The 115,343-nt window shown below is 69.2% G+C and carries 91 protein-coding genes, 2 tRNA genes and 1 riboswitch (2 of these 94 cut by a window edge); of the genes, 42 read left to right on the top strand and 51 right to left on the bottom strand.

Going from position 1 to position 115,343, the window contains the following annotated elements; genetic code table 11:
- The 3 genes in view from cobO to O4N75_RS18750 are tightly spaced (each overlapping or abutting the next) and all read right to left on the bottom strand, a layout consistent with a single transcriptional unit that may run on beyond the window.
- Positions 1–570, bottom strand: the 5' portion of a protein-coding gene (cobO, locus tag O4N75_RS18740; RefSeq protein ID WP_269626959.1) for a cob(I)yrinic acid a,c-diamide adenosyltransferase. 48 nt of this gene lie to the left of the window's left edge; only the first 570 of its 618 coding nucleotides appear in the window; the start codon lies at positions 568–570; its stop codon lies beyond the left edge, outside the window.
- Positions 567–1,604, bottom strand: a complete 1,038-nt coding sequence (locus tag O4N75_RS18745; RefSeq protein WP_269626960.1) for an aminotransferase class I/II-fold pyridoxal phosphate-dependent enzyme — start codon at positions 1,602–1,604, stop codon at positions 567–569. Before O4N75_RS18745 ends, cobO begins: the two co-directional genes overlap by 4 nt.
- Positions 1,585–3,528: a TonB-dependent receptor gene (locus tag O4N75_RS18750; RefSeq protein ID WP_269626961.1), complete on the bottom strand. Its 1,944-nt coding sequence runs from the start codon at positions 3,526–3,528 to the stop codon at positions 1,585–1,587. The genes O4N75_RS18745 and O4N75_RS18750 overlap by 20 nt, the downstream gene beginning before the upstream one ends.
- A gap of 105 nt (positions 3,529–3,633) precedes the next feature.
- A riboswitch (cobalamin riboswitch) is annotated at positions 3,634–3,822 on the bottom strand.
- Between the two features lie 28 nt (positions 3,823–3,850).
- Here O4N75_RS18750 and cobU point away from each other — a divergent pair.
- Both cobU and O4N75_RS18760 read left to right on the top strand, forming a co-directional pair.
- A complete protein-coding gene (gene cobU, locus O4N75_RS18755) occupies positions 3,851–4,360 on the top strand; it encodes a bifunctional adenosylcobinamide kinase/adenosylcobinamide-phosphate guanylyltransferase (protein WP_269626962.1) in 510 nt (169 codons plus the stop codon).
- Positions 4,361–4,476: 116 nt separating this feature from the next.
- Positions 4,477–5,295 carry an alpha/beta fold hydrolase gene (locus O4N75_RS18760; protein WP_269626963.1) on the top strand — a complete coding sequence of 273 codons (819 nt, stop codon included), beginning with the start codon at positions 4,477–4,479 and terminating at the stop codon, positions 5,293–5,295.
- Here O4N75_RS18760 and O4N75_RS18765 read toward each other — a convergent pair.
- Positions 5,217–14,501, bottom strand: coding sequence for a non-ribosomal peptide synthetase/type I polyketide synthase (locus O4N75_RS18765; protein WP_269626964.1), 9,285 nt, complete (start codon positions 14,499–14,501; stop codon positions 5,217–5,219). The two genes, O4N75_RS18760 and O4N75_RS18765, sit on opposite strands and share 79 nt — an antisense overlap.
- 18 nt (positions 14,502–14,519) lie before the next feature.
- Entirely contained in the window at positions 14,520–18,956 is a 4,437-nt protein-coding gene (locus O4N75_RS18770) for a MupA/Atu3671 family FMN-dependent luciferase-like monooxygenase (protein WP_269626965.1), read from the bottom strand.
- Between the two features lie 403 nt (positions 18,957–19,359).
- Here O4N75_RS18770 and O4N75_RS18775 point away from each other — a divergent pair, with 403 nt between their 5' ends.
- From O4N75_RS18775 to O4N75_RS18785, 3 genes are all read left to right on the top strand, one after another.
- Positions 19,360–19,917, top strand: coding sequence for a 4'-phosphopantetheinyl transferase superfamily protein (locus O4N75_RS18775; protein ID WP_269626966.1), 558 nt, complete (start codon positions 19,360–19,362; stop codon positions 19,915–19,917).
- A 109-nt stretch (positions 19,918–20,026) separates the two neighbouring features.
- Positions 20,027–20,314 carry a hypothetical protein gene (locus O4N75_RS18780; RefSeq protein ID WP_269626967.1) on the top strand — a complete coding sequence of 96 codons (288 nt, stop codon included), beginning with the start codon at positions 20,027–20,029 and terminating at the stop codon, positions 20,312–20,314.
- Positions 20,311–20,448, top strand: a complete 138-nt coding sequence (locus tag O4N75_RS18785) for a hypothetical protein (protein WP_269626968.1) — start codon at positions 20,311–20,313, stop codon at positions 20,446–20,448. Before O4N75_RS18780 ends, O4N75_RS18785 begins: the two co-directional genes overlap by 4 nt.
- A gap of 87 nt (positions 20,449–20,535) precedes the next feature.
- Here O4N75_RS18785 and O4N75_RS18790 read toward each other — a convergent pair.
- A tRNA-Gly gene (locus O4N75_RS18790) sits at positions 20,536–20,610 on the bottom strand.
- A 323-nt stretch (positions 20,611–20,933) separates the two neighbouring features.
- On the opposite strand from O4N75_RS18790, the gene O4N75_RS18795 reads away from it, so the two are divergent.
- Both O4N75_RS18795 and O4N75_RS18800 read left to right on the top strand, forming a co-directional pair.
- A complete protein-coding gene (locus O4N75_RS18795; RefSeq protein ID WP_269626969.1) occupies positions 20,934–21,458 on the top strand; it encodes an FxDxF family PEP-CTERM protein in 525 nt (174 codons plus the stop codon).
- A gap of 117 nt (positions 21,459–21,575) precedes the next feature.
- A complete protein-coding gene (locus O4N75_RS18800; RefSeq protein WP_269626970.1) occupies positions 21,576–22,166 on the top strand; it encodes a phosphohydrolase in 591 nt (196 codons plus the stop codon).
- A gap of 90 nt (positions 22,167–22,256) precedes the next feature.
- On the opposite strand, the gene phoB is transcribed toward O4N75_RS18800, so the two are convergent.
- The 5 genes from phoB to pstC are packed head-to-tail and all read right to left on the bottom strand — an operon-like array spanning position 22,257 to position 27,278.
- Positions 22,257–22,949 (bottom strand): phosphate regulon transcriptional regulator PhoB, encoded by a 693-nt coding sequence (phoB, locus tag O4N75_RS18805; protein ID WP_267231259.1) that lies wholly within the window; start codon positions 22,947–22,949, stop codon positions 22,257–22,259.
- A 12-nt stretch (positions 22,950–22,961) separates the two neighbouring features.
- Positions 22,962–23,657: a phosphate signaling complex protein PhoU gene (gene phoU / locus O4N75_RS18810; RefSeq protein ID WP_269626972.1), complete on the bottom strand. Its 696-nt coding sequence runs from the start codon at positions 23,655–23,657 to the stop codon at positions 22,962–22,964.
- 10 nt (positions 23,658–23,667) lie between these two features.
- Complete coding sequence (gene pstB, locus O4N75_RS18815) at positions 23,668–24,495, bottom strand: phosphate ABC transporter ATP-binding protein PstB (protein WP_267231256.1); 828 nt, start codon at positions 24,493–24,495, stop codon at positions 23,668–23,670.
- A 55-nt stretch (positions 24,496–24,550) separates the two neighbouring features.
- On the bottom strand, positions 24,551–25,843 hold the full coding sequence (pstA, locus tag O4N75_RS18820; RefSeq protein ID WP_269626973.1) for a phosphate ABC transporter permease PstA: 1,293 nt from the start codon (positions 25,841–25,843) through the stop codon (positions 24,551–24,553).
- Positions 25,836–27,278 carry a phosphate ABC transporter permease subunit PstC gene (gene pstC / locus O4N75_RS18825; RefSeq protein ID WP_269626974.1) on the bottom strand — a complete coding sequence of 481 codons (1,443 nt, stop codon included), beginning with the start codon at positions 27,276–27,278 and terminating at the stop codon, positions 25,836–25,838. Before pstC ends, pstA begins: the two co-directional genes overlap by 8 nt.
- 243 nt (positions 27,279–27,521) lie before the next feature.
- On the opposite strand from pstC, the gene O4N75_RS18830 reads away from it, so the two are divergent.
- On the top strand, positions 27,522–29,966 hold the full coding sequence (locus O4N75_RS18830; RefSeq protein ID WP_269626975.1) for a TonB-dependent receptor: 2,445 nt from the start codon (positions 27,522–27,524) through the stop codon (positions 29,964–29,966).
- An 87-nt stretch (positions 29,967–30,053) separates the two neighbouring features.
- On the opposite strand, the gene O4N75_RS18835 is transcribed toward O4N75_RS18830, so the two are convergent.
- The gene (locus O4N75_RS18835) at positions 30,054–31,364 is read right to left on the bottom strand and encodes an ATP-binding protein (RefSeq protein ID WP_269626976.1); all 1,311 of its coding nucleotides are present in this window, start codon (positions 31,362–31,364) and stop codon (positions 30,054–30,056) included.
- 298 nt (positions 31,365–31,662) lie between these two features.
- Here O4N75_RS18835 and O4N75_RS18840 point away from each other — a divergent pair, with 298 nt between their 5' ends.
- The 4 genes from O4N75_RS18840 (at position 31,663) to O4N75_RS18855 (ending at position 37,064) form a co-directional block, all read left to right on the top strand.
- Positions 31,663–33,177, top strand: a complete 1,515-nt coding sequence (locus O4N75_RS18840; protein ID WP_269626977.1) for a porin — start codon at positions 31,663–31,665, stop codon at positions 33,175–33,177.
- Positions 33,178–33,249: 72 nt separating this feature from the next.
- Entirely contained in the window at positions 33,250–34,293 is a 1,044-nt protein-coding gene (locus O4N75_RS18845; protein WP_269626978.1) for a sulfate ABC transporter substrate-binding protein, read from the top strand.
- A 100-nt stretch (positions 34,294–34,393) separates the two neighbouring features.
- Complete coding sequence (locus O4N75_RS18850; protein ID WP_269626979.1) at positions 34,394–34,660, top strand: SemiSWEET transporter; 267 nt, start codon at positions 34,394–34,396, stop codon at positions 34,658–34,660.
- 121 nt (positions 34,661–34,781) lie between these two features.
- Complete coding sequence (locus O4N75_RS18855; RefSeq protein WP_269626980.1) at positions 34,782–37,064, top strand: tetratricopeptide repeat protein; 2,283 nt, start codon at positions 34,782–34,784, stop codon at positions 37,062–37,064.
- 7 nt (positions 37,065–37,071) lie between these two features.
- Here the strand turns inward: O4N75_RS18855 and O4N75_RS18860 are convergent, their stop codons facing one another.
- The 5 genes from O4N75_RS18860 to rfbF are packed head-to-tail and all read right to left on the bottom strand — an operon-like array spanning position 37,072 to position 41,629.
- Positions 37,072–38,028, bottom strand: coding sequence for an NAD-dependent epimerase/dehydratase family protein (locus O4N75_RS18860; protein WP_269626981.1), 957 nt, complete (start codon positions 38,026–38,028; stop codon positions 37,072–37,074).
- Between the two features lies 1 nt (position 38,029).
- Positions 38,030–38,560 carry a dTDP-4-dehydrorhamnose 3,5-epimerase gene (rfbC, locus tag O4N75_RS18865; RefSeq protein ID WP_269626982.1) on the bottom strand — a complete coding sequence of 177 codons (531 nt, stop codon included), beginning with the start codon at positions 38,558–38,560 and terminating at the stop codon, positions 38,030–38,032.
- Entirely contained in the window at positions 38,560–39,801 is a 1,242-nt protein-coding gene (locus O4N75_RS18870; protein WP_269626983.1) for a class I SAM-dependent methyltransferase, read from the bottom strand. The genes rfbC and O4N75_RS18870 overlap by 1 nt, the downstream gene beginning before the upstream one ends.
- Entirely contained in the window at positions 39,801–40,859 is a 1,059-nt protein-coding gene (rfbG, locus tag O4N75_RS18875) for a CDP-glucose 4,6-dehydratase (protein WP_269626984.1), read from the bottom strand. The genes O4N75_RS18870 and rfbG overlap by 1 nt, the downstream gene beginning before the upstream one ends.
- On the bottom strand, positions 40,856–41,629 hold the full coding sequence (rfbF, locus tag O4N75_RS18880) for a glucose-1-phosphate cytidylyltransferase (protein WP_269626985.1): 774 nt from the start codon (positions 41,627–41,629) through the stop codon (positions 40,856–40,858). Before rfbF ends, rfbG begins: the two co-directional genes overlap by 4 nt.
- A 189-nt stretch (positions 41,630–41,818) precedes the next feature.
- On the opposite strand from rfbF, the gene O4N75_RS18885 reads away from it, so the two are divergent.
- On the top strand, positions 41,819–42,556 hold the full coding sequence (locus O4N75_RS18885; RefSeq protein WP_269626986.1) for a sulfotransferase domain-containing protein: 738 nt from the start codon (positions 41,819–41,821) through the stop codon (positions 42,554–42,556).
- Between the two features lie 359 nt (positions 42,557–42,915).
- Here O4N75_RS18885 and O4N75_RS18890 read toward each other — a convergent pair whose 3' ends face one another.
- The 4 genes from O4N75_RS18890 to O4N75_RS18905 form a co-directional block, all read right to left on the bottom strand.
- Positions 42,916–44,580, bottom strand: coding sequence for a glycosyltransferase family 4 protein (locus O4N75_RS18890; RefSeq protein ID WP_269626987.1), 1,665 nt, complete (start codon positions 44,578–44,580; stop codon positions 42,916–42,918).
- A gap of 101 nt (positions 44,581–44,681) precedes the next feature.
- Complete coding sequence (locus O4N75_RS18895) at positions 44,682–46,685, bottom strand: calcium-binding protein (protein ID WP_269626988.1); 2,004 nt, start codon at positions 46,683–46,685, stop codon at positions 44,682–44,684.
- A 219-nt stretch (positions 46,686–46,904) separates the two neighbouring features.
- Positions 46,905–48,278: an HlyD family type I secretion periplasmic adaptor subunit gene (locus O4N75_RS18900; protein WP_269626989.1), complete on the bottom strand. Its 1,374-nt coding sequence runs from the start codon at positions 48,276–48,278 to the stop codon at positions 46,905–46,907.
- On the bottom strand, positions 48,275–50,002 hold the full coding sequence (locus tag O4N75_RS18905) for a type I secretion system permease/ATPase (protein ID WP_269626990.1): 1,728 nt from the start codon (positions 50,000–50,002) through the stop codon (positions 48,275–48,277). The genes O4N75_RS18900 and O4N75_RS18905 overlap by 4 nt, the downstream gene beginning before the upstream one ends.
- A gap of 210 nt (positions 50,003–50,212) precedes the next feature.
- Here O4N75_RS18905 and O4N75_RS18910 point away from each other — a divergent pair, with 210 nt between their 5' ends.
- Positions 50,213–50,980, top strand: coding sequence for a DUF6270 domain-containing protein (locus tag O4N75_RS18910; RefSeq protein WP_269626991.1), 768 nt, complete (start codon positions 50,213–50,215; stop codon positions 50,978–50,980).
- Here the strand turns inward: O4N75_RS18910 and O4N75_RS18915 are convergent.
- From O4N75_RS18915 to O4N75_RS18925, 3 genes are read right to left on the bottom strand one after another with little or no spacing between them, the layout of a single operon-like run.
- On the bottom strand, positions 50,977–52,182 hold the full coding sequence (locus O4N75_RS18915; RefSeq protein WP_269626992.1) for a hypothetical protein: 1,206 nt from the start codon (positions 52,180–52,182) through the stop codon (positions 50,977–50,979). The genes O4N75_RS18910 and O4N75_RS18915 overlap by 4 nt on opposite strands.
- Positions 52,183–52,238: 56 nt before the next feature.
- A complete protein-coding gene (locus O4N75_RS18920; protein WP_269626993.1) occupies positions 52,239–53,279 on the bottom strand; it encodes a hypothetical protein in 1,041 nt (346 codons plus the stop codon).
- A complete protein-coding gene (locus O4N75_RS18925) occupies positions 53,276–55,144 on the bottom strand; it encodes a hypothetical protein (protein WP_269626994.1) in 1,869 nt (622 codons plus the stop codon). Before O4N75_RS18925 ends, O4N75_RS18920 begins: the two co-directional genes overlap by 4 nt.
- Before the next feature lie 203 nt (positions 55,145–55,347).
- Here O4N75_RS18925 and O4N75_RS18930 point away from each other — a divergent pair, with 203 nt between their 5' ends.
- From O4N75_RS18930 to O4N75_RS18940, 3 genes are read left to right on the top strand one after another with little or no spacing between them, the layout of a single operon-like run.
- Positions 55,348–56,367, top strand: a complete 1,020-nt coding sequence (locus tag O4N75_RS18930; protein WP_269626995.1) for a hypothetical protein — start codon at positions 55,348–55,350, stop codon at positions 56,365–56,367.
- A 24-nt stretch (positions 56,368–56,391) separates the two neighbouring features.
- Positions 56,392–59,589 carry a glycoside hydrolase family 99-like domain-containing protein gene (locus O4N75_RS18935; protein ID WP_269626996.1) on the top strand — a complete coding sequence of 1,066 codons (3,198 nt, stop codon included), beginning with the start codon at positions 56,392–56,394 and terminating at the stop codon, positions 59,587–59,589.
- Positions 59,586–60,728: a glycosyltransferase family 4 protein gene (locus O4N75_RS18940; protein ID WP_269626997.1), complete on the top strand. Its 1,143-nt coding sequence runs from the start codon at positions 59,586–59,588 to the stop codon at positions 60,726–60,728. The genes O4N75_RS18935 and O4N75_RS18940 overlap by 4 nt, the downstream gene beginning before the upstream one ends.
- 139 nt (positions 60,729–60,867) lie before the next feature.
- On the opposite strand, the gene O4N75_RS18945 is transcribed toward O4N75_RS18940, so the two are convergent.
- The gene (locus tag O4N75_RS18945; RefSeq protein WP_269626998.1) at positions 60,868–61,563 is read right to left on the bottom strand and encodes a hypothetical protein; all 696 of its coding nucleotides are present in this window, start codon (positions 61,561–61,563) and stop codon (positions 60,868–60,870) included.
- A gap of 207 nt (positions 61,564–61,770) precedes the next feature.
- Between O4N75_RS18945 and O4N75_RS18950 the strand changes: the two genes are divergently transcribed.
- The 6 genes from O4N75_RS18950 (at position 61,771) to O4N75_RS18975 (ending at position 68,408) form a co-directional block, all read left to right on the top strand.
- Positions 61,771–62,808, top strand: coding sequence for a dehydrogenase (locus O4N75_RS18950; protein WP_269626999.1), 1,038 nt, complete (start codon positions 61,771–61,773; stop codon positions 62,806–62,808).
- Between the two features lie 10 nt (positions 62,809–62,818).
- Entirely contained in the window at positions 62,819–63,544 is a 726-nt protein-coding gene (locus O4N75_RS18955) for a methyltransferase domain-containing protein (RefSeq protein ID WP_269627000.1), read from the top strand.
- 142 nt (positions 63,545–63,686) lie between these two features.
- Positions 63,687–64,520, top strand: a complete 834-nt coding sequence (locus O4N75_RS18960; RefSeq protein WP_269627001.1) for an ABC transporter permease — start codon at positions 63,687–63,689, stop codon at positions 64,518–64,520.
- On the top strand, positions 64,517–65,272 hold the full coding sequence (locus O4N75_RS18965) for an ABC transporter ATP-binding protein (protein WP_267231224.1): 756 nt from the start codon (positions 64,517–64,519) through the stop codon (positions 65,270–65,272). The genes O4N75_RS18960 and O4N75_RS18965 overlap by 4 nt, the downstream gene beginning before the upstream one ends.
- Positions 65,273–65,289: 17 nt before the next feature.
- Complete coding sequence (locus tag O4N75_RS18970) at positions 65,290–67,173, top strand: hypothetical protein (RefSeq protein WP_269627002.1); 1,884 nt, start codon at positions 65,290–65,292, stop codon at positions 67,171–67,173.
- Positions 67,170–68,408 (top strand): glycosyltransferase family 4 protein, encoded by a 1,239-nt coding sequence (locus tag O4N75_RS18975; protein ID WP_269627003.1) that lies wholly within the window; start codon positions 67,170–67,172, stop codon positions 68,406–68,408. The genes O4N75_RS18970 and O4N75_RS18975 overlap by 4 nt, the downstream gene beginning before the upstream one ends.
- On the opposite strand, the gene O4N75_RS18980 is transcribed toward O4N75_RS18975, so the two are convergent.
- Together O4N75_RS18980 and O4N75_RS18985 are read right to left on the bottom strand one after the other, a co-directional pair.
- Entirely contained in the window at positions 68,393–69,598 is a 1,206-nt protein-coding gene (locus O4N75_RS18980) for an MFS transporter (protein WP_269627004.1), read from the bottom strand. The two genes, O4N75_RS18975 and O4N75_RS18980, sit on opposite strands and share 16 nt — an antisense overlap.
- A 140-nt stretch (positions 69,599–69,738) precedes the next feature.
- Positions 69,739–70,023, bottom strand: coding sequence for a hypothetical protein (locus tag O4N75_RS18985; RefSeq protein WP_267231220.1), 285 nt, complete (start codon positions 70,021–70,023; stop codon positions 69,739–69,741).
- 96 nt (positions 70,024–70,119) lie between these two features.
- Between O4N75_RS18985 and O4N75_RS18990 the strand changes: the two genes are divergently transcribed.
- Genes O4N75_RS18990 through tauD form a run of 3 tightly spaced genes read left to right on the top strand, consistent with a single transcriptional unit; the run spans position 70,120 to position 72,974 of the window.
- Entirely contained in the window at positions 70,120–70,776 is a 657-nt protein-coding gene (locus tag O4N75_RS18990; RefSeq protein WP_269627005.1) for a type II toxin-antitoxin system HicB family antitoxin, read from the top strand.
- Between the two features lie 6 nt (positions 70,777–70,782).
- A complete protein-coding gene (locus O4N75_RS18995) occupies positions 70,783–72,045 on the top strand; it encodes a DUF445 domain-containing protein (protein ID WP_269627006.1) in 1,263 nt (420 codons plus the stop codon).
- 50 nt (positions 72,046–72,095) lie between these two features.
- Positions 72,096–72,974, top strand: a complete 879-nt coding sequence (gene tauD, locus O4N75_RS19000) for a taurine dioxygenase (protein ID WP_269627007.1) — start codon at positions 72,096–72,098, stop codon at positions 72,972–72,974.
- Between the two features lie 3 nt (positions 72,975–72,977).
- Here the strand turns inward: tauD and O4N75_RS19005 are convergent, their stop codons facing one another.
- The 7 genes from O4N75_RS19005 to O4N75_RS19035 form a co-directional block, all read right to left on the bottom strand.
- The gene (locus tag O4N75_RS19005; RefSeq protein WP_269627008.1) at positions 72,978–74,639 is read right to left on the bottom strand and encodes a glycosyltransferase family 4 protein; all 1,662 of its coding nucleotides are present in this window, start codon (positions 74,637–74,639) and stop codon (positions 72,978–72,980) included.
- 85 nt (positions 74,640–74,724) lie between these two features.
- Positions 74,725–75,378 carry a 2OG-Fe dioxygenase family protein gene (locus O4N75_RS19010; protein ID WP_269629390.1) on the bottom strand — a complete coding sequence of 218 codons (654 nt, stop codon included), beginning with the start codon at positions 75,376–75,378 and terminating at the stop codon, positions 74,725–74,727.
- Between the two features lie 230 nt (positions 75,379–75,608).
- Entirely contained in the window at positions 75,609–76,346 is a 738-nt protein-coding gene (locus tag O4N75_RS19015) for a hypothetical protein (RefSeq protein ID WP_269627009.1), read from the bottom strand.
- A gap of 29 nt (positions 76,347–76,375) precedes the next feature.
- Positions 76,376–78,004, bottom strand: coding sequence for an ABC-F family ATP-binding cassette domain-containing protein (locus tag O4N75_RS19020; protein ID WP_269627010.1), 1,629 nt, complete (start codon positions 78,002–78,004; stop codon positions 76,376–76,378).
- Positions 78,005–78,172: 168 nt separating this feature from the next.
- Positions 78,173–78,249, bottom strand: a tRNA-Arg gene (locus tag O4N75_RS19025).
- A 96-nt stretch (positions 78,250–78,345) separates the two neighbouring features.
- Positions 78,346–79,620, bottom strand: a complete 1,275-nt coding sequence (locus O4N75_RS19030; RefSeq protein WP_269627011.1) for a hypothetical protein — start codon at positions 79,618–79,620, stop codon at positions 78,346–78,348.
- A gap of 114 nt (positions 79,621–79,734) precedes the next feature.
- Positions 79,735–80,757 carry a P1 family peptidase gene (locus tag O4N75_RS19035; RefSeq protein ID WP_269629391.1) on the bottom strand — a complete coding sequence of 341 codons (1,023 nt, stop codon included), beginning with the start codon at positions 80,755–80,757 and terminating at the stop codon, positions 79,735–79,737.
- A gap of 101 nt (positions 80,758–80,858) precedes the next feature.
- On the opposite strand from O4N75_RS19035, the gene ggt reads away from it, so the two are divergent.
- Positions 80,859–82,592 (top strand): gamma-glutamyltransferase, encoded by a 1,734-nt coding sequence (gene ggt, locus O4N75_RS19040; protein WP_269627012.1) that lies wholly within the window; start codon positions 80,859–80,861, stop codon positions 82,590–82,592.
- On the opposite strand, the gene O4N75_RS19045 is transcribed toward ggt, so the two are convergent.
- From O4N75_RS19045 to O4N75_RS19060, 4 genes are all read right to left on the bottom strand, one after another.
- Positions 82,589–84,085: a HAMP domain-containing sensor histidine kinase gene (locus tag O4N75_RS19045; RefSeq protein ID WP_269627013.1), complete on the bottom strand. Its 1,497-nt coding sequence runs from the start codon at positions 84,083–84,085 to the stop codon at positions 82,589–82,591. The two genes, ggt and O4N75_RS19045, sit on opposite strands and share 4 nt — an antisense overlap.
- A gap of 93 nt (positions 84,086–84,178) precedes the next feature.
- Entirely contained in the window at positions 84,179–85,219 is a 1,041-nt protein-coding gene (locus O4N75_RS19050) for a quinone-dependent dihydroorotate dehydrogenase (RefSeq protein WP_269627014.1), read from the bottom strand.
- Entirely contained in the window at positions 85,216–85,557 is a 342-nt protein-coding gene (locus tag O4N75_RS19055) for a DUF952 domain-containing protein (RefSeq protein ID WP_269627015.1), read from the bottom strand. The genes O4N75_RS19050 and O4N75_RS19055 overlap by 4 nt, the downstream gene beginning before the upstream one ends.
- A 2-nt stretch (positions 85,558–85,559) precedes the next feature.
- On the bottom strand, positions 85,560–86,051 hold the full coding sequence (locus O4N75_RS19060) for a histidine phosphatase family protein (protein WP_269627016.1): 492 nt from the start codon (positions 86,049–86,051) through the stop codon (positions 85,560–85,562).
- A 125-nt stretch (positions 86,052–86,176) separates the two neighbouring features.
- Here O4N75_RS19060 and O4N75_RS19065 point away from each other — a divergent pair, with 125 nt between their 5' ends.
- Both O4N75_RS19065 and metW read left to right on the top strand, forming a co-directional pair.
- On the top strand, positions 86,177–87,328 hold the full coding sequence (locus tag O4N75_RS19065; protein ID WP_269627017.1) for a homoserine O-acetyltransferase: 1,152 nt from the start codon (positions 86,177–86,179) through the stop codon (positions 87,326–87,328).
- Positions 87,325–87,987, top strand: coding sequence for a methionine biosynthesis protein MetW (gene metW, locus O4N75_RS19070; protein WP_267231190.1), 663 nt, complete (start codon positions 87,325–87,327; stop codon positions 87,985–87,987). The genes O4N75_RS19065 and metW overlap by 4 nt, the downstream gene beginning before the upstream one ends.
- A gap of 44 nt (positions 87,988–88,031) precedes the next feature.
- Here metW and O4N75_RS19075 read toward each other — a convergent pair whose 3' ends face one another.
- Positions 88,032–88,310 (bottom strand): hypothetical protein, encoded by a 279-nt coding sequence (locus O4N75_RS19075; protein WP_269627018.1) that lies wholly within the window; start codon positions 88,308–88,310, stop codon positions 88,032–88,034.
- Between the two features lie 20 nt (positions 88,311–88,330).
- Positions 88,331–91,456: an autotransporter outer membrane beta-barrel domain-containing protein gene (locus O4N75_RS19080; RefSeq protein ID WP_269627019.1), complete on the bottom strand. Its 3,126-nt coding sequence runs from the start codon at positions 91,454–91,456 to the stop codon at positions 88,331–88,333.
- 176 nt (positions 91,457–91,632) lie between these two features.
- On the opposite strand from O4N75_RS19080, the gene O4N75_RS19085 reads away from it, so the two are divergent.
- Entirely contained in the window at positions 91,633–91,974 is a 342-nt protein-coding gene (locus tag O4N75_RS19085) for a helix-turn-helix transcriptional regulator (RefSeq protein WP_056022743.1), read from the top strand.
- A gap of 15 nt (positions 91,975–91,989) precedes the next feature.
- Positions 91,990–93,339, top strand: coding sequence for a hypothetical protein (locus tag O4N75_RS19090; RefSeq protein ID WP_269627020.1), 1,350 nt, complete (start codon positions 91,990–91,992; stop codon positions 93,337–93,339).
- Between the two features lie 3 nt (positions 93,340–93,342).
- On the opposite strand, the gene O4N75_RS19095 is transcribed toward O4N75_RS19090, so the two are convergent.
- Positions 93,343–93,687 (bottom strand): P-II family nitrogen regulator, encoded by a 345-nt coding sequence (locus O4N75_RS19095; RefSeq protein WP_183772580.1) that lies wholly within the window; start codon positions 93,685–93,687, stop codon positions 93,343–93,345.
- A 67-nt stretch (positions 93,688–93,754) separates the two neighbouring features.
- On the bottom strand, positions 93,755–94,510 hold the full coding sequence (locus O4N75_RS19100) for a methyltransferase domain-containing protein (RefSeq protein ID WP_269627021.1): 756 nt from the start codon (positions 94,508–94,510) through the stop codon (positions 93,755–93,757).
- Between the two features lie 81 nt (positions 94,511–94,591).
- On the opposite strand from O4N75_RS19100, the gene gloB reads away from it, so the two are divergent.
- Together gloB and O4N75_RS19110 are read left to right on the top strand one after the other, a co-directional pair.
- Positions 94,592–95,356, top strand: a complete 765-nt coding sequence (gloB, locus tag O4N75_RS19105; protein WP_269627022.1) for a hydroxyacylglutathione hydrolase — start codon at positions 94,592–94,594, stop codon at positions 95,354–95,356.
- Between the two features lie 9 nt (positions 95,357–95,365).
- Positions 95,366–96,997 (top strand): Na+/H+ antiporter, encoded by a 1,632-nt coding sequence (locus O4N75_RS19110; protein ID WP_269627023.1) that lies wholly within the window; start codon positions 95,366–95,368, stop codon positions 96,995–96,997.
- Positions 96,998–97,003: 6 nt separating this feature from the next.
- Here O4N75_RS19110 and O4N75_RS19115 read toward each other — a convergent pair whose 3' ends face one another.
- Genes O4N75_RS19115 through O4N75_RS19125 form a run of 3 tightly spaced genes read right to left on the bottom strand, consistent with a single transcriptional unit; the run spans position 97,004 to position 99,113 of the window.
- A complete protein-coding gene (locus O4N75_RS19115) occupies positions 97,004–97,696 on the bottom strand; it encodes a TPM domain-containing protein (RefSeq protein WP_269627024.1) in 693 nt (230 codons plus the stop codon).
- Positions 97,697–97,698: 2 nt separating this feature from the next.
- On the bottom strand, positions 97,699–98,487 hold the full coding sequence (locus O4N75_RS19120; RefSeq protein WP_269627025.1) for a TPM domain-containing protein: 789 nt from the start codon (positions 98,485–98,487) through the stop codon (positions 97,699–97,701).
- On the bottom strand, positions 98,484–99,113 hold the full coding sequence (locus O4N75_RS19125) for a LemA family protein (protein ID WP_269629392.1): 630 nt from the start codon (positions 99,111–99,113) through the stop codon (positions 98,484–98,486). Before O4N75_RS19125 ends, O4N75_RS19120 begins: the two co-directional genes overlap by 4 nt.
- Positions 99,114–99,365: 252 nt before the next feature.
- Between O4N75_RS19125 and O4N75_RS19130 the strand changes: the two genes are divergently transcribed.
- Positions 99,366–100,169, top strand: a complete 804-nt coding sequence (locus tag O4N75_RS19130) for a LytTR family DNA-binding domain-containing protein (protein ID WP_269627026.1) — start codon at positions 99,366–99,368, stop codon at positions 100,167–100,169.
- Here the strand turns inward: O4N75_RS19130 and O4N75_RS19135 are convergent.
- Both O4N75_RS19135 and O4N75_RS19140 read right to left on the bottom strand, forming a co-directional pair.
- The gene (locus tag O4N75_RS19135) at positions 100,166–100,528 is read right to left on the bottom strand and encodes an STAS/SEC14 domain-containing protein (protein ID WP_269627027.1); all 363 of its coding nucleotides are present in this window, start codon (positions 100,526–100,528) and stop codon (positions 100,166–100,168) included. The two genes, O4N75_RS19130 and O4N75_RS19135, sit on opposite strands and share 4 nt — an antisense overlap.
- A gap of 95 nt (positions 100,529–100,623) precedes the next feature.
- Positions 100,624–101,205, bottom strand: a complete 582-nt coding sequence (locus tag O4N75_RS19140) for a histidine phosphatase family protein (RefSeq protein ID WP_267231176.1) — start codon at positions 101,203–101,205, stop codon at positions 100,624–100,626.
- A 116-nt stretch (positions 101,206–101,321) separates the two neighbouring features.
- On the opposite strand from O4N75_RS19140, the gene O4N75_RS19145 reads away from it, so the two are divergent.
- The 4 genes from O4N75_RS19145 to O4N75_RS19160 all read left to right on the top strand — a co-directional run bounded on the left by O4N75_RS19145 (position 101,322) and on the right by O4N75_RS19160 (position 104,194).
- Entirely contained in the window at positions 101,322–101,771 is a 450-nt protein-coding gene (locus O4N75_RS19145; protein ID WP_267231175.1) for a MarR family winged helix-turn-helix transcriptional regulator, read from the top strand.
- Positions 101,772–101,776: 5 nt separating this feature from the next.
- Complete coding sequence (gene fabF / locus O4N75_RS19150; protein ID WP_269627028.1) at positions 101,777–103,045, top strand: beta-ketoacyl-ACP synthase II; 1,269 nt, start codon at positions 101,777–101,779, stop codon at positions 103,043–103,045.
- Between the two features lie 302 nt (positions 103,046–103,347).
- On the top strand, positions 103,348–103,719 hold the full coding sequence (locus O4N75_RS19155) for a hypothetical protein (RefSeq protein ID WP_269627029.1): 372 nt from the start codon (positions 103,348–103,350) through the stop codon (positions 103,717–103,719).
- Positions 103,709–104,194, top strand: coding sequence for a hypothetical protein (locus O4N75_RS19160; protein ID WP_269627030.1), 486 nt, complete (start codon positions 103,709–103,711; stop codon positions 104,192–104,194). Before O4N75_RS19155 ends, O4N75_RS19160 begins: the two co-directional genes overlap by 11 nt.
- Before the next feature lie 72 nt (positions 104,195–104,266).
- Here the strand turns inward: O4N75_RS19160 and O4N75_RS19165 are convergent, their stop codons facing one another.
- The 3 genes from O4N75_RS19165 to O4N75_RS19175 form a co-directional block, all read right to left on the bottom strand.
- Positions 104,267–105,922, bottom strand: coding sequence for a M28 family metallopeptidase (locus O4N75_RS19165; RefSeq protein ID WP_269627031.1), 1,656 nt, complete (start codon positions 105,920–105,922; stop codon positions 104,267–104,269).
- A gap of 85 nt (positions 105,923–106,007) precedes the next feature.
- Positions 106,008–107,855 carry an ABC transporter ATP-binding protein gene (locus tag O4N75_RS19170; protein WP_269627032.1) on the bottom strand — a complete coding sequence of 616 codons (1,848 nt, stop codon included), beginning with the start codon at positions 107,853–107,855 and terminating at the stop codon, positions 106,008–106,010.
- The gene (locus tag O4N75_RS19175; RefSeq protein ID WP_269627033.1) at positions 107,852–109,639 is read right to left on the bottom strand and encodes an ABC transporter ATP-binding protein; all 1,788 of its coding nucleotides are present in this window, start codon (positions 109,637–109,639) and stop codon (positions 107,852–107,854) included. Before O4N75_RS19175 ends, O4N75_RS19170 begins: the two co-directional genes overlap by 4 nt.
- 426 nt (positions 109,640–110,065) lie before the next feature.
- Between O4N75_RS19175 and O4N75_RS19180 the strand changes: the two genes are divergently transcribed.
- Both O4N75_RS19180 and O4N75_RS19185 read left to right on the top strand, forming a co-directional pair.
- A complete protein-coding gene (locus tag O4N75_RS19180; RefSeq protein WP_269627034.1) occupies positions 110,066–111,649 on the top strand; it encodes an AMP-binding protein in 1,584 nt (527 codons plus the stop codon).
- A gap of 35 nt (positions 111,650–111,684) precedes the next feature.
- The gene (locus tag O4N75_RS19185) at positions 111,685–112,509 is read left to right on the top strand and encodes a nucleotidyltransferase domain-containing protein (RefSeq protein ID WP_269627035.1); all 825 of its coding nucleotides are present in this window, start codon (positions 111,685–111,687) and stop codon (positions 112,507–112,509) included.
- On the opposite strand, the gene O4N75_RS19190 is transcribed toward O4N75_RS19185, so the two are convergent.
- Positions 112,506–113,417, bottom strand: a complete 912-nt coding sequence (locus tag O4N75_RS19190; protein ID WP_269627036.1) for a LysR family transcriptional regulator — start codon at positions 113,415–113,417, stop codon at positions 112,506–112,508. The genes O4N75_RS19185 and O4N75_RS19190 overlap by 4 nt on opposite strands.
- A gap of 78 nt (positions 113,418–113,495) precedes the next feature.
- On the opposite strand from O4N75_RS19190, the gene O4N75_RS19195 reads away from it, so the two are divergent.
- Positions 113,496–114,236, top strand: coding sequence for a TorF family putative porin (locus O4N75_RS19195; RefSeq protein ID WP_269627037.1), 741 nt, complete (start codon positions 113,496–113,498; stop codon positions 114,234–114,236).
- A 178-nt stretch (positions 114,237–114,414) separates the two neighbouring features.
- Positions 114,415–115,343, top strand: partial view of a globin-coupled sensor protein gene (locus O4N75_RS19200; protein ID WP_269627038.1) — the 5' portion only. Its footprint extends 649 nt past the window's final position; only the first 929 of its 1,578 coding nucleotides appear in the window; its start codon is at positions 114,415–114,417; its stop codon lies beyond the right edge, outside the window.

A 115,343-nucleotide genomic window follows, 5' to 3' on the forward strand; every position in this document is an offset into this window, starting at 1 on the left:
CTTGACCAGGGTCATCTCGGTGACGAGATCGGCGATGGCCAGCAGCTCCGGCTTGGCGTTGCGGCCGGTGATCACGACATGCTTGTCGCGCGGGCGGGCCTGCAGGTCGGCGACCACCTTGGCGATGTCGAGATAGTCGTAGCGCAGGGCGATGTTCAGCTCGTCCAGCAGGACAAGATCGAGCTCCGGATCGTGCAGCATCTCCAGCGAGGTCGCCCAGGCCGCCTCGGCCGCGGCGATGTCGCGGGCGCGGTCCTGGGTGTCCCAGGTGAACCCCTCGCCCATCACCTCGTAGCGGACGCTCTCCGGGAAACGCTTGAAGAACTGACGCTCGCCGGTGATCCACTTGCCCTTGATGTACTGGACGATGCCGACCTTCTGGTTCCAGCCGAGGGCGCGGGCGACCATGCCGAACGCCGCCGTCGACTTGCCCTTGCCGTCGCCGGTGTGGACCAGCAGCAGGCCCGACGCCTCGTCGGTCTTTTCGGCCATCATCGCCTCGCGCTCGGCCTTGAGCGCCTGCATGGCGGCCTTGTGTTCCTGGTTCTTGCGGTCTTCGTCGTCGCTCATCGGCGGGAGCCCTCCAGGGCCGCCTTGAGGCGCGGCCAATCCTTGGGTTTCGGCAAACCGAACCTGAGCCAGGTCGGCTGATCGGGAAAGGGGCGGGTGAGCACGCCGCGGCGGGCGAGCGCCTCAAACCGCCGTCCGGCGTCCGGTGCGGCGGCCAGCCGGAACAGCGAGGTCCCGCCCAGCACCTCGAAGCCGTTGGCGCCGAGCAGCGCGTCCAGGCGCGCGGCGTCGCGGGCCAGGCGCAGGCGGGTGCGCTCCCGCCAGGCGTCGTCCGTATAGGCCGCGAGCCCGGCGGCGATGGCCTCGGCGCTGACCGGCCAGTCGCCGAACTGGGCGCCGATGCGTCCGGCCAAGCCCGGCTCGGCGATCACGAAGCCGAGCCGCACGCCTGGCAGGCCGTAGAACTTGCCGAACGAGCGCAGGACGACGGTGCGGCCCGCGCGCCTGCCTCCCCCCTCCCCCGTCGTGACGGGAGAGGAAAAGAGACGCGGTGCGACACTCAGTTCCGGGACGGTCTCGACGAAGGCCTCGTCGACGATCAGCCAGCGATCGCCGAGGTCCGGCCCCCGGACATGCGCGCCATCCGGATTGTTCGGATTGACCAGCACCACCGCCTCGGCGGCGCTATGGCGCGCTTCGTCCCAGGAGCCTTGGGAGACCCGCGCGCCGGCCAGCCGCCAGGCCTCAGCGTGTCCGCCGTAGGTCGGCGAAACGATCGCCGCCGAGCGGGCGCCCAGCACCCGAGGCAGCGCTCGCAGCGCCGCCTCGGTTCCCGGGGTCGCGGCGACGCGGTCGGGCGAGACCCCGAACGCAGCGGCGGCGGCGGCCTCGAGCGCCGCCACCTCCTCCGGGTCGGGCAGACGCCGCAAGGCGGCCGGATGGGCCCGCCGGGCCGGATAGGGCCGCGGGTTGATCCCCGTCGACAGGTCGAGCCAAGGCGCGGGCGCGTCCGGGAACGCGCCGCGCGCCGCGGCCAGGCGGCCGCCGTGGCGGAGGAAGGCCCCCGCCTCGCGATCAGAACCGGGCGCGGACACCGGCATAGATCCCGCGACCCGGCGAGCTGTAGTTGCGGGTCGTTTCGTAGTCGTCGTCGAAGGCGTTTTCGACGCGGCCATAGAGCTCGAAGGTCTCATTCACCGGATAGGAGGCCCGCAGGTCGAGCAGGGTGTAGCTCTGCAAGACGTAAGTGTTGGCGGCGTTGTCGAAGCTGTCGCCGACATAGCGGATCGAGCCGCCCAGGCTGGCCCTGTTCTCCCAAGTATAGGTCGCCTGGATATTGGCCTGGTGCTCGGGCCGGCGGGTGAGTTGCTTGCCGCGGTTCACGTTGCCGGGGGAGTCGTTCTCGGTGTCGGTCCAGGTGTAGTTGGCGCTGAGCGCCAGCGGGCCAAGATCGGCCGAGCCCTCCAGTTCGACGCCGTGCGCCTTGGTCTGGGCGGTGTTGGCGTAGTATCCGAAGCGCTGCACGCCGCCGACGAAGCAGAGCGGATTGGTCGTGGTCGAGGTGCAGGAGAAATAGTCGATCTGGTTGTCGGTCTCGCGGCTAAAGTAGGTCGCGCGGACCATGAAGCGCTCGGCGAAGCGCTGCTCGATCCCGGCGTCCCAGCCGTCGGCTTCCTCCGCCTCCAGGGCGGTGTTCCCGTACTCCGAATAGAGCTGGTAGAGGGTCGGGGCCTTGAAGCCCTGGCCGAAGCTGGCCCGCAGCACGGTGTTCCCATCGTTCAGCGACCAGGCCGCGGCGAACTGGCCAAGGGTCGCGTCGCCGAAGGTGTCGTGGCTGTCGCGGCGCAGGCCGGCGGTCAGGGTCAGGCCCGAAACCACCTCGCCCTGGACCTGGGCGTAGATCCCGTCGATGCCGGCCTTGGCGCGGGTCGCAGGCGGGTTGGGCGCGAAGGCGCTGGGGGAGGCCGTGCGCATGCTGGCATCCTCGGTCTCGCCGCCGAAGGTGGCGGTCCAGGCCTCGTTGATCGTCCAAACGCCTTGATACTCCCAGCGCTTGTTCTCGCCGCGGGCGTCGAATGTGGTGGTGGTCACCGCCTGGTCCGGGTTGGTGTTCTGGCGGTCGGTGCGCGTGTAGCCATAGGCGAGCCGGTTGGTCAGGGCGCCGCCGAACAGGGCGAAGTTCACTGCGCCGTAGCCGACGAACTCCTCGGTCTCGCCGTACTCGCGGGTGTCGCCGAAGCTGAAGGTCGGCGGCGGGAAGCCGTCGAAACCGTTGCGCCCCTTGGAGTATACCCCGCGCAGGTCGAAGGACAGCGCCTCGGTGGCGGTGAACACCGCCCGGCCGCTGACGCCGGTGTTCTCATAGCCGTCCTTCTCCTGGCCGAGGCGGTAGGAGGAGACGCCATCGGTGTCGTAGCGGCCCGCGGCCAGGCGCCAGGCCAGGCGCTCGGTCTTGCCGCCCGCGCCGGCGCGGAAGTAGCTGGTTCCCATCGAACCGCCCTCCGCGGCGAGGTCAGCCTCGAACGGCTCGGAAGCCTCGCGGGTGATGATGTTGACGACGCCGCCGATGGCCTGGCTGCCCCACAGGGTCGACTGGGCGCCGCGCAGAATCTCGATACGGCCGATGTCGCCGGCCAGCAGGTTGGCGAAATTGTAGCCGCCGCCGGCGGTCGAGGGGTCGTTCAGCTTTACCCCGTCGACGACGACCACGGTCTGGTCGCCCTCGGCGCCGCGGATGCGCACCGAGGTCGAGCCCCCGACCCCGCCGTTGCGCGAGAAGCTGACGCCCGGCGTGGTGGCCAGCAGACTTGAGACGTCGACCGTCTGGGCGGCCTTGATGGCGGCGGAGTCCAGCACGTAGAGGCTCTGGCCGACCTTGTCGGCTTCCTGCGGCGAGCGGGTGGCGGTCACCACCAGTTCGCCGACGCTGGCGACGGCGACCGGAGCGGCGCTCTGGGCGAGCGCGTGGGTGGAAAGGCCGCAGAGCGCGGCGGTGGTGGCAAGCAGAACAGTCTTCATCGGGTTATCCCCCTGACGCATGACGACATGACCCGCGCTTGCACGCAGGTCGACGGACGCCGTCTCTCGGGAAAACTCCCCGTTCGCGCGCTCCCACCGAGCATGCGAAGGACGACCGCGTCAGGCAGGTCTCCTGGCTCACGGGTCACAGCCGATGCGCGCCGCCTTCCCAGACTTCCGTCCAGTGGCTTATGACGCGCGGGCTCGCCGCTTACAGTTGCGGGGGCAGCCCAGGTTTCGCACCTGAGTTCCCTATTAATCCCCTTCCGGGGAACCTGTCGCGGGGCCTGCCTAGGCTCTGCCATGCGGAGCGTCAATCCAAATGAGCCTGACCTTCGTCCTCGGCGGCGCGCGATCCGGCAAGACCAGCTATGCGCTGCGTGAGGCCTGGAAGCGTCCTGGAAATCGCCATGTGATGATCGCCACGGCCCAGGCGCACGACGCCGAGATGGCGGAGCGGATCGCCCGTCACCGGGCCGAGCGTGGCGAGGGGTGGACCACGGTGGAGGCGCCGCTGGACCTGGCCGGCGCGGTCGCTGCGCTGGGCGCGAGCGACGTGGCGGTGATCGACTGCCTGACGCTGTGGTTGACCAACCACCTGCTGGCCGAGGCCGATTTGGGCCAGCAGGTCGCCGAGTTGACGCGCGCGCTGGCCGCCAGCCCGGGGGCGCTCTACGTCGTCTCCAACGAGGTCGGCCAGGGGATCGTGCCGGACAACGCCCTGGCCCGCCGGTTCCGCGACGAGGCCGGCTGGATGAACCAGGCGGTGGCGGCGGCGGCCGACCGCGCGGTGCTGGTCGCGGCGGGACTGCCGCTGGTGCTCAAGGGCTGACGGGTCTTCGGCGGAGCTAGGACTTGCCCGCCTGGCGTGCGTATAAATTTTGACCGCCCGCTGTTTCCGAGAAGAGGCGCGCCGGGCCCGGATATCGCCGCTGCAGGGGCGCTCGCATGTCGATGTTCAATCTCGTCGTGACCGCGCTGCTTGTCGCGACCGCGCTGCTGTTCGCCGGCGTGTGGGCGTTCCAGAACTACGGGATCTATCGCTTCAGCCGCGGCGACGAAGGCCGTCCGGCCGACGACGTGAAGACCGTCCAGTTCCGCTCCAGCGACGGCCAGGTGATTGGGGCCCGGCTGGCCATGCCGCAGCCGGGCAAGCCGGTGATCATGAGCTTCCACGGCAATGGCGCGGGCGTCGACGCCTCGTTCGAGCGGCTGCGGGCGCTGCAGGAGCAAGGCTTCGGGCTGGCGATGATGGAGTATCGCGGCTCCGGCGCGACCGGCGGCAAGTCCAGCGAGATGAACTTCGCCCGCGACGCGCTCGCCTTCTACGACCAGCTCGACGACCTGATGGGAGAGGCGGTTCCGGCGAACCGACGCGTGCTGCACGGCTTCAGCCTCGGGGCCGGGGTGGGCAGCCGCCTGGCGGCGGCGCGGCCGTTCGAGGCGGTGGTGTTGGAAGCCTCGCCCTACCGCACCTGCCAATATTATCAGGACGCCTACAAGGGCTTCCCGTTCTGCCAGGTGATGTGGGCCGAACGTTATGACATCATCGACCACGTCCAGGCGATCGGCGCCCCAAAGCTGTTCGTTCACGGCGCGTTGGACGAGTCCCTGCCGGTCGCCCGCGCGCGCCGGCTATACCAGGAGGCTCCCGGTCCGAAGGAGTACCTGGAAATTCCGAACGGCCATCATGCCGACTTGGCCAGGTTGGGGCTGACCGATGCGATGGAGTCCTTCATCTCCAGGGTCGTCGCGCCGCCCTCCTGAGGCGTGATCCGGCTCTCGATCAGGTTCGCCAGCATGCGGACGTTCTGATCCTTGAGCATGCCCATATGGTCGCCTTCGACCCACGGCGTCTCGACGGTCGAGGGATTGGAGACCGCGCCCCAGCCGAGGGTCGGGTCGAGCTCCAGGGCGCGGCGCGCCAGCAGGCGCCGCGGCCGGGTGCGGAACAGGGTGACCGGCGCGCTGATCTTGCCGCCTTCGTACTTGCGGGCCGCGGCCATCCAGATGTCCTGCATGACCTGATAGCGCGAATGCGACAGGCTGGGGTTCTTGATGAAGGTGAGCCGGCGGCCGCGCATGATCCGTCGACGCACGGCCCTGGCCCGCCGCTCGAAGAACAGCGGCAGCCCCTCGATCCGCAGCATCTGGAACTCGTCGAGCAGCCGCTCGCCCATCCCGAGCTTGACCGGCGGGCGGAACTCCTTGGCGAACCCCGGCGCATAGGTGTCGAGCACGAACAGCCGGTCGACCTGCTCGCCGGCCTCTTCAAGCTGGCGGGCCATTTCGAAGGCGGTCAGCGAGCCGCCCGAATAGCCGGCCAGCAGATAGGGGCCGGTAGGCTGATGCCGGCGCATGTAGCGAATGTTCGCGGCCGCCATCTCCTCGATGGTCTCGTGCGGGGTGTGGCCGAGCACGCCGCGGGTCTGGAAGCCCACCACCGCGCGGTAGAGCCCAAGCTGCGCGCCGAGCTCCATGAGGTTGTTGACGTTGCCGCCGACGCCGCCGGCGATGAACAGCGGACGGTTGTCGCCTTCCGGTCCGGGATGGATGACCGCGCTGGTGTCCCACTCGGCGTCCGGATTGGTTTCCGTCGGCGGCGCCGGGCTCGTGGCGTCGAGCAGCGCCGCCAGCGCGCGCAGGGTCTGGTTGCTGAACAGGGTCGAGAGCGGCAGGTCGTGCCCGAACTCGCTGCGGACGCGATCGAACAGCCGCACCGCAAGCAGCGAGTGCCCGCCCATCTGGAAGAAGTTGGCGTCGGCCGAGATCACCTTCACGCCCAGGACGGCGGACCAGATCTTGGCCAGGCGGACCTCGGTCTCGCCGCGCAGCGTGGCGTCGGCGTCGTCCTCGGCGCCCTGGCTGCGCAGGGCCGGCAACGCCCGCCGGTCCGGCTTGCCGTTGGCGTTGAGCGGGATTTCGTCCACCGCCACGAAGAAGGACGGGATGGCGAACTCCGGCAGGCGCGCGGACAGGAAGCCCCGCAGCTCGGCGGCCGGCGGCGCGGCGCCCTGGGCCACGAAATAGGCGGCCAGCACCTTGTCCGTCTGTCCCTCCGGCACCGGGGCGGCGACGACCGACTGGCGAATGGCCGGATGGGCGTCCAGCGCCTGCTCGATCTCGGTCAGCTCGACCCGGAAGCCGCGGACCTTCACCTGGGTGTCGGCCCGTCCGAAGAAGCGCAGCACGCCGTCGCCGGGGTTCAGCACCAGGTCGCCGGACCGATAGAGCTTCAGGGTCGGATCCCAGGGGGCGGTGACGAATTTCTCGGCGGTCAGCTCCGGGCGGTTCCAGTAGCCCAGCGCCAGGCCGCGCCCGGCGATGCCCAGCTCGCCGATGATGCCGTCGGGCACCGGGTTCAGGTTCTCGTCGAGAATGTAGGACTGCGTGCCGGGGATGGCGCGGCCGATGGGCAGCGCCATGCCGCGGGACAGATCGGCCTGGGTGACCTTGTGCGCATTGGTCACGCAGCTTTCCGTCGGCCCGTAGCCGTTGATGACGACGACGTTCGGGCACGCGGCCATGACCCGTCCGACGTGGACGGGCGAGACGATGTCGCCGCCGACGATCACCTGCTTCACGCTGGCGAAGGTCTGCGGGCGGACGTCGGCGATGGCGTGGAACAGGCCTGAGGTCAGCCAGAGGGTGTTGACCCCGTGGCTCTGGATGGCGTCGGCGAGCTGCGAGATCGACAGCGTCCCGTCCGGCGGCACGACGAGCGTCCCGCCATGCAGCAGCGAGGCGAACAGGTCGATGATCGAGGTGTCGAAGGCGAAGGCCGAGGAATGCAGCGTGACGGTCTTGTCCGACATTTCCAGCCAGTCGGTGTCGCACAGCATGCGGATGATCGAGCGGTGCGGCAGCACGACGCCCTTCGGCGTCCCGGTCGTGCCGGAGGTGAACATCACATAGGCGATGGACTCGCCGGTGACCTCGACGGCCGGCGCGGCGGCGGGCGCTTGCGGGAACTCGCGCCAATGAATGATGCGCACGCCCTCCTGCGCGGCCGCCGGGCAATCGCCGAGCAGCACCGTGATGCCGGTGTCGCGCGCCATGAAGCGCAGCCGGTCCTCTGGCAGGCTGACGTCGAACGGCGCGTAGCCGGCGCCGGCCTTCAGGACGCCCAGCACCGCGACCACCAGCGACAGCGAACGGTGGGACGAGATCCCCACCAGCTGCCCTGGGCGGACGCCCGCCCCGGCCAGCATCGCGGCCAGCGCGTCTGACCGCTGGTCGAGCTCGGCATAGGTCAGGGTCTGGTCGCCGAAGCGCACGGCGACCTTGCCCGCGTGCGCGGCCGCGACGCCGCGGAAAACCTCGGTCACGGTCTGCGGCCCGGCGGCGCCCGGATCGGCGTGCTCGCCGCTGGCCGGGGCGACCTGGCGGCCATGCGACAGCAGGGCGGCCATCGGCCGGTCCATCGCATCCGGCGTCTCGGCGATCGCCCGCAGGAGCGCCAGCACGTTGCCGGCATGCAGCTGGATGGTGGCTTCGAGGAAGAGGTCGGTCTTGTAGTTCCAGGTCAGTTCGACCCGGCCGGGCGCGTCGAACTGATTGAAGAACAGATCGAAGAACTCGTGGCCGGTCGAATTGACCTCGATGCGGACGGGCGCGGCGCCGAGGGCGATGTTCTCCAGGTCGGCGAGGCCGTCGATATTGACCACCACCGGCGCCAGCAGGTGGCGCGCGGAACTGCGCGGCGCCTGCAGGTCGCGCACCAGGGCGCCGTGCGTGTAGTTCTGGTGCTCCACCGCCTCGAGCATGTCCCGGCGCGCCTGGCTCAGCAGGTCGCGCAGCGAGGCGCCGCGTTCGATGGTGGCGCGCACGGGCAGGAAGCTGACGCCGTGGGCGACGATGTCGTCCAGCCCGTGGGCGATCTGACCGGCGACCGGGATGCCGACGGTCACGTCGGGAGAGCCCACCATCATCGACAGGTAGTAGCGGAAGCTGGCGAAGATCAGGTTGCGCAGCGGCGTGTCGGCCCGCTGCGCCACGCCGCGCAGGGCCGCTTCCAGCTCGGCGTCGAGCCGGGTGACGACCCGGGCCGCCGCGGTCGTCGTCGTCGCCGGATGCGGCTTGTCAAACGTCAGGTCCATGACCGGCAGCGAGCTGGCGTACTTGTCCAGCCAGAACCGGCGATGCGTCTCGGCCTCAGCCGATCCGCGCCATTGCGCCTCGGCCTCGACAAGGTCGCTGACGCCCTGGGCCGGCGGCAAGGCGGCCGCCCTCCCCTCGAGCGCCGCGGTGTAGAGCACGGCGAGGTCGCGCATCAGCACGCCGGCCGACCAGCCGTCGCAGACCATGTGGTGCACGATGAGCACCAGCTCCGAGCGCCCCTCCGGCAGCCGCAGCGACAGCACCCGCAGCAGCGGACCGCTGGCCAGGTCGAACGGCGCGCCGGCCGCATCGCGCAGCAGCGCATCGCGCTGCGCCTCGGCGAGCTGGCCGCCCAGCCGCGACAAGTCGTTCTCGCTCAGTTCGAAGCCGCCCTGCGGCCCGATGGTGAGCGTCGCGTTTTCGAGGTCGAAGGATGCGCGCAGCACCTCGTGCCGATCGACCAGCGCGTTGAGCGCCGTGCGCAAGGCGGGCAGCTCGATGGCGCCTGCGACGTGCATCGAGAAGGACAGGTTGTAGGCGATGAGTGTCGAGCGCTCGACAAGGATGCTGCCGGCGATCTCGCGCTGGCCCTCGGTCATGGCGACGCGCCGGGGCTCCAGGCTCCGCGGGGCGGCGGGAAGCTCGCTCGGCGCGCGCACGACCTGTTGGGGCGGGCTGGCGCCGGCCCCGAGCAGGGCTGCGAAGGCTTCCAGCCGCGGCGCCTCGAACAGCTTGCCGAGCGGCAAGGACACGCCGAACTCCTTGCGCACCCGGGCAATCATCCGCACCGCGTTCAGCGAGTGGCCGCCGAGCGCGAAGAAGTCGTCCTCCGGCGCGATGCCGGCGACGCCCAGGATGTCGCTCCAGATCGCGGCCAGCCGCGCGGTGACCGGATCGGCGATCTCCTGCTGCGGCCGGTTCTGGCGTTGCGGTTGGCCGGCCTCCGGGGTCTCCAGCATCGCCAGCCGGAGCAGGTCGATCGAAACCGGCGACACCACGATCTGACGGGCCGGGTGGTCGAAGACGCGCGCGAACAGCTCGGGCGCCTCCAGACGCCGGATGCCGGTGGACAGCACCTGGCTGCTGACGCTCTGACGCGGCTGCGCCCCCGCCAGCCGGCCGTCGGCGATCGCGCGCAGGGCGAAGTCGTCGAGCTGCACGAGCACCTCGCCGTCCGCGCCGCAGATGGCGACCTTGAACGAGGCGTAGCGCCCCTCCTCGCTGGCGATCAGTTCGCCATGGGCCACGAGACGGTCCGGCAGCGGCCCGAAGACCTGCATGCGGCCGATCGACATCGGCGCATAGAGGCCGCCGTTCAGGGGGACCAGAGCCAGGCCGACGGTCGCGGCCATGTCGAGCAGGGCCGGATGCAACGGGTGCAGCGCCAGGTCGCCGTGGAAGGCGTCGGACAGCGCGAATTCGCCGACGACCCGCTTCTGCGCCATGCGGATATCGCCGACGCAGCTCCAGCGCGGGCCGAAGTCGATCAGCTTGTTCTGCACCGGCTGACCGCTGACGACAGACACCGGCAGATCGGAAGCGTCGAGCGGCTCCGGGCGAGACGGCGGAGACTCCAGCGCGACGATCCGGGCGCGCATGTGCTCGAGCGGCTCGGCGCTCATCGCCGCGCGGCTCTCGACGACCAGCTCATAGCCGTCCGGCGCGGGATCGAGCCGCAGCACGACGCGGCGCGGCATGCGCTCGAAGGTCATGGCGGTGGCGAACTGCAGCGCGTCGAGCACGAACGGACGCTGGGCCATCACCGCGTTCGCCGCGGCGTAGGCGAGTTCCATATAGGCCGAGCCCGGCAGCACCAAGGCGCCGTTGACGACATGCTCGAGGACGCGCCAATCGGTCTCCGGATCGATCACGCTCTCGAACAGGATCGAGCCGTCGGCGACGTCCTTGCGGGCGCCCAGCAGGGGATCTCCCGCCGCCACCGAACCCGCGCCATAGGCGCGCGCGGCCATGCCGGTGTCGCGCCATGCGCCCCAGGCGATCGAGAACCCGTCCTTGCGGCTGGCCGCGATGGCCTCCAACGCGGCGTTAGCGCCCGCATAGGAAGTCTGACCTGCCCCGCCCAGCAGCACCGAGGTCGACGACACCACCGCGAAGAAGTCGAGGCTGCCGTCGGGGTAGAGCCGGTCAAGGGTCAGCGCCCCGATGAGCTTCGGTTCCATGACGGCGAGCGCCGCGGCCAGCGGCTGGAGCGCCAGGGGCGCATCGTCGAGAACGCCGGCCGCGTGAACGACGCCGTTCGGCGCGCCGAAACGCTCGGCCGCGCTCTCCAGCGCGCGCGTGGTGGCCTCGGGATCGGCCAGGTCGACCGGGACGAACATCACCTCGCCGCCGAGCGCCTCGATTTCGGCGCGGAAGCTCGCGTCCTCCTCGGCGTGGCGCGACAGCACGATCAGCCGCGCCTGCGCCTTCTCCGCCAGCCAGCGGACCATCTCGCGGCCGATGCCGCCCGTGCCGCCGGTGATCAGATAGACGCCGTTCTTGCGCAGGCGCTGCGGCAGGTCCCGCGGCTTGACCACCGGAGCGGCCTTGCGCGAGCGGACGAAGCGGCCGGCGCGCAGCGCCACATGATCAGAGTCGCCCGGCGCGGCGGCTTCCGCCAGCAGCGCGTCCAGACCGGCGCCTTCGCCGACATCGACCAGCACCGAGCTCAGGCCCGGGATCTCGCGCGGGGCGACCCGGACCGGGCCGAGCAAGGCGGCGGCCTGCGGATTGACGAGCGGCTCGCCCGCGACGCTCGCCGCGCCCTGGGCGACGAAGGTCAGGTGCGTCGCCTGCTCCAGGTCGGCCTGCTGCAGCAGCCGGGCGAGAAGATAGGCGCCGGAGAACGCCGCGTCGGCGAGGGCGGGATCGAGCCCCCACAGATAGAGGATGCGGGACGGCGGCGAGGGCAGCGCGTTGGCCAGCGCCTCGAAGTCGTCCTGCGCCTGCGGACGCAAGGTGAAGGCCTCGCCGGATCGGCCGAACGCCGCGCCGGCGCGGACTGTGGCGAGGCGAGCGCCCGCGGCCCCCAGCCTCTCAAGCACCGCCTCGGACAGCGGATCGGCGCCGGCGAAGACCAGCCAGTCGCCGTCCAGCCTGGGCGGCCCGCCGCCCCGCGCCTGCTCGCTCCAGCCGAGCTCCTCGAACCATTCGGGAATGTCTGACCGACGGACAAGCTCAGGGGCTTCCTCGGCGGCTTCGCGGGCGGCGCCCCGACCCGGCTCGACCCAATGGCGATCCTTGGCGAAGGCGTAGGTCGGCAGCGAAACGCGCGCGCCGCCCGCAGGGACGGCCAGCGACCAGTCCACCTCGGCGCCGTTGGCCCAGACCCCGCCGAGCGCGGCGAGCGCGACTCCGGTCTCGTCGGTCGCATCGCGCGGACGCGGCGAGGAATAGAGCACCGCGCGCGGCGGAACCGGCACGTCGCAGGCTTCCAGCAGGGGGCCGAGCGTCTGGCCGGGCCCGACCTCGATGACGATGCTCGGCTCGCCCGCCAGGACCGTGCGGGCCGCGTCGGCGAAGCGCACCGTGTTGCGCAGGTGCTGCACCCAGTATTCGGTGGAGCTCAGGTCCTCGTCCTTGGCCCAGCCGCCGCGCATCGACGAGGCCATCGGCACGGTCGGCCGTTCGAAGGCCACGCCCTCGAAGCCGGCGCGGAACGGTTCGAGCTGGCCGTCCAGCTGCCGCGAATGGGCCGCGACCTCGATATGGATGCGCCGCGCTTCGACGCTGGTCTTGGCGAGGTCGGCTTCCAGCCGCTCGATGTCGGCGACCTGGCCGGAGACCACCGTCGTTTCGGGGGTGTTGACGGCCGCGATATCCAGCCGGTCGCCGAGATGGGGCTGCACGCGCTCCAGGGACAGCGGGACGGAGGTCATCGCGCCGGCCGGCGCGGCGTCCATCACCTTGCCGCGCAGGGCGACGATCTTCAGTGCGTCGGCGAGCTTCATGGCCCCCGCCGCAACCGCCCCGGCATACTCGCCGACCGAGTGGGCGAGCACGGCGTCGGGCTTCACGCCCCAGGACAGCCAGAGCTGGGTATAGGCGTATTCGAGAATGAACAGCGCCGGAATCGCGTAGCTTGAGCGTTCGAGCTTCGCCTTGGCTTCGGCGTCGTCGCGCTCGCGGCGGAACATGATGTCATAGAGATCGGCCGGCGCGGTCGCCGGCAGGGCGGCGAAACAGGCGCGCACGGCCTCGCCGAACACCGGGAACGCGGCCAGCATTCCGGCGCCGGCGCCCGGATACTGCGCGCCGCCGCCTGGATAGAGGAACACGATGCGCGGGGCGCTGTCCCCGGCGCTGCCCTGCTGGCGATAGGCCGAACTGCGCGCACTGACCGCCGCCTGCAGTTCCTGCGCGTTGCGGGCGGCGACCGTGAAGCGCTCGCCGAACGCGCGGCGGCCCTCCCGCAGCGTGAAGGCGACGTCGCGCAGGTCCGGGACCTCGCCGCCCAGCCAGCCGGCCCAGCGCTCGCGGGTGCGGTCGAGATCGGCCCGGGTGCGGGCGCTGAAGGAGAACAGCTTCCAGGCCCCGTCATCGGCCTGGGCGGCGCGGCGCGGCGCCTCCTCCAGGATGACGTGCGCATTGGTGCCGCCGACGCCGAGCGAGTTGACCGCCGCGCGCAGCGGGCCGCCGGGCTCCCAGGCGCCGCCCTGGGCGACCACATGGAACGGGCTGCCGTCGAAATCGAACCGGCTGTTGGGCGTGGAGAAATTCAGGCTGGCCGGCAGGGTGCGGTGACGCATCGCCTCTACGACCTTGATCAGGCTGGCCGCGCCGGCGGCGGTATCGAGATGGCCGATGTTGGTCTTGACCGACCCGATGCCGATCGCGGCCTTCGGCGCGGCGCCATAGACCTGCTGCAGGGCGGCCAGCTCGATCGGATCGCCGATCGGCGTGCCGGTGCCATGCGTCTCGATGTAGGAGATGTCGCCCGGCGACACGCCCGACAGCGCCAGCGCCTCGGCCGCGGCCTCGGCCTGGCCGTCCACCGAGGGGGCCAGGTAGCTGGCCTTGCCCGAGCCGTCGTTGTTGACGGCGCTGGCCAGGATCACGGCCTTGATGTCGTCGCCGTCGGCCACGGCGTCCTCGTAGCGGCGCAGCACCACCAGGGCCGCGCCGGAGCCGAACACCGTCCCCTTGCTGTCGTCGTCGAAGGCGCGGCAGAGGCCGTCCGGGGATAGAATTTCGCCTTCGCTGTAGCGGTAGCCGACACGGTGCGGGAGCTCGATGGTCACCCCGCCGGCGAGGGCCATGTCGCATTCCATATTGAGCAGCGAGGAGATCGCCGTGTGCACCGCCACCAGCGAGGTGGAGCAGGCCGTCTGTACCGCCACCGACGGACCGGTCAGGTTCAGCAGGTAGGACAGCCGGGTGGTCAGGAAGTCCTTGTCGTTGCCGGTGTGGCGCAGCAGGAACAGGCCGATTTCCTCGACCAGGTCCGGATTGCTCAGCAGGTTGAACGGCAGATAGGCCTGCATGCCCGAACCGGCGAACACGCCGATGCGGCCGTCGAACTTTTCCGGCACGTAGCCGGCGTCCTCGAAGGCCTCCCAGCCGCACTCCAGGAAATGCCGATGCTGCGGATCGAGGATCGAGGCCTCGCGCGGGGAGAACCCGAAGAAGCCGGCGTCGAAGCATTCCATGTCCGGCAGGACGTTGGCCACCCGCACATAGTTCGGATCAGCGAGCTGCTGGCGGCTGACGCCGCGGGCCAGCAGCTCGGCGTCGGTCAGGCGCTGCGCGGCGTTGCGCGCATCGCGCAACATCGCCCAGAACTCTTCGACATTGCGCGCCGCAGGAAATCGCCCCGCCCGTCCGACGATGGCGATCCGATTGCCGGGCGCCGCGCTCGCATCATGTCGATCCACGTCCCCGCCTCCCCGATCCTACCTGCGACCCATTCTGGCCAGCCTTGCGGCGGCGCGGGCCGCGCCGCGGTCGGCGGCGGAGTTGGCCGGGGCGGCGTCGCTCGAGAGGTGCGCGGCGATCGCGCGGACCGTCGGGAACCGGAAGATGTCGGTGATGGCGATGTCGCGGGCCAGATGCTGCTTCATGCGCCGCTGCACCTGCACGGCCAGCAGGGAGTGCGCGCCGAGATCGAAGACGTTCTCGGTGACGGAGATCTCCTCGAGGCCGAGCGCGTCGCGCCAGATCGCCGCCACCGCCGATTCCATGTCGCCCGCGGCTGCAACCATCTCGCCCCGTTCGGAGGCGGCCTTGGGAAGCGGCAGGGCCTTGCGATCGATCTTGCCGTTCGGCGTCATCGGCATCCGCTCAAGGATGACGATCTGCGAGGGCCGCATGAACTCCGGCAGCTTGTCGGCCAGCCGCGCCCGCAGGTCGCGCTCGCTGGGCGGCGTGTCGCCCGGCGTGACGTAGGCGAGGAGCCGCACGTCGTTCTCGCCGAACTCGGCCATCTTGACCGCAACCTGGCGGACCGTACCCGACTCGGCGATCACCGCCTCGATCTCGCCGAGCTCGATGCGGTGGCCGCGGACCTTCACCTGGTTGTCGGTCCGGCCCAGGAAATCCAGCGCGCCGTCGCGCTGCATCCGCACCAGATCGCCGGTCCGATACCAGCGCTGGCCGTCGCGTTCGACGAAGCGTTCGGCCGTCAGTTCGGGCCGCCGCCAATAGCCGCGCGATACGCCGGCGCCGGCGATCCACAGTTCGCCTTCGACCTGACGCGGGGCGACCTGGCCGCCGGGCGCGCGCACGCTCAGGTCGGTATTGGCGATCGGCTCGCCGAGCGGCACCCGCTCGCCCACCGCGTCGAGCCTGGCGACCGACGACCAGATCGTCGTCTCGGTGGGCCCGTACATGTTGAGCAGCCGCCCGGAGAAGCCGGCCCGCAGCTCGCGGGCAAGGTCCGGCGGCAGCGCCTCGCCGCCGACCATCAGGCATTCGAGCTGCTGCAGGGCCCGTCGGCCCGCCGCGTCGGCGGCGAGATAGGCGGCCATCGACGGCGTGCACTGCAGGTGGGTGACGCCGTTCTGCAGGATGTCCTCGGCCACCGAACTCTTGTGGCCGACGCCGCCGTCCTTTTCGAGCTCGCTCATCAGCGTGCGGATGTGCTTGAGGTTGGCCAGCACGGTTTCGGACTCGATGCCGAAGTCGATCAGGCAGGCGATCTCGTCGACCCCCGCCGCCGTCACCTCGCGCACGATGTCCTTGGCGGTCTCCGGCGTGCCGAACAGGCCGGACTGGCGGTAGTACCGCTCGAAGGCGTGATCCAGCAACGCGTCGAGTTCTTCCGGCGTCAGGTCCTGGCTCTCGAGGATGTCCTGCGGGCTGCCGCCCGCGGCCTCGGCGCGCGACACGAAGGTCGGGAAGGTCCACGAGGCGCGGCGCACCAGGTCGACGGCGCTGTTCAGGTAGGACTTCATCGGCTGGCGCGCGGTCGCCAGCACGGTTTCCTCGTCTTCGGAGACGAAGGTGTGGAGCATCAGCACGACGTGGCCGGGCCCCTCGAAGCCCGCCTCGGCGCGGGCCTGCCGGTAGCCGGCGATCTTCGCCTTGAGCTCCTCGATCGACTGGCCGAGCAGGTGGGTGAGCACCCCGCACCCGAGGCGACCGGCCTCGGCGAAGGTCTCGATATTGCCTGCCGCGGTGATCCAGACGGGAATTTCCTTCTGCACCGGGCGCGGATGGATGTTCACGGCGACCGGCTTGCCGTCCGGGCCCGGAAACTCCATCGCCTCGCCCGCCCACAGCCGGCGAAGCGTCTCCACGGTTCCGAGCGCGATCGACTTGCGGTCGGCGAAGTTCTCGGGCCGGAGGATGAAGTCGTTCGGCTGCCAGCCCGAGGCGATCGCGATGCCGACCCGACCGCCGGACAGGTTGTCGACCAGCGCCCAGCTTTCGGCGATCGACACCGGATGATGCAGCGGGGCCACCACCGAGCCGGCCCGCAGCTTGACGTTCTTGGTCATGCCGGCCAGGGCGGCAGAACTGATCGCCGGGCTGGGATAGAGGCCGCCGAACTCGTGGAAGTGGCGTTCCGGCGTCCAGATCGCCTCGAAGCCGTTCTCATCGGCGAAGCGCGCGCCCTCGAACAGGACGCGGTAGCTGTCGGCCCCGCCCGACTGGGCGGCGAAGTAGAACAGCGAGAAGGCCGGCAGGTCGGCCTGGCCGCCGCCGCCCTGCAGCACGATGGTCGCCCCGCGGGTCAGCGTCCAAAGGAGCTCGAGCACGGAGATGTCGAACGACATCGAGGTGACCGCCAGCAGCCGCGCGCCCCGTTCGAGCGGCACGACGCGATCCATGCCCGCGAAGAAGTTGGTGACGTTGCGGTGCTCGATCATCACGCCCTTCGGCCGGCCCGTCGAACCGGACGTGTAGATCAGGTAGGCCAGGTCGCCGGGCGCGCCCTGCATGGCGGGCAGGTCCTGCTCGGCCGTATGCGAAACCACGCGCGCCGGATCGAGGAAGCCGGGCACGACCGCGCCGGTGTCCGCCACCACCAGCGCGGCGGCGGAATCCTCGAGCATGAAGGCGATGCGGTCGGCCGGATAGGACGGGTCGAGCGGCAGATAGGCCGCGCCGGTCTTGAGAACGGCCAGGATCGAGACCACCAGGTCGGCGCTGCGGCCAAGATAGAGCCCGACCACCGAGCCGGCGCGCGCCCCGCGCGCGGCCAGGGCGCCGGCCAGGCGGGTCGCCCGCGCCTCGAGCTCGGCGTAGGTCAGCTTGCGGCCGCCGTCTTCGACGGCGACGGCGTCTGGCATTTCGCGCGCCATGGCGGCGATCAGGGCGTGGATCGTGGCCGGGTTCTCGCCCGGTCCGGCGGCGGAGGACGCCGAGACGTCGCCGCCCAGCGGCAGGGCGGCCAATTCGGCCTGCGGGGCGCCGAGGAATGCGTTGCAGAAGGCGCTGAAGTCGGCCGCCATCGCGCCGAGGACGTCGGGCGCATGCAGGCCGGCGCGAATGCTGATCGCCGGCGGATCGATGCTGAGCGTCAGGTCGGCGCCGGGCGCGTTCGGCCGGCCGGCGACCACCACGGCCAAGGCCGCGAGCGCCGCTTGCACGGCTGCCTGACCCTCTAGCCGCAAGGGAAGGTCGGCGGCCATCGGCGCCTCGGCCTGCGCCCGCGCCAAGGCCTGCGCAAAGGCGGCGAGCGCCGACTGCGCCGTGCCGGCGGGGTCGAGATCCACCGTGACCGGGAACCGGCGCGACAAGGCCGGACCGGCCGCTGCGGCCTCCATCGCCAGCGTCACGCGCGACTGGCCGGTCAGCGCGACCAGCCAGGCGGCCCAGGCCGCGCCGAGGGCCTGCGGCGACACCTGTCCGACAGCGAGCGGGGCCTGCCCCGGCCCCGCGGCATGATCGCGAGGGAACGGCGGAAGCAGCGGATGGGCGTTTTCGAGGGCGTCTTCCCAGAAGCCTTCGGAGGCGCCGACGCCGCGCAGCGTCGAAGCCTCGACCGCGGCCGGCGCCGGCAGCACCGCGCCCACAGCCACGCCGAGCGTCATGGGATCGAGCGCCTCGCCGGCCATGCCCGACAGGCCGCTCAGCACGATCGCGCCGTCGCCGGCCATTACGGTGATCGAGGTCTCGTCCAGGGCCAGGATCTGACCGGGCTCGCCCCCGCCCTCTCCAGCCCGCTCAAGCTTGCGGACCGCCACGAGCCGTTCGCCCAGCAGCAGCTTGGGCAGGCCGAGCGCGTTGCGGCGGGCGCCGAAATCCAGCGCCCGAACCGTCCGGCCAAGCTCGAACGTCGGTCGCCTGAAGTCCAGAATTCCGAAATGAGCCGGACGCTTGGCGCGCCCGTACCAGCCGCGCGCGCCGCTCAGCGGCGTGGCCTCCAGCCGCCCGGCGGCGAGATCGGCCAGCAGCTCACGGAAGGATTCCTCGCCCGCCTCGTAGCAGCGAAGGTTGAGGCTGAACGTCGTCTCGTTCGGCGCCATCGCAAAGCGGCGGGACTTGAGCACGCGCCCAGCATCGACCGCCGCAAGCATCTCGTGCCACGTCACGGCGTGCTCGTCCGCGCCTTCGAGGATCGCCCAGGCCGGCGTGTTCAGCCCCCCGCGTTCGGGCAGCGGACCGTCGTGGAAATTGATCGCCATCACCCGCGCGGCGGCCAGGGCGTCGGGGCCCAGCACCGAGAGGTTCGCCACGCTGAAGAGATAGTCGGCTCCGCCGGCCGGCAGTTCCGGCCTGTCCGGCGTCCCCAGAAGGACGTGGCCCTGCTCCTGCGCCCAGGCGATGATCTGCGGCGCCGCGGACACCACCCCCGCCACCTGCCCGCCCGTCTCCAGGAACGCCTCCGCGCAGCGGATGAGAAGCGTGCCATCCCCAACAAAGTAGGCGTTTGGTCTCGACATGTGGAACCGCCCAAGGTTCGGCCGTTCTGGCCGACAAGGATTTCCTGCGACAGGAGAGCTTATCTAGCTACATACTGAAAAGACTAGCTAGTGCGATGCCTAGGAGGCAGCGCGAATGTTACGCGGCGTAACAAATTTTTTGCAATTGAATTTCGACAACGAACTAAGAACAGATAGGGGTTAATTAAAGACTTCCGAAGCCACTGCACGTCTAAATGAATGCTGTAGACGGAGAGGCCGGGCGCGGTCAGCTGACCATGATGGGGGGAGCGGCGTCATTCTGGATTTGATCCAAATTGATCTTTCCGGCGCGGCCACGACGGGGCTTGCAGCTTGCCTTTCGCCAGACGAGCTCGCCAGAGCTCAGTCCTTTCATTTCGATCACCTGCGGCGGCGCTATGTCGTGGCGCACGCCGCGCTGCGAAGCGTTCTGGCCGGCTACCTGACCCGTCCTCCTTCCGAAGTGACGTTCATCGTAAACGACTGGGGAAAGCTCAGCGTCCCGGGCGGGCCTTACTTCAGCCTGGCGCATTCGGACGATCTAGCGGTGATCGCGGTGGACCCCGAGCGTGAGGTCGGCATCGACCTGGAGACCGGATCGATCGGCCTGACCCGCGATGAGGTGACCCACGTCCTGTCGCCCGACGAGCTGGCGGACCCGCGCGAACGCGACCTGGCGCAAGCTGATCTCCTGCGGCTCTGGGTCCGCAAGGAAGCGGTCCTGAAATCGCTCGGCAAGGGCGTCGCCCACGACCCGCAACGCGTAACGGTCGGGTTCCATTCGGTGGACTTCGACCGATGGCGGGAGGTCTCGACCGTGGACGACGGCGCGCGGCACGACTTTCACATGCTCGACATCCGCATGGAGGGGGTGACCTGCGCCGTCGCGCGGCGAGACCATCCCCTGACCCGCGGCTCCATCGCCCTGCGGAGCTGGAGCCCGACGTTGCAGGCGTTCTGACCCCCGACGCGCGGCTCATCGAAGGCCGCCCGGCATGTCTCATCAGTTGCTACTTAAGGCGCCTTCGCTATCATGGCGTGCAGTAGGGGGCGTCATGAAGAGTTCCGTCTTGGTCGAGACCGACCAGCCGCTGCTCGGCTCGGAAGCCGTTGCGGTCATGCAGCTTGCAAATGACGATAGAAAAAATCTCGACGTCAACGAGACGCTAGAGAAGCGCGCTTCAAAAAAACTGAAGAAGAAAGCCATCGCCATCGCGATCGGTTGCTGGGCGGCAGTTCCGATAAGCATCAGTATCGGCGCCTGGATGGGTCACAATTCCGTAATCACCATTTTTTCTAGTCTCATTCTGGCGACTCAATCCACCTGGATTGCCCGCTTCTGGGTCGACGACCAATGAACGTCTTCGTCACCTCCGCCAAACTCCTGATCTTTCCGGCTGCGATCCTCGTCGCCGCGGCCACCATTCCGACGCTGATGGCCTGGCGCTTCCTCTTCGAGAGGGAGAAGTTCGACGCCGAGTGGGACACCTAAAGCCCGACGTCGACGCCGAAGCGCGACGCAACCCAAGGCCGCCTTCGCCGACCGCTCCAGAACACTGACCTTAAGTCATTGAAAATTTGGAGCGGGCGATGGGATTCGAACCCACGACATTCAGCTTGGGAAGCTGACGCTCTACCCCTGAGCTACGCCCGCGCCGGGCGCGCCGACGAAAGAGCGGGCGCACCAAGGCCTTCCATCTAGCGATTCCGCGCCCGCGGCTCAAGCCGCGGCGTCGAGTGGCGGAAGATTCGCGGAATAGTGGCGGGATACGCGCGTTGCGCGCGGAATCTTGCCCGCTTTCCGCGCGTTCCACGCGCCATGGTGCGGGCGTTACAATTCTTCATAGTAAATTCTTGCTAACCCTGTTGCGCCGAATGGTCGCAGGCGGCTATGTGCACGCCCCAATAGCGCCAGGACTCTCGACACAATGAAAGATTGTTCCCGGGGTCGGGCGCACCAGTAAGCTGGAGTACCCTATGAAGAAGCTGTTTGTCGGGGCTGCGCTCGCCGTCTCGATGTTGGCCGCCGCTCCGGCCGCCAACGCCGCGCAATACATCAACCTGACCGACCCGGCCGCCGACGGCTCGATCACCGGCGTCTTCGGCGACACCGCCGTCGCGGGCGGCGGCTTCTCGCACGTCTTCGACTTCATCTTCCCCACCAACGGCGCCGGCGGCGCGACCATCAGCTCGATCCTGACCCTGGGCGCCCCCTCGACCAACATCAACTTCACCTCGGTGAAGCTCAACGGCGTCGAGCTGGACCTGATGTCGAACGGCAATGTCGAGTTCCGCTCGCTGTTCAACCTGCCGATCACCGCCGGCGCGCAGAAGCTGGAAGTCTTCGGCTGGAGCGGCGGCAACGGTTCGTACAGCGGCACCCTGACCTTCGGCTCGGCGGTTCCCGAACCGGCCACCTGGGCGATGATGATCATCGGCTTCACCGGCGCCGGCGTCGCGATCCGCGCCCACCGCCGCAAGGGCGCCCTGGCCATCGCCTAGGCCCGCGACCATCCGACCGCATCAGGACCCGCCGGCCCCGCGCCGGCGGGTCCTTTTGCTTTGACGCCTCGCCGCCCTCGCCGCACGATGAGCGAAACAAACCTTAGGGAGGCGGCGATGGCCGACGGCGAGATCCAGGCGAAGGCCAAGTTCACGGCCATGACCGAGGGCGTCCAGGACGACTGGGCGGCCATCATGAAGGCCGCCGGCCCGTTCAACCGCGCCCTGCCCGACCGGCTGATCAGCCACCTTAAGATGCTGCAGGACGACGACGGCGGCTATCCGGTCGACCGGCTGGAGCACTCGCCGCAGACCGCCACCCGAGCGTTCAAGGACGGCCGCGACGAGGAATACGTGGTCTGCGCGCTGATGCACGACATCGGCGACATTCTCGGGCCGGCCAACCACGCCGAGATCGGCGCGGTGATCATGAAGCCCTACGTGTCGGAGCGGAACCACTGGATGCTCGACAAGCACGGCATCTTCCAGGGCTATTACTTCTTCCACTACCTCGGCCTGGACCGAGACATGCGCGAACAGTTCCGCGGCCATCCGGACTTCGAGTACACGGCGCAGTTTTGCCACCTGTACGACCAGAACAGCTTCGACCCGGCCTACGAGTCGATGCCGCTGGAGGCGTTCGAGCCGATGCTGCGCCGGGTTATGGAGCGGCCGAAGCGGTCGATCTACAAGCGCGAGGAGGCGTAAGCGGGCGCTGCCCCCTCCCCTTCTGAGGGGGCAAGCGCTGCAAGCCCCCTCAGCTTCGCTGACAGCTCCCCCAACGGGGGAGCAACTGCGTCAAGCGTCCATGTCCAGCGAGTAACCGGCGGAGCGCACGGTGCGGATCGGGTCGACCATCGCCTCTTCCTTGTTGAGGGCCTTGCGCAGCCGCCCGACGTGGACGTCCACGGTGCGCGCCTCGACATAGACGTCTGAGCCCCAGACCGCGTCGAGCAGCTGCTCGCGGCTGAACACCCGGCCCGGATGCTGCATCAGGTAGTCAAGCAGACGGAACTCGGTGGGGCCGAGGTGAATCTCCTTGCCGGCGCGCTTCACCCGGTGGGCGACGCGGTCGATGGTCAGGTCGCCGATGTGGACGCGATCCTCGGCCAGGCCGGGCCGGATGCGGCGCAGCACCGCGCGGATGCGGGCCGACAGCTCGCTCATGGCGAACGGCTTGACGATGTAGTCGTCGGCCCCGGTGTCGAGGCCGCGGATCCGGTCGCTCTCCTCGCCGCGGGCGGTGAGCATGATGATCGGCACGTTGCGGCTTTCAGAGCGCTGGCGCAGGCGGCGGCAGACCTCGATGCCGGAGATCTTCGGCAGCATCCAGTCGAGGATGATGATGTCGGGCAGCCGCTCGGAAACCAGGGTCAGAGCCTCCTCGCCGTCGGCGGCCACGACCACGTCGTAGCCTTCCTTGTCGAGGTTGTACTGCAGCAGGGTCGAGAGGGCGTCTTCGTCCTCGACCACCAGAATGAAAGGCGTCAAGTCAGCAGGCTCCTAGGCGCTCAGCGCGTCGGTCTTGGGCCGGTCGGCGGAGATCATCTCCTCGCCGGTGATTTCGTAGTGGATGATCTCGGCGATGTTGGTGGCGTGGTCGCCGATGCGCTCGAGGTTCTTGGCGACGAACAGCAGGTGGGCGCAGGCGGTGATCGTGCGCGGATCGCCCATCATGTAGGTCAGCAGCTCGCGGAACAGGCTGTTGTAGTGCTCGTCGACCTCGTCGTCGCGCGACCAGACCGCCAGGGCGCGGTCGAGGTCCGAGCCGGTGTAGGCGTCCAGCACGTCCTTCAGACGCCCCAGCACCAGGCGGCCCATGCGCTCGATCGAGCGGGTCAGGGGACTAATCGGCTCGGCCTCGTTGAGGATCATGGTGCGCTTGGCGATGTTCTTGGCCAGGTCCCCGCAGCGTTCGAGGTTCGAGGCGATCTTCATCGCCGCCACGGTCTTGCGCAGGTCGTTGGCCATCGGCTGGCGCAGGGCGATCAAGCGGATCGCCTTGCGCTCGATGTCGGCCTCCAGGACGTCCAGCCGCTCGTCGCGGCCGACCACTGACTCAGCCAGCGCCTGGTCGCGCTTGACCACGGCGTCGAGGGCGTCGCCGACCTGGGCCTCGGTCAGCCCGCCCATGCGCGCGCAGTCGGCGGTGAGGGTGTTCAGTTCGTCTTCGTAGGATTTGACGATGTGCTCGTTCATGTCCCTGCCCCTAGCCGAAGCGGCCGGTGATGTAGTCCTGGGTGCGGCTGTCGCGCGGGTTGGTGAAGATCTCGCCGGTGGGCCCGGCCTCCACCAGCTTGCCCAGGTGGAAGAAGGCGGTCTTCTGCGACACCCGCGCGGCCTGGGCCATCGAGTGGGTGACGATGACGATGCAGTACTGGTTGCGCAACTCGTCGATCAGTTCCTCGATGCGCGCGGTGGCGATCGGATCGAGGGCCGAGCACGGCTCGTCCATCAGGATGACTTCCGGCGAGACGGCGATGGCTCTCGCGATGACCAGGCGCTGCTGCTGGCCGCCGGACAGGCCGGTGCCCGGCTGGTGCAGGCGGTCAGCGACCTCGGCCCACAGACCGGCGCGCTTCAGGGAGGATTCGACGATGGCCTCCAGTTCGGCCTTGCCGGTGGCGATGCCGTGGATGCGCGGGCCGTAGGCGACGTTCTCGAAGATGGTCTTGGGGAACGGGTTCGGCTTCTGGAACACCATGCCGACGCGGGCGCGCAGCACCACCGGGTCGATGGAGCGGTCGTTGACGTCCTCGCCGTCCAGCTCGATGCGGCCGGTGACCTTGGCGCCTGGGATGGTGTCGTTCATCCGGTTGATCGAGCGCAGGAAGGTCGACTTGCCGCAGCCCGACGGACCGATCAGCGCGGTGACCGAGTTCTCCGGCACGTCGAGGGAGACGTCGAACAACGCCTGCTTCTCGCCGTAGAAGACGCTGACGTCGCGGGCGCGGATCTTGACCGGCGCGCTGGGCAGGGCCGCATGACCGCGGTCGACGGCGATGTGGATAGGGGCGGCGGCAGTATCGTGAGCCATGGCGTCATCTCGCTGGCTGGGCATGGGAAACCTCGGGAAACTCAGGCGCATCGTCTCACCATCGCCGCTCGAAGCGGCGTCGCACGAGGATGGCCGCCAGGTTCATGACGATCATGAAGACCAGCAGCACGAGGATGGCGGCGGCGGTGCGTTCATGGAAGCCGCGCTCCGACGCGTTCTCCCAGATGAACACCTGAACGGGCAGGACGGTGGCCGCGCCGGTGAAACCTTCCGGCACGCCGGGCACGAACGAGACCATGCCGATCATCAGCAGCGGGGCGGTCTCGCCCAGGGCGTGGGCCAGGGAGAGGATCGAGCCGGTCATCACGCCGGGCATGGCCAGCGGCAGGACGTGGTGGAACACGGTCTGGGTGCGCGAGGCGCCGACCCCGAGCGCAGCCTCGCGGATCGAGGGCGGCACCGCTTTCAGGGCCGAGCGGGTGGCGATGATCACGGTCGGCAGCGACATCAGCGCCAGCACCAGGCCGCCGACCAGCGGCGAGGAGCGCGGCACCGACAGCCAGTTGATGAACACCGCCAGGCCGAGCAGGCCGTAGACGATCGACGGCACGGCGGCCAGGTTGTTGATGTTGACCTCGATGAGGTCGGTCCAGCGGTTCTTCGGCGCGAACTCTTCAAGATAGGTCGCCGCCAGCACCCCGATCGGGATCGCCAGTGTCGCGGTGACCAGCAGCATCATCAGCGAGCCGACGATGGCGCCCAGCACGCCGGCCTGTTCCGGCTCGGTCGAGTCCGAGCGGGTCAGGAAGCCGATGTTGAAGCCGGAGCTGACGGCGCCGGAGGCCTTCAGCTTGTCCATCCAGTCGAGCTGCTGGTCGTCCAGCTTGCGCTCGTCCTCGGGTGTGGCGCGCTTGATCTGGCCCTTGAAGTAGAGAGCCGCGTCGGACTTCACCGGACCGGTGACGGTGACCGTCTTGCCGATCAGATTCGGGTCCTCGCGCACCATCTTCAGCAGCTGGAAGCCGAGGTCGTTGGACATGATCTCCATGACCTTGCCCGACGTGTTCCCGAACTCGTCGTCGGTCTCGCCCAGCTTGGCCAGCACCGAGTTGGCGACCAGCATGTCGTAGTTGGAGCCGGTGGGATCGGCCCGGTCGATCTTGCTGGGGTCCAGGTGCACCGGGACGGTGATCTGGTAGTCGACGAAGGTCGAATAGCCCTGGGTCACGATCCGGCCGAGCAGGATCGCGAGGAAGGAGAGCGCCACGACGATGGCCAGGCGGCCATAGAGGCGGAAGCGCACTTCCTGGGCGTGGCGCTTCTTCAGCCGCGCCTCGACGGTCTGGCGCAGGCTGGTCGCAGAGGGCGTCAGGGCGGCGTCAGTCATACTGTTCCCGGTATTTCTGCACGATGCGCAGGGCGACGATGTTCAGCATCAGCGTCACCGCGAAGAGCGTGAGGCCGAGGCCGAAGGCCGACAGGGTCTTGGGGCTGTCGAACTCCTGGTCGCCGGTGAGGAGGGTCACGATCTGGACGGTCACGGTGGTGACGGTATCCAGCGGATTGAGGGTCATGCGGGCCTGCAGGCCAGCGGCCATGGTGACGATCATGGTCTCGCCGACGGCGCGGGACACGGCCAGCAGCAGGGCGGCCATGATCCCCGGCAGGGCGGCCGGCAGGACCACCTTCTTGACCGTCTCCGAGCGGGTCGCGCCCATGGCCAGGCTGCCGTCGCGCAGCGACTGCGGCACGGCGTTGATGATGTCGTCGCTGAGCGAGGAGACGAACGGGATGAGCATGATCCCCATCACCGCGCCGGCGACCAGGGCCATCTGGTTCTGCACCTGCATCAGGTACTGGGCGAGGCCGTCGAAGCTACCGCCGGCCAGTTGGGCGCCGATCCAGTTGAAGAACGAGCGGAACAGCGGCCCGACGGTCAGGGCGGCGAAGAAGCCGTAGACCACGGTCGGCACGCCGGCGAGGATCTCCAGCAGCGGCTTGACCACCGAGCGGGTCCAGGAACTGGCGTACTCCGAGAGGTAGATCGCCGAAAACAGGCCGATCGGGGCGGCGACCAGCATGGCGATCATCATGATCAGGAAGGTGCCGACGAACAGCGGCACGGCCCCGAACGCGCCGGCGCCGGCGAACTGGTCGGCGCGCATGGCGATCTGCGGGTTCCACTCGGTCCCGAACAGGAACTCGTGCACCGGCACGGCCTGGAAGAAGCGCCAGCTTTCCCAGACCAGCGAGGCGATGATCCCGGCGGTGGTCAGGATGGCGGTGACCGAGCAGACGATGAACAGGCCCGCGACCCAGCCCTCGACCTTGTTGCGGGCGCGGAACTGCGGGGAAATGCGCGGATAGGCGATGAACACCCCGGCCAGCGCCAGGATCGCGCCCAGGCCGATGGAGCCGTACTGGATCAGGCCGGCGATCTGCTGCGACTTGGCGGCCTTGTCCTCGAGCGCAGTCTTCAGCGCCCCGTCATAGATGGTCTCGCTAGGCGTGCCGCCGTGGGCGATGGCGCGCGCGTCATCAAAGAAGACGTCCTGCTGAGGGGCGGTCAGTTCCTGCACCGCGGCCGGGGGATCGAGGCGCAGCAGGCCCTCTTCCAGTCGCCCGCCGAACATGGCGAAGAGCAGGATCAGCAGGGCGGCGGGCACGCCGGCCCAGAGGGCCGCATAGCTGCCGTAGTAGCCGGGAAGCGAGTGAAGCTGCGCGGGCTTGCCGCCCGTGGCGGCGACGGCGCGGCGGCGGCCGGCCATGTAGGTGGCCAGCGAGAACAGCAGCAGCGCCGTCAGGGCGATCCAGGTGAGCATCGAAGGTCCATGCCGTTGCGCGAGCCGGACATTCGGACGGCTGATCGCCGCCCTGCCCGCCCGGGCCGGAAAGTGACCGCCTTATGCTTTCGGGCTGCGACAGTTCGATGACAGTTTCATTACGATGCGCGGGCCGGCCCTATCACATCCGTCAGCTAGGCGCGGCGCCGAGAACTCCGCACCCTCCACCTTGGATAGGCCGCACGCGCACGACAGAGGCGCGGCGCCGGAGGAGGAAGAGACATGCCAGGACAATTCAGCCTGCGCGGACTGCTGGCGCTGAGCGTCAGTGCGGCCGCGCTGTTTTCGGCCGCGCCCGTGGCGGCCCAGTCGTCAAGCCAGTCATCGGGGCAAGGCGCCACCGAGATCGAAGCGGTCGTCGTCACCGCCCAACGCCGGGAAGAGACCGCCAACACCGTCGGCATGGGCATCCAGGCCGTCACCGGCGAGACCCTGGAGAAGCTGCACGTCACCAACGTGAAGGACCTGAGCACCTTCGCGCCCAGCTTCAGCGTGTCACAGAGCTATCAGGGGGTGCCGACCTACACCCTGCGCGGGATCGGCTTCAACACGATCAACATGTCGGCCACCTCGACCGTCGGCACCTATACCGACGAGGTCGCCTACGCCTATCCGATGATGAACACCGGGCCGATCTACGACCTGGAACGCGTGGAAGTGCTGAAGGGCCCGCAGGGCACGCTCTATGGCCGCAACACCACCGCCGGCCTGATCGACTTCGTCACCCGCAAGCCGACCGAGGACTTCCAGGCGGCGATCACCGGCGAGATCGGCAACTACAAGACCCACAACTTCGAGGGCTATGTCAGCGGCCCGATCGCCGATCGCGTCCAGGGCCGCCTGGCGTTCCGCACCGAGGACAGCGACGAGGGCTGGCAGATCAGCAACACGCGCGGCGAGCGCCAGGGCGAGGTCCACCGCTATGGCGCCCGCGCCTCGCTGGCGCTGCAACCCGTCGACACGCTATCGATCGACGTCTCGCTGACCGCCTGGCGCAACAAGTCTGACACTGTGGCCGCCCAGGGGATCGGCTTCACCCCGGCCACCACCGGCAGCCCGTTCAACGCCCCGGGCCTGGCCGGCTACATCGCCGCCAACGCCCCGACCAAGGCCGACCAGGCCGACTGGGCGCCGCTGTCCGTGCGCTCGGCCGATATCGGGGTCGGGATCGGCATCGGCGGGCCGCTGCGCGAGAACAACGACTTCTACGCCGGCAAGGTGAAGATCGACTGGGACCTGGGCGGCGACATGCAGCTGGTCTCGCTGACCAGCTACAACAAGCTCGAGCGCAACGCGAAATTCGACTGGAGCGGCGCGCCCTACGAGATCCTGATCCAGCACGCCCAGGGCGACATCGAGTCGATCGCCCAGGAAATCCACCTGGAAGGGTCGGGCGAGAACGTCTTCTGGCTGGTCGGCGGCTATGTCGCCCGTGACCGCATCCTCGATTCCAACCGCACCCTGCTGGGCCAGAACGCCAACGTCACCCTGATCCGGACGGTGGGCCAGCCGCTGCTGGCCACGCCGTTCAACTCCGGCGGCTACACCTCGACCCAGCTGAACCAGTCGTTCCGGACCTATCAGGACATCGGCCGCATCGAGACCGACACCTGGAGCCTGTTCGCCAACGGCGACTACCGCTTCAACGAGCAGTTCAAGCTGACCGCCGGCATCCGCTACACCCAGGACAAGCAGGACTACGCCGGCTGCTCGCGAGACGTGAACGGCAGCATGCTGCCCAACGTCAATGTCGTGAACCGGGCGCTGTTCTTCCCGGCCTACGGGATGGTGGCTCCGATCGGGCCCAACGACTGCAACACCTTCGATCCGGCCAAGCGCGCCTTCGGCCTGGTCACCTCGACCCTGGACGAGGACAACGTCGCCTGGCGGGTGGCGCTGGACTGGACCCCGGCCGAGGGCGTGCTGGTGTTCGGCTCGATCTCGCGCGGGGCCAAGGCCGGGGCGACGCCGATCAATGCGGCCAACATCTCGACCCAGAACGCGCCGGCGACCCAGGAACTGCTGACCGCCTACGAGGTGGGCGTGAAGGCGGCGCTGTTCGAGCGGCGCGTGCAGGCCAATGTCAGCGCCTTCTATTACGACTACGAGGACAAGCAGCTCAGCGTCTATTTCGCCGACCCGATCTATACGGCCCTCTCCCGGCTCGCGAACGTGCCGGAGTCGGAGGCCTACGGCGTCGACGGCGAGGTGACCTGGCGCGCGACGCAAAGCCTGACCCTGATCGGATCAGCCACCTTCCTGCACACCGAGGTCAAGAACTATATCGGCATCAACGCCGCCGGCCGGCCGATGGACTTCGACGGCAAGCCGTTCCTCTACAGCCCGAAATTCCAGGGCGGTCTGACGGCGCTCTACAGCCGCGACCTGAGCGAGAATCTCGGCCTGCAGGCGGCGATCGCCGGCCGCTACCAGTCCAAGTCGCACGCCGACCTGGAAGGCGACCCGCGCTTCGTGATCGAGGACTACGGCGTGCTGAACGCCAGCCTCGGCGTGCATGCGTTGGACGACCGCTGGGAGCTGTCGCTCTGGGGGCGCAACCTGACGGACGAGTATTACTGGAGCGCGGTCAGCAGCAACGCCAACGTCGTGGTCCGCTTCCCCGGACAGACCCGCACCTACGGGGCCTCGCTGACCTTCAAGTTCTAATGCCGGCAAGTTCTAGAGCCGGCGCGTTCTAGCCGGATTTCCCCGCCGACTGATCCCCGGGCGCCGTCCCGGGGATTTTTGTGTCCGTCAGGACGCCGGTTCGGCCTTCACCATCGGGAAGTAGGCGGTGAAGGTCGCCCCCTCGCCCTGGACGCTCTCGACCGCCAGTCCGCCGCGGTGGCGGTTGACGATGTGCTTGACGATGGCCAGGCCGAGGCCCGTGCCCGAGCGCTCGCCGCTCTTCTGGCCCTCGACGCGATAGAACCGCTCCGTCAGCCGCGGCAGGTGCTCGCGCGCCAAGCCGACGCCGGCGTCCGACACCCGAAGCGCCGCATAGAGGTCCGAGGCGCGGTCCGGCGTCAGCAGCGAGAAGCGCGCCGCGCGCGGATCGCCGACCGCCGCCGCCGCGCCGGCCGACACTCCGCTGCGCAGCGAGATCCGCACCGCCTTGCCGGTCGGCGTGTACTTGATGGCGTTGTCGACCAGGTTCTGGATCACCTGGATGATCTGGTCGCGGTCGCCCGCCACCATGACCGCGCCGCGTGCCGGCAGGTCGACAGGCTCCAGCCGCACCCCGCGGTCGCGCGCCAGCGGCCCCAGCGAGTCCAGCACGTCCATCACCGCCATGATCAGGTCGACCTCGCCGTGCGGGGCGATGTGCTCGTTGAGCTCGATGCGGCTCAGCGACAGCAGGTCGTCGATCAGCCGCGACATCCGCTCGGCCTGGGCCTGCATGATCGACAAGAACTTCTCGCGCGCGCCGGCGTCGTCCTTGGCGTGGCCGCGCAGGGTCTCGATGAATCCCGACAGAGAGGCCAGCGGGGTGCGCAGCTCGTGGCTGGCGTTGGCCAGGAAATCGGCGCGGGTGCGTTCTGCCCGGCGGATGTCGGTCTCGTCGCGCAGCACCAGCAAGGCCAGCGGCGCGCCGTCGGCTGCCTGTCCGACAGGCTTGGCGATGGCCCGCATGACGCGTTCCTGGGCGCCGCCCATCTCATAGACGGCCTCGGCCTCGACCTGCCCGAACAGCGCCTTGTCGACGGCTTCGAGCACGTCCGGGTCACGGATCACTGTCACCAGCATCCCTGCGTCATATTGTACGCGGAGGGTTTCCCGGGCGGCGGCGTTAACCAGCACGAAACGCCGCCCTGTGAGGTCATCTGGTTCATGGGCGGCGATCACCAATACTGGGTCCGGCAAGGCGTCGATCAGGCTCGCATAGGGCGGCGCGTCCTCATGCGTGGCGCGCTCGAAGGCGCTGGCGCTGGGCGTCGGCATGCCCACGCGCTCGGCCACGTGCCAGGCCGCCAGTCCGGTGACGCCGCTGACCACCAGCAACATCCATGACACCGCCTGCGCACTGGCGCCGACCAGCAGGGCGAAGCCGAGGATGGCGACCACTCCCGCGGCCCCAGCCGTCAGAACAGGTCCGACCGAGCCGAGCCAGGCCGGGAGAGCTGACCGCGAAGACGACGGCGGAAGCGCCAAGGCGAATCGATCCTGCAACACGACGAACAACCAAGCCCGACCCTTATGTCACCGGGATGACAGCGACCCAAGCGCGGGGCTGCGATCGATGCGCGCTGTCAGGAAATCTACGACCGCTTCAAGTCAAACTCGATTTTTCCGATGGGAATTATCGCGTCTACATGCGGTCGAGTTTGAACGAACTCCAACAAGAACGAGGGGCAAGAACCACATGACGTGGAAAACCAAACTCATCACCGGCGCGGCGGCCATCGCCTTCGCCTGGCCTGGACTGGCGGCCGCCGACGAAGCGACCGATGCGCGCATCAAGGCGCTTGAGGAGCAACTGTCGGCGCTGCAGTCGCAGATCGCCGACCTCAAGCAGTCGACGGCCAACAACATCGCCGACGTCCGCAAGGAAGCGACCGCCACGACGGTGTCGCTGGCCAACGGCCGTCCGACCATTTCCACCGCCGATGGGGCCTTCACCGCTTCGTTCCGCGGCGTGTTCCAGCTCGACGCCGCCCATTACGACCAGGACGCCGCCGGCCCGCTGGCCACCGACTTCCGCCGCGGCTCGTACGGCGACGCCAGCGAGAACGACCACGCCCGCGACCTGTCGGACGGCGCCAACTTCCGCCGCGCCCGGATCGGCATCGAGGGCAAGGCCTTCGGCGCCTTCGACTACAACTTCCTCTATGATTTCGGCGGGTCCGGCACGGAAGAAGCCGGCAAGATCAGCGCCGCCTGGGTGCAGTACGGCTTCCCGGTCGCGAACCTGAAGCTGCGGATCGGCGCCTTCTCCCCGCCCTCGGGCCTGGAAGAAGCGGTGTCCACCAACGGTTCGCTGTTCGTCGAGCGCGCCTCGCCGTCCGAAACCGTCCGCGCCATCGCGGCCGGCGACGGCCGCACCGCCGTCGCCCTGCTGGCCGGCGGCGACAACTGGACCGGCACCGCGGCGATCACCGGCAACATTATCGGCACCTCGAGCTTCGATGAGCAGACCGCCTTCGTCGGCCGCCTGACCTATGTGCCGTTCCGCCGCGACGACAGCCTGATCCACATCGGGGTCAACACCTCGATCGTGTTCAACCCGGCCGCCGGCGGCCCGGACGTCACCGGCGCCCCGGCCACCACCAACATCCGCCTGCGCGATCGTCCCGAAATCCGGGTCGACGGCACGCGCCTGATCGACACCGGCAACATCGACGCCGACGGCCTGACCGCCATCGGGGCCGAGTTCGGCGCCCAGTGGAAAAACCTCTACGTCCAGACCGAGTATTTCGACATCGACGTCGACCGTAAGGGCGCGCTGAGCGATCCGGACTTCTCCGGCTGGTACGCGCAGGCCGGCTGGACCATCACCGGCGAACCGCGCCGCTACAGCGCCGGCACCTTCGACGCCCCCCGCCCGGCCAAGCCGTTCGACCTCAAGAAGGGCGCCTGGGGAGCCTGGGAGCTGGGCCTGCGTTATTCGGTGCTGGACCTGAACTATCTCGCCGGCTCGCCTGGCACGGGTCCGGTCGCCTCGGCGATCCGCGGCGGCGAACAGGAGATCTTCACCCTGGGCCTGAACTGGTACGTCAACAACGTGCTGCGGTTCCAGGCGGCCTTCCAGGACGTCTCGGTGGACCGTCTGTCCCCCGGCGGCACGGCCTTTGGGACCGGCGCAGCGACCCCGCCCGCCGGCGCCCAGGTCGGCCAGGACTTCAATATCTACTCCCTGCGCACGCAGTACGCGTTCTAACCCCAACGGCAGGGGCGGCGCGGCTACGGCCGGTCGCGTCGCCTCGGCCACGAGACCCAAGGACCTCGACCCATGAGCCAGAACCGACAAGACCTGTCCCGCCGCGGCGTGCTCGCCGCAGGGACCGCCGGCGCCGCGGCCGTTGCCGCGCCGGCCCTGCTGGCCGGCCCTGCCGCCGCCCAAGGCAAGAAGGCGATCACGCTGCTGAACGTCAGCTACGATCCCACGCGTGAGCTCTATAAGGACATCAACGCCGCCTACGCCAAGTACTGGAAGGACAAGGTCGGCCAGGACCTGACGATCCAGCAGAGCCATGGCGGCTCAGGCAAGCAGGCGCGCTCGGTGATCGACGGCCTGCAGGCCGACGTCGTCACCCTGGCCCTGGCCAGCGACATCGACGAGATCGCCGCCAAGGCCAAGCTGCTGCCGGCCAACTGGCAATCGCGCCTGCCCAACAATTCGACGCCCTACACCTCGACGATCGTGTTCCTGGTCCGCAAGGGCAATCCTTGGAAGATCAAGGACTGGGGCGACCTGGTGAAGCCGGGCATCGACGTCATCACCCCCAACCCGAAGACCTCGGGCGGCGCGCGCTGGAACTACCTGGCCGCCTGGGCCTGGGCCCAGAAGAACGGCCGCAATCCGCAGGCCTTCGTCGAGGAACTGTTCAAGCACGTGCCGGTGCTCGACACCGGGGCGCGCGGCTCGACCACCACCTTCGTGCAGCGGGGCATCGGCGACGTGCTGCTGTCGTGGGAAAACGAGGCCTACCTCGCCATCGAGGAGCTGGGCCCGGGCAAGGTGGACATCGTCTATCCGTCGATGTCGATCCTGGCCGAGCCGCCGGTGGCGCTGGTCGACAAGGTCGTCGACCGTAAGAAGACCCGCACCATCGCCGAGGGCTATCTCAACTTCCTCTACAGCCCGCTGGCCCAGGACCTGATCGGCAAGAACCACTACCGCCCGCGCGACCCCGCGGCGGCGGCCAAGTGGGCCAAGAAGTTCCCGAAGATCCCGCTGGTCACCATCGACGACGCCTTCGGCGGCTGGAAGAAGGCCCAGGCGACCCACTTCGGCGACGGCGGCGTCTTCGACAGAATCTACAAGCCGCGCTGATCCCTCTTCCGCGGACGTGGACCAACCAGGGCGCGGGGCGAGAGCACCCGCGCCCTACTTCGTGAGCGCAACCGGCGCTGCGGCAGGCCGTTCTGCGGCCATGGCTCTCAATCTCGCCGACATGGTCGGAACCGCAGCGGCGCTCTGCTCGATGGCCAGCTTCACGCCGCAGATCGTCAAGATCTGGCGCGAAAGGGACGCCTCGTCGATCAGCCTGCGGATGTACGTGGTGACGGTCAGCGGCTTTGCGCTTTGGATCGGCTATGGCGCGTTGACCGGCAGCTGGCCGGTCATCGCGGCCAACAGCGTCTGTCTTCTGCTCTCGGCCGTGATCCTCGCGCTGAAGTGGCGCTTCCGCGACGGATAAGCGCGCCATAGTTGGCGCCGCGGGCGGCCCTCACTAGATTGCGCCCGCGCTGCACCTTCCGCGCGTTTTCAGATACGCGCCGCCGCATCGGCGGGCCGACGGCGCGGCATGGGACCCTTGTATGTCGACTGAGAGATTCGCTCCCGCGGAGGCCGCCCTCAAGGCCGGTCGCGTCGAAGAAGGTGTGGCGCTGATCGAGGCCAGTCTCCGGGAAGATCCCCAGGCGCCGCTTCACATCTATCGCAACTTCACGGCCCTGCTGATCCGTCACAAACAGTACGAGCGCGCCGCAACCTGGACGACCCAAGCGGTCGATCGCCATCCCAAGGACATCGATCTCTGGAACATCCGCGGCGTCGCGCTGCGCCGCCTGCACCGCTATGACGAGGCGCTGTCGGCCCTGGGTCGCGCCGCGAAGCTGGACCCCAAGAACAAGTCGGTCCTGAACAATCTCGGCAACGTCTACAACGACCTGCGCAATCCGCAGGCCATCGACGTGTTCACCAAGCTGGTGCGCCAGACGCCCAGCGACGCCGACCTGCAGCGGGCCCTGGGCCGTGCATACTGGTTCGCCGGCGATCTGGAGAAGGCCGAGACCCGCCTCAACCTGGCGACCAAGCTGAAGCCCGGCGGGGCCGACGCCTGGCTGGACCTGATCGGGGTGACGCAGGAGCTGCGCACGCCCGAAGCGGCTGATGACGTTCTCACGCGCGCAGCGGCGGCCAGCCCTGATGACCTTCGGCTCGTCGAAGCCCGCGGCGTCTCGATACGCCGCGGCGGCGAGGCGCGCCGAGCCGAGCAGTTTCTGCTCGATGCGATCGAGCAGCATCCCAAGGCCGCAAACCTCTACTTCCAGCTCGGGACCACGATCACCGACTATGATCGCCCGCGTGCGAACACCTACCTTGAGAAAGCCGTCGAGCTCGCCCCCGACGACGTGAAGTATCACATCATGCTCGCCGAAAGCCTTGGGCGCTCGCGGCACGGGGACGAGGCCGCGAACCTGGAGCGCGGCTATCGGATCATGATGGACGTGCTGCCGCGCATGCCGATGGAAGCGTCCAACCTCAAGATCGCCTACGAGCTGATGACGCGCGTCGCCGACTACGACAGCATGGCCCAGCTGGGGACCTTCGCGCAGATCGGCCGCACCTGGGCCGAGGCCGGCCGTCACACCGCGCTCTTCGCTCACCTGGCGCGCGCCGACGCGCCGGAGGATCGGCTGGAACTGATCGAACAGCACCGCATCTGGGGTCGCAAGGTCGAGGAGGCCGTCGCCCGGCGGCCCATCGCACATCCCGCGCCGCGGGCTCCGAACGGCAAGATCCGCGTCGGCTTCATGTCCTCGGACCTGCGCGGCCACCCGGTCGCCTACTTCGCCCTACCGCTGTTCGAGCACTACGACCGCGATCGCTTCGAGGTCTATTGCTACTCGTACTACCAGGGCCAGGAAGACCAGACGCAAAAGGCGATCACGGGCATGGTGGACCAGTTCCGCTGGGTCCCGGAGATCACCGACCGCAACGCCGCGCAGATGATCGCCGACGACCAGCTCGACATGCTGATCGAACTCGGCGGCTCGACTCACATGAACAAGATCGGGGTGATGGCCTACAAGCCCGCCCCCCTGTCGGCGAGCTGGGTGGGCTATCCGCACTCGGCCGGCCTGAAGGAAATCGACTACCTAGTGCTCGATCCGTACATGACGCCCGAAGACCGGGCGCTGGTGATCGAGAAGCCGCTGGTGCTGCCCAAGGCTTGGTACACCATGGGCCCGAACGCCTTCCGCGAAGACCCGCAGGCCGTGGCGCAACCGCCGGTCGAGCGCAACGGCTACGTCACCTTCGGCTCCGCCAACAATCCGTACAAGTACAACCGCCAGGTCATCGAGGCCTGGGCCAGGATCGTCGCGGCGACGCCGAACTCAAGGTTCCTGTTCGTCCGCCCGGAAGGCGGCTCGGAGATCTTCCAGAGCAACCTGCGAGCGATCTTCGCGGCACACGGCGTCGGCCCCGAGCGGATCGTCTTCGAGGTCGTCCGCGGCCGTCACCTGCCGTACTACAACGACATGGACATCTCGCTGGACGCCTTCCCGCAGACCGGCGGAACGACGACCTGCGAAGCGCTGTGGATGGGCGTTCCCGTCGTCGCCAAGCGCGGCCCGGCGGTGTTCGAGCGCCTCAGCTACTCGGTGCTGATGAACGCCGGCCTGGGCGATCTCTGCGCAGAGACCACCGAGGAGTATGTCGACATCGCCCTGAAGCTGGCCGCCGACCCCGCGCGGATCGGCGAACTGCGCCGCGGCATGCGCGCCCGCCTGAGAGCCAGCCCGCTGGGCGACACCAAGCAGTTCGCGGCGGACTACTTCGCGATGATCGAGAAGGCCGTGAAGGGCGAGGTCTGACCTCGCCTCAGGCCGGCGCGCTCAACAAGCCGCCGGCCGCGACGCGCCGATAGTAGTCCGCATAGGCGTCCCAGAAGCCGCCCTCGTCCCAGCCGGCCCCGAGGCACGGCTCGTCGTTGATCCGCACCAGCGGTTCGCTCAGCTGCGGCTGCGCCAGGACGTCGACCTCGCAGGCAAGCCCCAGGCGCGGCCCCATCTCGGCGGCCAGCCGCCGCGCGAACGCTTCCTGCGTACCGACGAAACCTGACGGGCGGGCGATCCTCTCCTCCGGCCCCGCCGCGGCGAGCAGCGTCTCCGCCAGCCCGACATAGGCCTGCGCTAGCAGCGGCACGGGGATGTTGTCGCGAACATAGCGTGGCGTGCGCACGATCCCGGCCTGCCCCTCGAACCAGCGCTGCATGAGGGACCAGACCATCCGTCCCTCCTCCCAGGGTCCGAACGGTCCGGCGACGACGAACCTCCCGAACCGCAGGCCGCGCCACCGCGCCATGTGCCGGAGCGCCTCGTTGGTCAGGGATTTCGAGAGGCCGTACGGACTGAGGGCCAGGCCGCCCCCCTCGGGGCCGCCCTCGCCGGCCTCGAAGGCCGTGCCGGTGGCCACGACCGCGCGACCGCCGGCGGCCGCGAACGCCGTCAGCACCGGCTCGAAACCGGCGATGTTGCGCACGAAGCCGTCGACAGCATCGTAGCTGGCCGATCGATAGTTGGGGATATCGGCGGCGTGGTGGGCCAGCAGGTCGTGGCCGCCTTGGGCCAGTTCCAGGAACGCCGGCGAGGCGATCGGCGCCTCGAAGACCACCTGAGTGCTGGCCTCCAGACGCGCGACCCGCTCGGCGCGCAGGCCTTGATAGGCCGCCTTCGGCCGGGTGACCGCGGCGGTGACCTGGTGGCCGGCGTCCGCCAGGGCCTGCGCGACCCAAAGCCCGCTGAACGAGCTGCCCCCGGTGAGCAGGATCTTCGCCATGTCAGGCTCCGAGGTCAGGATAGGTCGCGTCACGCTCCGAGATCACGACAGGGCTGACAGGCCAGCCGATCGCGAAGGCCGGATCGTTCCAGCGCACGCCGCGGCCGTGCCCCGGCTCGAAGATCTTGTCGATCTGGTAGAGGACGTCGGTGTCGTCCTCGAGGGTGACGAAGCCGTGGGCCATGCCCTTGCCGATCAGCAGGGCGCGGCCGTTGTCGGCCGAAAGCTCGGCTCCGGCCCAACGGCGATAGGTCGGGCTGTCGGGGCGCAGGTCGACGGCGACGTCGAAGATCCGCCCACGGGCGACCCGCACCAGCTTGGCCTCCTCGCGCGGCGCCGCCTCGTAGTGCATGCCGCGCAGAGTGCCGGCCTTGGCGTTGCGCGACAGGCTGGTCTGCTGGGGGACGAACGGATGCCCGGCCGCAGCGAACTCGTCCGGGCAGTGCAGGCGTGCGAACGCGCCGCGCTCGTCGCGCATCAGGTCCAGGTCGACGATCACGACGCCGTCGATCTCGGTCGCCGTGAACCGCATCAGCCGACGACCTTGGTGTCCGGCGCGGCGGTCACGAACTGTCCGCCCCAGTCGCGGATATAGGCCAGCTGGCCCATGATCTCGTCCTTCAGGTTCCAGGGCAGGATGACCACGTAGTCGGGCTTGAACTCCGCGATCATCGCCGGGGCGTGGACCGGAATGTGGGTGCCCGGCAGGAAGCGGTCCTGCTTGTGCGGATTGGCGTCGAACGCCGCGACGATGTCGTCTGGGGTCACGCCGGCATAGTTCAGGAAGGTGTTGCCCTTGGCCGCCGCGCCATAGGCCGCGACGCGCTTGCCCTCGGCCTTGGCGGCCGCGAGGAAATCGAGGAAGCCGCGACGGACCTCCTCCACCCGAGCAGCAAAGCCCTCGTAGCCGGCCGGCTCGTCGAGATGGGCGGCGTGCTCGCGGGCGCGCAGATCCTTCAGCGCCTGGGTCTCCACGTGGCTCGACGCCTCGTGCGCGCAGAACAGCCGCAGCGAGCCGCCGTGGGTCGGCAGCAGCTCGACGTCGAACGGGCGCAGGCCGTTGGCGCGCAGCACCTTCTCTACCGCCAGCAGCGACAGGTACGAGTAGTGCTCGTGATAGATGGTGTCGAACTGCACCTTCTCGATCAGGTTCAGCAGGTGCGGGAACTCGAAGGTCAGCACGCCTTGCGGCTTCAGCACATGCTGGAAGCCGGCCACGAAGTCGCCGATGTCGGGCACGTGGGCCAGAACGTTGTTGCCGGCCATCAGGTCGGCGGCGACGCCGCGCGCCTTGAGGTCCCGGCCGGTGGCGTCATTGAAGAACGCGACCTCGGTCGGCACGCCGCGCTCCTTGACCGCGACTTCGGCGGTGTTGGCGGTCGGCTCGATGCCCAGCACCGGCACGCCCATCGCCTTGAAGTGCTGCAGCAGGTAGCCGTCGTTGGAGGCGACCTCGACCACCAGCGACTGCGCGCCCAGGCCGAACCTCGCGGCCATGGCCTCCGCATAGCGCTTGGCGTGCGCGACCCAGCTCTCCGAATAGGCGGAGAAGTAGGCGTAGCCTTCGTCGAAGATCGCGTCAGCGGCGACCGGATCGTCGGCCTGGACCAGGAAGCAGTTTCCGCAGACGCGGGTGTGCAGCGGGTAGAAGCCCTCCTTGCCGGACTCCAGCTGGGCCTTCGTCAGATAGGAGTTGGCCAGCGGCTGGTCGCCCAGGTCGAGAAAGGTCTGGGTCAGCGGGGCGCGGCAGAAGCGGCAGGTCGGAACAGTCATCAAAGGCTTTCGTATCGCGAGATCTGATCGCGCATGAGGGCCAGGGCGTCACCGCCGTCAGCCTGGGCGCGGTACCAGTCCATGGTCCAGTCCACCGCCACGGGCGCATCCAGGCGGCTTTCGAAGGCCAGGACCTGACGGGCCAGGCTGGCGTCGATGCCTAGGGCGCGGGCCTCCAGCGACTGGGGATCGGGTTCGTGACGCCAGGGCTTGGCGCCCAGCGCCTGGGTGGCGCGGGTAGCGAGTTCGCCGACGGTCACCTCCGGGCCGCCCGGACGCGGGCCGAAGTTGAGCGCGCGCGGCGCGGCCGGATCGCTGGCCAGCCGTTCGAGATAGACCAGGTAGCCGGCGACGCAGTCGAGGACATGCTGCCAGGGGCGGGTCGCTTCCGGATGGCGCAGCACCGTCACCCCTTGCGCTTGACCGGCGCGGACGATGTCGGCCACCAGTCGATCGCGCGAGAAGTCGCCGCCGCCGATGACGTTGCCGCCGCGGGCGGTGGCCAGCGGCACGCCGGCCGTTTCATAGTAGCTGCGCGCGAAGCTCTGGGTGACGATCTCGGCCGCGGCCTTGGACGCGGAGTACGGATCCTTGCCGCCCAGGGCGTCGGTCTCCTGGAAGGCCCGGCCCTGTTCGTTGTTGGCGTAGACCTTGTCCGAGGTGATCACCAGCACGGCGGCCAGGGCCGGCTGTGCACGCAGCGCCTGCAACAGGTGGGCCGTGCCCATGATGTTGGCGGCGAAGGTCGCCACCGGATCCTCGATCGAGGTGCGCACGATCGGCTGGGCCGCCATGTGCAGCACCAGGTCGAAGTCCCGCATCCTGACCAGCGCCTCGACGGCGGCCTGGTCGCGCAGGTCAACGACGTGCGACTCGACGAGACCGGCGATCCCGGCCTGATCGAACAGCGCCGGCGTCTGGTCGGGCGCCAGCGCCAGGCCGGTGACCCGCGCGCCCATCTGCGCCAGCCACACCGCCGCCCAAGAGCCCTTGAAGCCGGTATGGCCGGTCAGCAGGACACGCTTGCCGGCCCAGAAGTCGGGGTTGGGCCGCGTCACTTCCAGAGCCGCCAGGGCGCCTTGCCCGACGCCCAGAGCGCTTCCAGGTGGTTCTTGTCACGCAGGGTGTCCATGGCCGCCCAGAAGCCGTCGTGCGGGCGCGCCATCAGTTGACCGTCGCGGGCCAGGCTTTCCAGCGGTTCGGCCTCAAAGACCGTGGCGTCGCCGGCGATGCGGCCGACTACTTCCGGCTGCAGCACGAAGAAGCCGCCGTTGATCAGGCCGTTGTCGCCGGGCGGCTTCTCGATGAAACGTTGGACCGCGCCCTCGACAATCTCCAGGGCGCCAAACCGGCCAGGCGGCGACACCGCGCTGACCGTCGCCTCCTTGCCATGCGCCTGGTGGAAGGCGAGCAACGCGCCGATGTCGATGTCGGCGACGCCGTCGCCATAGGTCAGGAAGAACGGCTCGTCGGGGTTCAGGTATTGTGCGACCCGCTTCAGCCGCCCGCCGGTCATCGTCTCCGCCCCAGTGTCGACCAGGGTGACGCGCCAGGGCTCGTGATTGGTGGCGTGGTATTCGACCGCCCCCTTGGCCAGATCGACGGTCAGGTCGGCGTTATGCAGCACGTAGTTGGCGAAGTACTCCTTCACCACGTAGCCCTTGTAGCCAAGGCAGACGACGAAATCGTTGAAGCCGTAGTGCGAGAACAGCTTCATGATGTGCCAGAGGATCGGCCGGCCGCCGATCTCGATCATCGGCTTGGGCTTGAGGTGGCTTTCTTCGGAGATGCGGGTGCCGAGCCCGCCTGCCAGCAGGACGACCTTCATGCCAGTGCGCCTTCGCGGCCCGCGCATCGGCGCAGCGCATCAGTGTTCGTCTTCAAAACAGTTCCGCCTTCAGTCCATTCGCCCGAGCCCGGGGCGCACTTCTCATATCGTGTGTCGAACGCCCGATGAAGTCGTGTATGCCGGTCGCAGGCGACGCAGCATGATCGCCACGTCTTCCTGGAGGCCCGGTTGCGTCCGTCGCTGGTGAATTTCGTCGTCGTGGGCGTGCAGAAGGCCGGAACGACCGCTCTGTTCGACTACCTGCAGGACGATCCCGCCTATGGCCTGCCCGACGTCAAGGAGGTGCACTTCTTCGACGACGAAACGATCGATTGGAGCGCGCCGGACTACGGCCCCTACCACGCGCGATTCGACTGGAGCGACCCCACGCTGATCCGCGGCGAGGCGACGCCGATCTACATCTACTGGCCGCGCAGCCTGGAGCGGCTGGCCGCGTACAACCCCGCCGCCAAGATCATCCTCATGCTGCGTGATCCCGTCGAGCGCGCCTGGTCGCATTGGCGCATGGAAACCTCGCGCGGCGTCGAGACTCAGCCGTTCTCATGGTGCATTCGGCAGGGACGCGCGCGGCTCTTCGATGCGCAGCCCTGGGGGGTGCACAGGGAGTTCTCGTACGTCGAGCGCGGGTTCTACGGCGAACAGATCGAGCGGCTGCTGGACCTGTTTCCGCGTGAGCAGGTCCTGTTCCTGACGGCCGACGAACTGCGGGCCGAACCAAGCCCCACGCTCGCCCGTGTGAACGCGTTCATGGGCGCGCCGCCCCCCGCTCCGGTCGAACACCGCGAGGTGCACGTCGGCCAAGACGTCGGCGGCGACCTTGATCCGGCCGATGTGAGCTTTCTTCGGGAGCTCTACGCAGCCGACCATGAGCAGTTCGAAGCCCTGACGGGAATCCGTTTTCCCTGAGCCAGGTTTCGGACTGCCGGAGCCACAGGGAAGCGCGCCCCCGCTGGCCCTCGGGGCGCGGCTGGCGTCCGCCGGCCCTTGCTGGCTGCGCGCTACAGTGACGGTCACAAAACCGTTAGCACGCATCCCTCCGCGCCCGGGATGCTTTGACCGAGCAAGGCGCTGAGTTATAGTCAAGTGTCAGCCCTGCTCTCCATGGCTGTGTCGCTTCGGCCGGACAAGGAAACCACTGGTTTCTTTGTCCGGCCTTTCGATTCCAGGCGTCACCCAGCGTCGGATTGGGACGACTGCCCCCGACTTCACCCCTGCGACCGTCGACAACATTCCAGCGTGCGCCTCGCCGTTCATGCTTGGACGCGTCAATCGACGATGGGGCCGCCACTAGGGGTGAGATCGATCACCTGGAACTTGGCCATCCAGAGCAGCCCACGCTCGACGAAATTCCGGCGATGGGCGGGGAAGTGCTTCAAGATGGCGCCGACGGTCTCGCACCCGTCCGCGACGTGGTCGAACGCTTCGTGCATTTCCGCAAGCGGCGGACGCGGCCAATCGCCGATGGTCGCCAGGCCGCTGCTCAGCCGAGCCTCGGCGATCTCCCATGTCATTCCCGGCGAGGCGGCGACGCCGGTCCGGGCGGTCAACGCCTCGGTCGGATAGCTCTCGAACAGGGTGAAGGGGTCCATGCGATAGGGGTTTACGCTGGACGTGGCCTGACCGGCGGCGGCCTGACGGCGCTCGGCAAGGTCGCCCCAGAATGCCTGGTACTGGGGGATAATCCGCGACCAATCGAACACCTGGCGCGCCTGCTCGGCGGCGGCTGCGCCCATGCGAGCGCGAAGATCGGGATTTTCGATCAGATCCACCAGCGCCTCGGTGGCGGCGACGTGGTCGATCGAGGTCATCTGGGCGGCCGAGACGAGATAGCGCTCGTAGGCCAGCCAACCGTTGGCATGGTAGTAGGCCAGGTCCCCGCCGAGACTCGGCCTCGGCGCGAAGGTCCGGATCCGGAAGCCGTCGAGGCCGTGACGGACCGTGTCGCGATAGCCGTCCCAGTCCGTGACCACGCTCGGCAGACCCGCCGCCATCGCCTCGACCGGCGTCAGCCCAAAGGTCTCCTGAATGTTGTCGGAGAAGGAGATGAAGATGTCGGCGACCGACCAGATCGAAAATCGGGTGTCCGCGGGCCGGCCGTCGACCGGTCGGTAGTGCACCGACGGGCATAGCTCGGTCGTCCAACGATGGTGGGTTTCGGTATAGGCGTCGGTATGCCCCCAGCCGGAAACCACCCAGTAGATCGGCTTGCCCGTGCGCTTGGCGGCGGCCTCAAGGGCCATGGCCATCAGGGCGGGATTCATCTTGGCGGCCATGTGTAGTCGGCCGACATAGAGGACGACCATGGCGTCCTGCGGAATGTCGAGCCGCTCGCGCCACGTGCGCCGGTTCTCGTCGGTCCGCGCGAAGTCCTCGACGTTCACGCCCAACGGGATGGTGGCGATTTGGGGGCCGGGAAAGCGGGCGGCGCCCAGCCGAGATCCAAGGTAGTCGCGCATCGCCTGGATCTGCGTCTCGACGCTGGTGCGGACCGCACGAGAGGTCGTGATCAGGCCATCCCAAGGCTGGACCGGGGCGACGGACATGTTGGCCAGGATGTCCATGGTCCCGGCGCTGGCGGTGGTGTGGGTCACGCCGCAGAGGCTGTAGCTGGCGTCCCCGAGCGGCTGACGCCGCCACGCCTGGGCCGGGATGTCAGCGGCCGGATAATAGAGGCAGCCGGGCTGCGCGAGCTGCCGCAGGCTGCGCTCGCCGATCCATCGCCGGACCTGGCGCGGGGGCTCGACGCCCTTGAGCATGGCCTCGCCCTTGGCGGCCCCGACGTTCAACGCATCATAGAGCCATAGCTCGTCAACCTGCGCGTGCCGCAGGAAGCCGCGGAGGAAGCTCTCTCCGGCGGAGTGGCGCCCCATCAGCCGCTCGCGCGAGGTGTCGAAACTGTCGGCGTGAAAATAGATCGCGGCGTTGGACATGCCACCTGCGGTACCCGAGCGCCCCGAGTCCGCCAAGCCCGAGCCAAAGAAAAAGGGCCGCCCCGGAGGGCGGCCCTTCGTAGTTCTAGACTGTCGTCGACTTAGATGAAGTCGCCAGCCTCAATGTCGTTCAGCGTAAGGCCGGTCAACTTGATCGCGTTACCGACCGAGTTGTTGTTGCCGCTGTCGGCGAAGATGAAGGTGTCGCCACCCGTAACTTCGATCACGACGATGTCGCGCGTGCCCGCGGCGATCAGAGCCTTCGCGTCCGACAGGGCCGCAGCGTAGCTAGCCGCAGTCTGCTCGACGTAGTTGGTCGCGGTCGCCAGGACGCCGACCGAGATCTCGTCAACGGTGGTTTCGAAATCGGTGATCGAGTCCACCGAGGTTTCCGAAGCCGACGAGCTGTCGCCCACGCCGAAAACGAAGCGGTCAGCACCGAGGTCGCCGGTGAGTTCGTCAGTGCCGAGACCACCGATGATGGTGTCCGCGCCATCGCCGCCGTCGATGGTGTCGTTGCCTTCACCGCCCGTGATGCTGTCGTTGCCGAGACCGCCGACGATATCGTCGTCGCCGGTACCGCCACGAATAACGTCGTTGCCGTCGCCACCATCGATGACGTCGTTGCCGTCGCCACCCGCAAGGGTGTCAGCGCCGTTGCCGCCGTTGATGTTGTCGACGCCAGCGTCGCCCGTGATCGAGTCGTCGCCAGCACCACCGTTCAGGATGTCATTGCCGTCGCCACCGATGATGACGTCGTTACCGCCGCCTCCGGTGATGTTGTCGACACCCACGCCGCCGTCGAGCGTATTTGCGCCCGTGCTGTTGGTGTAGTCGATGGTGTCATCGCCTTCACCGCCGGTGACCTTGTCGTTGGAAGCATCAACACCAACCGCCATGTTGATGGTGTCGTTGCCCGTGCCGCCGTCAATGACGTCATTGCCGAGGCCGCCCTGGAGCGAGTCGGCACCCAAGTCACCGAAGATCTGGTCAGCACCGTCACCACCGACGATGGTGTCGGCGTCCTGACCGCCGAGCAGGGTATCGTTACCCGCCCCGCCGTTGATGCTGTCCGCGCCCATATTGCCGTGGACGTAGTCGGCACCGTCGCTGGCGCTGATGGTGTCGGCGTCCTGACCGCCGAGCAGGGTGTCGTTGCCGACGCCGCCGACGAGGCTGTCCGCGCCCTTGTTACCATGGACGTAGTTGTTGCCGTCACCCGAGCTGATGGTGTCGTTGCCATCGCCGCCGAGAAGGCTGTCGCTGTCGGTCGCATGGCCGGTGATGTTGTCGTTGCCCGCACCACCGTCGATCGAGTCCGAGCCGCCACCCGCGTTGGTGATGGTGTCGTTACCGGCGCCGCCGAGGACGGTGTCCGCCCCCTTGCCCGATTCGATGGTGTCGGCGTCGTCGCCACCGTCGATCGAATCGTTATCGTCGCCGCCGTTGATGCTGTCGGCACCTTGGCCGCCCAGCAGGGTGTCGGCGCCAGCGCCGCCATCCAGCGTGTCGTTATCCAGGTCGCCGGAGATGTAATCAGCGCCGAGATCGCCGCCGATGCTGTCGCCGTCCTTGCCGCCGAGGAGGGTGTCAGCGCCTTGACCGCCGACGATGGTGTCGGCGCCCGCGTTACCGTGGGCGTAATTGGCGCCGTCGCCGGTCTTGATGTTGTCGGCGCCTTGGCCGCCGAGCACGGTGTCGTTGCCCGCAGCGCCTTCGAGGCTGTCCCCGCCCGTGTTGCCCTGCAGGAAGTCGTTGCCGTCACCGCCGAGGAGCGTGTCGTTGCCGTCGAAGCCGTACAGGGCGTCAGCCTTGCCGGTGCCGGTCGACGAGGTGGCGCCGGCGTCGCCGACGTAGAGCTTCGAACCGTCGGTGAGGACGATCTCACCAACGTTGTTGCCCTTGCCGTAGATGCCATCGCCGAAGGTCACCGAGCGGGTGCCCAGGGTGAGGACGACCGTGGCGGTGCTCGGATAGGCCCCCGCCGCGACGAACGAAACCGAGACCTGAGCGGCGTTCACGCCAGCAGCGAAGGTCAAGGTGTCGGTCGACTTGAACGCCAACGCCTCTTCGGCAGTGATCGTATCGAAGTTGTAGTTAGCCATGCTTCTCTCCAGTCTGTGTCACATGGACCCCCGAAACGCCTGGCCACCATTTTCCAATGGAGCGGTCCCAGCGGTCCTATCCTTGCGTCACAACAAGGTCGTGGCGAAGGTTAAACGAGCCCGAGGAATGCGTATCGGAACCTCGGTTGATGCGCAACACCAAAAACGGGTGCAAACCCCGTTCGCGGCTGCGTTTCCTGCACACCAATTGTTAACGGATCAGTCCTCGCGCAGAGCGTCCCGGATGGTGTCGGTGAGCGGGCTGACCACATAGGACAGGATCGACCTGTTGCCTGTAACAATCATGGTTTCAGCAGGCATGCCGGGGCTTAGCTTGTCGCCCTTGGGCAGCTTCACGAGCTCCTGCGGCGGGATCTTCAGGTCGACGCGGAAGTAGCCCTCGCCGGTCTTTTCATCGACCAGCTGGTCGGCCGAGACCGTCATGACGGTGGCGTCGACCGGCGGCGTGCGGCGTGAATTGAACGCCGAGAGTCGGACTCGGGCCTTCATGCCCGGCTTCACGACGTCGACGTCCTGCGGCTTGATTCGGCCGGTGACGATCAGCGGCGCGTTCGCCGGAACGACGCTCAGCAGCCGCTCGCCGGGGGCGACGACGCCGCCGATGGTGAACTGCGTCAGGTCGAGCACATAGCCGTCGGCCGGCGAGCGCACGGTCGCGGCGTTGAGCATCTGACGGGCGGCCGCCAGTTTCGGCGTCGCTTCGGCAAGGCCGGTCTGCATTTGGCGCAGGCCTTCGGCGGCCTGGGTGATGCGTTGTTCCTTCAGCGTGGTGATCTGCAGCTGAGTCTCGCCGATCTGTTCACGCAGACGGGTGATCTCGGCGATCAGCTGGCCCTTGCGGCCGGCCAGGTCGGCCAGCGAGCGCTGGTAGCGCAGGATCAGCGTCTTGGGCGCATAGCCTTTCTCGTAGAGCGTCTGATAGCCGGCGAGCTCCTCGCGGGTCAGTCGGTCCGATTCCCGCACGGCCTCGACCTGCGCCTGGACGCCGCCGATCTGGGTCTCGAGCTGCTGGAGCTTCTGAGCCAGCACCGCGCTCTGAGTGTCGAAATACTGCAGGCGCGAGGTGAACAGGAACTCCTGGTCGCGGATGATTCCCGCCACTCGCGGATCGTTGGCCGCGCGCGCCGTCAGTTCGGCCGGGATCACCATCGACTTCTGGTTCGTCGCCTCGGCCTGGAACCGCGCCAGCTGCGCGGTCAGGGTGTCGTACTGATTCTGCAGCACGTCCGCGCTGGCGCGCGGCTGCACCTCGTCGAAGGTCAGCAGCACCTGGTTCTGCTTAACGTGCTGGCCTTCCTTGACGTTGATCGTCTTGATCGTGCCGCCCTCGCGGTGGCGGATGGTCTTGCGGTTGTCTTCGACGCGCACGATGCCGGGCGCGACCACGGCGCTGTCGACCTTGGCGACCGCGGCGAACAGGGTCAGGCCGACCACGAACACCCCGACCACCGCCGCCCCGGCCATGATCGGCCGGCGCATGCGCTGGGCCAGGACCGGATCGAGCGGGACGAGGTCCTTGTCGTCGAACTGCGGCGTGACGTAAGGCTTCGGCGCGTTGAAATCCATTTTCATCGGCCGGCCTCGATCGCACGGGGAGCCGCGGGCTGCACGACCCGCGCCATGACCTGTTCACGCGGCCCGAACATCTCCATCCGGCCGTCACGCAGCATCAGCATCTTGTCGGCCGAGCGGAACACGCTCGGCTTGTGAGAGACGATGACGATCGTCGAGCCGCCGGCCTTCAGGGCGTCCAGCGCCTTGACCAGCGCCTCTTCGCCTTCAGCGTCCAGGGCGGCGTTGGGCTCATCGAGCACGATCAGCCGCGGATTGCCGAGCAGCGCGCGCGCCAGGCCCACGCGCTGGCGCTGGCCTGCCGACAGCACGTGGCCAGATTCGCCCAGGTCGGTGTCGTAGCCGCTCGGCAGCCGCAGGATAAGCTGGTGAACCCCCGCCACCTGGGCGGCGCGGACCACCTGCTCGTCGTCCACATCGGCGCGGAAGCGGGCGATGTTGTCGCGAATGCTCCCGGAGAACAACTCGGTGTCCTGCGGCAGATAGCCGACGTGGCGGCCGAAATCGCTGCGGTCCCAGCTGTAGACGTCGGCGCCGTCGAGCCGGACGTTGCCGCTGTTCGGCTGCCAGATGCCGACCATCAGGCGGGCGAGCGACGACTTGCCGGCGCCGGACGGGCCGATGATGCCGAGCATCTCGCCCGGTTCGATCTTGAAATTAACGCCCTGCAGCACGAAGCGCGTCGCGCCCTGCGGCGCGAAGTTGACGCCTTCGACGGACAGCTGGCCCAGCGGCTTGGGCAGGGTGGTCGAGGCCTTGGACGGCCGGTAGTCGGCGAACAGCGAGTTGAGCCGCTGGTAAGAGCGGTAGCCGTTGGTCAGCGCATCCCACGACCCGACCAGTCGCTCGATCGGCTGCAGCGCGCGGGCGGCCAGGATCATGTTGGCGAACAGCAGGCCCGAGTGGATCTTGCCCTTGACCACCAGGTAGGCGCCGATGGCGATGATCAGCACCTGGATCGCCTGGCGCACGAACTTGCTGATGTTGCTGATGACGCTGGCGCGCTCGCTGGCGCTGGCGCTGCGCTCCATGGTGACCGAGCGGAAGGTCGCCCAGCGCGAGCCGAGCGGCTCGACCATACCCATGGCCCGCACGACCTCGCCGTTGCGGAGCGCCGCATCGGTGAAGGCATAGCTGCGCAGGGCCGCTTCGTTGGCCTCCTTCAGCGCCGGCCGCGTCGCCCGGTCCTGGAACAGGGTGATCAGGAACAGCAGCACCGCCCCGCCAATTGTCACCAGACCGATGATCGGGTCGATGATCAGCAGCACGATCATGAACACCGGCATCCACGGCAGGTCGAACATCGTGCCGAACGCCGGTCCGGTCAGCATCTGACGGAAGCTGTCGAGGTCGCGCAGCGCCTGCGAGCGCGCTGACGGATTGCCGCGGATCACTGTGTCGAACAACGCCGAGAACACCCGGCCCGACACCCGCTGGTCCATGATCACGCCGTAGTTGATCAGCACCTTGGCCCGGAAATCGTCGATCAGGCCCGAGATCAGGAAGGCCAGCATGACCATGAAGGTCAGGACCAGCAGCGTCGGCACGCTGTAGCTGGACAGCACCCTTCCGTAGATTTGGAAGGTGAAGATCGGCAAGGCCAAGTACAGCAGGTTCGAGACCAGGCTGAACCCGCCAGCGTAGGCGAGCGGCTTGTAGCCCTCTTTAATCGCCCGGGTGAGCGGATTGTCGGGCATATCCGCGAACGGATTGAAGATCTTCATGCGCGCCGCGCCGTTCCGTGGATGGTCGCCGCCGATGGCCGCGATGACGATGGCCGAAATAGGTGCTCGAAGTCCAAGGCGGATTGCGCCAAAAACGCGCGACACATGATCGGGCCTCTTAAGGATGTCAATGGCGCTCGCGCCGGCGAAAATTCGCGCCGCACGTGTCGAAGTTCTAATCGCCGTCGCCCGAGGCGCGAGGAGTAGGGATTGCCCAGGGTCGCCATAATCGGGAGCTGCATTACCCGCGATGTGTGGCCGATCGTGGGCGAAGCGCCGCCGCAGGACCTGCTCTATATTTCACGAACGAGTCTGGCGAGCCTGTTCGCCCCGCCGCTCAACGGCGTGGTCGTCAGTGAAGACCCGCCGGCGTCTCTCGGCGTCTCCACCCATCGCGCCATGGTCGCCGATATACGCAAGACGGCGCTCGCCCAGTTGGTCGCCTATCGCCCGACCCACCTCATCTTCGACTTCATCGACGAGCGTTTCGATCTGCTGGCGGCGCAGGGCACACTGGTCACTCACAGCTGGGAGCTGGATGCCAGCGGATACCATCGCCAAGCGCCTTTCAATGACGCGCACGCCATCAGCCGCACCAGCGCGGCCTGCGACCTCCTCTGGCGACAGGCGCTACGCCAGATGGTGGACGTCTTGGACATGACGCCGCTTGGCGAGGCTCAGCTCATTCTCCACGAAACTCAGTGGGCGTCGCACTATCTGGACGAGGCCGGTGGGCGCCAAGCCTTTGGCGATGTCGAGATCTTTGGCGGCAAGCTAGCCGCCATCGCCGACTACAATGCGATCCTCAGCCAGCAGCAGGACGCCTTCTCTGCGGCCCTGCCACGGGCAAGGCGCGTCTGCGCGCCGGGGCCGCTCCAGCTTGCCGACGTGCGCCATCGCTGGGGTCTGAGCCCATTCCACTACATTGAGGACTACTACCGCGCTGTCTGGCGCGAGTTTCAGGCGCTTGGGATCTAGCCTCGCCCCCTGCGAGCCCACAGCTCAAGCGGCGTCAGGTCGCAACTCGCATAGTCCGCAGCGAGGTCAAGAAAGCCTGGCTCCGGACGCCCCAGCCACGGCTCGCTGATGCGCCAGGCGCCCCCCTCAAGGTAGTCGACCAACGGATTGCGCCCTGGTTCAAGCCCATCGACGCGCAGGGCGACATATCGCTGCGTGTCGAACCAGGGCCCCGGACTGCGCCCCTCAAGGCCCCCGACCAGCAGGAAATGGACGAGGGGCTCGGCCGGGGCGAGTTCGGGATATGTCTCGCGATACCAGGTCGGATCGAACAGTGGATGGGGCCGCAGGCCGGCGTCGGAGCCGCTTTTGAGGTAGTGGATCAGCGAAGGCGCGTCCGCCTGGGCGACCTGTTCGGCGTAGTAGTCGGCTGCGAACAGCCGATGAGGACTGAGGCCGCGCGCTGCGCCCTCGCGTTCGTAGTGGGTGATCGGGTTCTCGCCGCTGGCGATCAGGTCAGGCGCCTGGCGCAGATAGTAAGCGATATCGAACAAAGGGTGCGGATCACGCCCCTCGCCCGCCCCCACGCGCACGAAGTGTTCGAGCGGCGTCAGGCCGGTCTCGCCCAGCGCCGCCGCGTTCTGCGCCCGATAGAAATCGGTGTCGAACAGCGGATGCGGATCCAGGTCCTCGGCGGCGCCATGCAGCAGGTAGTGCGGCAGCGGGCTGGTGCGCGTGCCGACGAGATCCGGCCGCGCCCTTAGATACCAGGCCTGATCGAACAGGGCGGACGGCTGGACCGATGCGTCGCCCCCACGCCGGGCATAGGCAGCCATCGCGCTCAGCCCGCCCTGCCCGCCGGTGCGCCACAGGCCCGATCGGGCGATGATTGCTGCGCGCCCGAAGGCGCCGAGGCGCTCGAGCGCTGAATCGATACGCCGCGCGATCCGGTTGTAGCGACGCGGCCGCGCAAACGGCCGAGCAACCGCGCAGTACCCCGTGAGCGCGAGTTCGCGGGCTTGGGCCTCGAGCTCCCAGCGGGCGAGCATCGCCTCGGCCAGGGCCCCGCCCAGGCGCGTTCGACTAAGGCCGCTCTCGGCCGAGACACGCTGACTGGCGCCTTGAAGCGTCGCACATCGGCGCAACAGCGCTTCGATCTTGTCGATCAGCTCGCCGGTCTGAGTGTTTTCGAGCGCCGCGGGGGCCCCATTGTCGGCCGCCATGATGGCCCGACCCTCCTTCTATCTCGTCATTCGTGTCAGACTTGGGCGTCCGCCTGTCAAGCGGCGGGACGCGCCGTGAGTCCCTGCGCGCGCAGCCAGTCCAGGAACCCGCCCTCCGAAGCATCGAACGGGTCAGGAAACGCCATCCGCAGATCGGCGCGCTCGCGCCAGAGCAGCCTATGGGCTCTCTCGATTTCGGTCCCGTCACCGTACTGGTCATAGGCCCAATAGCGATCGGGAATGGCTGGATCGCGCGCCGCGTCGACCTGCTCCTTGTACCAGCGCCAGATCTCATAGACGGCGTGGCTGTCGCCCGCATAGCGCCTGGTCATGACGTCGCCGGTAGGCCCGAGCTTGGTGAAATGCCAAAAGCGCAACGGCGCGCCGTTCACCCTGATCGCTCCGTCCTGGCCGATTGCAACCTTGCGCTGGCTGAGATTCCAACTCGCGACGTTGTAGCCGGGGTCGCGCACGATCCCGACCCGATCGAAGAACACCGGCACGTGATCGCACCACTTCTGGTCTACGAACAACCCCGCCGGGATGTCGTCGTAGCAGTACTCAAGCAACCGGTCGTTCCACCACTGCGCAAAACGAGCTCCCTCTCCGCCCGCCTTCACCGCCACAAAGCCGAGATTGAAGATGCCCGTGCGCAAGGTCGCCAGGTCGTTGTCGAAGATCGCCTGATGATCCTCGTTCGGAACAAGCAAGTGCGGCGTGAGCAGGATGTCATCCCGCTCAAGCTGCTCGATCAGCGGCGTGAGGTCCGAGAAGAGCGCTGTATCCGGATCAAGATACATGACCACGTCTGCGCCCGAGCCGCAGGCGTCGAGCAGGAACGGCCCCTTCACCGCGGTGCAGACCTCGACCACATCGTGCTTGAAGAGCCAGGACTTGAAGTCAGGGATCAGCGTGTCCGGATGAACCACCCGATCGAACGGCTCGTCCTGCAGCCGTAGCTGAAAGCCCGGCGGCGGCAGGTCGGTAATGAGCGCGACCAGCTCCCAATCGGGATGAAAACGCCGCAGGCTGGCGAACAGCACGCGCGCCCGGTCAAGATAGGCGTAGGTGAAGCTGGAGAAGCAGAGAACCTTCATGCTGGCGCCAGCTCCGCCGCAAGCCTGCTGAACTTCAAGTCAAAGAGGCCGGGCCGGCGCACAGAGCGCGACAGCTGAAGGATCTCGCCGGTCTCGAACAAGGCTTCGAGGGCCTGCTCGTCTGGCAGCACCAAGCCATGCTCGCTATCGGCGGCGAAGGCCGCGACGTTCCCGCTTTCCGGACTCGTGACGACCGCAGCGCCAGCAGCAGCAGCCTCATAGGCGACGAAACAGAAGGTCTCCAGCCACAGCGACCAGACCAGGGCGACGTCGATGGAAAGATCGATCATGGCCTGGCGCATGGCCAGCGGCTGGTCGACCGTCACCGCAACATGATGGTGGCGGGCCGTGGTCCCGCTCGCGGGCCTGCTCGCCAGATGGAAGAATTCATAGCGGGGATCAGCCGCAAAGCGGTTGGCCAGATGATTGAAGATCGGCCAGCCCTTGTGGATCGACGGCGTGCCAGGAAAGGCGATGCGAAGGGGTCCGTCCCTCATGGGCGGCGGCTCTCCGGACGGAACAAGAGTCGCGTGCGGCAAGACCAACGCTTCGCGCGCGCCGAAATCACTACCTTCACGCCACGTGTCGAGAGCCACCTGCGAGGGCGCAATCACCGTGAGGTCCAGACGCGAGAACAGCAACTCGTGCTCCCGTAGCTGCCCGCTGCGCGCAGCGCCGTAAATGCAGACGCCGCATGCAGCGCTTTGCGGGGGAGGCGCGCCGCAGCTCTCAACGTCATTGCGCATGAGATGCACCCCCGCGCACAGCGAGCCCATGTCATGCAGCCAGAAGTAGCCGGCGTTCATGCCCGCTGCGCGTACGATGTCGACGACGTCGCGACTTGAGTGCCCAAGCATCTGATGGATCGCGAAGCTGCGCGGTCCTTCCGCGTGATAGCTCTTCAGCGCTCTGGAGATGTCGTGGGGCACAAAGGACCCGACGGTCTCGCCGTTCAGCAGGACCCCCATAGGCGTACGCGTGGCGCCGCTCCGCACCGTCGGCCATCCGTTGGCGGGGAACACATGCAGATGGTTGACGCCCAGCCGCGCGAACTCGGCCGCCTCGCGCTGCACGCAAAGCTGGGATCCGCCGACCGAGCGGCTGTAGTCGTCATGGCTGAAAGTCAGGTGCAGTCCGCGCGCAGGCGCGTTCGCCAGCGCCTCCACCAGGACCCCCAGTTGCGTAAGTTCGATGGGCCGGGCCCAACGCCGAGCGTCGGCGAGGCGGCCCTCGAAGCTCTGCAAGCGGCCGAGCGCCGCCTGCCGGAACGTCAAATCCAGCTTCAGCGGTCTGCGCTCGTGGCGGCCGGTCATCACGTAGTGCACAAAGGGATGCACTCCGCTGGCCGATACGTCCGGATTGAGCTCCAGATAGTCCGCCACCGAGAACTCGAAACTCGGATCGCGGCCCTCGCGCCAGCCGTGGCGCAGGAAGTGATCGAGAGGATCGATGCCGACCTTCGCCAGGTCCGGGTTCATCGCCTGATAGAACCGCGCATCGAAGTGCTCGGCAGCAGCGCTCCGCTCGGCCGCAGTGATGGGCACATCGCCGTTCGCCAGAGCTGCAAAGTAGGCATCGGCGAATTGCGACCGTGAGATCGCTCTGCCCTCGCGATAGCCGCTCCGAAGGTAATGCACGAATGGATTGACCCCGGCCTGGGCCACGTCAGGGTTCTGATCGAGATAGGCGTCGGTCGAAAACCACGGCGCGGGATCGCGGCCCTCGCGCCAGCCGGCCGCGCCGTAGTGCCCGGCTGGGTCGATATCGGCATAGGTCAGGTCCGAATGGGCCTGGCGGTAGAAGTCGAAATCCATCGCCACCACCAGCAGACGGTGGGCGCGATCTGGTGAGGCCGCGGCGGCCATGTGCGAACTTTCCGTGCGACTCCAAGCCTGGGTTTGCATCAGTTGCGTCCGTCGATCAACCGCGTCAGCCTTGCAGCGGGGCGCAAGCGGCCATACAGCGGAGCGCCAGAGCCTGGCGGTTCCGGTTTGAAATCGCGGCGAGAACGCCGGTTCGGCAATCAGCCCAGGACCGACGAGGACGTCCGAAGCGAGACAAAGGCGACATGCAGCAGACCTTTCAGCGGACCGCCTACCTGGTCCTCGGCATGCACCGCTCCGGCACCTCGGCGACCGCCCAGCTGCTGGCCCTGGCCGGGGCCGAACTGCCCGACAACGTGATGCCGGGCGACGAGCACAACGCGAAGGGCTACTTCGAGCCCTGGAAGATCTCGGTGTTCAACGACCAGCGCCTGCGCGCGGCCGGCAGCGCCTGGGACGACCCCTTCAACCTACCCTACGCGCCGCTGTCGCCGGACGCCGAGGCCGACTGGACGACGCGTGCGGTCGACCTCTTCAAGGCCGAGTTCGGCGAGGCGATTCATCCGCTGCTCAAGGACCCCCGCGTCTCGGTGTTGCTGCCGATGTGGCGCACGGTGCTGGAGCGCGCCGGCATAGCCGCCCGCGTGGTCATCCCGGTTCGCCATCCCCTCGCCGTGGCCGGCTCGCTGGCCCGCCGCGACGCCTTCCCGGTCGAAAAGTCGGTGCTGATCTGGACGCTGTACATGCTGGCCGCCGAGGCCGGCAGCCGCGACCTGCCGCGGGCCTTCGTGTCCTACGACGGTCTGCTGGCCGACTGGCGGGCCGAGGTCGCCAGGATGGAGCAGGCGCTGGGCGCCCCGCTTCCGCGCCTGACCGATCACGCCGCCAAGGCCATCGACGGCTTCCTGACCAAGGACCTGCGCCACAACGACGGCATGGGCGCGCTGGCCGACGTGCCGATGGTCGGGGCCATGGTCCAGGAGGTGCTCGACTGGTTCACGGCCGCCGCCGCGGGCGAGGCGCCCGACCGCGCCCCGCTGGAGCGCGCCGCGGCCCAGATCGCCCAAATGAAGTCGCAGATGGGCGTATTGGTCACGCCTGTGACCAATACGCTCGATTCGACCCGCGCCGAACTGCTCTACCAACGCCAGCTGGGCGAGGTGCGTGAGCAGCAGATCAAGGCGCTGGAGCGCGACCTGGCGATCCTGCGGCAGGAGCGCGCGAAGATCGAGGCCATGGTCGACACCGCCCTGGCCGGCCGCTAAGCACCGCGCCCGAGAATACCGACCGTGGCCAACGACACTCACCCCCCCGTTCCCGACAACACGGCCGAGGCCTTGCTCGCCAAGCGCCGCGACCTGCATCGCGCCCGGCGCGTGGTGGCCGAGGATCGCTGGAACCGCTTCCGCAAGGCGGCCGCCCGCCGGGTCGGCCTGGCCGACAAGGGCCCGACCGAACAGCGCATCGACCTGATGCTGGCCCGCGCCAAGTGGCCTGGCCGCGCGGCGCTGATCGCCCGCTCGGGGGTCTGGGACTTCAAGCTGCGGACCGGCCTGGGGCGCGACGGCGGCCAGGCGCGCGACCTGATTGGCTATGTCCGCGCCGGCCCGGACGGCGGCGTCAATCCCAAGGCCCTGTTCGACCAGGCCTGGTACCTGGAAAACAACGACGACCTGCGCGGCTCGCACTGGGCGCCGCTGGCTCACTACCTAGTCGCCGGCGACCAGGAGGGACGCGCCCCTCACCCGCTGTTCGACCTGAAGGACTATCGCAGCCGCCACGCCGTCAAGGTCGCCGCCACCGGGCTGACCGCCCTGCAGCACTACCTGCACAAGGGGGTCACCGAAGGCTACGACCCGCATCCGCTGTTCGACGTGCGCCACTATGTCGGCCAGGCCGAGGAGGTCGCCGACAGCGGCGAGAACCCGTTGGTCCACTACCTGCGCGAGGGCTGGCGCAAGGGCTACGAGCCGCACCCGCTGTTCAGCGGCGCCTGGTACCTGGCGATGAACCCCGACGTGGCCGAGGCCGACGTCGCGCCGCTGCTGCACTATGCGACCAGCGGCGCCAGCGAGATGCGCAGCCCCCACCCGCTGTTCGAGCCGGGCTGGTACATGGACCGCTATCGCGACGCCGCCCCGATGGGCTCCAGCGCGCTGGCCCACTTCCTGGCGCACGGGTTCGAGGAACGCCGCGACCCCAGCATTCACTTCGACACCGCCTTCTACCTCGACCAGCAGGCCGAGATGCCGGCCGCCATGCATCCGGTCGTCCACTACCTGACCGAAGGCGCCTTCGAGGGCGTCTCCCCGGCGGCCGACTTCAACGAGATCGCCTACCTGCTGGAAAACCCGCAGGCGGCCGAACAGCCGGTCTCGTCGCTGGAGCACTGGGCCCTGAGCCGCACGCCCAAGCCCGAGCCGGGCGCCACCGTGGCGCGCCCGCAGGGTGAGGCGGGATTGTTCGAACAGCTGCGCGCCGCGGGCCGGGCCCGCGACGCCGGCGCCTATGACAACCAAGCCTATCGCGACCTGAAGGCGGCCCGCAAACGCATCCGCGAGCGGGCGATCGGCGACGTGCGCGTCAAGCCCTTCGACCTGATCAAGGTCGAGGCCCGCGACATCGACAAGGCCGCCGCCGGCCTGGCCTTCGCCGCGCCGCAGGCGCCGCAGGTCTCGATCGTCATCCCGGCCTACAACAACCTGACCTTCACCCTCGAATGCCTGGCCGCGCTGCAGGCCTGCGGCGACCTGGACGAGGCTGAAGTCATCGTCATCGACGACGCCTCGAGCGACGACACCGCCAGGGTGCTGGCCAAGATCGCCGGCCTGAAGCTGATCTCGAACCCCGAGAACCTCGGCTTCATCCGCACCTGCAACCGCGCCGCCGACGAGGCGCGCGGCGAGTTCTTGGTGTTCCTGAACAACGACGTCCAGGTGCGCCCCGGCTGGCTGCCGGCGCTACTGGCGCCGTTCGCCGAAGAGGCCGACGTCGGCGCCGTCGCCCCGAAGATGCTGTTCCCCGACGGCCGCCTGCAGGAGGCCGGCGCCCGCATCGGCGTCGACGGCGCTGCGGAGATGATCGGCCTGTTCGAGGACCCGCAACTGCCGCGCTGGAACGTGCGGCGCGAGGTCGACTACGCCTCCGGCGCCTGCCTGATGGTCCGCCGGACGGTGTTCGGCGAGCTGAACGGCTTCGACCTGACCTTCGCGCCGGCCTATTGCGAGGATGCCGATCTCTGCTTCCGCCTGCGCGAGCGCGGTCTGCGGGTGATCTACGAGCCGACCTCGGCCATCGTCCACCACCTGAGCGTCACCGCCAATTCGATCGACAGCGGTTACAAGCACCGTCTGGCGACGCGCAATCAGCAGAAGTTCGTCGAGCGCTGGGGCGAGCGGCTGGAAGCCCTGAACCGCGTGCGGACCATCGCCTTCCACCTGCCGCAGTTCCATACGGTGGCCGAGAACGACCGCTGGTGGGGTCCCGGCTTCACCGAGTGGACCAATGTCAGCCGCGCGCTGCCGAACTATCGCGGCCACTACCAGCCGCACGTGCCGGCCGACCTCGGCTTCTACGACCTGTCGAATCCCGAGGCGATGCGCCGTCAGGCCGAGCTCGCCAGCCGCTACGGGATCGGCGGCTTCTGCCACTATTTCTACTGGTTCACCGGCGGGCGTCGCATCCTCGAGACGCCGCTGGAGCCGCTGCTGGACGGCGGCGCGGACGATTTCCCGTTCTGCCTCTGCTGGGCCAACGAGAACTGGACCCGCACCTGGGACGGCCAGGAGCGCGACGTGCTGCTGGCCCAGACCTATGCGAGCGGCGACGCCGAGGCCTCGATCGCCGAGATGGAGCCGTTCCTGCAGCGGCCGAACTACATCCGGGTGAATGGCAAGCCGCTGGTGCTCATCTATCGCCCGGGCCTGCTGCCCGACGCCAAGGCCTGGGCCGACGCCTGGCGCGACCATTGCCGCCAGGCCGGGATCGGCGAGATCTACCTGGCCTTCGTCGAGAGCTTCGAGAAGGCCGGCGGCAAAACCGATCCGGCCAGCATCGGCTTCGACGCCTCGGTGGAGTTCCCGCCGGCCGGAAACGGCGCGCTGATCCATCCGCCCGGCCCGCTCTACAACGCCCGCTTCGAGGGCCGCGTGAACGACTACCGCCAGATGGTCCGCAACTATCTCGGGACCGAGCCGCTGGGCCACAAGCGCTTCCGCGGGGTGATGCCGTCCTGGGACAACACCCCCCGCCGCCAGGACAGCGGCTGGAACTACCAGCACGCCACCCCCGGCGCCTTCCAGGCCTGGACCGAGGCGATGTTCGAGGAGACCCGCCGCCAGAACTTCGGCGACGAGCGGATCGTGTTCATCAACGCCTGGAACGAATGGGGCGAAGGCGCCCACCTGGAGCCCGACCAGCGCTTCGGCCATGCCTGGCTCGAGGCGATCAAGAACGCCGCCGACGCCGACCTGCTGGACAAGTCATGACGCCTGAAGACCTCGTCCTCGTCGGCCATCCGTTCTCGGCCATCGGCATGGCCGAGCATGTGCGCTCGGCCTTCCGCGCCTTCCGCGCCGCCGGCGCCACGCCCGGCGTCATCGACATCTACGGCATGGACCGGAACAAGGACCCCGATTTCGAACGGGAGTTCGCCGGCCACATCGTTCCGAAGCTGAGCCCCAAGGCCAACCTCTTCTGCATCAACGCCGACGAGGTCGACCAGGCGATGGGCGTGCTCGAACACCTGGGCTCAGGCCCGGCTTTCGAAAGCGCCTACAACATCATCTATCCGGCCTGGGAGCTGGCCAAGTACCCCGCGCCGTGGGCCAAGGTGCTCGACCGTTTCGACGAGGTCTGGGCGCCGTCGCAGTTCATCCAGGGCGCGGTCGCCGCCGCGACCACCCGACCGATCACGCACATGCCGCTGTCGGTCGAGCTGACCATGTCGTCGTTCCTCGGCCGCCGGCATTTCGGCATTCCGGAGAACGCCTTCGTCTGCCTGTTCTTCTTCGACTTCTCGTCCTACGCCGAGCGCAAGAACCCGTTCGCCATGCTGGAGGCGTTCGAGAAGCTGGTCGCCCAGCGTCCGCATGCGCCCCTGCATGCGGTCGTGAAGTACAAGGGCGGCGACGACGGCAATCCGGCCCGCAAGGAGCTGGAACGGCGCATCCGCGCGATGGGCGGCCAGATCCAGGCGATCACCCGCCAGCTCAGCGACAACGAGATCAAGAACCTGGTCCGCTGCTGCGACGCCTTCGTGTCGCTGCACCGGTCCGAGGGCTTCGGCCGCGGGCCGGCCGAGGCGATGGTCATGGGCCGCGCGGCGGTGGCGACCAACTACTCGGGCAATCTCGACTTCATGACGCCCGACACCAGCCTGCTGGTCGACTGCAAGCTGATCCCCGTCGCCCCGGACGCCTACCTGTTCGGCGAGGGCCAGGTCTGGGCCGATCCGTCGGTGGACCACGCCGTGGAGCTGATCGGCGGTCTGCTGGACGATCCGGCTTGGACCCGGGCGCTCGGCGAGCGCGCGCGCCGCCACATCCGCACGAACTTCAGCGCCCGGGCGATCGGCCTGCGCTACGTGGCGCGGATGGAGGAACTGGCCGCCGCCAAGGCGGCCTGAGCCGCCCGCTTCGGCGGAGCATTCTCTAGAGCGTGACAACTTCAAGTGGAAGCCGGTTGAAGCGGCCGTCACGCTCTACGCTTTTGGAGATAGACCCTTTTTGTCCGGTTCAGGTGATTCCCCCTGAACCGGAAAGGGTCTAGCGCTGGGCGATGGTGGTCGGCCCCACCGGGGCCTGGGCCAGCGCGGTCACGCCGGGGTTCTCGGTCACCGCGACCTGATGCACGACGAAGCCGCCGCCGGCGGCGTCGTCCGTGTCGACCCGGATCTGATCGATCAGCGAGTTGGTCCAGTCGTCGCCGCCCATCTTCAGCTTGGCCATGTCATAGACCAGCACGACGGTCTCGTTGACCGCAGGGTCGGCGCCGTCGCGCGGCTTGGCCTGATACTCGCCCGCCTCGCCGTGCTCGGCGGTGGAATAGAAGATCGAACCGTCCCAGTCGGCGCCGGCGCGGGTGCGGGTCAGGCGCACGAGGACCAGCGAATAGCGGCTGCCGTCGAGCGCCAGCCCCTTGGGCGAGCGCAGCATGGAGTCCGCCGCGCCGTTGCGCAGGTCGATGCCGACGGGACTGGCCGGCAGCACCTCGCCGCCGCCGGCGACGAAGCCCTCGGTCGAGCCGTCGAAGGTCCAGAGCCGACCGGCCTTCAGCGGCGCGCCGTTGATCTCGAAGCGTTGGGCGGCGTCGTTCCAGGCCACGGCCTGGGCCCGCAGGTTCTCAACGCCCCTGACCGGCTCAGGCGCCGTGGCCGCGCGCGCCCACGGCGCCGGCTGGTCGCAGGCCGAAAGGGTCAGGGCGATAGCCGCCGCACCCGCAATGTTGAGGATGGCTTTCATACGATACTTCCGAGCGCCCCCGGGGGGGAGGATTGGGCGGCCCACAGCCCAGATAGATAGCCGCCCCGGCTCTCGCCAGGGTCGCAGCGAAGATACTGCATCGAGTCGCCCGACCGTCGTCTGGCGCCGATGACGGTTGCCAAGCTGGCCGGCGGCGACTACCCCGCCCTCATCGCAGTCAGTCAGGTCGGGATCAGATCGCCCCTCATGCGTCATGAACTGGTGCGCGCCCGCGCTCCCCTTCGTCTCGGTTTCGGCGGCGGCAGCACGGACGTCTCGCCCTATTGCGACGAGCACGGCGGGGTGGTGCTGAACGCGGCCATCGACCTCTTCGCCCACGTCACCGTCCAGGCCCGCGACGACGGCCAGGTCCGCCTGGTCGCCGCCGACCGCGACCAGACCTGGCAGGCGAACGCGGTCGCGCCACTGCCGACCGACGAGCCGCTGCGCCTGCTGAAGGGCGTCTACAACCGCTTCATGGCCGATCATGCCGGGGGGCGCGCCCTGCCGCTCACCCTGGTCTCCTACGCCGACTGCCCGCCCGGCTCGGGTTTGGGCTCATCGTCCGCACTCGTCGTCGCGATGGTGGAGGCCATGCGCAGGTTCATGGGACTGTCGATGGACGCCCATGCGGTCGCCAGGCTGGCGTTCGACATCGAACGGCGCGAGCTGGGCCTGGCCGGCGGCGCGCAGGACCAGTACGCGGCCGCTTATGGCGGCCTCAACCTCATGCGGTTCTTCGACGCCGCGCGGGTCGAGGTCGAGAGCGTCGCGGTGCCGGACAAGGTGATGAAGGAGCTGGAGGCCAGCCTGGTGCTCTACTTCACCGGGGTCAGCCGCGAATCCGCCGCGATCATCGACGAGCAGACCGCCAACATGCGCAGTCACGCCCCCAAGTCGATCGAGAGCCTGCACGCCATCAAGGCCAGCGCCTTCGAAATGCGCGACGCCCTGGTGGCCGGCGACCTGCCGCGCTTCGGCGCCCTGCTCGACTCCGGCTGGAGCCTGAAGAAGCAGACCGCCCACAACATGTCCTCGCCGATGATCGACTCCGTCTACGAGGCGGCCAAGAGCTTCGGGGTGTTCGGCGGCAAGGTGTCGGGGGCCGGCGGCGGCGGGTTCATGATGTTCCTCGTCGACCCGACGCGGCGCGAGGGGCTCAAGCGCCTGCTGGGCGGCTTCGGCGGCGTGGCCCAGGCCGCCCGTTTCACCTCGACCGGGGCCGAATCCTGGGACGTACGATAGGATCAAGACCTTGAAAGAACTTTCGAAATCCATCGTCCGCCGGATGGCCGACCCGAACTTCACCCGTCGCTGGTTCATCGGCGAGGGGCTGGACATCGGCGGCAAGCCCGACCCGCTGTCGCTCTACGTGCCGTTCTTCCCGGGCCTGAAGTCCGTGCGGGTCTGGGACTGGGAGGACGGCGACGCCCAGTTCCTCGAAGGCCTGGCCCCCGAGAGCCTCGACTTCGTCCATTCCAGCCACTGCCTGGAGCACCTGGTCGATCCGCGCCAGGGGCTGAAGGCCTGGTTCGGCGCGATCAAGCCGGGCGGCTTCCTGGTCGTCACCGTGCCGGACGAGGACCTCTACGAACAGGGCGTGTTCCCCTCGACCCACAACCGCGACCACAAGTGGACCTTCACCATGCTGAAGGCCAAGTCCTGGTCGGACCGTTCGATCAACGTGCTGGAGCTCCTGTCTGACCTCGGGCCAGCCGCCGACGTCGAGAAGGTGGCGCTGCTCAACTCGACCTTCCGCTACGACCTGCCGCGCTACGACCAGACCCTGACGCCGATCGGCGAATGCGGGATCGAGTTCGTGGTCCGCAAGCGCTCGGCCGCCGAGCTGGCGGCCGGCGGCCTGGTGCGCGACGTCGCCCAGCCCTCGCCCGCCGACCGCCGCCACTTCAACCAGTACCGGGCCGACCACGCCCACATGAAGACCAGCGCTCCGCCCTTCGAGGACGAAAGCGAGCTGTAACCTCCAGCTGGCGGCGCCGGAGCGGATTTTCCTTTGGATTCCACGCCCGGCGCCATGCTTGCGCCGTAAAATGCGACCTGTTACCCACCGGCGAGCGCCACAGATGGCCGGTGCGTCGGCGCGCTCTTGGTCGGGAGACTGAATGCAATCCGCACAACACATGGTTCGCACCGGACGGCGCGGCCCCATGCACGAGTTCAGCATGGCGTTCGCCGACCTGCGCGCCTCGCTCGACCGCATCGGCCTGGCCTGGTCGCTGGCCAAGCACGACGTCGTCTCGCGCTATCGCGGATCGATCCTCGGCCCGTTCTGGATCACCCTGTCCATGGGCCTGATGGTGGCCGGGATCGGCTTCCTCTACGCCAACCTGTTCAAGGTGCCGGTCAACGAGTTCATCCCCTATGTGGCGCTCGGCATCGTCGTCTGGGGTCTGATCGCCAACGTCATCCTCGAGGGCTGCCAGACCTTCGTGCAGGCGGCCGGCATCCTGAGCCAGAGCTCGCTGCCGATGTTCACCTTCGTGTGGCGCACGGTGATGCGCAACGTGATCAACCTGGCGCACCACCTGATCATCATCGTCGGCGTGCTGGTCTATTACGACCACTGGCGCCAGACCGACGTGCTGATGGGCGCGGTCGGCGTGCTGCTGCTGCTGGTCAACATCGCCTGGATCAGCCTGGCGGCCGGCATCGCCTCGGCCCGCTTCCGCGACATTCCGCAGATCGTCGGCTCGGTCGTGCAGTTCGCGATGTTCATGACCCCGGTGTTCTGGCTGCCCGGCGGACGGCTGCTGGATCACGCGGTGCTGGTGCTCAACCCATTCTATCACCTGCTCGAAGTCGTCCGCGCGCCGCTGCTCGGCAATGTCGTGGACCCGCGCACCTACATCTTCATGGTGGTCCTGGCCGTGCTCGGCTGGGCCGGAACCTTCACCACCTTCGCCCTCACTCGTCGACGGATCGTGCACTACCTATGAAGGGCCCCGAGGTCTCCATCCGGGTCACCGACCTGACCCTGCGCTTCCCGGTCTACGGGGTCGATTCCAAGTCGCTGAAGAAGCACCTGGCGCGCATCACCGTGGGCGGCAAGCTGGGCCGCACGGGCATGGGCGCGCCCGAGGTCACGGCGCTGTCGAACATCAATCTCGAACTGAAGTCGGGCGACCGCCTGGGGCTGATCGGCCACAACGGGTCGGGCAAGACCACACTGCTGCGCGCCCTGGCCGGCGCCTACGAGCCCGACGAGGGCACCATCGACGTGCACGGCCAGATCGCCGCCATGCTCGACCTGAACCTTGGCATCGACCCGTCGGCGACCGGGCTCGACAACATCCGCCTGCGCGGCCGCATCGCCGGCCTCTCCGCCAAGGAGATCGAGCAGCGCATGCAGGAGATCGGCGAGTTCACCGGCCTCGGCCCGTTCCTGGCCATGCCGCTGAAAACCTACTCGGCCGGCATGCAGGCGCGCCTGGCCTTCGCCGTGGCCACCGCCGTCCATGCCGACGTCATCCTGATGGACGAGTGGATCGCCGTCGGCGACGCCGACTTCCAGAAGCTCGCCCACAAGCGGATCCTGGAGCTGATGGAGCGCGCCGGCATCCTGGTGCTGGCCTCGCACGACCTCGAACTGATCCGCCTCTACTGCAACAAGGTCATGCGGATCGAAAGCGGGGTCGCCTCCAAGATCATGGACGTCAAGAAGCTGGACGAACTGCTGGCCGCCGCCTGACGCCCCGGGGAGCGACCTTGGACTTCATCTTCACCATCGTCTCGCGCAACTACGCCGCTCAGGCCGCCAGCCTGATGGAGAGCCTGGGCGCCATCGAGCCCGGCATCCGCCGCGTGGTCGTCACCACCGACGGCCCGATCGCCTTCAAGGATCCGGGCATCCGCACCCTCGACGCCGCCAGTGTCGTGCCGGACTTCGCGGCCATGTGCGCCTATTACGACGCACTGGAGCTCAACACCGCGGTCAAGCCGTTGTGCTTCAAGGCGCTGCTCTCGGAAGAGGGCGTCACCTCCGGCGCCTATTTCGATCCCGACATCTGGGTCTATCGCCCGCTCGACGCGGTGCGCGAGGGACTGGCCAAGGCGCCCCTGGCCCTGACCCCGCACACCACCCGTCCGCTGCGCGGCGAGGCCAGCCCCAACGACCACGTCATCCTGCAGTCGGGCTCCTTCAATCTCGGCTTTGCGGCCATGCGGGCCGAGCCGGAGATCTTCGACCTGCTCGACTGGTGGGCCGAGAAGCTGCGCTTCGACTGCCGCGTCGACTTCGCCGCCGGCCTGTTCACCGACCAGAAGTGGATGGACCTGGCGCCGGGCCTGGTCAGCGACCTGGCCATCCTGCGCACGCCGACCCTGAACCTCGCCTACTGGAACCTCGAGGGCCGCCAGGTCGCCCGCACGTCGGACGGCTGGAGCGTCGACGGCCAGCCGCTGGCCTTCTTCCACTTCTCCGGCTTCGACCCCACGCGGCCGGATCTGCTCTCCAAGCACCAGGACCGCATCAAGGTCACGCCGCGCTCGGACCTCGCCGCCCTGCTCGCCGACTACGCCCAGGCGCTGCTGCGCAACGGCCATGTCGAAGCCTCTGCCATCCCCTACGCTCACCGCGCCTTCCCTTCGGGCGAACTCGTCCCGCGCGAGACCCGTCGCCGTATGCTGGCCGCGGCCCGCGCCGGCGAGGATTTCGGGGGCGGCCTGACCTCGGCGGCCGAGGCCTGGGCCGCGGTGCGGCCCGGCGAGGTGCTCCGCGAGCCGCTCGGCGGCCTGCCGGACGGGCCCTGGCTGACGGGCTCGGCCGAACTGACCAGCTGGCTGACCAGCACGCCGCAGGCGCCGGCGGTCGGCGCCCTGACCCATGCGCGCCGCGACCTGCGCGACCGCTTCGCCGCCGACGAAGCGGGCCTCAAGGCCTGGCTGCTGGGCCCCGAATCGATCGACGGCCGCTTCTCGGCCCGGCTGGCCCCGCCCGAGGCCTTCGCCGAACCGGAACTGGCCCTGCGCGCCGCCCGCCAGGTGGCCGGCGACCTCTCCGAAGCCAAGCTGCGCTTCGCGGCCTACGGCCTGGCCCATCGCGCCGCCTGGCCGCAATGGGTGGGCACGGCGCTGCGCTCGGGCTTCAACGCCCCGGTGCGCGAACTGGCCCGCGGCATGCCGTTCCCGCGCCTGTTCCTGTCGATCTGGGAAAGCCGCGGCGACCTGCAGCGGCTGTTTCCGCTGACCACCTTCAAGGGCCGCTTCGGCTTCCTGCGCTGGCTGATCGGCGGCGGACTGGCCGAATACGGCGTCGACGTCGCCGCCCTGCCGCAGACGATCGACAGCCATCCGGTGTTCGAGCTCGCCCGCCTGTCGGTGCGCCGCGAGCCGGTCGAGGCTGGCCGCGCCCCGGCCGCCGGCGCCATCAACACCCTGCTGGCGGTCGAGCGCTGGACGCCCGACGCCGCCGGCGGCGAGGCGCTGGTGTTCGACGCCGGCGCGGGCCGCTTCCGCACGCCGCAGGGCGCGCCCGCCGATCCCCCCGCCCGCGTCGGCAAGCTGGTGTTCCGCACCGCACCGGGGCTGATCGCCGCCGACGCCGTGGCCCTGCTGGCCCAGGGCGTCGCCTGGGAGTCCGCCAGCGCATGAGTATGCTGTCCTCCGCCCGCGGCGCCTGGCGCGCGCTGACGCCCGAGCCTGTCCGCCGCCTGGCCCAGCCGATCCTGGGGCCGGCGCTGGAGGCCTATGTCCGCCATCAGGCCCGCGCCCCGCACGACGCGCAGACCACCAGCGGCCCGATCCGGGTGGTCGGCGACTTCGGCGGCTCCTACGGCATCGCCGCCTCGGCCAAGCTGGCCGTGCGCGCGTTCGAGGCGCTGGGCGCGCCGGTCGAAGAGGTCCACATCGCCGGCGCCAAGCTGGACTGGATCGGCGCCTCCGAGGCCGCCCGCACGCCCGGCCCCTGGATCTTCCACGTCAACGCGCCAGAGCTGCTGGCCGCACTGGCCTTCCTCGGCCCCAAGAACGTCCGCGGCCCACGTTACGGCTACTGGGCCTGGGAGCTGCCCCGCGCGCCGAAGTCCTGGCTGAAGGACGCCGCCTTCCTGGAGGAGGTATGGGTTCCCAGCGCCTTCACCGGCGCGGCCCTGACCGGCGCCAAGGCCCCGGTCCGGGTGGTGCCGCACCCGCTGTTCATGGAGGACTATCGCGGCGTCGTCCCCGCCCCGCGCGACGAGCGGTTCACCGCCGTGACCCTGTTCGACTTCAAGTCCTCGGCCGCCCGCAAGAACCCCGAGGCGATGATCGCCGCCTTCGCCCGGGCCTTCCCGGACGACCCCACCGCCCGGCTGGTGATCAAGACCCAGAACGGCGCTGCCTTCCCCGACTTCCTGGCCCGTCTGCGCGCCCAGGCTCCGGCCAATGTCGAGGTGCTGGACGTGGTCTGGCCCTACGCCCAGGTGAAGAGCCTGATCGCCTCGGCCGACGTGCTCATCTCGCTGCACCGGGCCGAGGGCTTCGGCCTGACCATGGCCGAGGCCATGGCGCTCGGCACGCCGGTGATCGGCACCGGCTGGTCGGGCAATGTCGACTTCATGGACGAGACCTGCGCCCTGGTGATCCCCTCGCAGCCCATCGCTGTGGACGACCCGCAGGGCATCTATCGCGGCCAGACCTGGGCCGACCCGGACGTCGAAGCCGCCGCCCAGGCCCTGCGCCGGCTGCGCACCGACCGCGACCTGGCCGCGCGGCTGTCGCAGGCCGGCAAGCGCCGGGTCGCCGAGCAGCTCTCTCCCCAAGCCTGGTTCGCCACTCTGCCCGACGGCGTGCAGCGCGCCGCCCTGGCTGCGGCCGGCGCCTCGCGACGGGCTCAGGCCTCGCGATAGGGCTTGGCGTAGGTGGTCAGCACGAACACCGCCGCCATCGTCACCACCGCCGCCGGGGCCAGCGCGTTCAGCACATCGCCTGGACCGTAGCCGACCGCCCGCAGCTGGCCGGCGATCAACGGCCCGACGATCGACCCGAGCCGCCCGGCCGCGACCGAGGCGCCCGCCCCCGCCGCGCGGAACAGCGGCGGATAATAGGCCGGCGCCAGGGCGTAGAGCACGTAGAGGCCGCCGATGACCGTGAAGCCGGCGGCGGCGGACGCGGCCAGGATCATCGGCAGGCCGGTCGCCGCGGCCAGGGCGTAGAGCGCGCCGGCCAGGCCCGCGAACACCGCGACCAACAGCCAACGATAGCCGACCTTGTCCGCCGCCCAGCCCAGCACCAGCGAACCGACCACCGCCGCGAGATTCATCGCGAAGGCTGCGGCCGCGCCTTCAGCCGCCGTGAAGCCCTTGGCCACGACCAGCAGCGGCAGCCAGTTCAGCAACAGGTAGGTGACCAGCAGGTCGAGCGCGAACACCGCCCAGATCAGGACCGTGGCCAGGCCCCGGCCGTCCGCGAACAGCCCCGTCAGCAGCTGCGGCGGCGGGCCGTCACCGGCGCGCGCGGGGCGGGTTTCGGGCAGCAGGAAGTAGACCACCGGCACCAGCATCAACGGCAGGGCGCCGCCGATCATGAACAGCATCCGCCAGTCCACGCCCCCGGCCTCGCCGACCTGGGCCGCAAGGGCCACGAGCGCCCCGCCGACCGGCAGGCCGCAGAACATGCTGGTGGTGGTCAGCGCCCGGCGGTGCGGCGGACTGATCTCGCTGGCGATGGCGATCAGGTTGGGCATCGCCCCGCCGAAACCGAGCCCGGTGGCCAGCCGCGCCAGGGTCAGGGTCTCGAAATTCGTGGCCAGGGCCGTGGCCAGCGAGAACATCCCGAACAGCGCCACCGAGCCCAACAGCACCGGCCGGCGGCCGTAACGGTCGGCTGCCCAGCCGCCGAACAGCGCCCCGATCACCAGCCCGATCATCGCCGCGCTGCCCGCCCAGCCGAGCTGCGCGGGGCCCAGGCCGAGTTCGGGCGCCATGTGCGGCGCGGCGACCCCGAACGCCTGGATGTCGTAGCCTTCCAGTGCGGCGATACCGAAGCAGATGGCGACGATCAGGCCCGGCTTCGCCGCACGCGTGCTCGCTCCTGTCATGGCCTATCTCTCCCCGGCGCACTGGATCTGCAGGCTGCCCGCCTTCGCTATACAAATCGTGTTCGCGAGCGTTCAGTAAACAGGAAGCGCTTGGACCGCCGCGTCAATGCCCCCAAGGAACTTGCGGCCGCCGCGCGGGGCTAGCCGTCAAGGCGATCCGGCGTGAAGCTGATCACGCCCTGGCGTTCCAGCTCGGTCAGGATCTGATCGATCTGGCTGCGCAGCTCCAGCATGCAGTTCGGGGTCAGGATCAGATAGCCGGACTTGACCTTGTGCTCCTCGCCCGCCTCGTCGGCGACGTTGGCTGCAAAGGCGAGCCGCGCGACCCCGGACTGGAAGCCGAGCCCGGCCATGGCGTCGCCGAAGATCATCGGCAGGTCGAACTCAGGCAATCCGGGCGGGCTGGGCATGGGGCCTGATCGCATGATTCCCAGTCCTGCGGCCAAGGCGCACACGATGGCTTGAATTTGCGCAAAACTACACAACGTCTATTCTTCGTTTCTTCGCGGAGGATCCTCCCCATGACCACCCTCGTCTTCGTCGCCCAGGCCCGCACCGCCCCGGCCGGCGGCTACAGCGCCAGTTTCCCCGACCTGCCCGGACTCGCCGTCGAGGGCGCCGACATCGCCGCCCTGGTCGTCGCCGCCCGCGAAACCGTGCTGAAGGAGCTGCAGCGCCTGGCCGACGACGGTCACGACTGGCCCAAGCCCACCGCCCTGGAAGCCGTCGCGGCCGAGGCCGGGGTGATCCCGTTCCTGGTCGACGTTGCGGTCGAGGACACGCCAGTGCGGGTGAACATCTCGATCGGCGAGCGGCTGCTGAAACGCATCGACCAGGCCGCCGAGACCCGCGGCATGAGCCGCTCGGGCTTCATCGCCTCGGCGGCGCGCACCGCCCTCGGCGAAAAGATCGGCGCCGGGACGGGCGCGGACTTCGACGCCATCGCCCGCAAGCTGCAGGACGAATGGTCTGTGCTCGGCCGCAAGATCACCGACAGCCTCGGCCCGGACTCAGCCTTCAACCGCAGCGTCAACGATTTCGACGCCAAGCTGACCGAGACCATCCGCAAGACCGCCGACAACATCTCGGCCGCCATGGCGCGCCGCAAGGAGGCCGAAGCCCGCAAGGACGAGGCCCCCAAGGATGGGGCGAGCCAACCCGCCGACGCGGCGATCTAGTCCGACATGGCGGCAGGCACGATCGCGACGACCGCGTCGCCAGACGCACTGAAGCTGCGCGACCTGAAGCGCATGCAAGCCATCGCCACCGGGCTGCTGGTGGCGATGGCGGTCGTCTTCGTCGCCGCCAGCCGCGGCGACGACTACTGGCCGTGGCTCGCCTATGTCCGCGCCTTCGCCGAGGCGGCGATGGTCGGGGCCTGCGCCGACTGGTTCGCAGTGACCGCGATCTTCCGCCGCCCCCTGGGGCTGCCGATCCCGCACACCGGCATCATTCCGCGCAACAAGGACCGCATCGGCCAGGCGCTGGGCGGCTTCATCGCCGACAACTTCCTGACGGTCGACGTGCTCGACAGCCGCTTGAAGCAGATCGAGGTCGCCCGCTGGGGCGGCGAGTGGCTGCGCCAGCCGCGCCATGCGCGGCGGCTGGCCAGACGGCTGTCCGGCCTCGTTCCCACCATCCTGAAGGTGCTGCCGCGCGACATGCTGCGCGAGACCGCCGGCTCGGCGGCGACCGCCGCCATCCGCGCCGTGCCGGCCGCCCCGACCGCCTCCAAGCTGCTGGCCGCCTTCTGGAACGAAGGCCGCTCACAGGCCGCCTTCGACTGGGGACTCGGCAAGCTGGCCGCCTACCTCGAAGCCAACGAGGAGACCATCCAGGAGAAAGTCGAGGCCAAATCCTGGAAGTGGATGCCCAAGTTCATCGACAAGATGATCGCCCAGAAGGTCACCACCGGCCTTGGCGAGCTGCTGGTCGAGATGCGCGCGCCCGACCATCCCTGGCGCCAGGAGCTCAAGGCCTGGATCGAGAGCTTCATCGACCGCCTGGCCCATGATCCCGAGCTGATCGCCAAGGGCGAGGACCTCAAGGCCAAGCTGCTGGCCGACCCGGCCCTGCGCGAGCAGGCGGCCGGCGTCTGGCGCGACATCGAACAGCGGCTGGTCGACGGCGACGGCGCGGGCCTGACCGAACGGCTCGAGCAGATGCTGACCGCGCTCGGCGAATGGCTGCACACCGAGGAGACCGCCCAGGCGCGGCTGAACGAATGGGCGCGGATCCTGGCCCGCCAGGTCATCGCCCCGCGCCGCCACGAGATCGGCGGCTTCGTCGCCCAGGTGGTGGCGAGTTGGGACACCAAGGGCGTGGTCGACAAGCTCGAGCTGCAGATCGGCAAGGACCTGCAGTACATCCGCGTCAACGGCACGCTTGTAGGCGGGCTGGTGGGCCTCGCGATCTTTTCTGCGAGCCGCGCCTTCGGACTCCAGTAGCGCCGTTCTCCCGCGCGCGCTTAGATGCGCCACCACGCGGAGAACTCGACATGGCCCAGTTCAAGGTGACCCCTCTGACCCCGACCATCGGGGCCCTGATCGAAGGCGTCGACCTCGCCCAGCCGGTCAGCGACGACCTGCTGCAGGCGATCCGCCAGGCGTTCCTCAAGCACCAGGTGGTGTTCTTCGAGGATCAGCACATCACCCCGGTCCAGCACCGCGACTTCGCCGCCCGCTTCGGCGCGCTGCACACCCACCCGCTCTATCCGGGGGTGCCCGAGGCGCCCGAGCTGTTCATCCTGGACAACCACAAGGACAACCCGACCGACAACGACAGCTGGCACACCGACGTCACCTTCATCGAGACCCCGCCGATGGCCTCGATCCTCTACGCCAAGCACCTGCCGCCGTCGGGGGGCGACACGATCTGGTCGAACATGAAGGCGGCCTACGAGGCGCTGTCGCCGGCCTTCCGCGAGTTCCTGGCCAGCCTCGACGCCGTGCACGACTTCGCCCGCGGCTTCCCCACCCGCGGGATCGTCGCCAACGCCGCGGGCGAGGACAAGCACGCCAAGGCCGCCGCCGAGCACCCGCCGGTGCTGCATCCGGTGATCCGCACCCATCCGGAGACCGGCGAGGACGGGCTGTTCGTCAATTTCGGCTTCACCGAGCGGATCAAGGGCCTGCGCCGCAAGGAGAGCGACGCGATCCTGAACATGCTGTTCGAGCACATCCAGAAGCCGGAGTTTCTGGTCCGCTGGCGCTGGAGCCCCAACGCCATCGCCTTCTGGGACAACCGCGTGACCCAGCACTATGCGGTCAACGACTACCTGCCCCACCGCCGGATCATGAATCGGGCCACCGTGCTGGGCGACCGGCCCTATCACCGCTCGCGGCTGCCGGCCGGGGTCAAGGCCGCAGCCGAATAGGCCCTAGCGCCAGTCCAGCAGCCCGAGCTTGCACATCCAGACGATGGACATGCCGAGCAGCTGCTGACGGTTTTGCGGGAACGGCGCGACCAGCTCGCGCACGCTCAGTTCGCCCTCTGCGATCAGCCGCGTCAGCATGGCCACGCTCTCCTCATGCGACGCCCTGGCCCCGGACGCGTAGTCGTCCAGCCGAATGGTCTTGGTGCGTTCGAGGTCGGCCAAGGTGATCCCAGGCCGGGCGACGACACGGGTTCCGGCGCCCAGCACCGAGGTCGCGAACCTCGCGAACGCGCCATAGGGCTCGGTCTTGGTCGGATTGCGCGTGTACTTCAGCTCTTCGGGCTGTGCGGCGAGCCGGATGGCCTCAAGCTCAGTGAGAAGTTCCTGCAAGCCCGCGACGACAACCTTCCAGTCGAAGGTTTCGCGAATGCGACGACGGCCGGCGTCGCGCATCTTGGCGCGCAGCTCCGGTGAGGCGATCAGATCGGCGATCCGCGCCGCCGCATCGCCCACATTGATCGCCGTGTGCTGGGCCACCGAGCCGACATAGGCCTGATAGGTCAGGCCCATGTGGAGATGGCGGTTCAGCAACCCCTGTCCCGCGCCGCGCGGCCCGCCCAGCGAGCGGACCAGGAACCCGTCGATCCCGTCGCGGATCGTGAAGCGATAGCCGTCCCAGTCGCTGGCCACAACCGGCATGCCAGCAGCCATCGCCTCCAGCGGCGTGATCCCGAAGGTCTCCTGGATGTTGTCCACCAGCGACAGGAATATGTCGCCTGCCGCCCACATCCTGCCGACCAGATCGCTGTCGTTGCCGTTCAGGTAGTGGACGCTGACCGACGGCGCATAGGCCTGAACCGTCTCCTGGTACATCTCGCGGTGGAGCGCGGGGTCCGGGAACCATCCGACCAGCGCGAAGTGCACCTTGACGCCGCTCGCCCGCGCCGCCTCTTCCGCCGCCCGGAACATCGGCTGCGGAAAGGCCTTCTCGAAGAAGGACAAGCGGCCGACCCACATCACCACGATGTCGTCGGGCCCGACGCCCATCTCCTCGCGGGTCGCGGCGCGCACGTCGGGGCGGTCGGCCAGGGCGGCGAAGGCCGCGCCCTCGACCCCCAGCGGCAGCAACGGCAGGTGCGGGCGGATCTGCTTGGTTCCGCCGTAGCGGTCGGCCAGGTAGCCGGTCCACTCGTCGAACATCTCGACCAGCGACTCCTGCACCACCGGCGAGGTGCAGATCAGCGCGTCCCAGGGCTGCATCGGCGCCACCGCCGCCTTGGCGATCATGTCGCGCATCGCCGGCGGCGCCAGGGTGTGGACCATGCCCACCAGGCTGTAGGCGTTCTCGAGCCCGACCTGCCGACGCAGCCAGGCCATGTCGGTCAACTCCGGCACCCCGCGCACAAGCGCGCCGGCGTCCTTGGCCGGGCCCAGGTCCAGTAAGTGGGTGGTCGCGACCTGCGGCCGTGCGACCTCGCCCGGGGTCAGGCCCATGACCAGGTCCGCCGGCGACACCTGCGCCCCCGTCAGGAAGTCGACCCGGTCGACGTCGGCGTAGCGCAGCACCGCCTTGAACAGCTCGACATTGGCGACGTCCTTGCCGAACGGGTTGTGCTTCGGCCGCACGCCGGCGGACGGATGATAAAGCGCGATACTGCGTGCCAAGGCGGCGTTCCCCGTTCGAAGTCGCCGTCTAAGCCGCGGCCCCTGGGCGGTGGTCTCGCACAGCCGCTGCGCCGAGCCAAGCGGCCTAGGGGTCGCCGCGCCGGAACGTCACGACCAGGACGTCACGATAGGCCGGGCGCGTCGGATCGACCGGCTCGATCGCCGTCACGCCGTGAAACACCCTGTGGTCGTCGATGAACACCGCGTCCAGCGGCTCCAGCAGGGTGAAGCTGCCCAGGGCGCCGCCGGCCGGATCGAAGATGTCGGTGACGCCGGCGGCGACATTCTCGCGGGCCGCCAGCATGACCAGCACCCAGTCCACGCCATCGCGGTGCGCGCCCTCCGGCGTCGGGCGCCCCGCCTCGCCGGCCCGCGCCTCGATGCGGAACTGGTGCATCTCGGTTCGCCACGGAAACCCGGCGTCCTGCCCGGCCACGGCCCCGAACACGTCCAGCGAGGCGTCGAGGATGGCGCGGGTCAGCGGCAGGTCGCAGACCTGCGGCGTGATCGGCTCGAACCAGCGCTCGACCCCGCCGTTCAGCCGGTTGTAATCCAGGCTCTGGAAGTGCGGCTGATGGGCCAGGCGCTCGATGCGGCCGGGCCGAGCCTCCAGCGCCGCATACCGCCGCCGCCGATAGCGCCCGCCGTCGGCCATGTACTCGTCCACAGCCAGGTCGTTCCAGCTCGCCGCCCACGCGGCCCAGTCGGCCAGCGGCGCCTCTCCCAACAGGCGGCGCATCTGCGGCCCGCGCACCCGCGCGAACCCGTCCCTGGCCACCTGCAGTCTGATCTCGTCGAGCAATGGCGCGCTCCTTAAGCGCACCGCAGCTATGCCGTTCCGGGCGACATTCAAGCCCGATCGCGTATCACGCGAGGCGTTTATTCACTGGGCCTGCTCGAAGGTCTGGGCGTTGAGCTGCAGGGTGGGCGGCGCGCCGCGCGGATCGATCCCCGGCGGCGTGGCGACCATCAGATACACCGTCGGCCCGGCGTCATAGCGCAGCTCGAGCGTGCCCTTGCGGATCGCATAGGCGCCGCGTCCCTTCTCGACCACCTGCGCCTCGCGCGCACTGGGGTCGGGGCCGAGCTTCTCCCAGGAGAGATAGCGCAGCAGCCCAGCCTCGCGGAAACGGCCGTCCGGACCAAGTTGCAGCGCGACGACCGCCTCGCCTTCTCACGGTCGAAAACCCCCCAGGTCCCGTCGAGACGCTCGGCGTCGAGCAGGTGCATCCGCCGATAGCTGATCGGCCGTTCCTGCTTGCGCAGCACGCCGGCGGCGTCGAGGCGGAAGGTGGTGTCGCTCCCTGAGGCGTCGTTGCGGAAGCGGATTTCGTCGCCCCGGCGCTCATACGTCCCGCATTCGGCGTAGCGACACTCGTAGTCCCAGTCGACCGCCCGCCCGAGCCCCTCGCTGGGAAAGCCGCGGAACGCGCGCCCATCGGCCAGGAAGGTGTAGTAGTCGGTGCGCACCCGCTCGCTGATCTGATCGGCGCGCAGGCCGAAATAGACGCCCTCCAGGCCCGCCCCGCCCTGCGGCGCGCTGCACGCCGCGCCCGCCCAGACGGCGGCGAACGCCGCCGCCCAGCCCAACACCGCCCGTCCGCCCGCCGCCATCACCGCCTCGCCGATCTGTTCGTCGAAGCTTGCTAGCGCGCACCCGGCGCGCGCGCCTCCGCCATTCGAAGGAAACCGCGTGATCGGCCGCAAGGTCGGCGCCGACCGCAGGACGCCTCCCGCTAGCCGCCCGGATGCAGACCCGGCGCTTCCTGGCCCGTCCGCGCGACATACTCCGCATAGCCGCCGCCGTACTGATGGACGCCCTGCGGCGTCAGTTCCAGCACGCGGTTCGACAGCGCCGCCAGGAAATGGCGGTCGTGCGAGACGAACAGCATGGTGCCCTCGAAGTCCGCGAGGGCCGCGACCAGCATCTCCTTGGTCGCCATGTCGAGGTGGTTGGTCGGCTCGTCGAGCACCAGCAGGTTCGGCGGATCGAACAGCATCTTGGCCATGACCAGACGCGCCTTCTCGCCGCCGGACAGGACGCGGCACGGCTTGTCGACATCATCGCCGGAGAAGCCGAAGCACCCCGCCAGGGTGCGCAGCGCGCCCTGGCCGGCTTGCGGGAAGGAACCGTCCAGCGACTCGAAGATCGTCTCCTCGCCGTCCAACAGGTCCATGGAGTGCTGCGCGAAGTAGCCCATCTTGACGCTGGCCCCGATGCTGACCGTGCCCTGGTCCGGCGCGGCGGCGCCTGCCACCAGTTTGAGCAGCGTCGACTTGCCGGCGCCGTTGGCGCCCAGAACGCACCAGCGTTCCTTGCGCCGCACCAGGAAATCGAGCCCCTCATAGATCGGTTGGGCGCCGTAGCCCTTGTGGATGTTGCGCAGCGCGACCACGTCGTCGCCCGACCGCGGCGGGCTCTGGAATTCGAACTGCACCGACTGGCGGCGGCGCGGAGCCTCGACGCGTTCGATCTTGTCGAGCTTCTTGACCCGGCTCTGCACCTGGGCGGCATGCGAGGCGCGCGCCTTGAACTTCTCGATGAACTTGATTTCCTTGGCCAGCATGGCCTGCTGGCGCTCGTACTGCGCCTGGCGCTGCTGCTCGCCCAGAGCGCGCTGCTGTTCATAGAAGTCAAGATCGCCCGAATAAGTGGTCAGCGAGCCGGCGTCGATCTCCACCACCTTGCCGATGATGCGGTTCATGAAGGCGCGGTCGTGCGAGGTCATCAGCAGCGCGCCGTCGTAGTTCTTGAGGAAAGCCTCCAGCCAGATCAGGCTTTCCAGGTCGAGATGGTTGCTGGGTTCGTCCAGCAGCATGCCGTCGGGCCGCATCAGCAGGATGCGAGCCAGCGCGACGCGCATCTTCCAGCCGCCGGACAGCAGGCCGACGTCGCCGTCCATGCGTTCCTGGCTGAAGCTCAAGCCCGCCAGCACCTCGCGCGCCCGCGCGTCCAGCGCATAGCCGTCCAGCTCCTCGAAACGCTCCTGCACCTCGCCATAGCGTTCGATGATGGCGTCCATCTTGTCGGCCTGGTCCGGATCGACCATGGCGGCCTCGAGCTGGGCCATTTCGGCGGCCAGCGCGCTGACCGGGCCGACGCCGTCCATCACCGCGGCGACGGCGCTCTGGCCCGACATCTCGCCGACGTCCTGGCTGAAATAGCCGATGGTCATTCCGGGATCGATCGCGACCAGCCCGTCGTCGGGTTGCTCCTGACCGGTGATCATCCGGAACAGCGTCGTCTTGCCGGCGCCGTTCGGGCCGACCAGCCCGACCTTCTCCCCCTTCTGGACGCCCATCGACGCTTCGATGAACAGAATCTGGTGGCCGTTCTGCTTGGAGATGTTGTCGAGGCGGATCATGGGGCGGCCTGCTAACGCGGCCGAGGCGAGAACGCCAGTCCTCTGGCCGCCGCACCCCCGGCGCGGACCCGCGCAGCCTCAACTCAAGACTTGAGTATTCGCCGCGGGGACCACCGGAACTTCCGCCGAGCCCCTCAAGGGTAGGATTTTGATTTCATTGGGAAGAAATGGCGCGCCCGGAACGATTCGAACGTCCGACCCTCAGATTCGTAGTCTGATGCTCTATCCAGCTGAGCTACGGGCGCGCAGTGCCTTTCGGCGAAGGCGCGGAACCTAGTCGGGGAGGCTCGGGTTGGCAAGCCGGGGCGAGAGGAAAATTTCGCCCCGGCCGATTTTCTTTTTCAGAGCCCCGGCAGACGGCCGCCGAGCCCCTTCAAAATCGCGCCGCCGACCCCCGGAACGCCGAAGGGCGACTTGCCCGGCTGGCCGCCCTGACCGCCCTGGCCGCCGCGCGCGACGCCGGCGTCGTCGTCGTCCCCGCCCATGCCCGGCATCTCCATGCCCAGCATCCCGCCAGTCTGGGACTTGTAGCGGACCTTGACCGTCCAATCGATGTTCCAGGCGACCTTCGGGTCGGCCGGTCGCGGCGGATAGGAGATGTTGGTCTCGCCGCCATAGGCGGCCAGTTGCACCATCGCCTGGGGCGCGGCCTTGGTGAACTCGACCGGGATCGTGCAGCTGGTCGTGCCAGGCGCCATCAGCGCCCGCGAGGCCACCAGCCGTTTGAGATCGGCCGACGACAGGTAGTCGGGCAGGGCGAAGGCCGAGGCCTGCACCTCGCTCGAGGACCACATCACGATGGTATCGTCGCCCGACGAGCCGATGGCGGTCGCCAGATAGCCCTCGGCGTTGTTCACCGCGTTCCAGGCCAGCTGGCCCGAGCCGCTGGGGTTCATCAGGTTCTTGGTCAGGTTCAGCGGCCCGAGGAAATCCTGCTGGGCGGCGAGGGTGAACTTGATGTCGGGCGTGTAGCTGCCGCGAATCAGGTGGTCGCCGACCAGCGAACCTCCGCCCGGCACCGAGGTGCGGGTCTTCTCATTGGGCCATTCGCCATAGGTGGTGTTGCGGCTGGGCGACGGCGGCTGCATCGGCGAGCCGAGCTGGGCGGCCAGGGCCTGCATGCCGGGGGGAACCTGGCCGGCGGCGACCTTGGCGAAGTCGATGACGATCGGTTGGCCGGCCTTGGCGTGTTCGCCGCAGCCCCAGTAGATCAGCATCTTGCCCTTGGGCTTGTAATTCTCGGGCATGCGGCCGTCTTCGCGCGGCGGCGCGGCGGCGACTTTCGGCGTCAGCAGCGGCAGGCTCTGCCCCGCCTGCAGGGCCGCCGGCGGCAGGTGTTCGGCGGCCGGCTCGCCGGTCGGCTTGCGCGAGGAGCCGAGCTGCAGGGTGAGGGTCTTGGAGACGTTGGAGCCGCCGCCGCCCATCATCGCGCCCATCATGGCGCCCATGGACGGCCGCCCGCCGCCGCCGCCCATCGCGCCGAACCCGGTCTGGGTCTGGGCGCTCATCCAGTAGGTGGCGACCGGGCCGGTCACCTGCTGCTTGGTCTGCGCATCGGCCGCACCGGCCGCCAGGCCGACACCGGCGACCAGCGCCGTCGTTCTCACCCACTGCATGGGCAGGTCTCCATTCAGAACTCTAAGAACGCGGGTCTCTAAACTGTATGCGCAGCTGCAGCGTTCTCCAAATCGCCGAACAGTCCCAGGCGAGCGACGAAAGCGCCGAAGCCGTCAGACCGGCAGATCGCGCCAGCCGCGCGCGCCCGGCCAGGGGGCCGCGGCATGAACCCCGCGGGCTGTCGCGCGGGCCAGGACGTCGGCCGCCAGCGCCCCGATCCGGGCCACCGCAAAGTCTGCGCCCTCGGCCGGCAGCGGCCGGCGCGCGGTCGACAGCGCGAACACCACGTCGCCGTCGAACGGCGCGTGCACCGGGCGGATGGCGCGGGCCAGCCCGTCCTGGGCCATGATCGCCACCCGCCGCGCCTGGGCCGGGGTCAGGGCGACGTCGGTGGCCACGCAGGCGATGGTGGTGTTCATCCGCGCCTTGGGATCGGATTTGGCCAGGCCCCAATCGTCGGGCCCAGCCGCCAGGCCCGCGGCCCCCAGGCCGCCGAACTCGCCGGCCAGCTCGTAGGGCGCGGCCCAGAACGACCTGCCGCCCGGCGCCACGACCGACCCGAACGAGTTGACGCAGACCAGCGCCCCGACCGTAATCCCGTCGGCGCTGACGATCGAGGCCGATCCGGTCCCGCCTTTCAGCGACCCGGCCATCGCGCCATAGCCTGCGCCGGCCGTGCCGAGGTCGAAGTCGAGAGCCGCGGCGAGCGCCGCCTCGCGGCCGAGCCGGCGATAGGGCGGCTCCTCGCCCCAGGCCTTGTCGCCGCCATTGGCTAGGTCGTAGAGGATCGCGCCGGGCACCACCGGCGAGCGCGGGACGCCGCTCGTGCTGACCAGCCCGTACCCGCGCCCCTGCGCCCCCAGCCAGGCCACCACGCCGTCGGCCGCCGCCAGCCCGTAGACCGAGCCGCCCGACAACACGATGGCGTCGACCGCGTCGACGAGGTTCTCCGGCGCCAGGGCGTCGGTCTCGCGGGTGCCGGGACCGCCGCCGCGCACGTCGCAGCCGGCGACGGCGCGCTCATCAGGCAGAATGACGCTGACCCCCGTACGGGCGGCCGCGTCGCTCGCCTGGCCGACCTTCAGGCCCGGCACGTCGGTGATCAGGTTGCGCGCGCCCGGCGCGGCGGAAGGCATCTGGCTCATAATCGGCATCGAAAGCACGGCGGCGCATTTGTTGTCCACGCGCGGATGGCTATGGTGGCGCTCTCCTCCCCTCCGCCTCCGACGGGTTCTACGTGCTTCAGCTCCAGCGTTTCGCCGCCCTCCCTCTCGCCCTGGCCCTGGCCGCCTGCGCCACCACCGCGACGAAGGAGGCGCCGGCGCCCGCCCCCGCCCCGGCCCCCGCAGCCAGCGCGGCCGGGCCGAAGGTCATGGTCACGGCCGCCAATCCGCTGGCGGTGGAGGCGGGGCTGAACGTGCTGCGCCAGGGCGGCTCGGCGGTGGACGCCGCGGTGGCCGTGCAGGCGGTGCTGAGCCTGGTCGAGCCGCAGAGCTCGGGCGTCGGTGGCGGCGCGTTCATGACCTTCTACGACGCCAAGACCAAGAAGGTGGTCGCCTATAACGGCCGCGAAACTGCTCCGGCCGGCGCCACCGAGACGATGTTCCTGGACGCTTCGGGCAAGCCGCTCACCTATCCGGTCGCGGTGACCAGCGGCAAGGCGACCGGCGTGCCCGGCGCGGTGGCCATGCTGGCCATGGCCCAGGCCCAGCACGGCAAGCTGGCCTGGAAGGACCTGTTCGGCGACGCCGAGCGGCTGGCCGCCGACGGCTTCGTAGTCAGTCCGCGCCTGGCCGGCATGATCTCCAGCCCGTTCCCGCAAAGCCAGACGCCCGACGCCAAGGCCTACTTCACCAAGCCCGATGGCCAGCGCTACCAGGCCGGCGATGTGCTGAAGAATCCGGCTTACGCCGCCACCGTCCGCAAGATCGCCGCCGAGGGCCCCAAGGCGCTGCTGGAAGGCTCGATCGCCGAGGCCATCGTCGCCAAGGTGCACGAAGGCCCGCTGCCTGGGACCATCACCCTGGCCGACCTCAAGGCCTACAAGCCCAAGGTCGACGACGCGGTCTGCCGCCCCTATCGCGTCTACGTCGTCTGCGTGCCCAACGCCCCGTCCAGCGGCGCGGCGCTGCTCGAAGCCCTCGGCATCCTGTCGCACACCGATATCGCCGACCGCGGCCCGACCGACCCGCAGGCCTGGTTCCTGTTCGCCCAGGCCAGCCGCCTGATGTACGCCGACCGCGACCGCTACTTCGGCGACCCGGACTTCACCCCGGTTCCGATCGAGGGCCTGCTGGAAGAGGGCTACGTCGCCAAGCGCGCGACCCTGATCGGCGACGTCGCCGGTCCGGCCCCGGCCCCGGGGACGCCGCGCGGCGCCGGCGCCCTGGCCCCCGACGCCACCAAGGAGCCGGGCGGCACCTCGCACTTCGTGATCGTCGACGCCGACGGCGACGTGGTCTCGATGACCACCACGGTCGAGAGCATCTTCGGCACCGGCCGCATGGTCGGCGGCTTCTTCCTGAACAACCAGCTGACCGATTTCTCCTGGGCCCCGGCCAACGCCGACGGGACCAAGGCGGCCAACGCCGTGGCGCCGGGCAAGCGTCCGCGCTCGTCGATGGCCCCCACCATCGTGCTCGACCAGCAGGGGCGCTTCGTGGCCGCCATCGGCTCGCCGGGCGGGAACTCGATCCTGGCCTACAACCTCAAGGCCCTGGTCGGCATCCTGGATTGGAAGCTGAGCGTGCAGGACGCCTTCAACCAGCCCAACCTGATCGCCCGCGGCGACAACTTCGCCTCCGAGCCCGCCCGCTATGCGCCCGGCGTCGTCGATGCGCTGGCGGCCAAGGGGATCGTGTTCAAGGGCAGCGGCGGCGAAGGCTCGGGCCTGCACGGCGTCATGGTCACCCCGCAGGGCCTGCAGGGCGGTGCAGACGACCGCCGCGAGGGCGTGGCGAAGGGCTTCTAGCTCTCGGGGCTCTTGCTGCGCCGGCGCTTCGGGGCCGGCGCGCGGGTCGGGGCGCCCGGCAGCCGCAGCTCGAACACCGTGCCCTGCGGCCCGGTCTCGGCCAGCGACAGGTCGCCGCCGTGGCCCTGGGCCAGCTCGCGGGCGATGGCCAGGCCCAGGCCCGCCCCACCCGGCCGCGTCGATCCGGCGAACGGCTGGAACAGCCGCTCGCGCGCCCGCTCCGACACGCCCGGACCATTGTCGGCCAGGCGGATGACGCTGACCCCGTCCTCGTCGAACAGCGAGACCTGCACCGTGCCCTGACTCTCGCGCCCGGCCTGCTGCTCGATCGCCTGGCGGGCGTTGCGCATCAGGTTGACCAGGATCCGGTGCAGTTGGTCAGGATCGGCCACCACCTGGTCGGCGGGATCGACCAGCGAGATCATCCGCACGCCGTCTTGCGACAGGCGCGCCTCCTCCTCGGCGCCCTCCAGCACCTCGGCCAGGCGCAGCGAACGCACGTCGGGCGCGGCTTCTTCGGTCTTGCCATAGGCCAGCACGTCGCTGGCCAGCTTCACGGCCCGGTCCAGAGCCCGCTCCAGGCGCGGCATGGCCTGGGTCACCTGCGGGTCCTTCAGCGCCGCCAGCCGTTCCGAGGCGATCTGGGCGCTGGTCAGCATGTTGCGCAGATCGTGGTTGATCTTGGCGACCGCCTCGCCCAGCGCGGCCAGGCGGGCCCGCGAGCTGAGCGCGGCGCGCAGCTCCTCCTGCATGCGCTCCAGCTGCACCTCGGCGCGGCCGACCTCGTCGCGGCGGCCCGAGGGCTCGATGTGCGCGGCGGTGTCCTCGGGATCGGCGGCGAACCGTTCCATCGAGCGGGTGATCCGCTGCATCGGTCGGACCAGGAAGTAGTTGAGCGACAGGTAGACCAGCCCGCCCGCCAGGAACGAGACGAAACCCATGATGGCCAGCAGCCGCCAGAGATAGGCGCTTAGCTCGGCCTTCAGCTCGGCGTCGGGCGCGACCACCTCGATGAACTGGGCCTTGTAGAACCGCGGCTCGGCGATCACCCGCACCATCCGCCCCTCGCCGCCCCCGAACAGGGTCTGGAACGGCGCCGACAGCCACGAGGCAGGGGCCTGGTCGCGCAGGTCGACCAGGTAGGGCGGCTCCTCCAGCCGCGGCCCGGGCACCTTCAAGAACCGGTTGCCGTCGTTGTCGAGCACCGCGACCGTCTGCACGCCCGCGCCTTCGCGCAGCTGCGAGGCGAGGTTCTCGCTGAGGATCTGGTCCGGGGCGACCTCGGTGGCCATCGAGGCCAGTTCCGCGGCCCGCACCCGGTCCAGCAACCACTGCTCCTCGAACGAAGCGAGCGCCGCCGGCAGGGCGATGGCGCTGGCGCCAGCGACAAACAGAATGGTCAGAATCAGCAGACGTGCGGACAGGCCGCCCGGCCAGAAAAAGCGGCGCGTGGGCGGCTTTTTGGGCGCCGAAGGAGAGGGGGCGTCCGCCATGACGACTCCCCCGTTACTGCACCCGGAACGGTTCGGCAACGCAGCGCCGTTCCGAAGCGTGGCCGATTCCGTAGGAAAGCTCGCGCTTTGACCTCAATGGGCGCCCACCGCCTGAGCGACCGAGGCGAAGCCGTCGCGGCGCAGGCAGGCGGCCAGCTCGCGCTTGATTCGGGTGATCAGGCCCGGACCGCCGAACACCATGGCCGAATAGAGCTGAACCGCCGACGCGCCGGCGCGTATCTTGGCGTAGGCGTCCTGGCCCGAACCAATCCCGCCGGCCCCGATCAGCGCCACGCGGCCGTCGGCGGCCTGGGCGAAGGCGCCCAGCATCCGCGTCGACAGCGCCGTCAGCGGCGCGCCCGACAGCCCGCCGGTCTCGCCGGCGAACTTCGAGGCCAGTTGCGGGCGGCTGATGGTGGTGTTGGAGACGATGATCCCCTCCAGCCCATTGGCCACAACGGTCTCCACGATCGCTTCGACCTCGCCGTCCTCCAGGTCGGGCGCGACCTTCAGGAACATCGGGACGCGGCCCGCCGCCGGCAGCGAGTCGCGCGCCTGCGCCAGCCGGCCCAGCAGCTCCTCGAGCGCGGCCTTGGTCTGCAGCGCGCGCAGGCCCGGCGTGTTGGGCGAGGAGATGTTGATCGTAAAATAGGAGGCCAGTCCCCACAGCCGAGTCAGGCCGGTCACATAGTCGGCGACGCGGTCCTCGGCGTCCTTGTTGGCCCCGATATTGGCCCCGACCACGCCGGGGCCGCGCCGGGCCAGGCGCGCGGCAAACGGCTCCAGGCCCTCGTTGTTGAAGCCCATGCGGTTGATCACCGCCCGGTCCTCGCTCAGCCGGAACAGGCGCGGACGTGGATTTCCGGCCTGGGCCAGCGGCGTGACCGTGCCGCATTCGACGAAGCCGAAGCCGCTGGCCAGCATCGGCCCGAACACCTCGGCGTTCTTGTCGAAGCCCGGCGCCAGGCCCACGCAATTGGGCAGCTGCAGGCCGGCGACCTCCGTGGCCAGGATCGGGTCGTCGCTTCCGGCGCGCGGTCCCAGCCCCATGGCCAGCAGGCGGATGGTCAGCCGATGGGCGTCCTCGGGGTCGAGGACGTGCATGGCGCGGGCGGCGATGTCGTGCAGGCTCATGCCAGCTTCCCTAGCTGCGGAACCCCGTCCGAGGCCAGCGGCGCGTCAGTGACGGCGCGCACCTTGTCGGTCGCAAGCACGCCATAGAGATGCGGAAAGAGGTCGCCCCCGCGCGAGGGCTCCCAGACCAGGGCCGCGCCCAGGTCGCCCGCTTCGATCTCCAGCACCACCAGGTCCGCCTGGCCGGCGAAGTGCCGCCGGGCGGTCTCGGCCGCCTGCGCCGCGCTCGAAAAGTGGATGAAGCCGTCGGCGTGGTCGACCGCCGAGCCCTCGAACACCCCGGCGGCCTGCGCCAGCGTCCATTCCGCGCGGGAGAGGATCTTGTAGATGCGTCCCATGCTCAGCCCCGCGGGAAGAACAGGCCGTCGTAGGCCGGCCGCCCGGCGGCGTCGAACAGGAACACCGCGGCCGCCGCGGTCGGGAAGGCGGCGTGGGCGCGGGCGATCAGCGGCGCCGGGGCCGAGCCCTCCGACAGCAGCCGGATGGCCAGTTCCTGCAGGCCCGGATTGTGGCCGACGACCATCACCGTGCGCGAGCTCTGGCCGGCGGCCTCGGCCAGCTCCCGGACCAGCCGCTCCTCGGCCAGGTACAGCACGCGTTCGAACCGCGCGGCGCAGGTGGGAAAGGCGCCCTGCGCCGCCGCCCAGGTCTCGCGGGTGCGCTGGGCGGCCGAGACCAGCGCGATGTCGGGGACCAGGCCCAGGTCGGCGAGGTTGGCGGCCATGGCCGCAGATTCCCGCACCCCGCGGTCGGTGAGCTTGCGGTCGAAGTCCTCGCCGCTCTTGGAGTCGCGCTCCGCCTTCCCGTGGCGCATGAGAATAAGCCGATCCATGAACGCTCCGCCGCGCTCCTTGCTGTCTGACGCGCCCCCGAGCGCTGCTTGAAAGGTCTCATAGCCGTCCTGAGCCGATACGCGAAGCTGTTGACAGCGAAAGAGCTTGGCGGTCCAAGCGGCGGATGAGCGCGATTGCGATCCAGACGAGCGAAACCGGCGGCGGGCTGCACAGCTTCCCGGCCGACCAGCCGTTGCGCCTCGATTCCGGCGCGCTGCTCAGCCCGCTGGAGATCGCCTACAAGACCTACGGCACGCTGAACGCCGACAAGTCCAACGCTGTGCTGGTCTGCCACGCCCTGACCGGCGACCAGCATGCGGCCTCGCCGAACCCGGTGACCGGCAAGCCCGGCTGGTGGGACCGGGTAATCGGGCCCGGCCTGCCGCTCGACCCCGAGCGCTACTTCATCATCGCCACCAACGTCATCGGCGGCTGCATGGGCTCGACCGGCCCGGCCTCGCTGAACCCGGCGACCGGCGAGCCCTACGCCCTCTCCTTCCCGGTGATCACCATCGCCGACATGGTGCGAGCCCAGGCCATGCTGATCGAGGCGCTGGGCATCGAGACCCTGTTCGCTGTGGTCGGCGGCTCAATGGGCGGGATGCAGGTCCTGCAGTGGGCGGCCGACTATCCGGACAAGCTGTTCTCGGCGATCTGCATCGCCGCGGCCGCGCGCCACTCGGCCCAGAACATCGCCTTCCATGAGGTCGGCCGCCAGGCGATCATGGCCGATCCCGACTGGCGCGGCGGCGCCTACCAGCTGGCCGGCGTGCGTCCCGAAAAGGGTCTGGCCGTGGCCCGCATGGCCGCGCACATCACCTATCTGTCCGAGCCGGCGCTGCAGCGGAAGTTCGGCCGCGAGCTGCAGCGCGACGGCCTGTCGTGGGGCTTCGACGCGGACTTCCAGGTCGAGAGCTACCTGCGCCACCAGGGCGCCAGCTTCGTCGACCGCTTCGACGCCAACTCGTACCTCTACATCACCCGGGCGCTGGACTATTTCGACCTCGGCGCGCGGTGCGGCGGGGTGCTGGCCGAGTGCTTCGCCCGGGCGCGGCACGTGCGCTTCTGCGTGCTGTCGTTCTCGTCCGACTGGCTCTATTCCACGGCCGAGAGCCGCGACATCGTCCGCGCGCTGAACGCCGCCGGCTGCCGCGCCTCGTTCGCCGAGATCGAGACCGACAAGGGCCACGACGCCTTCTTCCTCGACGAACCGGTGCTGGATTCGGCGCTGCGCGGCTTCCTGGCCTCCGCCGCCGACAAGCGGGGCCTTGCGTGACTTCCATCCGCGACGACTTCAAGGAAATCCTCCGGATGGTGCGCCCGCACGCGCGGGTGCTCGACGTCGGCTGCGGCGAGGGCGAGCTGCTCGAGCTGCTGACCAACGAAAAGGAGATCGACGGCCAGGGCCTTGAGCTCTCGCGCGAGGGCGTCGCGGCCTGCCTGGCCCGCGGCCTGGCCGTGGTCCAGGGCGACGCCGACCACGACCTCGACAACTTCCCGACCAAGGCCTTCGACTACGCGGTGCTGTCCAAGACCCTGCAGCAGGTGCGCGACCCCAAGCACGTGCTGTCGGAACTGCTCCGCATCGCCGACCGCGCGGTCGTCTCGCTGCCGAACTTCGGCCACTGGCGGGTGCGGATGGACCTGCTGACCAAGGGCCGGATGCCGGAGACCAAGTCCCTGCCCGAGCCGTGGTGGTCGACGCCCAACATCCACCTCTGCACGCTGCGCGACTTCACCGCGCTGTGCGACGACCTCGACCTGCGGATCGACGCCTGCGCCTCGCTGGTGCCGGGCAAGCCGGCGCGTCAGATCGATCCGTCGCGTCCGATCGAGAACTGGCGCGCCGAGAACGCCCTCTTCCTGCTCAGCCGAAAGGCGGAGCCGGCGCCTCCAAGCACGCCGGCCCCGCCCCCGGGAAGCCTCTTCGAATAGCGGCGGGCGACGGGGGGACCATCCGCCCGGGGGAAGACGCCGCCTTAGGAGAGCCACTTCGGCTGCGGGCGTCCCGCCGCAGCCATCAGGCTGAGGAGCGCCAGGCTCCCCTCGAAGAGGCAGAAGCCGGCCACAAGCAGGACCGGCGTCTCCACGATGGCGCTGGGGTGGACGACCACCAGCGCGACCCCGAAAATCAGACAGACGACAGCTCCGGCCAGCGCCACCCACGACCGCCAGAGCGGCGGGCGACCATGGGTGCGCCGCGCCACGCCGACCAGCCCGGCGGCGATCGCCAGGAAAGCTCCAGCCAAGAGCGTCATCTCAGTTCAACTCCACGCCGCTAGAACAGGAAGCGGACCACGACCCGGCCGTCATAGGCCTCGTAGTCGTCGCGGTACTCGCCGCCGCCCTCGAGGGCGAAGTCGAAGTATTGCCCCTGGCCGCGCAGGGCCAGGCGCACCACCGGCCCGCCGCCCGACAGGTCGGGCGCGGCGAGGCCGAAGGCGGGACCTCCGGCGACGAAGCGGGCGGTCGTGACGTCCACTCCGTCGCCGGCTGCCTGCCGCCAGCCGGCGGTCAGCTCGGGTTTCCAGACAAAGGCGCTCTCCTCGCCGAACCGGGCCCCGAGGGTGACCCCCGCGAAGGCGCTGAGCTGATTGCTCGAACGCTCGTCGATCGACAGGTCCATGGCCGCGCCGCCGCCGGACTCGGTCCGGCCGTCCTCCTTCAGCATGAAGTAGTCGGCGTTGGCCTGTGGTTTGAAATAGAAGCGGCCGAGGTCGAACAGGTAGGACAGGCCGGCATGGGCCGCGAAGGTCAGGCCGCTCCAGTCGGACTTGGCTTGCTTGTTGAGACCGGCGGCCGGATCGGACAGCACCCGCGTGCTCTTCAGCGACGCATAGCCGCCGTTCAGGCCGAGATTGGCGGTCAGTCCGCCGGCGGTGTCGCGCCAGTAGACGCCGGCCGAATAGACCTGGCCGCCCAGCGACTCCGCCGCCGAGGCGAAGGCGTCGTCGACATTGACGTTCACGAAGCTGGTCATCAGGCCCAGGGTGCCGATGCCGGTGTAGGGGGCCTCGATCCCGCCGGCCAGGCCGAAGCCGTCGGCGTCGTAGTTGGTGGTGCGGTCGACGTCGCGCTTCACCAAGAAGGCGATCTCCTGGGTCCAGACCCGCAGCCCGTCGCCGTTCAGTTCGCCGTCGTTCTCGTCGATCGCCCGGTTGGTGGCGTCCGAAGCCGCCGCCAGGGTGTGGAACAGGCTGCCGGTGAAGTCGGGCAGGAACTGGTCGTATAGCCCCGCGAAGCCGGTGCCGTCGGTCTTGGCCAGCAGGGCGTCGCGAACGGTGGCGTCGCGGTCGAAATTGGCGAACACCGCGTCATAGGCGGCCGCCTCGGCGCTGTTCAGGCCCGCCTCGGACGCGGTGCGACGGCGCACGTCGGCCAGCAGCGCGTTGTTGGCCTGATCGACCCGCAGCTCTGACTTGTAGAGCCACGGCGTCGTGCCCAGCAGGCTTTGGTCGATGGTCCCGGCGGTCAGCGTCCCGGCCTTGATCAGGGTGAAGGTAGTCGGCTCGCTCAGCTTGGAGGCGAAGCGCAGGCCGACCTTGGACCCGGTGGCCAGGTTGGCGGCGCCGGCGACGTTCAGGCTGGTCGACTTGCCGCCGGCCGCGTCGGCGGTCAACACCAGTTCGCCGGTCGAGCCGAGGGTCAGAGAGGTCAGGTTGAGCGTGTCGACATTGGTCGCCGTCAGCCGCCCCTTGGCGATGTTCATGGTCAGGCCGCCGCCGGCGTCGGTCACCGCGCCGGTCAGCGTCGCCCCGCCGTCGATCACCAGCGCGTCGGCGCCGGACCCGAAGGCCGCCGCACCGACCATCGTGCCGGCCAGCAGCTCCAGCCGCGCCGGGCCCGCGCCGAACAGCACGTCGCCGACGATGGCCGGGGTGACCGAGGTCGAGGCGTTGGCGCCCTGGCGGACGGTGACGCCGCTGGTGTTGGCGCGCAGGTCCATGGCAGTCGCCTTGCCGGCTATCGTCTCGGTGGTGGAGAAGCCGGCGGCGATGGTCTTGACGTTCTCGATCAGGCTCAGCGAGCCGGACGCGTCGAGGATCGCGGTCGCCGAGCCCTTGGTCCCGGTGATGCTCGCGGTGATGTCGCCGGAATTGCCCAGATAGGAAACGCCGGCCCCGGCGTCGATCTGCACGGCGCGGACATCGACCGCCTCGGTGGCCGTGGAGCCGGCCTTGATGGAGCCGCCCTCGACCAGGATCTTCGGAGTGCTGACGCCGGCCCCGAGCCGCAGGCCCATGGCGCCCGCCTTGACGGCGGTGGCGCTGACCGCACCCGACACCCGCACCCCGCCGTCGATCGTGACGCCGCCGCCCAGACCGCCCAGTTGCACGGCCGTGGCCGAGATCCCGTCATAGATCCCCAGCGCCTGGGCCGAGCCCTTGATGTTCAGGCCATAAGCGCTGACGCCGGTCCCGCCGACGCCCAGGCGGATCGCCCGCGTATCCGAGCCGATCAGCATGGCCGGGGCCGAGCCGAGGGAGGTGACCGCGCCGGCGGTCTGGCTGGCGTCGGCCACGCCGTCGCCATCCTCGTCGGCGTTATTCTTGTCGTTGTCGGCCGGCGCGGCGTCGACGACGACGCCTCCGAACACGTCGCCGCGGACGCGCACCGCCGGGCCGCCGATCAGCAGGTCGTCGGCGTCCAGCTTGGCGACGGCCGCATCAGTCCCGCGGCTGGTGTAGCGGAAGCCCGTCGAGGAGATCGCGCCGCCCAGGATCAGCTTGCCGCCGATGTTGTCGTCGGTGGCCACCACCACCGCGCCCTCGCCCTGCGCCACGACGGACGAGCGGATCGCCACATCGCCGCCGACGGTGCTGGCGGAGTGGACGCCAAAGCCGTTGGAGCCAGTCACCGCGATTGCGCCGGCGGTGCGGATCGATCCGTCGATCGCCGTTTCCACCGAGATGCCGGCGGAGTCGTTGCCCTCAATAGTGATCGAGCCGCCCGACTGGATCACGTCGCCGTGGAAGGCGCCAGGACCGGTGACGCGGATGCCGTAACGGCGCGCGCCGGTGGCGAACGGTCCGTCCAGATCGCCGTCGCCGTCGGTGTCCTTGATCTCCGTCGTCTCGTCGATGGTCATCGTGCCGGCGTGCTTGATCGTGCCGGTCATGCCGCCCAGGCCCAGGATGCCGGTCGCGTCGTTGACGTTGGAGAACTTGATCGTCCCCTCGTTGGTCACCGTGTTGTTGCTGTTCAGCGTGACCGCAGCCCCCGCGGACGTCAGCTGGATCGTCCCGGCGGTGCTGATCTTCACGTCGTCGCGGGCCCCGTTGGCGGCGGTGGCGGTGGCGACCGGCGTAGCGACGGTGGTCGAGATGACGGTTTCGGCCTGGGCCGCGCCCGCCAACAGGCAAAGCGGCGATGCGGCGGCGAACAGGACGTGGCGAAGGCGCATGATCACTCCAGTCGGACCTCACGACGTGGCTTGCGGCCACAGATCCGTGCTATGACGACGACGAGGCGTTACGCGTCTCGTATAAACACGTTTCGTAAGTACTGTACATCGACGGGTCAAGTGCGCAAAATGCGCAGGCGGCCAGCGACGCCGCGCGAGCTTGAAGGAGTAGAAACATGCCAAGAAGCGCGGTCGATCCTGCGCGGGCGGCGGTCACCAAGAGTCTGCGCCAAGAGGCCGGACGCTGGCTGAAGGCCGGGCGCGAAGCTGCGGGCCTGACCCAGGCCGAACTGGCGGAACGCGTCGGCTTGCGTTACTACACCTTCGTCTCGCAGGTGGAGAGCGGCCTAGGCCGCGTGCCGATCGAGACGCAAGGCGCCTGGGCTCAGGCGATTGGCCTCGATCCTGCCGAATTCGCCCGTACCTTGCTGCGCTACTACGAGCCGGAGCTATTCCGGCTGCTGTTCGGGGACGCCGCTCAGGACGCGCCGGTCGCGCGCCTGGCGGGAAGGGGCTAAGGAACCACCGTCGGAATGGACAACGTCGTCCCGTTCGCGCCGCGGCCCAGCGCCGGCGGCGGATGGACCGCCGCTGAACGCGCGCGGCTGTCCGAACTGGCCGACCGGCTGGCCGAAGGCGGCGCCAAGGTCGAGGTCGTCTACGGCGTCACCGACGAGGGCGATCCCTGGTGCGTCATCAAGGACGACCAGGAAGAAGTGCTGATCCACGTCGCCAGGATCAACGGCCAGTTCGTCATCCACGACGCCTCCGCCGATGCGATCCAGGAGGGCGAGACCCTCTGGGCCGCCTGCGACCGGCTGCTGGGCGGCGACTGGCGCGAGGCCCGCGACGACGTCGTCGTCTCGCTCAGCGCCCGCCAGGTGCAGACCTTCATCGCCTTGGTGGTCGCCGCCACCTTCATCCACGAGGTCGACGACGCCGCGGCGGCGACGCCGGCCGCGATCGAACACGCCGACCTGACCGCCGCCGGCGCGCCGCTGGCCGTGGTCGCGGCCAGCGCCCAGTCGAACGCCGACGAGGTTCAACGCCAGGACCTGCTGGCCCCGCAGACCCACGGCGCCGGCGAAGAGGTCCAGACCGTCGCCAGCTCGACGGTCGCCGAGGGCGAGACCCCGCCCGACGCGCCGCAGCCGGCCTCGGGCGAGACCGAGCCCCCGGAACCGCTGGCCCTGGCCGCGCTCGAGGCTCCGACCGAGCCGACCCACGACGCCGCCCCGCCGACCGAAGAGATCCATACCGGCCAGGTCATCCAAGGCGGCGCGGGCGACGACACCCTGCGCGGCGGCGACGGCGACGACACCCTGTCGGGCGGTGCTGGCGCCGACAGCCTGATGGGCGGCGCCGGGGCCGACCAGCTGCATGGCGACGAAGGCGCCGACACGCTCGACGGCGGCGGCGCTCCCGAAGGCCGCGTCGACGTCCTCGACGGCGGGGCCGGCGACGACGTCATCCATATGACGTCCATGACCATTGCGGTCGGCGGGGCCGGCGCCGACACCTTCACGATCGTCGCACCGCCGCCAGGCGGCGGACTGCTGGGGGTGGTGTTCGACTTCTCGGCCGGCGAGGGCGACCGCCTCACCTATCGCGGCCGCGACGTGAACGTGGTCAGCCACAAGGACCATCCGAACATCTTCGAGGGCATGCTGACCTCGGGACAGCAGACATTCACGCCGACGCCCGGCGAGCGGGTCGACGTCGATCTCGATGGCGATGGCCAGCTCGACGGCTACCTGCTGCTCGGCCACGGACGTCCCGGCCCCGGCGCGCCGGTCGATCCGGACGCCGCCTCGCACGTGCTCGGCGCCCCGGTCGTCTTCGCCGTCGACAAGGCCGGCCTGGACGACGGGACCTTCGTCTAGCTCTCAGCCGGCGATGGCGGACGCGTCGCGGTCGCCGGTGCGGATGCGCAGCGCCTGTTCCAGGTCGAGCACGAAGACCTTGCCGTCGCCGATCTTGCCGGTGTTGGCGGTGCGCGCCACGGCCTCGATCACCGCCTCGGCGATGTCCGATGGCACGGCGATCTCCAGCTTCACCTTGGGCAGGAGCTTCACCTCGTACTCGGCCCCGCGATAGACCTCGGTCTTGCCGCGCTGACGGCCATAGCCGCGGACCTCGGTGACCGTCAGGCCCGAGGCCCCGGCCTCGGTGACAGCCTCCAGCACCGCGTCCAGACGGCTCGGCTTGATGACCGCGACGATCATTTTCATGGTGCTACTCCAAGACTCGGCTGACGCCCCAGGCTAGGGCCAAGCGATACTGTGTCCAAGCGCTTGTCTACTTCGGCGGTTCCTGCGCCCGCGAAACAGGCGCCCGATTGGCCGGAAGCGGGGCAAGGCCCGGCCGAACGGCAGGAACCCGCACCCGCGCGGTCCTGGCCTTGACCGCAAAGGTCTCCTTCACCGCCTCGGTCAGCACCAGGCCGGCGAAACCCGGCCACAGCCGCGAGCCGGCCTGCTCGAAGCCTTCGGCCCAGCCGGCCATCCAGGCGACCGGCGGCACATAGAGCGCCCGGGTCCAGCCGGTGGGCTCCAGCTCGGCCTCGCGCAGCAGATCAGCGAGCTGGCTGCGGGTATAGGGCCGGCCATGCCCGAACGGGGTCCGCTCGGCGTTGGCCCACAGTCCGTTGCGGGCGGCGGTGACCACCACCACCCGGCCGGTCGGCGAGAGCACGCGCCAGACCTCGCGCAGCAGCGCGATGGGGTCCGGGCTTTCCTCCAGCGCGTGCACGGCGAGAATCCGGTCGAAGAAGGCGTTCTGGAACGGCAGCGCATCCTCGGCCGACAGGCAGGCCAGGTTCGCGCCCTCCGCCGGCCACAGTTCCACCCCCTGCTGGGCCGGCATGGCGGCCACCACTCGCCGCGCCGCTGGGCGGATCGAACCCAGGAACGGGGTCGCGTAACCGAGGCCAAGCACGTCCAGGTCGCGGGCGTCGTCCCAGGTTTCCAGCACCTTGCGCGACACCATCTCGCGGGCCGCGCGGCCCAGCGGTGTGGCGTAGAACTGGCGGAGTTCGAGGACGTCGCGACGCATGCCCTGCAAGACTTAGGCTCGACTTGGCCGGCTGCCGACCCTAAATCGCAGTTACCCCGACAAGAAGGCCTGGAGTGACACGTGTCGATCACCGTCCATCAGTTTCCCTGCCTCTCGGACAATTACGGCTTCCTGGTGCGTGACGACGCCAGCGGCCTGGCCGCCTGCATCGACACGCCGGACGCCGCGGTGATCCTGCGCGAACTGAACGCGCTCGGCTGGAAGCTCGACCTGATCCTCAACACCCACTGGCATCCCGACCACGCCGGCGGCAACGCCGAGATCAAGGCCGCCACCGGCGCCCACGTGATCGGCCCGGCCGAGGTCGAGCGCATCGGCCAGGCGCCGGACCGCATCGTCGCCGGCGGCGATATCGTCGCGCTGGGCGAGACCCGCTTCGAGGTGATCGAGAGCGGCGGCCACACCCTGGGCCATGTCGCCTACTATGCCCCCGCGGGCGACGTCGCCTTCGTCGGCGACACCCTGTTCGCCCTGGGCTGCGGCCGATTGTTCGAAGGCACGCCGCAGCAGATGTGGGACAGCCTGCAGCGGCTGGCCGAGCTCCCCGACGACACCAAGGTATACTGCGCCCACGAATACACCGCCTCCAACGCCCGCTTCGCGCTGTCGGTGGACGACGCCCCGGCGTTGAAGGCCCGCGCCGGCGATATCTTCGCCGCCCGCGAACGCGGCGAGTGGACAGTGCCCACGACCATCGGCCTGGAGAAGGCGACCAACCCGTTCCTGCGGGCGCCGGCGCTGGCCGGACGCATGGGCCTGTCAGGCGCTCCGGACCATGAGGCGTTCGCGGCGATCCGCGCCGCCAAGGACAGCTTCAAGGGCTAGAGCCGCACGTTGGCCTGGATCTCGACCATCCTCTTCCTGATGCTGGCCGTCGCGGTCAGCGCGCCGCTGGCCCGCCTCGTGCGGCTGCCCTTGCCGCTCGTCCAGATCGCCCTGGGCGCCGTGATCGCCATCTCGGTGATCCCGACGGTGGACCTCAAGCCCTCCATCTTCTTCCTGCTGTTCCTGCCGCCGCTGCTGTTCCTCGACGGTTGGCGCATCCCCAAGGACGACCTGTTCCGTGACGGGGCGGTGATCCTTGAACTAGCCTTGGGCCTGGTGGTGTTCACCGTCGTCGGCGTCGGCCTGCTGATCCATTGGCTGATCCCGGCCATGCCGCTGGCCGTGGCCTTTGCGCTGGCCGCCGTGCTCTCGCCCACCGACCCGATCGCGGTCTCCGCCATCGCCTCGCGCACCACGATCCCCAAGCGGCTGATGCACATCCTGGAGGGGGAGTCGCTGCTCAACGACGCCTCGGGCCTGGTCTGCATGCGCTTTGCGGTGGCCGCAGCGGTGACCGGCGCCTTCTCGCTGCAGCAAGCGGTCGGCTCGTTCCTGTGGGTGGCGTTCGGCGGCCTGGCCATCGGCGTCGGCGTCACCTGGAGCGTCACCACCGCCAAGAACTGGGTTGCAGCGAAGCTGGGCGAGGACACCAGCGTCCAGATTCTGGTCAGCCTGCTGATCCCGTTCGGGGCCTACATGCTGGCCGAGCACTTCCACTGCTCGGGCATCCTCGCCGCTGTCGCCGCGGGGGTGACCATGAGCTTCACCGAGCAAAGCGGCCAGGCGCTGGCGATCACCCGCGTCCGCCGCGCCGCGGTCTGGGACACCATCCAGTTCACCCTCAACGGGGTCATCTTCGTGCTGCTGGGCGAACAGATGCCCAGCATCATGGCCCGCGCCGCCGAGACCGTTCGCATCACCGGCCACCACGAGCCCTGGTGGCTGATCGTCTACGTCCTGGCGATCACCGCCGCCCTCGCCGCCCTCCGGTTCGTCTGGGCCTGGCTTTCGCTGAAATGGAACATGACCCGCGCCCTGCGCCGGGGCCAGCCGCCCCCGCCGGTCAGCTGGCGGCTGATCGCGGCGACCTCGGTCGCCGGCGTGCGCGGGGCCATCACCCTGGCCGGCGTGCTGACCCTGCCCTTCGCCCTGGCCGACGGCACGCCCTTCCCAGCCCGCAACCTCGCCATCTTTCTGGCCGCCGGAGTGATCATCGTCTCGCTGGTGCTGGCCAGCATCGCCCTGCCCCGGCTGCTGAAGAACCTGGAGCTGCCGCCCGAACCCTCGCATCAGAGCGACATCGACAACGCCCGCGTCGAGGCCGCCCAGGCCGCGATCACCGCCATCGAACAGGCCCAGCACGACATGGCCGGGGGCCGGGCCGACGCCGACCTCTACACCGACGCTTCGGCGCGGATCATGGAGCTCTATCGCCAGCGGATCGACAGCCGCCGGCAGGAACCCGAGGCGCTCGAGCTCCATCGCCAATCGGAACTGATCGAGCGCCAGCTGCGTCTGGCCGGCCTGCGCGCCGAGCGCGACGCGATCTTCCGCCTGGCCCGCGCCCGCCGCCTCGACGACGTAAGCGCCCGCAAGCTGGTGCGCGAGATCGACCTGCTGGAAGCGCGCTACGCGGTCTAGTCGGGTCTAGCCCAGCACCACCACCGAGTCCGACAGCTCGTTGGGATTGTCGTCGTCGCGCGGCGGAAAGTGCTCGGCCAGGATGGCCCCGCACAGGCTGATCGCCTCCTCGAAGCCGTCGGCCGGACGCCCGGCCTTGAAGCCGTCCATCAGCCGCGCCATCGCCCCGTCCCAGGCGCCGGCCGCCACCTTGGCGGCGATGCCTTCGTCGGCGATCAGCTCGGCCATGTGCTCGCGGGCCGAGACATAGATCAGCACCCCGGTGCGCTCGCGGGTGGCCTGCAGGTTCTTGGCCAGGAACTGCTCGTGGGCGCGCCGCCGCACGCGTTCGCGCTTCAGCGCCCGCGGGGTCATGAAATGGCGCACCACCGGAATCGCCACTGCGATCGCCACCGCCACGAACAGCGCGCATTGCAGCAGGATCGCCCCGCTCAGCGCCGTGCGCGCCGCAGCCTCGGCCGCCGAACTCATCTGCGCCGCCGACCAGCCGCCGCCGATGTCGTCGGGCGCGGTGACATGAACACCGCCCGCCAGCAGCACCGCCGGCGCCGCCAGGGCGGCGATCGCACCCCAGGCGATCGGCACTTCCAAGTACTCCGAGGACTCAGGCGCGACCACGCAGTAGATCTCGCCCGTCGTGCCGGCCTCGGCCGCCTTCACGGCCGCCTCGATCCGGGCGCGGTCCGTTTCGCTCAACATTCCTACCAACTCCCCGAGGCCCCGCCGCCGCCGCCCGAACCGCCGCCGCCGCTGAAGCCGCCGCCTCCGAAGCCGCCGCCGCCGCTCCAGCCGCCACGACCGCCGCCGCCGCCGCTGCTGCCGCTGCCGAGGATCAGCGGCAGCCACCACAGGCTGCCACGCCGGCGGCCGCCGAACACGCCGCTGAGCAGCCAGAAGATGATGAAGATGACGACGATGGTTCCGAAGCCGACCCCGCCTTCGCCTTGCGGGCTTTCCTGGGCCTTGGCGACGGCCGCACGCGCCTCGTCGTCGGGCAGCGACAGCTGCTGGACGATGGCCTGGGTCCCGTCGACCACGCCCTCCTCAAGCCGGCCCTCCTTGAAGGCCGGGATGATCCGCTGGTTGATGATCAGGCTGGAGAGCGCGTCGGTGAGCACCGGCTCCAAGCCGTAGCCGACCTCGATGCGCACCTTCCGTTCGCTGGGCGCGACGATCAGGATCGCCCCGTCGTTGCGCTCCTTGCTGCCGATGCCCCAGGTGCGCAGCAGCTGATAGCCGTAGTCCTCGATCTCGTAGCCCTGCAGGTCGGGCAGGGTCGCCACCACGAGCTGGCGGCCGGTCTGGGTCTCCAGGCTCGCCAGTTCCTGCGTCAGCTGCGCCTCGGCCTGGGGCGACAGAATGCCGGCGTCGTCGACCACCCGTCCGGTCAGGGGCGGGAAGGTCGGCGCGGCCAGCGCCGCGCCGGCCCAGGCGAACAGGACCAGGACCGCGAGGCGCGCTGCGCCCCACGGCCCCGTGCGCATCGTCATTGGGCGGGAGCCGGGACCGGAGCGGCCGGGGCCGGAGTCGCCGGCGCCATGTTCACCGGCGGCGCGGCCGGGGCCGACCCGCCGAAGTTGACGCTCGGCGCGGTCTGCGCCGCGGCGCTGGCGGCGAAGGTCTGCATCGGCTTGGCCCAACGGTGCACCGTCCCGGCCCACAGCGCGCCGGGGAAGGTGCGGATCTCGGTGTTGTAGTCCTGGACCGCGGCGTTGTAGTCGCGCCGCGCGATGGCGATGCGGTTCTCGGTGCCTTCCAGCTGGCTCTGCAGGGCCATGAAGTTCTGGTTCGACTTCAGGTCCGGATAGCGCTCCTGGATCATCATCAGCCGGCCGAGCACGCCCGACAGCTGGTCCTGTGCGGCGGCGAACTTCTGGAACTGCACCGGGTCGGTGATGGTCGAGGCGTCGACCTTGACCTGGGTGGCCGAGGCGCGCGCCTCGGTGACCTGCGTCAGGACTTCGCGCTCCTGGGCTGCATAGCCCTTCACGGTCTCCACCAGGTTGGGGATCAGGTCGGCGCGGCGCTGGTACTGGTTCTGCACCTCAGCCCAGGCGGCCTTGGCCTTTTCGTCCTTGGTGGGGATGGTGTTGATCCCGCAGCCGGCGATCAGCATGGGCGCCAGCACGATCAGGGCTGCGCGCGCGAAGCGTTGGCGAATATTGGTCACGTGAGAGTGCTCCCAAGGCCGCCAAGTCCGAGCTTGGCCTGCGCATCATTGGCCCGAGGCGGGCGACTGCGCAATCTCCGCGCGATTACTGAGACGTGCTCGCGCGGGCGAGGCGCGCAGGGCTTGGCCGCGAGGCCCGAAGCGGTGAAAGTCCGCCCGGGCGCGAGGGCCCGTGCAGGAACCGGCGGCGAGCGATCCGTGACCAGCGAGGATGCATCCGGGACGCGCTCGACCTACTGGCGGGCCTACGCCTTGATCGGCGCGGCGATCGTCACGCTCAACGTCGTCAACATGTTCACGGCGTTCCGCGACCGCCCCGACGCCCCGCCCATCATGCCGGTCCTGGAAGAGAGCACCAGCGCGGTGTCTGCCCTCGCCTTCCTGTGGATCGCCTTCGCCGCCTTCCGCCTCGCCCCGCCCGGCAGCCGCCCGGTCTGGCGAATGCTCGCGGTGCAGGCCGCCGGGCTCCTGGCCTTTACGACCGCCCACGTCACCGGCTTCATGTTGCTCCGGATGGCCGTCTTCCGGGCCCTGGATCTGCCGTTCCGGTTCGATCTGGCCGATCGCTTTGTCTACGAGCTGCGCAAGGATGCGTTCGGCTATCTGCTGGGAATGGCCGCGCTATGGGCGATGATCCGGCTCTACGGCGCCAAGCCGGCCGCGGCCGCCAGCACGCCCGCCACCTTCGACATCCGTGACGGCGCGCGGGTCCTGCGAAGCCCAGCCGCCGACATCCTGGCGGCGACCTCGGCCGGCAACTATGTCGAGTTCATTCTGGCCGACGGTCGCAAGCCGCTGATGCGCGCCTCGCTGACCGCGATCGAGGCGCAGCTGGCGCCGCTCGGCTTCGTGCGCACCCACCGCTCCTGGCTGGTCAACGCCGCCCGCGTCACCGAACTACGCCCCGAGAAGTCCGGCGACTACGCCGTCCGGCTCGGTGATTTGGAGGCGCCGCTCTCGCGCCGCTTCCCCGAGGCCCTGGCCCGCCTGCGCGGCGGCTAGACGCCGTCCTTCGCCCAGGCCCGCGCAGCGTCCAGGTCCTTGAGGTCGAAGGTCCGCACCTGCACCGACAGGAAGGCCGCGAAGAACCGCGCCATCGGCCCCATCCAGCCGTTGTCGGTCACCACCGCGCAACGACCGAACGAATCCAGCCGCGAGAAGCTGTAGTTGAGGTCGCGCCACCACAGGCTGGGCTCCATGCCCGCAAAGCTGCGCACCACCTCGACCGCGTTGATCTTCTTGTGGGTCTTCAGCAGCGCCTCTATGGCGGCGACCGCGGCCTCGTAGCCCGCGCTGTCGATGGCCCCGTCGACCGTCAGCTCGATATAGCCCGCGGCCTCGTCGATCTTGATGTCCAGCATCCCGTCCTCCTGCGCAGCAAATCTCCGCCCCAGCCGGAAGGAACGCATTGAGGGCGATCAAGGGTGCGGACTTCCGGGTTCGCACCGGCCAGGACCTAAGCCCCCGCCATCTCCCGCAGGTGCGCGCGCTCGTTCAGGGCCACGACGTTCCGATGGCCGCCGCGGGCGCACATGTAGCGGTGGACGCTGGTGTAGCCCGGCTCGAAGAACAGCCGCGGGGCCATGCCCAGCACGTGCGCGGTCCAGACGTTGATCACCCCGCCGTGGCAGAACACCGCCACCCGCTGGCCGGGGTGGGCGGCGATCACCTCCTCCAGCCCGCCGACCACCGCGGCGCTGAAGGCCTCGACGTCGACGCCGTGGTCGCCGGTGGCCATGGCCAGCCAGGCCTCGTAATTCTCGCGCTTCAGCACTTCCATCGGGATGTAGGCGCCGGAGTCGCGGTCGAACTCGGCGACGCCCTCGTGGATGTTGATCGCGTGGCCGAAGCGCTCGGCGAACGGCTGGGCGGTCTGCACGGCCCGGCGCATCGGGCTCGACCACACCGCGTCCGCGCCCTCGTGCGCCAGCCAGTCGGCGACCTTGCGCGACTGATCGTGGCCTTCCGCCGACAGGTCGGGATCGGCGCTGTCGTCGCGGCGCACCGGCAGGCCGTGGCGGATGAGGATCAGTTCCATGCGTTTCCCCTTGCCGGCTCGCCCGGCTTTGCAGCCGTTATCCCCGACGTGGGCGCGCCGCGCCAGACCCGTCGAAGCGCTTTGGATCGCGTGATAAATCCTGTATATACCGGATAATGCAGCCGGCCGACGATATGCTCTGGTTCTGCTTTGGCCACCGCAGCCGCAAGGCCGCGCGCGCGGTGACCCGCGCCTTCAACCAGCGCCTCAAGCCGTTCGGCCTGAACATCAGCCAGTATGTGCTGCTCGGCGTCATCGCCCGCGGCGAGCACCGATCGATCGCGGCCATGGCCGAGGAGGTCGGGGTGGAGCCCTCCGCCCTGGTGCGGAACCTGCGGCTGCTGGAGGCCCGCGGCCTCGTCGCCGGCGAGGGCGGGCGCGGACGCGGCGGACGCCAGCTTGCGGTCACGCCGCAGGGCGCCGACCTGATCGAACAGACCATCCCGGCCTGGCGGCGGGCCCAGGCCGATCTGGCCGCCCGGCTGGACGGCGACCCCGACGAAACCCGCCAGGCCTTGGTGCGCTTGGAGCATGCGGCCCTGGCCCTCGAGAGAGCTGAAAGGTGAGTGAGATGCGTAGAATCGTCGTGACCGGACAGGGCGTGGTCTCGCCTCTGGGAACCGGAACCGAGAAGGCCTGGGCGCGGCTGGTCGCGGGCCAGTCGGGGCTGCGGCGCCTGCCGGCCGACCTCGCCCCCGACGTGCCGGCCCAGGTGGCCGGAACCGTGCAGTCGACGGCGGAGGACGCCGAGGCCGGCTTCGACCTCGACGCCGCAGTGCCCGGCAAGGACCAGAAGAAGATGGACCGCTTCATCCAGTTCGCCCTGGCGGCGGCGGACGAGGCCGTCGCCCAATCCGGCTGGACCCCGCAGAGCGAGGCCGAAAGGCACCGCACCGCCACCATCATCGCCACCGGCATCGGCGGCTTCCCGGCTATCGCCGAGGCGGTGCGGATCACCGACGCGCGCGGCGTGCGCCGGCTGTCGCCCTTCACCGTGCCCTCGTTCCTGGCCAACCTCGCGGCCGGCTGGGTCTCGATCCGCTATGGCTACAAGGGCGCGCTGGGCGCCCCGGTCACCGCCTGCGCCGCCGGCGTCCAGGCCATCGGCGACGCCGCCCGGATCATCCGCGCCGGCGAGGCCGATATTGCGATCTGCGGCGGGGCCGAGGCGACCATCGACCGCGTCAGCCTGGGCGCCTTCGCCGCCGCCCGCGCCCTGGGCTCGGCGTTCAACGACGAGCCGACCAAGGCCTCGCGCCCGTTCGACGCCGCCCGCGACGGCTTCATCATGGGCGAAGGCGCCGGGATCATGGTCATCGAGTCGCTCGACCACGCCCTGGCCCGCGGCGCCAAGCCGATCGCCGAGCTGGTCGGCTACGGCACCAGCGCCGACGCCTACCACCTGACCGCTGGGCCGGAGGACGGCGACGGCGCGGCCCGGTCCATGCGCATGGCCCTGGCGCAGGCAGGGCTGGAGCCTTCGGCCATCGGCCACCTCAACGCGCACGCCACCTCGACCCCGGTCGGCGACAAGGGCGAACTGGCGGCGATCAAGTCGGTGTTCGGAACCGGCCATGGTCCGGCGATCAGCTCCACCAAGTCGGCGACCGGCCACCTGCTGGGCGCGGCCGGCGGCCTGGAGGCGATCTTCACGGTGCTGGCCCTGCGCCACCAGACCATCCCCCCGACCCTCAACCTGGAAAATCCCGACGAGGACGCCGCGGGCCTGGATCTGGTCGCGCTCAAGTCGCGCCAAGCGAGCTTCGACCATGCGCTGTCGAACGGTTTCGGCTTCGGCGGCGTCAACGCCAGTGTGATCTTCAAACGCTGGGACAGCTGAGCCAGGGCGCGCCCAGAAGGTGTATCCATCGCGCGGGCCGCACCCCAGGGTGCGGCCCGCATCGTTTTGCGCGCCCCGCTTCCCCAATATGGGGAACTTCGACCCCGTCGTTCAGGACTTGTTAGCTATCCCGGCGCGGCTATCGGCCTTAGTTGTGAAGCTTATCTGGTCGAGCGCGTAGTTATGATACTCAAGCAAATGGATGGCGCACCGCCGGAAGACGGCAAACAGACGTCGTATACCCGACGTTGTCTGATCTGGATTTTACATGGCGTTACAATCCGTCGTCCGGACGTTTGCGGATGACGATCATAAATTTTCCAACTGATCGGCTGCGCACCCCGCACACTGCTGCTGAAAAGGCGCGGATTCTCATCGCCATCGTCACCGGCATCCGCACCCTCGGCGAGCCGTGCACCGCCGACGAACTGGTCGACTTCGTCCGCAGCCGCATGCCGGCGATGGAGGCCTGGCGCCTGCGGGCCGGCGTCGAGGCGCTGCTGCGCGAATACGCCGAACCCGCCCCCGCTGCGCCGTTCGCCCACCCGCCGTTCCGCCGCGTGCTGCTGGCCGGCGCCGAGGGCTGGGCCTTCAGCAAGCCCTTCCGCATGGAGTTGGCCAACAGCGGACTTGAGGTCCGCCTGCGGCCGATGCCCGACGCCCATGACGCCTGAAGTTCCCGCTCCGGCCGGCGTGGAGCCGGCCGACATGTTCTTCGCCCGGCTGGCCGGCGGCTTCGTGCTGCGCACCCTGGCCAACGCCAGCGAGGCGTTCGAGGGCGACATGATGCTCGGCGTGGTGTTCATGGCCATCGGCCAGGCGACGGTCAGCCACATCGCGCCCGAACGTCATCTGACCGACTTCGACGCCGGCCTGACCCCCGACGACATGCGTCGCCCGGTCAGCGTGCTCTCGATCGCCGGTTCGCTGAACATCCCGCGCGAGACGGCGCGTCGCTACGTCTCGCGCCTCATCGACCTCGGCTACTGCCAGCGGGTGCACGGTCGCCGGGTGATCGTCCCGGGCGAGGTCTACCGCCGGCCCGAGCTCGTCCAGGCGCTGGGCCACAATAAGCGCGACCTGCTGCTTCTGATCGCCGCCTACCGGCGCGCCGGCGCGCCGAACGAAGACCCGAGCAATGCGACCTGATCAGATCGCATTGCTCAAGGCTCTTTGAACTTAGCGCATTTTCTCCGCCGAGCCGCTTCGGCGGAAAATGCTCTAGCGCCGCTTGGCGGCGCTGGCGTCGCGCAGCGGTTTGAACTCCGAGCCGTCCTTCCAGTTCGGCCAGGCGCCGCCGCCCGCCAGCTCCTTGCCCATCTCGTAGAACAACGCCACGTCCTGGGCCGCGCCCGACAGATCCCAGTCCGCCGACCAGGCGTCGCCGGTCGTGTGATAGGCGCTGGCCGTATAGTCGGTGACCCACTTGTCGCCGGCCGCCCGGCCGCCACTCACCAGGTCGGCCCCGCCGCCCAGTCCCATCAGTAGCAGCACCGGCACGCCCTTGCGGGCCAGCGAGAAGTGGTCGGCGCGGTAGAACAGCGCCCGCTCCGGATGGGCGTCGGGGGTCACCGTCCGCCCCTGCGCAGCCGCCGCCTTGGCCAGCATGTCCTCCAGCCCGTTCTGCCCCGCCCCGATCAGCACCACGTCCTTGGAAAGGCCGTTCGGCTGCAGCACGTCCAAGGTCAGGTTGGCGGCCATGGTCTCCAGCGGCACGGTCGGGTGCACGCCGTAGTATTCCGAGCCCAGCAAGCCCCGCTCCTCGGCGGTCCAGGCGGCGAACACCAGGGTGCGGGCCGGCGGCGGCCCGGCCTTGAAGGCCCGCGCGATCTCCATGGTCCCAGCCACGCCGATGGCGTCGTCCAGCGCGCCGGGCCGCACGGTGCGCCCCTGGGCGTCGGGCGCGCCGAGCCCATAGGCGTCCCAGTGGGCGGCGAACATGATGCTTTCGTTCGGCAGCTTGGCCCCGGTGATCTTGCCGATCACGTTGCGGCTGACGATCTGGTCGTGGGTCACGCCATAGCTGGCCGAGAACGCAGCGCCGGCCAGCGGCACGGGCGCGAAGTCGGCCCGCTGCGCCTTGGCCTTCAGGGCGTCGAAGTCCTGGCCGGCCGCGGCCAGCAGCTCGCGCCCCGCCGCCCCGCTCAGCCAGCCCTGCAGCAGCACCTTCTCCTTGGCCGGATCGGCGCGGACGATGTCGAAGCCCTCGCCGTTCGAGGCGATCACCGTCGACCAGCCATAGCCGGCGCCGGGCGCCTCGTGGATGATCAGCGCCCCGATCGCCCCGCGGCGCGCGGCCTCCTCGTATTTGTAGGTCCAGCGCGCATAGTAGGTCGCCGCCTGGCCGCCGAACTTGCCCGCGACCGGCGCGCCGGCCGGCGCCTCGAAGTCCGGATCGTTGATCAGGAAGACCGCGATCTTGCCCTTCAGGTCGACGCCCTTGAAGTCGTCCCAGCCCCGCTCGGGCGCGGTGACGCCATAGCCGACGAAGACCAGCGGCGCCTTGTCGATCGCCACCGCCTCCACCGGCTGAAGGGTCGTGGCGGTGATGTCCGTGTTGCGCACCAGCTCGCGGCGCTTGCCGTTCAGCTCCAGCGCGAAGATCGCGCCGTCCTTCAGCCGGGTGCGCAGCAGCGGCACGTCCTGGGTGTAGGCGCCGGCGTCCCCGGCCGGCTCCAGCCCCAGGGCTTTGAACTCAGCCACCAGGTACTCGACGGTTTTGGCCTCGCCAGGCGTCCCGGGCGAGCGGCCCTGGAACGCGTCCGAGGCCAGCACCTTGGTCACCTCCGACAGCCGGGCCGGGTCGATCGGGTCCTGCGCCAGGGCGCTCGTGGCGAGCAGCGACAGGGCGAGCGACAGCGCGGCGGTGCGGATCATGGATGCGACTCTGAACTTCGAAGGTGAGCCGCGACCCTAGCCACCCGCTCAGCCCGGCGAAAGCCGGGATGAGCGGAGCCCGAAGCTAGGTCCGCGTCGCGAACTCGGCATCGCCGGTCGTCGCCACCACCTGGTCGTCGAACGAGGCGTGCGCCGAGGTGTAGAGGTGCGAATAGAGCCCGCCAGTCGCCATCAGCTCGGCATGGTTCCCCTGCTCCAGAATGCGCCCCTGCTGCAGAACGATGATCCGGTCGGCGTCGCGGATGGTCGCCAGCCGGTGGGCGATGACGATGCAGGTCCGCCCCTCGAACAACACCTTGAGCGCCTTCTGGATCGCCTGCTCGGTGAACGAGTCGATGTTCGCCGTCGCCTCGTCGAGGATCAGGATCTGCGGATCGGCGACGAGCGCCCGGGCGAACGAGATCAGCTGCCGCTGGCCCATCGAGATGTTGCGCCCGCGCTGGCCCAGCTTGGTCTGATAGCCGTCCGGCAGCTTCATGATGAAGTCGTGCGCCGCCACCGCCTGGGCCGCGGCGACCACGTCCTCGAAGCTGGCGGCCTCGGTGTTGTAGCGGATGTTCTCCTCGATGGTCCCGGTGAACAGGAACGGCTCCTGCAGCACCATGCCGATGGTCCTGCCGAGGCTGTCGAGGGTCACGTCGCGCACGTCCTGGCCCCCGACCAGCACCTGGCCTTGGTCGACCTCGTAGAACCGGTGCGTCAGGGCGATGATCGAGGTCTTGCCCGATCCTGTCGGCCCGACCAGCGCCACCACCTCGCGCGGGTTTACCTTCAGGCTGACGTCATGCAGCACCGGCCGCGCCGGGTCGTAGCCGAAGGTGACGTTCCTGAACTCGACCGTCGCCGGAGCGTCGCCCAGCGGCTGGGCGTCCGGCGCGTCCTGGATCGCCACCTTGACGTCCAGCACCTCGAAGATCCGGTGCGCCGCGGCCATCGCCCGTTGCATGATCGTGTACTGCATCGACAGCATGCGGACGGGATCGAAGAACCGCTGCACATAGAAGATGAAGGCGACCATCACCCCGACCTCCAGCCGCCCGCCGAGGACCGCATTGCCGCCGACTACGATGACGATGGCCATCGCCAGGCCGGTCAGCACGTCGACCGTCGGCACCATGATCTGGGTCATCCAGGCCGCCCGCGCCTGGGCCTCGAAATTGTCGTAGGCCTTGTCCTTGTAGAGGTCGAAGTTCACCGCCTCGCGGCGGGTCTCCTGCACGGTGCGCACGCCGTTGATGTTCTCGGCCAGCGCCGAATTGGCGGTCGAGGAGGCGTCGCGCGCCTCGCGGAAGCTGCTCTTGGAGAACGGCAGCCACACCGCCCGCACGGCGATCAGGATCGGCAGCACGGTCAGGGTCAGCAGCCCCAGCTTCCAGTCCATGCTGATCAGCACCGCGGCGATGCCGATCAGCATCGCGAAGTCGCCGACCGCCCCGGTCGAGCTTTCCAGGAACTCCTGCAGCGCGTTCACGTCGCCCTGCAGCCGCGACATGATCCGTCCGACGTGGGTCTTGTCCATGAACGACAGCGACACGTCCTGGAAGTGGTCGAACATCTTGCGGCGGATGTCGAAGATCACCCGCTGGGCCAGCCGCGCCGACAGCCACTGCTCGATGAAGAACGCCGTCGAATAGACCGCGACCAGCCCGGCGAAGGCGATCAGGGTCTGGTCCAGCAGCGCCCCGTCGCGGGCCACCGCCGCGTTCACCGCCCGCCCGATCAGCGCCGGGATCGCCACCACCGAGGCCGCCGAGACCAGCACCGCGACCACCGCGGTCAGGAAGGCGCGGCGATAGGGCGCCATCATCCCGAGGAAGCGCCTGGCCACCCCAGCGTCGAAGGTTCCGAAGATGTCCTCGCCCTCGGACGAGCCGAGCGAGGCGCGGGGCTTCCTGACCTGGTCCTGGCTCATGCGGCGTCCTCGTCCAGGACGGCCTCGGCGTCGGACCGCGTCTGCAACTCGTAGAGATCGGCATAGACCCCGCCGGCCCGCACCAGCTCGGCGTGGGTCCCGCGCTCGGCGACGGCGCCGTCGTCCAACACCACGATGTGGTCAGCGTGCATCAGCGAGGACAGCCGGTGGGCGATGATGATCGTCGCCTTGGTCGCGGTGGCTTCGGCCAGCGCGTCGCGCACTCGCCGCTCGGTCACCGCGTCGATCGCGGCGGTGGAGTCGTCGAAGACCATCACGCCTGGCCCCGGCACCACCCCGCGCGCGATGGAGAGCCGCTGGCGCTGGCCGCCCGACAGCGCCACGCCGCGCTCGCCGACGCGGGTCTCGTAGGCCTCGGGCAGGCCGGCGATATGGTCGTGGATCTGGGCGGTCCGCGCCGCCCCCTCGATCCGGGCATCGTCCGCCCACGGATCGGCATAGGCGACGTTATGGCCGATGGAGGCGTCGAACAGGAACGACTCCTGCTGCACCAGCCCGACATATTCGCGCAACGAGGCCAGCGTGACCTCGCGGATATCCTGGCCGTCGATGGTGATCGCCCCGCCGCTGACGTCGTAGAAGCGCGGGATCAGGTTGGCGATCGTCGACTTGCCGCTGCCGGGCGGACCGACGATCCCCAGGGTCTGGCCGGCCCGCACCTCGAAGCTGACATCCTTCAGGACCTGCTTGCCGACCGGATCGAAGGCGAAGTCGACGTTCTCGAAGCGCAGCGTTCCAGCGCCCGGCGCCAGAGGCTTAGCCCCCGGCGCATCGGCGATCCCCGGCTCCAGGTCCAGCACCTCGAACAATCGCGCCCCGGACGAGGTCGCCCGCGCCGCGGCGTTGAAGATCATCGCGATCTGCCGGATCGGCGTCTGCAGCAGGGTCATGTAGGTCAGGAACTCGGTCAGCTTGCCGACGCTCATCGCCCCGCCGACGACCTTGTGGCCGCCGTACCAGAGCAGCAGCCCCATCGAGCCGTAGAACGACACGCTCATCACCGACACCGCCCGGAACCGCAGGGTGATGCGCTTGTAGGAGAAGTCGAGCGCCTCCTTGGAGGCGGCGTCGAACTTGGCCATCTCGAAACGCTTGCCGGCGAAGGCGCGGACCACGCGAATGCCCTGGAGGTTCTCCTCCATGGTCAGGGTCAGCACCGCCATCAGCTCCTGCACCCGCAGCCAGGTCACCCGCAGCAGGAAGCCCATCCGCCCTAGCGCGAAGCCGGCGATGGGCACGAAGGCCAGGCCGATCAGCCCCATGACCAGGTCGGTGGTCAGCATCATGTACGAAGCGAAGCCGAGCAGCAGCAGCAGCGAGATCAGCTGCATCACCCCGTTCTGGATGAACACCCGCGCGCCTTCGAGATCGAGCATCCCGCGGGTGACCAGGTCGCCCGAATGGATGCGGTCGTGAAAGCCGAAGCTCAGCCGCTGGAGCTGCTGGAAGTACTGCAGGCGCAGATCGTAGCCGACCCGCTGGCTGACATATTCGCCCTGGTAGCCGGTCATCATGGTCAGCACGCCGCGGATCACCGTCGCGGCGATGACCAGCAGCGCCGTGCCCCACAGCGCGCCCTGCGCCTCGCCGGCGTGGGCGGCGCCGGCCTTCAGCAGCGCCCCGGCCTGGTCCACCCCCTGGCCGAACAGCCGCGGCAGGGTCAGGCTGGCCGCCGCCGCCCCCAGTGAACACCCGATCGCCAGCGCCATCCGCCCCGGATAGCGCAGCGCGCGGGCCGTGATCCGCTGCAGCACGCGCGGCATTTTGCTGACGTCCACGCGCGCGGCGGTGGAGTCAAAGCTACGCGCACCCCGCTGGGAGGGGTGTGACTCGCTCATGGCAAGTTTCCATCTTGAAGTATGCCAATCATTCTGACCCGCACGCTGACTGCGCGCCAGACTTGTTTTGACGCTTTCGGCGAATTCTTCAGGTTGCGGCGGTCCCGCCCTGCCCGCACGGGGCCCGCACGGGGCCCGCGGCCCGAAATCGGCCGCGGCCATCCGGTCCATGTTCGGATTTCACGCGCCGTTGTCGGCGGCCTCCAGCCGTGTGATAGTAGGTTTCCGAAACGGAAGCGGCCCATCCCGCAACGCATATTTCGCGTGGCGCGCGCCGGGGAAACACCGTCTCGGATCATAGAAAAGATCGCTGCGCGGACCGTACCGGCCGTCGGCGACGGGAGGAATTTGATGGAAGATTTGAAAGAGCGCCCCAGCCTGGAAGCCGCCCTGGACGCCGCGGCGGCGACCGGGATGACCACCGCCGTTTGGGCCGGGCTGCAGCCGGACAAGGTCGCCGTGGTCAATCCCGACGGCAGTTCGCGGACCTTCGCGCAGGTGAATGCGGCGGCCAACAAACTGACCCGCCTCTTCCGTCAGCACGGCCTGAAGGCCGGCGACGCCCTGGCGATCGTCTGCTCCAACCGCGCCGAATTCATCGAGGTCCAGGCCGCCACCCTGCGTTCGGGCCTGCGGATCACGCCGGTCAACTGGCACCTGACCGCCGACGAGATCGCCTACATCATCAACGACTGCGAAGCCAAGGTGCTGGTCGGCGAGGCGCGCGTCGGCGTGATCGCGGCCGCCGCCGAGCAGTGCCCGAACGTGGTGCTCAAGCTGGCCGTCGGCGGCGACATCCCGGGCTTTGCGAACTACGACGCCGCCATCGCCCCCCTGGACGGCTCGGACATCGACGATCCGGTGCTCGGCAACCAGATGATGTACACCTCCGGCACCACCGGGCGCCCGAAGGGCGTGTTCCGCGAGGCGCCGGTCGTCACGCCCCAGGCGATGTACGCCCTGCGCGGCTACGACGAGGACTCGATCCAGCTCTGCGCCGGTCCGGCCTATCACGCCGCCCCCCTGGCCTTCGACATTCGCGCCGCCATGGGCGCCGGCGCGCCGCTGCACTTCATCGACAAGTGGGATTCGGAGCTGGTGCTGCGCACGATCTCCGAACAGAAGATCACCCACCTGCACCTGGTGCCGATCATGTTCCAGCGGCTGCTGGCCCTGCCCGACGAGGTCAAGGCCCGCTATCCCGTCGACCATGTGAAGTACGTCGTCCACGGCGCGGCGCCCTGCCCGCCCGAGGTCAAGCAGGCGATGATCGAGTGGTTCGGCCCGGTGCTCAGCGAGTACTACGCCGGCTCCGAAGGCGGCGCGGGCTTCACGATCTCGTCCGAGGAATGGCTGAAGAAGCCGGGCAGCGTGGGCAAGCGTCCGGCGCTGCTGCAGGTCCGCATCCTCGACGAGGAAGGCAACGACCTGCCCCCCGGCGTGCCCGGCGGCATCTACCACCAGCTGCCGCCCGGCGGCGGCTTCCAGTACTACAAGGACCCCGGCAAGACCGCCGCCAACCGGGTCGGCGACTTCTTCACCATGGGCGACGTCGGCTTCTTCGACGAGGACGACTACCTGTTCCTCACCGGCCGCAACGCCGAGACCATCATCTCCGGCGGGGTGAACATCTATCCGCAGGAAGTCGACAACGAGCTCATTAAGCATGACGCCGTCGCCGACAGCGCCACGGTCGGCGTGCCGCACGACGAGTGGGGCGAACAGGTCAAGGCGGTGATCCTGCTGAAGCCCGGTTACCAGCCCTCGGAGGAACTGGCCCAGGAGATCCTCGACTTCGGCCGCAAGAACCTGCCGGCCTTCAAGGTCCCGCGCAGCCTCGACTTCGTCCACGACCTGCCGCGCTCCGAGGCCGGCAAGATCCAGCGCAACAAGGTCCGCGCCCCCTATTGGGAAGGCCGCACGCGCCAGATCTGAGCCCAAAGCTCACGGACGGGCGGCGGTAAAATCGTTTGCCGCCGCCCGCCGCCGCCGCCAGCCTGCCGCTGATGACCGATGATCAGCAGGCCTTGCTTGACCACCTCGTCGCCGCGCTCGCCGCCGACCCGCGCGTCCGCTCGGCCTGGCTCTCGGGCAGCCTCGCCAAGGGAGTGGGCGACGCCTGGAGCGACGTCGACGTCACCGTCGTCGTCGACGAACCCGACCTCGCCGCCTGCCTGCGCGACTGCGCCGCGGGCGCGCTCGCCCTCCCCGTCACGGTGTTCTCGCACCTCGTCCACGGCCGCATCTTCTCGGGCGTCACGCCCGGCTGGGACCGCTTCGACCTCGCCTTCCTCACCCCGGCCGAGTTCGCCGGCCAGGACGGCGCGGACCAGCGCCGCCTGCTCGGCGAGACCGCCGCGCCGCCGCCGCGCCCCGCAGGCCCCGATCGCGACGCCGCCGCCCGCGTCACGCGCCTGATCTTCGAATTCCTGCGCGTGCTCGGCCTGTCGCCAGTCTGCCTCGGCCGCCAGGAGTGGCTGGTCGGCCAGCAGGGCGTCGAGCTGCTGCGCGGCATGCTGGTCGATCTGCTGCTTGAGGAAAACGGCGTCCCCCGCGCGGCCCGCGGCGCCAAGCGGCTGAATGGGTTCCTGAGCGACGGCCAACGCGCCGCCCTCCAGGCCCTGCCCGTTCCCGCCGCCAACCGCGCCGCCTTGCTGGCCGCGCAAGGCCATATCGCCCGCCTGTTCCTGGCCCACGCCAAGCCCCTGGCCGGGCGTCTCGGCGTCGCCTGGCCGGAGGCCTTCGAGGCCGTCACCTGCGACCACCTGCGGCGTGAACTTGGGTTGGAAATCTAGCCGACCGCCGCCCGCAGCTGGCCCAGGAACCAGTCGATCCCGGGGTCGTCCGTCCGGCGACGCCGCACGGCCTCGACCGCCAGCCGCATCGGCTCGAAGGGCGGATCCATGACCTGCAGGCCCAGCATGTCCGCGTGCCGCTCCGCCAGCCGTCGCGGACAGGTGGCGATGGCGTCGCTGGCCGCGACCATCACCAGCACCGTCATCCAGTGCGGCGCGCCGGCGCGGGCGACGATCGTCATCTCCAGAGGGCCGGGCAGGTTCTCGTCGCCCGCCGTCTCGCTGCCGGCCATGGCGTAGACGTGACCGGCGAGCGCATAGGTCTGGGCGTCGATGCGCCCGTCGATGAGCGGATGCCCGCGCCGGGCGGCCACGCAATAGCGATCCTCGTAGAGCCGCTCGGTCCGATGCTCACCGAAGCCGCCGGCGAACCGGCCGACCGCCAGGTCGATCTCCCCGCGCCGCAGCGCCTCCAGCGCCCGCCCCTGGACCATGTGCTCGACCGTGAAGAGGACGCCCGGCGCTTCCGCCGCCAGGGCGTTCAGCAGCCGCCCGCCGATCAGGTCGGTGACGAATTCAGGAGCCGAAACCCGGAATACGCGCTGACTCGTAGAGGGATCGAACGCCTCGCGCCCGCCGAGCGCCGCGCCCGCGAGCTGCAGCAACGCCTCGACCTGCGGCTCCAGTTCCAGCGCCCGACGGGTCGGAACCAGGCCATGGGGCTTGCGCACGAACAGCGGGTCCCCGAACAGATCGCGCAACCGCGTCAGGGCGTGACTGACCGCCGAGGGGCTAAGGCCCAGCACCTGCGCCGCCTCCTGCGCCTTGCGCCGCCGCAGACACTCGCGGAACACCAGCAGCAGTCCGCCGTCGAGCCGCCTGACTTGATTGATATCGAAATCACTCATGCAGCGATTTCAGTAACATCGATATCCGTGAGCAGGTAGCCCTGAGCTCGTCGAACTCAAGTGAGCGGCGAGGCCAAGATGAAACTGCGATCGCCTGCTCCCCCGTGCGGGCTCCTGCTCGCCCTGGCGGCCGTGCTTCTCCCAACTGGCGCCCAGGCCCAATCGAACCGGGGCGGGCTTTTCTCATCGGTCGGCCTGACCAGCGACTACCGCTATCAGGGGGTCAGCAATTCGGACGGAAACCCGGCCCTGCAGGGCTACGTCCACTGGTGGCGGCCAGACGGCTTCTATGCCGGGCTGTTCGCGACCCAGGTCGATTTCGACGACCCGGGCGACACCTCCTACGAACTCGACCTCTACGGCGGCAAGAATATCGACCTCAAGGACGGCAAGACCCGGCTGACTGCGGAGGCGATGTTCACCGCCTTCCCGAACGAACATGTCTGGGGCCCGACCTACAACTTCATCCAGTTCAAGGCCGCCGCCCGCCGGACCGAGGGCCCTTGGGTTTTGACCACCACCGGCAGCTTCGTGCCCGAGGCCTCCTACGGCGCCGGCGAGGCCTGGCGGCTGGAGGGCGAAGCCGCCTACGCCCTGCGGCCGAACCTGTCCCTCAAGGCCGGGGTCGGCCGCCGGTGGATCGAGCGCGGCCACGACCGCACCTATTGGAACATCGGCGCGACGGCGACCTGGAAGCAGCTGTCTCTCGAGCTGCGCTACGAGGACACCGATCTCACCCCCGCCCAGTGCGGCTTCACCGACTGGTGCCAGCCCAGCGTGATCGGGACGCTTCGGGTCGACCTGCCGCCGATCATATAACCCGGCGCCCCAATAATTAGATAACTCAGTTCACATATCTTGATATCCCAACTTTTACGCAATTTCCGTAAAATAATCGCACGCCAAACACTTGCTCTACATCTCAACGTTATCGCGCCATTAACCGAAGCGACCCCGTCATTCGCGCACAGGCGACGACTTGCACTGGGGAACTTCCATGACGTCATCGAACGCGTTGGCCGAACGGCTCGATTTCATCAAGCTCACCCCGGCCGCCCTGCGGGACATTCAGGGCGTCAAATCCATCATCATGCAGGAGCTTCCGGGCGCGCTCGACCGCTTCTACGAGCAGGTTCGCGCAACGCCCCAGACCCGCGCGTTCTTCTCCAGCGAAGGCCACATCTCCGGGGCCAAGAACAAGCAGGTCGACCACTGGGACACCATCTCCAGCGGCCGCTTGGACGAGCGCTATGTGAGCGCCGTCACCACCGTCGGCGAGGTCCACGCCAGGATCGGCCTGGAGCCGCGCTGGTACATCGGCGGCTACGCCCTGGTGCTGGACGCCCTGATCGAGAAACTGCTGGCCGCCCGCTGGCCGAAGGGCGGCTTCGGCGTGAAGTCGACGAACTCCAGGCAGGTCGCCGCCGAGTTGGGCGCCTTGGTCAAGGCCACCCTGCTCGACATGGACTTCGCGATCTCGGTCTACCTGGAATCGCTGGAGGGCGCCCGCCGCGAGGCCGACGCCCAGCGCCGCCAGGTCGAGGAGGAGCAGAACAAGGTCGTCGAGATCCTCGCCGACAGCCTGCGGCGGCTGGCCGACGGCGACCTCACCGCCCACATCGACGCCGCCTTCACCGGCGCGCACGAGCAGATCAAGAACGACTTCAACGCCGCCGTCGACTCGCTGCGCACCGCCATCGGCGCGATCTCCGAGGCGACCGGCACGCTGCGCAGCGGCTCCGACGAGATCGCCGCGGCCTCCAACGACCTGTCGCACCGCACCGAACAGCAGGCCGCCAGCCTGGAGGAGACCGCCGCCGCGCTCGACCAGATCACCGCCACGGTCAAGCGCAGCGCCGAGGGCGCGCGCCAGGCCTCCTCCGCCGCCTCGAGCGCCAAGGAGGGGGCGATCTCCTCGGGCGACGT

This window comes from Phenylobacterium sp. NIBR 498073 (genome assembly GCF_027286305.1).
Lineage (GTDB): Bacteria > Pseudomonadota > Alphaproteobacteria > Caulobacterales > Caulobacteraceae > Phenylobacterium.

Coding starts and splice junctions, on each gene's coding strand:
- O4N75_RS19125 (WP_269629392.1), bottom strand. CDS start 99,113: ATGCTGATCGCCGGCTGCGGGATCAACACCATCCCCACCAAGGACGAA.
- O4N75_RS19120 (WP_269627025.1), bottom strand. CDS start 98,487: ATGACGATGCGCACGGGGCCGTGGGGCGCAGCGCGCCTCGCGGTCCTG.
- O4N75_RS18925 (WP_269626994.1), bottom strand. CDS start 55,144: ATGGCCGCCGCGGCCTCACCAGATCGCGCCCACCGTCTGCTGGTGGTG.
- O4N75_RS18860 (WP_269626981.1), bottom strand. CDS start 38,028: ATGGCGAAGATCCTGCTCACCGGGGGCAGCTCGTTCAGCGGGCTTTGG.
- O4N75_RS19095 (WP_183772580.1), bottom strand. CDS start 93,687: ATGAAAATGATCGTCGCGGTCATCAAGCCGAGCCGTCTGGACGCGGTG.
- O4N75_RS19055 (WP_269627015.1), bottom strand. CDS start 85,557: ATGGGACGCATCTACAAGATCCTCTCCCGCGCGGAATGGACGCTGGCG.
- O4N75_RS18945 (WP_269626998.1), bottom strand. CDS start 61,563: ATGAAAGCCATCCTCAACATTGCGGGTGCGGCGGCTATCGCCCTGACC.
- cobU (WP_269626962.1), top strand. CDS start 3,851: ATGAGCCTGACCTTCGTCCTCGGCGGCGCGCGATCCGGCAAGACCAGC.
- tauD (WP_269627007.1), top strand. CDS start 72,096: ATGGCCCAGTTCAAGGTGACCCCTCTGACCCCGACCATCGGGGCCCTG.
- O4N75_RS18895 (WP_269626988.1), bottom strand. CDS start 46,685: ATGGCTAACTACAACTTCGATACGATCACTGCCGAAGAGGCGTTGGCG.
- O4N75_RS18760 (WP_269626963.1), top strand. CDS start 4,477: ATGTCGATGTTCAATCTCGTCGTGACCGCGCTGCTTGTCGCGACCGCG.
- O4N75_RS19190 (WP_269627036.1), bottom strand. CDS start 113,417: ATGAGTGATTTCGATATCAATCAAGTCAGGCGGCTCGACGGCGGACTG.
- O4N75_RS19115 (WP_269627024.1), bottom strand. CDS start 97,696: ATGTTGAGCGAAACGGACCGCGCCCGGATCGAGGCGGCCGTGAAGGCG.
- O4N75_RS18770 (WP_269626965.1), bottom strand. CDS start 18,956: ATGTCGAGACCAAACGCCTACTTTGTTGGGGATGGCACGCTTCTCATC.
- pstB (WP_267231256.1), bottom strand. CDS start 24,495: ATGGCTCACGATACTGCCGCCGCCCCTATCCACATCGCCGTCGACCGC.
- O4N75_RS19100 (WP_269627021.1), bottom strand. CDS start 94,510: ATGCGTCGCGACGTCCTCGAACTCCGCCAGTTCTACGCCACACCGCTG.
- O4N75_RS18980 (WP_269627004.1), bottom strand. CDS start 69,598: ATGACAGGAGCGAGCACGCGTGCGGCGAAGCCGGGCCTGATCGTCGCC.
- O4N75_RS18840 (WP_269626977.1), top strand. CDS start 31,663: ATGACGTGGAAAACCAAACTCATCACCGGCGCGGCGGCCATCGCCTTC.
- O4N75_RS19145 (WP_267231175.1), top strand. CDS start 101,322: ATGCAGCCGGCCGACGATATGCTCTGGTTCTGCTTTGGCCACCGCAGC.
- O4N75_RS18920 (WP_269626993.1), bottom strand. CDS start 53,279: ATGAAGGTTCTCTGCTTCTCCAGCTTCACCTACGCCTATCTTGACCGG.
- O4N75_RS18850 (WP_269626979.1), top strand. CDS start 34,394: ATGGCTCTCAATCTCGCCGACATGGTCGGAACCGCAGCGGCGCTCTGC.
- O4N75_RS19165 (WP_269627031.1), bottom strand. CDS start 105,922: ATGATCCGCACCGCCGCGCTGTCGCTCGCCCTGTCGCTGCTCGCCACG.
- O4N75_RS18845 (WP_269626978.1), top strand. CDS start 33,250: ATGAGCCAGAACCGACAAGACCTGTCCCGCCGCGGCGTGCTCGCCGCA.
- O4N75_RS19075 (WP_269627018.1), bottom strand. CDS start 88,310: ATGACGCTCTTGGCTGGAGCTTTCCTGGCGATCGCCGCCGGGCTGGTC.
- O4N75_RS18855 (WP_269626980.1), top strand. CDS start 34,782: ATGTCGACTGAGAGATTCGCTCCCGCGGAGGCCGCCCTCAAGGCCGGT.
- fabF (WP_269627028.1), top strand. CDS start 101,777: ATGCGTAGAATCGTCGTGACCGGACAGGGCGTGGTCTCGCCTCTGGGA.
- O4N75_RS19050 (WP_269627014.1), bottom strand. CDS start 85,219: ATGAGCCTGCACGACATCGCCGCCCGCGCCATGCACGTCCTCGACCCC.
- O4N75_RS18870 (WP_269626983.1), bottom strand. CDS start 39,801: ATGACTGTTCCGACCTGCCGCTTCTGCCGCGCCCCGCTGACCCAGACC.
- O4N75_RS19155 (WP_269627029.1), top strand. CDS start 103,348: ATGACGATCATAAATTTTCCAACTGATCGGCTGCGCACCCCGCACACT.
- O4N75_RS18900 (WP_269626989.1), bottom strand. CDS start 48,278: ATGAAAATGGATTTCAACGCGCCGAAGCCTTACGTCACGCCGCAGTTC.
- O4N75_RS18950 (WP_269626999.1), top strand. CDS start 61,771: ATGCGTCATGAACTGGTGCGCGCCCGCGCTCCCCTTCGTCTCGGTTTC.
- O4N75_RS19090 (WP_269627020.1), top strand. CDS start 91,990: ATGGACAACGTCGTCCCGTTCGCGCCGCGGCCCAGCGCCGGCGGCGGA.
- O4N75_RS18940 (WP_269626997.1), top strand. CDS start 59,586: ATGACGCCTGAAGACCTCGTCCTCGTCGGCCATCCGTTCTCGGCCATC.
- O4N75_RS19065 (WP_269627017.1), top strand. CDS start 86,177: ATGAGCGCGATTGCGATCCAGACGAGCGAAACCGGCGGCGGGCTGCAC.
- pstA (WP_269626973.1), bottom strand. CDS start 25,843: ATGACTGACGCCGCCCTGACGCCCTCTGCGACCAGCCTGCGCCAGACC.
- O4N75_RS18750 (WP_269626961.1), bottom strand. CDS start 3,528: ATGAAGACTGTTCTGCTTGCCACCACCGCCGCGCTCTGCGGCCTTTCC.
- O4N75_RS19030 (WP_269627011.1), bottom strand. CDS start 79,620: ATGCAGTGGGTGAGAACGACGGCGCTGGTCGCCGGTGTCGGCCTGGCG.
- O4N75_RS19010 (WP_269629390.1), bottom strand. CDS start 75,378: ATGCGCCGCCTGTTGGGAGAGGCGCCGCTGGCCGACTGGGCCGCGTGG.
- O4N75_RS19170 (WP_269627032.1), bottom strand. CDS start 107,855: ATGAGCCAGGACCAGGTCAGGAAGCCCCGCGCCTCGCTCGGCTCGTCC.
- O4N75_RS18990 (WP_269627005.1), top strand. CDS start 70,120: ATGACCACCCTCGTCTTCGTCGCCCAGGCCCGCACCGCCCCGGCCGGC.
- O4N75_RS18975 (WP_269627003.1), top strand. CDS start 67,170: ATGAGTATGCTGTCCTCCGCCCGCGGCGCCTGGCGCGCGCTGACGCCC.
- O4N75_RS19140 (WP_267231176.1), bottom strand. CDS start 101,205: ATGGAACTGATCCTCATCCGCCACGGCCTGCCGGTGCGCCGCGACGAC.
- phoU (WP_269626972.1), bottom strand. CDS start 23,657: ATGAACGAGCACATCGTCAAATCCTACGAAGACGAACTGAACACCCTC.
- O4N75_RS19135 (WP_269627027.1), bottom strand. CDS start 100,528: ATGCTGGACATCAAGATCGACGAGGCCGCGGGCTATATCGAGCTGACG.
- rfbF (WP_269626985.1), bottom strand. CDS start 41,629: ATGAAGGTCGTCCTGCTGGCAGGCGGGCTCGGCACCCGCATCTCCGAA.
- O4N75_RS19060 (WP_269627016.1), bottom strand. CDS start 86,051: ATGGATCGGCTTATTCTCATGCGCCACGGGAAGGCGGAGCGCGACTCC.
- O4N75_RS18830 (WP_269626975.1), top strand. CDS start 27,522: ATGCCAGGACAATTCAGCCTGCGCGGACTGCTGGCGCTGAGCGTCAGT.
- pstC (WP_269626974.1), bottom strand. CDS start 27,278: ATGCTCACCTGGATCGCCCTGACGGCGCTGCTGCTGTTCTCGCTGGCC.
- O4N75_RS19020 (WP_269627010.1), bottom strand. CDS start 78,004: ATGATCCGCCTCGACAACATCTCCAAGCAGAACGGCCACCAGATTCTG.
- O4N75_RS18960 (WP_269627001.1), top strand. CDS start 63,687: ATGCAATCCGCACAACACATGGTTCGCACCGGACGGCGCGGCCCCATG.
- O4N75_RS18995 (WP_269627006.1), top strand. CDS start 70,783: ATGGCGGCAGGCACGATCGCGACGACCGCGTCGCCAGACGCACTGAAG.
- O4N75_RS18795 (WP_269626969.1), top strand. CDS start 20,934: ATGAAGAAGCTGTTTGTCGGGGCTGCGCTCGCCGTCTCGATGTTGGCC.
- O4N75_RS19080 (WP_269627019.1), bottom strand. CDS start 91,456: ATGCGCCTTCGCCACGTCCTGTTCGCCGCCGCATCGCCGCTTTGCCTG.
- O4N75_RS18915 (WP_269626992.1), bottom strand. CDS start 52,182: ATGGCGGCCGACAATGGGGCCCCCGCGGCGCTCGAAAACACTCAGACC.
- O4N75_RS19045 (WP_269627013.1), bottom strand. CDS start 84,085: ATGGCGGACGCCCCCTCTCCTTCGGCGCCCAAAAAGCCGCCCACGCGC.
- O4N75_RS18800 (WP_269626970.1), top strand. CDS start 21,576: ATGGCCGACGGCGAGATCCAGGCGAAGGCCAAGTTCACGGCCATGACC.
- O4N75_RS19160 (WP_269627030.1), top strand. CDS start 103,709: ATGACGCCTGAAGTTCCCGCTCCGGCCGGCGTGGAGCCGGCCGACATG.
- O4N75_RS19195 (WP_269627037.1), top strand. CDS start 113,496: ATGAAACTGCGATCGCCTGCTCCCCCGTGCGGGCTCCTGCTCGCCCTG.
- O4N75_RS19035 (WP_269629391.1), bottom strand. CDS start 80,757: ATGCCTTCCGCCGCGCCGGGCGCGCGCAACCTGATCACCGACGTGCCG.
- O4N75_RS19180 (WP_269627034.1), top strand. CDS start 110,066: ATGGAAGATTTGAAAGAGCGCCCCAGCCTGGAAGCCGCCCTGGACGCC.
- O4N75_RS18985 (WP_267231220.1), bottom strand. CDS start 70,023: ATGCGATCAGGCCCCATGCCCAGCCCGCCCGGATTGCCTGAGTTCGAC.
- O4N75_RS19085 (WP_056022743.1), top strand. CDS start 91,633: ATGCCAAGAAGCGCGGTCGATCCTGCGCGGGCGGCGGTCACCAAGAGT.
- O4N75_RS18785 (WP_269626968.1), top strand. CDS start 20,311: ATGAACGTCTTCGTCACCTCCGCCAAACTCCTGATCTTTCCGGCTGCG.
- O4N75_RS18905 (WP_269626990.1), bottom strand. CDS start 50,002: ATGAAGATCTTCAATCCGTTCGCGGATATGCCCGACAATCCGCTCACC.
- O4N75_RS18965 (WP_267231224.1), top strand. CDS start 64,517: ATGAAGGGCCCCGAGGTCTCCATCCGGGTCACCGACCTGACCCTGCGC.
- O4N75_RS18890 (WP_269626987.1), bottom strand. CDS start 44,580: ATGTCCAACGCCGCGATCTATTTTCACGCCGACAGTTTCGACACCTCG.
- O4N75_RS19175 (WP_269627033.1), bottom strand. CDS start 109,639: ATGCCGCGCGTGCTGCAGCGGATCACGGCCCGCGCGCTGCGCTATCCG.
- O4N75_RS18930 (WP_269626995.1), top strand. CDS start 55,348: ATGCAGCAGACCTTTCAGCGGACCGCCTACCTGGTCCTCGGCATGCAC.
- rfbC (WP_269626982.1), bottom strand. CDS start 38,560: ATGCGGTTCACGGCGACCGAGATCGACGGCGTCGTGATCGTCGACCTG.